The following is a 115,343-nucleotide window of genomic DNA, read 5'->3' on the forward strand; positions in this document are numbered from 1 at the left end:
ATATTTAACCATTCTAGCGAGCTAAATAAAGCGCTAACTGCGTTATAATTTTTTCAAGTAGAACAACTACATGTCAAAATTTACGCCTTGTTATCACTGTATTTATCTGTCGCTATAAATGGTCATTAACTTAACACGATTGGTATAAGAGCTGTTTTATTTAACAAACACTTATAGCAAGCGCAGTTTAAAAACGCGCTCTTACACCTATACTAAATGAGCGACCAGGAAGTGGTGCTTCGTCTTTTAAGTAAGATGAGTGCACGCGCGCTTCTTGATCGGTTAGATTGTCGGCTTTTAAATACAATGTCATGTCAACGTTACCTAAATCAAGGTAGTAGTTAGCAGCGGCTGATAGCATGGTATAGCCGTCGGTGGTGGTTTCGTTTGCAGCAATTTTATCTTGCTTACTGTTGCGAGTGACTTCTACTTCAGTGTGCCAATTACCGTATTCATAATGTATTGAAGAACCAACACGTAATGGTGGGATCCTTGGTACGTTACCGCCTTTATCTAGTTTAGCGCGGGTATAATCCGAAAACACATCCAGACGCCATTGTTCGTTTAAGTGCCAGTCAACTTGTGCTTCAAAACCATAGAGTTTAGCATCTCCTTGCGCAAAATTTACCACAGGTAAGCCATCAGTCTCTTCATCTGAAGCTGCACCTGTATCTTGTAATTGATCATAAGCTTGGGAAGTAATAAACTCACCATCACTTAGTACAAGGTTGCTAAAGTCTTCGTAAATATAATCGTCAATTTGGTTCTGGAATATACTGATGCTGGCATTCCAGCTATCAGCGTTATAGCGATATGTAGCGTCTAAGTTGTTTGATACTTCTTTATCCATACTCTGGGCAACTTGAGCCACAGAGTAAGTACCATCACTGTTATTAACAACATCAAAAGCACCGCCTACTTCATATGTGCCTGAGCCTATGTGTGGGCCGTAGGCATAAATTTCTGATGCCGAAGGAGCTCGTTGTGAATATGCATAATTAAATGCTAATGAGTGCTTGTCGTTAATGCTCCAAACTACTCCTGCAGAGCCTGAAACCGCCGTGTAATCTTCATCTGCAAATGAGATACTATTATCGTTTGATAGCTCATCAAAAAATTGGTTATTCACTTTATGGGTTAGTTGCTCCACGCGTGTACCAAGCTGCCACAATAAAGCACCTGTTTGTTTTTCTTCCATTAAAAATGCGGCTAAACTGTCGGTTTTTGTTGGTGGTGTGAAGGCTTCTTCGCCAATCGCTTCAAAATCACTTTTGTTATAATGTAAGCCCATTATACCGTGCCAACCATAAACCGCGCTGTGCTCTGCCCATAGTCTAGACTCGATACTTTCATTTTTAAAAGTAGTGCCTATTTCAGTCCCTTCAATTTCTGAGTGTTGGTAATCAGTATATGCATTTTGCCAATGCACCGATTTTATAAAACCGTCAAGATTATTCCAATCAACAACACCTTGATAGCGGTCTTGTTTTAACTTAATAAATACGCCATCTTCACCCGGTAAACCGTATTCTGAGTCCATTGAGCCATAGGCAAAAGCGACGCGTGTATCGTCAGTGATCCAGCCAGCTCCTAAGTTATAACCGTGTGCATCGATTGCTGAGTTTGAGAGTTTAGTACTGCCACCATGTTCATTAATATCAGCGGGAGCAGGTATTTTATAGTCACCGGTATTACGGTTGTAAGCATCAATATGAACTGCAAAGTCCCCCGTTCCGGCATTTAAATCAGTAGATGTTGTTTTTGAATCTGCTACGTTATCGTACTGAGCAAATACTTCTCCAGTAATACCTTGTTGTCTTTCAATGGGGAGGCGGTTATCAACCACATTAACAACGCCGCCAATTGCACCACTACCATAAAGCAAAGTAGCAGGGCCGCGTAATACTTCAATTTGTGTGGCCGTAGAGGTTTCGGTTGATACTTGGTGATCGGGGCCAACGCGTGATGCATCAGATGCGCCTAATCCGTTTTGTACAACCTTGATTCGAGGTCCATCTAATCCTCGGATAATTGGGCTACTGGCAACGGGTCCAAAATAAGAGCTGTGTACACCTGGCACATTTTTTAAGGTTTCGCCAAGGGTTGCTGCTTGGTGCTGATCAAGCTCTTCGCCACTAAGAATTGATACTGGGGTGCTTGATTCAAGTACGGTACGTTTAAGCGGTGAAGCTGTAATAACAATTTTTTCTAAATCGCTTTCATCTTTTTGTATTTGTTTCTCTGCTGCCATTGCGTGTGTACTGATAGCAGTTAATACCGCCAAAACTAATGGTGAATACTTAATTTTCATTGTTTAATCTCTAAAATTTGCACTAAAACTGGCTGCTTACCCAATGGTAAACAGTCTTTATAAAACGGTTTTTTAACAGTAAACTTTAAAGAGTATTCGGTGGATCACGATTACCTGAAAACGCAACGGTTGCGCTAAATTGCGGGGAGTGTAAGGCTAAAACAGCGCTGTAGCGGTTGCTTTCAGGTTCAAATATACTGGTGGTAGGAGATATTAAATCGTCAAAATCAAACGAACTCATGCAGAGTTGGCACTCTGTGCTGCTTTGTACTGCGTGAACAGTTGAGTGCCACTGTGAAAAAACACTGAACAGCAGTAAAAGCACCATTAAATATTTTAATAGCGTTTTATTGTGTCTGAGTGAGTGTAAATTCATGTGTTTCATCAAGTGATAGTATAACGTTGTTTTTTTTGCAATGTCGAGAGCTGAATAAGTAAAATAATCTGTTTAATTATAAGTTTTTACTTTGTTATTTATAATCAGTGGTTTATGTTTTATTTTGATAAATAAAACCTCTAGATCAGACATCAATCAGGGAATAGGCTGTGCTTTGTTAGTTTGCCATTTTTTTATCAGTTCAACGCTTTTACCCAAAAACGATAATTTATAGGCTGTCGTTATGAGTGACAACGTCACTAGCGATATAGACTGAGCAGCCATATTTGCTTGCTTTTAAAAGTAAGTTTGCATTTTAGGTAATTTCAAGGTGGAGGTTAGATATTTAAAAATCATACCAATCATACTAAATTAGTGAGCCATATGTTAGAAAAAAGCCGAATCGTTGTACGGTTCGGCCTCATAAACTTACCTTTTTTAATACTTAATTAGCTAATCAGAATAGCATTTTATTTTTTCTTTTCACTCGGGACCGGTTGGCCATATTTAGGCGAACGAGGACCATATAGTAGGCCGTTGTAAGCGTCTGATGAAAGTAAGCGCGTTGATGCGATAGCAGCAATTTCGAAACCTTTGTCTGTTACAGTTTCTGCTATTTGGTTAATTGCTGCCACTACCAGCATGCCTACAAGTCCACCGCCGCCATTATTTTGCTGCTCGGCAGAGGAAGCTCTTGCTTTACCTTGCCACAATTGTTCACCAGTGCGTAAATCGACTAAAGATGCGGAAACAGTTACAGCTGTTTCACTTGAAATTACAACGTAGCTGGTGCCGTATTCTTCAATAGTAATATAAAGTGCCGAGTCAGCACCAAAAATATCGTGTAACTTTTTAATAGGAACTTGATGCACGTCGCTTGCAACTGAAAGGCCATTCCCTTTAAAGGTTTGCTCAACGAGCGCAACAGGAAAAACATAAAAGCCGGATTCTGCAATAGGTGCAACCATTTGGGTCATTACACTGTAAGGCGCTATAACTTCAGGTGTATTATTGAGCGGTGGCAGGATAATAACTGAGTGTGGATCAGCTTGTTTAAACGCTGTGTAATCATGAGTCGGTGGTGGCGAAACGCAACCCGCTAATAATGCAAACAGCGCAGTTGCTGTTATTGATTTAAAGTTCAACATGTTAAACGCCTTTCGCAGATTTTAGAAGGAAGTCTATATACTGAACCGACTCTGGGAAAAGTGACTTTTCAGTTTCAAAGTGGCTAGCACCTAAAGTAGGGTCACCTGTTTCAAAGTACAGCATGCCTAAATGAGCATGCAAGCCAGGTGCAACAATTTTACTTTTGTTTGCTGCATCTGCAATAACTTGCTCAAGCATGTTAATTTGCTGTTCAACTGTTACTTCATCTGCTTTTAGGTATGCGTATACGGCTGAGCTGTATTCGCCATAATAATAGATAGGCTCTTTAGTTGAGCTACAGCCTGTAAGCGCAGCACATACTAAGGCTAAAGTAATTAGCCTTTTCATTATTTACTGCCCCATAGGCCTGATTCAAGTCCTGTAACAAGCTTGTTTACGACTTCACGAATGGCTAAATCAAGCACTTTGCCATTTAAGGTTGCATCGTATGAAGCGGTACTACCAAAACCAATAACTTCACGCTCAGATAGGCTGTATTCACCAGCTCCCTGAACTGAGTAGATAACTTCTGATGTAGTAACATCGACAATGTTTAGTGTTACTTTAGCGTAAGCTATTTGTGATTTACCTTTGCCTAATAAACCAAACAACTGTCGATCGCCAATAGCTTTGCGACCAAACTCTGTCACATCACCTGTTACCACAAATTTAGCGCCGCTAATAACTTGTTTTGTACCAGTTAGTTTTGCTTCTTCAGCAAGTGCGGTCATATTATCGCGATCAAGTACACTAAAACGGTTTGTTTGTTGTAAGTGGCTCATTAATGCTGTTTTAGCTTGGCTACCTAAACGGTCTTGCCCAGATGAGAATATGCCATTTTGAAAACTTGAACGGTTAACAAATTGCCCAACTACCAACTTACTTTTAGTGCCACTGTAGTTAGTGTTATAGCTAGCAACTGTTGGGGTTTCAACAACTTTAGATGATGTTGTAGCGCAACCTGCTAAAGTTGATGCTGCAACCGCAGAAATTATTATTGTTTTTATGTGATTTTTGCTTATATGCATAAGGAATTATATCCGTTTAAAATAATTGCAGAAAGTGATTTGGATGCCAATGTTTAATATTTATATTTGTTAGTTAATTACCTATTATAACTACCAATACCATCCACTTTTATAAACAAAAAATTATGTAAAGGCAATGTTATTCTTTACTTTATAGGTACCAGTCAGTGGTAGTCTGATTTTTGTATGATCCAGCAGCAAGGAAAGTTTAAGGAGATGGGGTAGCACTTTTTCATCTTTGAAATAATTTCTGTTTTAATTTATTGAAGCAGTGATTGGTATTATTTCAATTAAAAGTAGGTGGTTGTTTCAACTGCTATCAGTTGTAGAGCTAATAGCAGTATGTTTTATTGTGTTTTAAAGGGCTAATAGGCTTTGCTCTAACATTGCTTGAATTTGTTTGACTATTTTAGCTTCTGTTTCTGGTTCAAACTGCGCTATACGTGGCGTATGGATATGCCCAGTAGGAATATCTGAATTGAGTTGATCGCGCAGGCGAATACTGCGGTACGAAATTTCGTTAGACAGGTAACCACCGCCGCCGCCTTTTACTGCAATCGCATCTTTTAGTTCAGCTAAAGTTTTAGGTTCAAAGGCTTTTTCGAGTGTAACAACTTTATGATTGTCATTTATCGGAAATGGCCCTTTGGCTTGCTGCATTTGCGTGGCGGGCAAACTGAATTGCACAAACTCACTCCCTGGGAGTGGACGGTCGTTTAAACTTGGAATCAGTGGCGCTTTTGCTGTGCCGCCATAGACAATATTTGCATTGTCGGGGGCGGTTACGCTGCGCCGCTTACCTGGAAAGCGTTCAAGGTCAAAGTCTTTACTACCCATGCTCACGGTAACTATCATATCTACGTTATTCAGAGCGTAATAAGGGGCGAGTAGTTCTTCAATAATACCTTGATCAAAGTCTTCATAGCGAACAGGCACCATCACAGTATTTATTTCGGCACTGATACCTTGATAAGTAATTACTTGGCCGTCGAGTAATAATGCGGCTACACCGGATGGATTACTTTGATTGATGTTTCTATCCAGTAAGAATGGATCAAAGCCAGTTAGTAAAATCTTTTTGGTGGTGTTTTTAGAGTAGGCTAGGTCGGTGCGTCCTCTGCTGCCATTTTCTAGCATTGTTAATAATGCGCTTTGCTCGGCAGTTGTTAATGCAAATTCAGGTTTTGTTGTACGGATTATTTTACTTGAAAGTAGGCGAGCCCAGTAAAGTGCTCTGTCATCGTAGCTTTTAGTGACGGTAATGTGTTGTTTGGCGTTGAGCCAGAGTTGGCTTGAGTAATCATGTAGTAAGTCAGTTGCCTGTTTAAAGTTTCTTAGGCTTTTCCAGCTTTGTTCAAATTGCGCGATATCCTCAGAAAATATATCTAAAACTTGTGGCATAGCGGTTGTGGCTTGCTTAATACGCAGCTCTTCAACCGTTGGGTTAGCGCTAAAAACAGAACCCGAAGAGAAGATTAAGCTTGCGGCTAAAAGTCGTTTGATCATGGTTTTCCTATATAAGCAGTTTTAATAGTTTCAATGCAAAGGCTACTATCGGATGTAGAGCGAGTAAGCGCAAATAAATACGTTGAGTATTGGGTCGTAACTCCCACCTTTAACGTTTAATCAGCCTCTAGAGCCTATTTTCATAAACTGTTATCCTTCACTCATTAAGTTATAACTGAGTAAACAGCATGATTAATGATAACGATGTAATTGACACCCTCGCAGAGCTAGAAGCTTTTTTATTACTGATTGATAATGGTGGATTGGGCTTAAAAAATATAGCCGGTGTGGCACTGGCGACCAATAATACCAATGGTCGCCCGTTTGTAGCTGTACTTGATGATAACCATAAGTTGTTGTTAGGCCGCTGGGTTACACAAGATGTGTTTGAAAACGGTAAAGAGCTTGTTCGTAGTGGGCCTAAAAAGCTACATTAATTTTGGAAAAGCGATTGAAGGCAGCTATTAACTTACTTAGCTTGGGGGGGCCAGCCGAAGTGAGCTTAATTTATACAACATTCATTTTTATAAAAATGCGGAGCATAAAGGCGGGGAGTTTAAAACGTATGCGGGCAATGACAAAGGTCATCTTATAGGCTACCTTTCTGAGCGTAAATTATCAGCTGCTCAATTAAAGCAGGTAAATTGAAGCTGTTACCTGCTTTTGTAATATCGAAAATGAATTGCTATTTTTTTAGTTCTGCGGTTTCGTCTTGCGTTTGAAAGTCTTTAAACAGGTCACCCTGTGGTTCCTCGGTATCAAAGACTGCATTGTTTTCTTCATATTCATCATCAATTTCATCGACCACCAACATTTGCTCGTGGGCAGTCGTTTCTTCTATTCGTGGATCCATGGTCGCAGCCAGTGGCGAGTTGGTAACGTCTGATGTGCCTACAACGTAATCACTCGACTCTGGTTGTTCTACTTTTTGTTTCGAATTAATGTAAGTGAGTAATAAGTACATTATCACCGTTAATAATGCGATGGAGGCATAAAGGGCTTGGTGACCAAAATAGGTCATAACTTGTGCATTGGCAGTTGAACCAAGTGCTGCACCGGCTCCAAAAACAACTAATAACGCAGATGACACGCCAACGCGCTCTTCATCTGCAACGCGTGAATTAGCTAAGGCTGAGGATAATGGATATAAAGTAAAGGCGAACAAGCCAAACATAAAAGTGAGTGCAAAGGCGAGTGTTTGCGTAATAGGTAGAAAAAATAAAGCAAGGCTAACTACACCAATCGCAACCGCATTGGTGCGGATCAACACGCTACGACGTACTTTATCCGACAATATCCCCATTGGCCATTGCGCGATCAGACCTGCAAAAATAGTGGCAGACATAAAAATGGCAATTTCTGACGAATTAAACCCAGATGACTTGGCAAATGTTGGTGCAAGGCCGTAAAAGCTGCCATTTATAATACCCGCAAAGTGAACAGCTGTAAGTGATTGCGGTACTTTTTTAAAGTAGTCAAACAGACTGACTTGAATTGGTTTTAATGGCTTGGGGTGAATCCTACGAGTGATTGAAATAGGAATAATGCCAATTGCCAGTGCCATGCACACTAAAAATAGTGGTGCATAGCCAAGCTCTGGGAATTCGGCTAATGCAAATTGACCTAAAATCATACCCAGATAAGAGGTGATCATATAAAACGAAAACACTCGCCCGCGAGACTCTGGTGCAGCTTGTTCGTTGAGCCAGCTTTCGAGCACCATGTAGTTACACATCATACCAAGGCCTACAAATAGTCGCAGGGCTAACCATAAATAAATATTATCGCTAACGCCGTGTGCTGCAACGCAGGCTAAAACAGCGGCGGTACTGGCTGCAAAGGTCCTAATATGGCCGACCGATTTAATAAGGTGATAACCAAGCTTTGAGCCAAGCAACAAACCCATGTAATAACATGAGGTCATTAACCCGATCCAAAAGGTCGAGATGCCATTTTTCCCTAAATAGAGGGCTAAATAGGTGGTGAGTAAACCGGTGCCAATAATTAAAAATAGATTAGCAAAATACAGCGAAGGAAATGATTTCATTTAAATGCAAATAGTTAGCCTAGACAAGTTGATACTAGAGTAACTAAATGTATTTTCCAAGTAGTAAATGGGTTGTTGGGTCGTTCTACTATTAACTATATTCTGATTAGTATTGAGTACTAAGCATTTATTACTTGGTTTTTTAGCGAATGTTATGGTGGCGCTTGCAGTAAAATAGACACGTTATGGTTTAGTGTGCAATAAAGTCACTCATCAATCTAATGGATACGCTATTACTATGATTTGTATTAATTTATCGATACACAAGTAGTAAGTGTGAGGTGTTTATTGCTACACTGAATTACCTAATTTAGCGAAGTCTCAATGAAACTAATGAAAAAAATAGTTATCACTTTATTTATTATGTTGGCACTGAGTGCTTGCAGTAAGCCAATACCCGCAGATAAGTTTGCTTATATAGGTTATTGGCAAGGTCCTGGCATGTATCTAGAAATACTCCCAGATGGAACTTTTGACTATCAACGAGGTGGAACTTCTATTTCATCATCCGTTGATGAGTTTGATGGCGATAATTTCTTAGTTGATATGCTTATAATGAATACAACTTTTGAGGTTTCGCAACCACCATTTTTTAGCGATGGGCAGTGGTCAATGGTTGTTGATGGAGTAAGATTAACAAGGACGGATGACTAACTTACTCTGCGTTTATGTTAACTACTATAAAATAAACTAATTGGTATCGGTGATTCATAATGATAATAACAGCGTTTCATAGCTTAACAGCGTTCTGTGTACTGACTTTCTTTGTGTTTAGCCACTTAGCTATTGCTCAGCAAGTTGATGGTTTTCAGCATACATTGATTGATGGTAAGCCTTCACTTCGTGGTTCGGCGATATTTGATCAATCGTTGTGGGTCACAGGTACCAATAATAGTGTATGGGTGAGTCAAGATGGCGGTAAACATTGGCATGATCGCAGTGTAAAAAGCAGCATAAATAATGATTTTCGTGATATTGCGGTGTTTGATACGCAAACCGCGATTGTAATGAGTGTTGGCTCAGGTAAACAGTCTTCATTATATAAAACAACAGATGCAGGTAAAAGTTGGCAATTATTGTTACAGAATCAGGATCAGGCAGGTTTTTTTGATTCAATTGCATTTTGGGATCAAGACAATGGTTTATTAATGGGTGATCCTGTCGATGGTTATTATGTAGTTAAACGTACACAAGATGGCGGCAAAACATGGACACGAACCGATAAAGTAAATTTACCTAGCTTAATACCTTCAGAGTCCGCATTTGCCGCCAGTGGTAATACACTCATTGTAGGAAAAGATAATCAAGCATGGTTAACAACGGGTGGAAAGTCGGCTTCTGTTTATCACTCAAATGATGGTGGACTATCTTGGCTAAGGAAAAGTGTTCCTTTGTATCGTAGCGCGGATACTGCTGGTGGTTATGGTCTGGCTTTGAATAGTGATGATGATTTATTTGTTGTTGGTGGTGATTACCTGCAACGTGACAAAAACTATCCAAATATGGCACGGTATGACGTTACAAAAAATCGTTGGAAACATGTTAAATCGGGTGACCGTGGACTAAGAAGTGCGATGGCATGTAACGCATTCGCTTGCATTGCAACGGGTAAAACAGGCAGTGACATTTCATACGATCAAGGAAATACGTGGCAACCACTTGCTAATCCAAAATATGATAATACCGGCTATTTTACATTAAGCGCCAGTAATGCTCGTTTTTTATTTGCAGGTTCTGAGGGCAAAGTAGCTGTTTTAATAATACCGACTGAATAATTAGTTTGATTAAAGAGTCACTAGTGCTTAAAGGCTTTATTTTTCAGAGGTTATCGGCTTTTATCGCTGATTTAGCCTACTTTAGCGCGTTGTTATGGCATCACACTTTTGGCTATAGTAAGTTTAGATTGAAAATTCATCAATAAAAACATAGTTAAACTAACTATGAAGGTACTTTATGAAAAATAATAAAATGACAAAATTTATAGGGTTATTTTGCTGTTTAATTTTTGCAAGCTTCATACAAGCAGAAGAAAATAAGCAGGAAGATAAAAGAGCTGAATATATTCGCTCTCATTATGCTAAATACGAGTACCAAATACCAATGCGCGATGGTACTAAATTATTTACAGCGGTTTATGTACCTTATGATAAATCAAGTAAATATCCAATCATGATGCAACGCACGCCGTATCGTGTTGCTCCCTATGGTGTAGATAAGTATAAAGCCAAGTTAGGGCCCAGTGAGATTTTTGAAGGAGAAGGGTTTATTTTTGTTTTTCAAGATGTTCGCGGTAAGTTTATGTCTGAGGGTAGCTATGTAAATATGCGTCCTCAAGATGCCGGAGACAAAGGTGGTAAAGCGGTTGATGATGCAACCGATACTTACGATACCATTGACTGGCTAGTTAAAAATATCCCAAACAACAATGGCAAAGTAGGCATGTGGGGTACCTCTTATCCTGGTTACTACACGTCGGTGGCTGCAATTAATAGTCACAAAGCATTAAAAGCGATTTCACCACAGGCTCCTATTGCTAACTGGTTTTATGATGACTTTCATCGCAACGGAGCTTTTTCAACACCAATGGCATTTATCTTTTTCGATACCTTTGATAAACAACGGGAAGGTCAGTTTGCTTATTGGCCTGAAGGAATGGATTCTACAACACCCGATGGCTATGAATTTTTCCGTAAATTAGGCCCGCTTTCAAACGTAAATAAAAAATATTTTAATGGCGAGCGTCCTTTTTGGAATGAATTAACTGAGCATCCTAATTATGATGAGTTTTGGCAAAAGCGTGATGTTTTGCAACATCTTGATAATGTAAAGCCAGCGACACTAATTGTCGGTGGGTGGTATGACACTGAAGACTTGTATGGGCCATTAGCGACCTATCAAAAAATGTCTAAGCACAATAAAAAAGATAATGTACATATCATTATGGGCCCTTGGTATCACGGTCAGTGGAATCGCGGAGAAGGCGACAAAATGGGCGAAGCTAATTTTGGCTTTGATACCAGTGAGTGGTTCCAAGAGCATATGTTACTGCCATTTTTTAAGCATAATTTAAAAGGCACTAAAGAAGCGTCTTTAGCGAAAGCGACGATTTTTGAAACGGGTGCAAACAGATGGCGTGAGTTTGATACTTGGCCGCCAAAAGAAACGAGCGATGTGACGCTTTATCTTGGTAACAACGAGCAATTATTAACTTCAACAGATAAGCAAGGTGGTTCGAGCGATTATATTAGCGACCCTAATAAACCAGTGCCACACTCTGCACATACAAGTCGAGGTTGGGATCGACCTTATATGGCTGAAGATCAGCGTTTTACAGCTCGACGTACCGATGTATTAGTATTTAATAGTGATGTAGCTAAAGAAGATCAAACTATTGCAGGTGCTATAGATCTAAACTTGTATGTTTCTACCAGCCAAAGTGCAGCGGACTTTGTTGTAAAACTAGTTGATGTATTTCCTGGTATGGATGAATCCACTAACAAAGTTGATGAAGCCACAGGTAACCGCCACGAATTAGTTAGATGGGGCATTATTCGTGGTCGTTTCAGAGACAGCATGAGTGAGCCCAAACCATTTGAGGCAAATAAACCCACTTTAGTTAATTTTGAATTACTGGATGTTTTACATACCATTAAACGCGGGCACAAGTTACAGATTCAAGTTCAAAGTAGCATGTTTCCATTTATGGATATGAACCCACAAAAGTATGTTGATAATATCTTTAAAGCCAAGGCTGAAGATTTCGTAAAAGCGCAACATAAACTTTACCATAGTGAACAATACCCAAGTTCGATTTCATTTAAAGTTATAGGGCACTAGTTAAATTGTAGCTACTGCTCTTGAATGAGAAAAAATAATAGTTGCCAGCTGATAAATATGTTTATCAGCTGGTGGTTATTAACTGTAGTAGCACCTATCTGATCTTAAAGTTTTGACACACCGGTTTATATTTCATCTGATAGACAGTTGTGAGCTGTATGCAGATATTGGTATAAGTTAAATTTAGCCCCACCGCCATAAATATTTTAATTTTGCCCGATAACATTATTCACTGCTGTTTTGATGCAAAATAACAAGCCTTGATTTTAGCTATTTTAATTACTTGTTTACAAAGGTAATTATTAATAGAATTATCAGAGTATGTAATATAGGCCGTTTTGAGGTGTTATAAGCCACCAAAATGGTGTTCAATAAGACGTTAGGCGTAAAGGGAGTTTCAACAATGTTTGGTAAAAATTCAACGATTCGAAAGTATAAATACAAACTTCGTCCCGCATTAGCTAAAAGGTATGGCGGTTCAGCAACGTATGCCAAAGGTCAAGTTGATAAAACCATTGATGAAATGGGCTTTGATAAAAGGCATATTCATTATGCATATTTAATGTATTGTGATGTTGCAACTTTCAAAGCTAATACACCTGTTAATGAATCTAGCGAGTCAATGAACAATACAATTACTTCCGTAACTGGAGTTGGGCTTTTTGGTGCTCTATTTGGTTCTTCACATTATGGCGGAGGGGGTGATGGAGGTTTTTCTAGCAGCGACTCTGGTGGCGGTGACTAATTTATGCACAACACATATAGGCGCGTTACGCAGTAATCTCTTATTGTGATTTCATCGCAGCCAGTTTTTTCCCGTATCCTTTTGGGATCGCTGAGGCACTTCGACTAAATGGATTTAGAAGGTAGAGCGAAGCAGGATGCCAGAGCCGAGACATTCATCAGTTAACCTGATCATGGCATTATTCAAGGCTGCTGGCTTCATTATTGGTAAAAGCATAAACAGTTGCCCTTACGTGGATAAATAGAAGTGAATGCCTTCACGTCATTCTGCGGCAACTGTATTGCCTTGTTCATAATCTAGAAAAACTGCAAAACACGACGCACTAATTAGTGTGAGCCATTATCACCTCAAATAAGCCACTCAAACACCTGCAATACCTTCCAAAACGGCAATTAAAACAACGCTAAGTCCTCTTTTTATATTTCATATGAAATAGAAGTAAACGATTGAATCAAAATAGGAACTCGGCTATGGTTAATGCATCAATAAAAATAAATTAAAAACGAGTAATTCTACAGGCTCGTTAGTTCTTCGTGAGAAATCGTATGAAATTAGCGATCGGAAACATAGTTTTTACTAAAGTGAAAAGTGAATACGATGAAGAATGGTATGATTGGCTTTCTTCGGAATTATCGATCCCTTTTCTGAACAACTCAAAGCTTCAGATAAGACTTGATTTCAATGATCAAGAATTAGATGAATTCAAATCTGAATTAGAGAAAACACTAAATAATACATTGGCTCTGGACAAAGGTGACAGAGAATATCTCAAGGAGCACCTATTCGCATACTATAGAGACTTTGTCTTAGACGTCGGAGAAGAGTGCCTTGAAGATATGCCAGCTCAGGAGAATGAAGATGATATATTTGAGTTCGTACATATATCATCTTTATCAATTAGCAGAAGCTCTATAACTGAGGAATTTTTCTGTCAATTTACAGGTGGATGCGATTGGGAGATTGAACATGGGATTTCTATATCTTTCAAGGACGGGAAGAATCTAGCTAAAGTTGGGGGTTATGGACACATAAATAACTCTGATGCTTACGCGGATAAATCCATGGATAAGTATATTTATTATGGCAATATCGTCAAAACATATGCAGCGGAATAGCACTAACAAGCGGTTGTAATCTGATCTCGGCAGTTGAGCCGAGAGTTGGTATGACTCCTACTTTTAAGTTAAACACACTGATCCTGTACTAGATCGAGTCAATATTAGCCCTGAGAACTGGTTAAAACTGATAACGCAGTTTACTCGTGTATTCCATGGTGCAGTCGGTCGACTATCTTCACAGACGAGCTATTGTGAAAGCTAAGGCTGGAAACGACGAGCGAACCTTAGTAACAGTGAAAGTTATTAGCCTAGCGCTGAATATCATTAATTAAACATTCACACCGCAACAATGCAATTATTTGGCTGTCTGTAATTAAAATTTTGATTCCGATAATCAGTTTTTATAAGTATTTTAAGCGTGGAAATATTTAGGTTTTTAGCTACACGGCAAGTTTTGTGGTTCAATTTTGAGAGATAAATTAAAGTGGGTATCTACATAAAATACTTCCTAAAACACCTGTAATACCTTTCAAAACGGCAATTAAAGCAACAGTAAATCCTCTTTTTATATTTCACATGAAATAGAAGTAAACGATTGAATCAATATAGGAGCTCAGCTATGGTTTAACCATCAATAAACATAAATTAAAAACGAGTTAAGCTAAAGGCTCGTTGGATATTACAGTGGGATAAACTATGGCTACACATTTGGTTTCAGAAGTGCAACATCTTGATAGAAACCCACCAGAAATTCACTACCTAATGTTGGAAGAAAGTGATAATAAATATTATTTTCGAGCAGGTGAAGTCATTGGCAGAGGTGTCGCAAGTGGAGGAGGAGAAGCTAAATTCGATATAAGCTCACTTTTGAAAATGAATGGTTATGAAACGTTTTTAAGAGATACTGATTGCGAATGGATGCACGAAATTCTAATAAACGAAAACACAACAGAAAACGAAAAATACTTAAAAGTATTAAATCGGTGCAAATTGAAAAATATTAATATTTAACAAATTGCTCCACTCCAAAAATGCAGCTGAGCAAGGCGTTGAGGCTTTTTGAGAACGATATGACATCCACTGCATTCAAAAAATTAGATGATTTCCTTAACAAGAGCGATCACGAATCAATGGATTGGTGTGATGGCGGGGAGTCCGAAATGGCTGAAAAGCTTATCGAAAAATTTGACGAGCAAGATTGGAAAACACTTAGCGAAGTATCGCAAAACAGAAGTCTTCAATGGCAGGGCTGCTTGGTCAGTATTTTATGTCCTCAGTACGGAGCAGTTGCTCAATATATTCTCGTTAAAATGACAGGTAGCAAAAATCCCGACATTGCGTTTGCAGCGATGTATGCGATCTCATTTTACTGCGGTATAAACGCAAATTCTGCAGGGCCTTTTATAGATGACTGTATTGTACATGAAGAGTTTAGAGCCAAGCTTAGATTGAACTCAGAGTTTTTGGCATCCATTCCCCAAGTAGGTAATTTGGTGGGGCGTAATTATGAACTGTTACAAAGCATTCTACGCGGCAAGCCATAACAAAGAGCTGCTAACAAGGCGTATGAGGTAGCATCTTGCTTTTTGCTACTTTTTGTTTGAATGACCGAAATGACGCATATGCGACTGTCAGATTTGATTGAATCCCACTAACCAAATCTGACAGTTCAAGGTAAGGTTTATTCATATAACGATTTTGAACATTACCTCTTAAACCCCAGCTGTGGTTTAAATTTGCTGGTTTATACACTCTCTAATTTCATTCAAGGTGGTTTCTTTTACTAATTTACCGTCTTGAAAAACAACCTCTAGCAGTCCTTGTGCTTCTTCTTGCTCGGTTACGTCATCAAACAAGGTGAGCTCGCCATTGACTCGCTCTATTTTTAAGAGCCCTTTTGCTGATTTTTTCTTTGCATCAGTTTTAGGATCTTTAAAAATAGCTAAGCGTTCACCAGCTTTGACTACGCTCGTTGCTTTTACTGCTGAGCCATGTGTATCGCGAGTCACATATTGGTAGCTGTAAGAGCCAATACCTAATACGACTTTTGATGCAAAGCCTTTATCCATCAACCTTTGTAAAATTTGGCGTTGACGGGTTAGCGTTATAGCATCACCATAAATAGCGCCAATGTGTTCATCAAGTAGCTTGTAGCCTTTTGGCGTTGTGGTGCCACCAAATATACCCCATAAACATTCGATGAGCCCTTTTACTTCACATTCCATCAGTTCAATGGTGTTGTTATCTTCAAAGCCAAAATATTGGCCATTAAAACGGTATGCTTCGTAGCCTCTTTGTAATACTTCTTTTTCAGCTTCATCTTGAGTGGTGAATAGTTCACTGTAATCAGATACCGGTGAAACAGTATATCCAGTGAGTACTTTAACCGGATCACCTGAGTCTGGGCGTATAACTAACGTGCCGTCGCGCGCCATGATTTCGTTTTTTAATTGTGGTAAGTAATCAGTTACTAACGTCCAAAAGTCCCAGGTATCAGAAACAACGCTTAAAATTCCTTTTGGTGACTGCTCTTTCATTAAGTATTTGAAAAACTCAATTTCACCTTCCATGATCCATGAGCACGTAACCGAATGTTCTGTTGCATCAACAGAGCAACCTACAAGCTCGTTATCTACATTAGCGCCGTAATATTTTTCGGCAAATAAAACAGCAGGAATGGTGTCTGTGCCTACCAGTCCTGATGCTAAATGACCAAAACCACTCATAGCGGCAGCATGTTTGCCGAACATCCCTCTAAAGCTAAAGTCATGCCCTTGGAAAGGTACAAACTCCATAGGCATTGCTGTTTTTTGTGCAAATTCTTTAAATACTTTTAAATAGGCAACAGAGGTTGTGGTACTTGTTTGGATTGGCCAGTTTTCGCAGCTTAGTACCGTTTCAATCATATTTGTTAACCATTGAAAACCGGCTTTAGTATTGACGATTGTCATAGGCGGAACTAAATAAGGGACTAGCGTTCCCTCTGGTAATGCTTTTATTTTCAATGGTAAATAACCTAAGTCATGTAAGTCTTCTAAATACTTTACATCAACAGTATAACCAAGCATTGAGCTCATAATACGTTTGTGATTAGCAACTGCTGTTGCCTTATCCACTTTGAAAAACTCATTCCATTCTTCTAAAAGGTAGCTTTTAATAAAGTACTGTAGACCAACAAACGCCACTTTATCGTTATTTTCTATGTTACTAAGCTTTCCGCTTCTTGATGTGAAGTTTGCATATACTTCACTTACGTCAGGGTGATAGGCGCGGCTATGGAATTCTTTATAAACATCTTTTTGCATACTTGCAGCTATAATAGTCATGGTGTTTTCCTTACATCTCAATAATTTCTAAATTAATGTTGTTACTATGTTTAAATTCATTAGCTGGTTTAAACGAGTCAGTCGTGTAAATTTTGTCTATTAGTCCTTCAAAAACATCAAGCCCTTTTGAAAAAATACCGTGGGTAATAAAAAGAGAAACTTCAACTGCACCATTATTTTTTAGAACTTTGGCAAGCTCAATAAATGTTCTGCCACCATCGCAAATATCATCGGCAATCAGCACGCTTTTACCTTTAACATCGCCAATAATTTCTGTTTTGATTATTTCGCCTGTTTTTAAGTTTCTGACTTTTTGTGCTTGAATAACCTCAGGTACACCATTGAACTTTTCTGAAATTTTAATGGTCTTTTTGCTTGCGCCCGCATCAGGAGAAATAAGGGTCAGCTCCCCTTGTGACAAACGTTGGCTTAGCTCTTCGCAGCGGGCGAGTAGCGAAATTTGTTCAATATTGTTCACTTTATTTATTAAAGCTGGAGATACATCGCTATGGGCATCCCAAATAGTAACCTTTGCAAAGTTTAAGTTATTAATAAACTTTGCCATAACAGCAGCACCTAAAGCTTCTCCTTCAACGCATACTCTATCTTGGCGAGCATAAGGAAAGTAAGGAATAACAAGTTCAATAGGTGTGCTTTCATTTGTTAATCTTTTTAACGCATCGACAGCAATCATTAATCTAACCATGTTTGAAGAGTTGGTTAGCCGTTCAAAAATCTCTATTTTTTTAGAGTCTGAAAAATTAGCGGTATTAAATCTGACATGTTCTTCACCACCAGAAAAAGTGAAATTATCATAATCGATTAACGATTTACTTCCTGCTGAGTCATAGCTAAATACTTTCATTTTTTTGTCCTTTGAATGTTTGTGTCCTAACGACACAAATAAGTTATCAAATGTACTCATTACATTCAAGCTATTTTTTAAACTAAATTACTGAACTTATGATAGGTGTATGATTGTACTATAGGTTGAAATTGAGAAGTGTTTGATTTATTGTGTCATTAAGACATTAACTTAGCGTGAGCATATTGTGGCTAATCATTACGATATTACTGAATATAAAAACCCTTTATTTACAGTCGACAGTGTACTGTTCACAGTTAAAGAGGGCGCTTTAAAGGTTTTAATGGTAAAGCGTGCAAGCGAGCCTTTTGCTGGTAGATGGGGTCTCCCTGGCGGATTTGTAAATGTTGATATTGATGACAATGTTGGCATGACTGCGCTGCGTAAACTTAAAGAAAAAACCAGTGTTGCCCCTCAGTATTTAGAGCAATTACAAACGTATTCAGGAGTTAACCGAGATCCTAGAGGTTTTAGTGTTACTTTGGTTTATTTTGCATTAATTGCAGAGGCGCAAGTATCAACTCATATAGCAACTGTTGATGATGCAAAATGGATAGATCTAAATAAACTAACTGAATTACCTGTCGCTTTTGATCATAAGTTTATAATTGAACAAGCAAAAGAGCGGTTAAAACAGAAAGCGCTTTATTCAATGATCCCCGTATATTGTTTACCAGAGCACTTTACTGTTGGACAGTTTAAGTTAGTGATTGAAACTATTCTTGGTAAACCAGTACAGCGAAAGAGTATTATTAGGCGTATTGAAGCAGCTGATATGTTTGAAAAAGTCGATGAAAAAGTGAAGTCTGGTGGTCGCTTAGCGCAGCTATATAAAGTAAAACCTGATGTAGATATTGTGAACTTTGAACGTAACTTGAGTGTTTAATGTATAAGGTGAAGCGCTCCTAGACTCATTTATAAGAGCGCTAGTTTATTCCTGCTTATATGAGTATGTACTAGCTCAGACTAGATTATATTGAAGTATTTTAAAATCGAGTTAGACTGCACAACCATCTTGGCTATCAGTCCCCCCCGAAGAGTTTAAAACTAGGTATAAATCGGCAAGCTAGGTGTCTTGAGTTTCAAGGGAAGATCATTTACCTGATTTAATAGTGTAGTAAATCAAAGTCTTTCAGACAACATTGAAAGGTTATTCAATTCGGAGAAATAAAATGACAATGAAATTTAATATAGAGCATATAGCTTCTTACTACAAGTACCTTCAAGAAAGCAGTAACTATCCGAAGGATAGTCTTTATGAGCTTTTTCTAATTGGTAAACTCTACAGAGATAAAGACGTTGTAAAAGAAATTTCAGAAATCTTAGAAAAATACGCGGGTAAAGCTCAGTTAAAAGCTTTTAAAACCCGTAATAAGCTTCCTGAAAAATTAGATGATACCGGAAAACTCATCAGTACGCTTGTGCATTTTGCAGCTATAGATCCAGGTTTTCCTATTGGCAAGCTATATAATATGCTGGGGTATACACGTTTCTTTTTAAGTGAAGAAAGCGTTGCTAAAAAAATAAGTAAAGATCCTTCTATTATTTTACGACTCCAAGGCATAACGGGTTTGAACATAACGAATGTATTTGCAAGTGGTATTCCAGAAGAATTTGGAACACTAAGTGGGGTAAATACGCTTTACATTAAAGGGCCGTATACAGTACTCCCAGATTCTTTTAGTAACTTTAAGAATTTAGAAGTCATATCGCTAAAAACCCCTTGTTTACAAAAGGTGCCAGAATATTTTAGCCAATTAAAGCAACTTAAGGAGCTCACTATTGATCAGGCTAAAGGGGGCGAAACGGTAACCTTAGAAATGCCTACAGATTTGCAGCAACTTAGTAATCTTGAAACTTTAAAATTAAAAGGCTTAACCACTAAAAATATTGATCAATTAAAACTTCCGACTTCTATAAGAATATTGGAATTAGAAAATTTAGAAAATTTAAAAACCTTACCGGACCTTTCTTCCTTGAAAATATTAGAAGAAATAAAAGTTTTTGATTGCCCTAGTCTTACCAAAATTCCAGATAACATCCATCAATTAAAAACACTAAAAAAAGTACGGTTTAAGCGTCTGCCAAAAGTTAAAGAGATTGATGATACTTTAGTCTTTATGCCAGATATAGGTGTTATACAATTAGATGACTCGATAGACATTATAAATACTAATACTACTCTACAGGTTTCTAAATTGACGCTTTATCGGGAAGATTTCCTAGCTTATATGATAAAAAACCCTGAAAGCTTTCCGAATTTAAAGGAATTAGAAATCTACAGTATTAAGGAATTACCACAACTTGCTTCCGGTTTAGAAAGTTTACCAGCATTAGAAACTATTGCTTGTTTTGGGATGAATGATTGTGATTTTTTATTCGCCAATCTAGGAGCATGCCGTAAATTATCTACCCTCAAACTATGGAACTCTGAAATAGAAAAGCTATCTGAAACGCTAAAAAATATAGACCTGCTTGACTCTTTAGAAATTCAACGATGTCCTAATTTAGTCATTGAAAGTGATGTGCTTCCTCAAAAAATTAACAATCTCGACCTTTTAAACATTAAAGAGTTTATTCCAGGAGAAAGGTTAATACAAACTGAAAAAGCGTCTTTTCAATCGCTAAGCATCTCCAATATGAAGAGTTTTTTTAGTAAAATCGTAGCCAAAAGCTTAAGTCTATATTTTCCTAAAGCAACGGCAGATCCTGAGATTGACTATTCTGCTTATTTTCCAAAGCCAGAATACTTAAAAAAACTACAGGTTATTTGGTCAACAGCGGCTATAAAAGATGTTTTAAAACACTGTCCGCAATTAGAAAAACTGTTTATAGAAAATCAAAACGAAAGCGAAGCTGCACTTAATGTGCACCCTGCTACTCAATTAAAAGGATTAAAATTAGACTATTATAAAGCGCAAAATGTAAAAGAATTGCTTCAGCAGATGCCTAATTTACAAGCGCTCTCAATAGAAAATAACCAAATTATAAAAGATTTCCCTGCTGTACAGCTTCCTCATTTAGAAAAGCTTTCCCTATCGCGTACAGAGCTATCGTCTTTAGCAGCTTTAGAGGCTCCCAAACTAAACGATCTAGAGATAACGTTATGCTACGCTTTTGATAAAAAGGCTTATGCTGGGCTTAATCAATTTACAGCTTTACAGCGCCTTCACTTAATGGGCGTAGGCGACGATATTAAAACCATACCAGAAAGTTTAACCAGCTTGGATCTTATTGATTTTAACCCGCATCATAAAATTGAGAAACTTCCGGATTACGTTAAAGAGTTTTCAAATTTGGAAACGCTCTATTTCGACGGTATACATTTTATCGATTTCCCTAAATGGGTTGCTGATTTACAACATCTACAGTATTTAGGGATTAATAATTGTACGTTTGAAAATGCTATTCCTGAATATTTTCAGAAACTAAAATTGAAAGAGGTGAAATACTTCATTTCTAAATTTAGTGGTAATAACATACCCTCTAAAACCTATCAAAATTTGATAACACCCAATTACACGAAACTCAAAAAAAAATTCAGTCATGAAAAGCTTTCATTCCTTTTTAGTGCCGACGACTACTAAGATAAGATGCAAAAAGAATTAACTTACTTAATATGCACAGCGTAACCGTCCGGTAATAGCCAAATTTAAAAACTGACGTTGCTACTGCGTGGCGTTCTTTTTCTAAGGAGAACACCAGAGCACAAAAGTGACACCCATCTTAACGCTTTGCGCATCTTTAGCTGCTTTATTTTCTTGCATTTATAAATCGTTTTTTTCAACAATGCGCGGGGGTATTTCTTGTATTTTACAACAACAAAAAACAACAAATATAAATCTCTTGATTTACATTTAGATACAGAGTTAGACTGAAAGTATCAAAAAAATCAAAGGGTTTTCTGTCTGCAACTCGCGGGTTTAGATCCTTTTAATAAGTTGTTAGCTAGCAAATGAGACCAATATACAAATTCTTGATCATTGTTGAAGCCATAATTGGGTTTGGTCCTTTAGTCATACTGCTAGGGCTAGGCTTAATCACTATACCCATCTCAATTATGGGTATATTAGACGGTTATTATGGTGCACTGGTTATGCTACTTATTGAGGTTGGAGGCTTTCTAGGTATGTTCGCGTTTATCTCCGTTTTAATGCATATTCTAGAGCCAAACAGATATTTTTTGTCGTTTACTAAATTACGTTTATTTATAATCTGCGGCTTTTGCTCAATCCTTGGGTTTGCATTTATGTTAGGTATAAATGTCGAATTAATTTGGCTTCTTATACCAATAGCTGTTGCAGTACACTTCATTTATTTAGGCCGCAAATATGTGTTTGCTGCTAGCTAACAAACGCTTTAACCACGGACGCAAAACAGCAGGCTTGCGCTCCTTCGTCGCTAATTTTAGCCTGCTATTTTGCGCCGGTTAAGCGAGGCGTTATGTTCTTGGGGGACATTGATGATCATCAGGAAGGTGGAAGAGAAGGACCTTGAAGCTGTAAGTGCAATTTGCATGGACTCTTTTTTGCAGTCTGTTGCAAGCACATTGTCTGATGAGGGGATTACAACCTTTTCGAATATCGCTGCGCGCGATGCATTCCTCGATAGGATGAGAGGCGATAACTTGATGCTGGTTGCTGAGAACAACGAAAATGTCGAGGGCGTCATTGAGCTTAAGGAAGGTCGCCATGTTGCGATGCTTTTTATTCGGCCGGAATCACAGAAAAGTGGTATTGGAAGAAAGCTGCTTATATCCGCCTTGAATCATGCGAAGGTTGAAACTGTTACCGTTAGCGCGTCGCTATCTTCAGTGACCGCTTATGAAAATTATGGGTTTGAGCGTAGTGGCGAAATCGGCGAATCGGCAGGCTTGGTTTATCAGCCTATGGAGCTCAAACTTAACAAGCCAATGCACGCGTGATTGCGACGTTATGTGACGATAGGGCTCTATGGAAACTGAAGCAATGAAAGATAACATGGAAAAGGTTTTAACACACCTTGAAAGTTTTCTGTGTGACTCAGAAGAATCAATGTTCAGTAGTAAAACACCTGAAGAGCTACTTGTTGTCGTTTCAGCAAACCTTGCCTCTGTTAAGTCTACTGGGTATCTTTCTAGCCCAGAGCAAATGGTCAACATGTTCTTACCTACTGCCTCCTTGCAAGAAATTGCAATGGATAATGGCTGGGGTAGCCAATACGTTGAGCTAGCAGATCATTTCGAGCAGGCTCTAGAATCGTGCAGTTAAAAGCACATAACAGCTTAGATTATGGCTGTGCAATCGAAAAGGCTTAACAAAACGTTGCAATTGACTTCGTATTGTCACGAAATGTAGTTTCCAACACGTTAAGACCAAATTTATCTTAATTATCTCGATGCTTACGGTATTAAAAAGTAATATCTTCTAAATGGAATAAAATTTTGAGTAGTAAAAATGTACTTTCGTATTACCGCGATTGCTATAAAGAAGATAGCGCGGATTTAAACCTATGGGATTTGAGTAAATTAAAAAAACAAGACTGCTTTGTGCTTGAAGGAAGGGATGATGTAGGCTCAGGTTTTTTACCGCGAATGCCTATTCCTCAAGAGTTTGCTGAGCCAATAATAAAGCGTGTTGAGGTATATCAACGTGAACGTGTTTTGTTGTATGTGCGTTTTATATTAGTCGGTAAGCTTGAGATCAAAGGTGAGATAAAACAAGTTGTTTCACCTATCTTATTTAATGAAGCCTTGATAGAAAAAGATGATGATTATTACTTTTCGGTTATCGACTCTCAACCTGAAATTAATGAATCGCTCACCCAACTGTTAATGCCAGAAGCAGAACCTCTTGATGAAACTGCCGATATTCAATCAGCTTATTTTTGGACTTCATTATTAAAACAAAGCCCATTAGCGCTAAACGTATTTGAACTTTTAAATTATCCTGAGCTTGTTAATTATGCCGAAATAAAAAAAGCCTTAAAAAGTAAAAATTTGACACTTTTACCTGCCTCTATGCTGGTGTTTGTTGAACGTTCAAGCAGCAGTCGAGGGGTGATCCATGAGCTCGAAGAAATAATAGCCTCAAAGATGCTTTCGCCCCCTATAGATGCTTTAATTTCAAATGATTTGCCGCCGAACACGGCTAAGTCGTTAAAGTATGACTACTTACCAGGCTTATTGTCAGCACCACAAAAGAAAGTTATTTCGATTGCTGCTAATGCGCATTTAGGCTGTGTGTCAGGGCCGCCAGGTACAGGGAAAAGTTATACCATTGCCGCAGTTGCTGCAGAGCACATGGCGCGAGGTGAGTCAGTACTTATTGTCGCGAATAATGATCCGGCACTTGATGTGATTGCCGATAAATTGAATGAGAATTTTGCGTTAAGTGAAGTATCAATCAGGGCTGGGCAAAAAGAGTTTTTAAAAAATCTAAAAGCGTATATTGCAGACTTATTGTCTGGTTATTTAGCGGATGAGCAGGAAAAAGCCCCTGCTATTTTTGAATCAGAGCTAAAAGCACAAAATGTGTTACTTAATGATTTAGAGCAACGGTTTGATAAGTTTTGTCGCAAAGCGATAATCCGAGGTCAACGCCTTAAAAGGCTTGAAGATAAAGACATTCAATGGTTAAGCAATTTATATCTCAAGTGGGCTCAGCGCAGTATTAAAAAGCTTGCAAAACAGTGGTCTGCTTTAGATGAAATTAACGATCAACAAACAAAAAGAGAGCTGCTGGCTAGTCGTTATTTAACCGTGTTAAAGAATACTAATTTGCGAACGTTAGTTAACACTCAGCGTAAATCGCTGCAGGCGTTTAATCAGGCTATTCGCAGTCGTACTTCTAAAAGGCAGTTTGAGCTGTTTGATAATATAGAATACTCATCATTGCTAGCGGCGTTTCCTGTGTGGTTAGTGAGTTTGAATTCGCTGTATAGGGTATTACCCTTAAAGCCGCAAATGTTTGATTTAGTTATTATCGATGAAGCAACACAGTGCAATATTAGCAGTTGTTTACCAGCACTTTATCGTGCAAAACGAGCGCTTGTAGTTGGCGATACAAAGCAATTAAGGCATTACTCTTTTTTAGCAAAATCAAAAGAGGCTCAGCTTCGCACTAAGAATCAACTATCACTCTCGAGTGAGGGGGTTGTTAGTTATCGTGATAATTCAATTTTAGATTTGACATTAAATACACTCAATAGCGATCAGCAATTAGCCTTTTTAGATGAGCATTTTAGAAGTAAACCTGAGTTAATTCATTTTAGTAACCGCTATTTTTATCAATCAAAATTAAAAGTAATGCAGCATCGCCCTTGTACAAGCAGTGGGCATTTATTTATCCATCGCGTTAATGGTGAAAGAGATAAAAATGGCGTTAATCAGCTCGAAGCCAACGCTGTAATCGCGAGCATAAAACAGCAAATGAGTGATGATCGAGAAGCGGGTGTTTATCACAGTATCGGAATTGTTTCGCCATTTCGAAGCCAAGCAGATTTTATAGCAAAGCAAATAGACGCTAATTTTAGTGACGCTGAAATAATTAAACATAAGCTCAGAGCCGCCACTCCTTTTGGTTTTCAGGGGGAGGAACGCGATGTTATGTTGATCTCTTTTGCCGTCGATAATGATGCAAAACGTGCGGCAGTATATTTAAATAAAGCAGATGTTTTTAACGTGACTATAACGCGGGCAAGACAAGCACAGCATTTATTTTTATCCATTGATGAAACACAGTTACCAGAACATTATTTATTAAGACGTTACTTAGGCTCGGTAAGTGAGTTTGCAGCCGCTCATACGTGTTTGTCTGATGTCGATGATTTTCAACGCGATGTAATACAAGAGCTGATGAAATTGCAGATAGAAACATGGCCTGGGTATGCTGTTGCGGGGACCGAGGTTGATATTTTATGCCGCTATCATGGCCGCTACTTAGCTGTCGATCTGATTGGTTACCCTGGACCTTGGGCTGATTTCTTTGAACTGGATACCTATAAGCTATTTAGTCGTGCCAATATTGAAATGCTACCCATAAGCTATGGCTTATGGGTTGTCGATAGAGATACCTGTATGCAAGCAATTGTTAGTCGGTTGAAGATGAGTAACAACAAGACTTAATATTTATTTAGGCTTGTTGTGTACTGGCATCTTTAACTTCTTTAGTTTCGAACAAGTTTACTTCGGCACTTGATTGGCTGACGCTGTTTTTTTGTAAGGCAATATAGAGATCTGAATGCACGTAGATGCCGTCTTTACCGGATGTCATACCAGCAATTTCAAACCATGATAGTAATTGCCGCTTTCTGCCAGCAAGTTCTAATCGAATACCACGTTTTTTAAATATCACGTCTAAATCGGCGAGCATGGCCATGACACTTAAATCTAAATGGGTGAAGCAGGGGACTGCGTCGATAATAACGCATTGCGTGTCGTCTTTTTGCCGCGCATATTGTTCTAGCAAACGCCGTTTAAAGTAACCGGCATTAAAGTAAGTTAAAGGAGAATTAAAACGATAAATAAAGACTCCTTGTACTGACTTTGCTTTATCTGTGGCATCAAGGCTCCTAACAACGCCCTTAATATCAACACCTAATATATTGTCGGTAGGGCGCATTACGGTGCGAATAAACTGGAATAACCCCAATAGTACAGCGAGAGTGATGCCTGGTATTACGCCAATAAATAACACTGCGAATAAGGTGGCTAGCGCAAGGTAAAATGCTTGTTTGTCTTTACGCTTTAATAGCCAAATGGCTTTTAAGTCTAATAAATGGATTGAAGCAATAATAAGCACAACACCTAATGCTGCACTGGGAATAAATTCTAGGGGAGCGGTTAAAAATAGGGCGATAACAGCAATAATTCCCGCTGCGATAATCGACACTAATTGCGTTTTACCACCGGAATCATCGTTAACAGCTGTACGAGAGTCTGCACCACTGACAGCAAAACCTTGTGATAAAGCAGAGCCAATGTTCGCAATACCTAACGCTCTAAACTCTTTGTCAGCATCTATGTCGTAACCATTTTTAGCTGCAAAACTGCGAGCGGTTAGCATCATACTGACAAAGCTAACTATTGCTAAGTTAAGTGCAGGCACGACAAGTTCACGAATAATACCAATATCATAAATAGGGGTGTTAAACACTGGAAGGCCACCGGTTACAGTGCCAATTGTGTTGATATCAAACTGCTTTAAATTAAAAACCCACACTAATAGGGCACCAAATGCGATAGCAAACATAGATGCTGGCCAAGTCGGTTTTAGTCGCTTCATGGCAAAAAAAACACCGAGGGTAAACAGGGCCATTAATAGAGTAGGAATGTGGGTTTGTGATAAATAAGTAGGCACACCTCCTAATCGTTCAAGTAAATATCTGTCATCGAAGGTAAAACCGAATACTTTAGAAAATTGGCTGACAATAATCGTAATTGCAACACCGTTTAATAAGCCCATTAAAATAGGCTTGGATAAGAAGTCTGCTAATACCCCTAATTTAAATCGGCTAGCAATAAAGCACCAAAAGCCAGTCATCGCGGTCATAGTTACAACGAGTTGCCAGTGTTTAACACTGTCCCCAGCTGCAAGTGGTGTCACCACCGCAGCAATAACCGCACATGTTGCTGCATCTGGTCCGACAATCAATTGTTTGGAAGTACCAAACAAGGCATATAAAATCATAGGTAATATGCATGAATATAGCCCGACAGCGGCGTTAACCCCAGTAAGTTGTGCATACGCGATAGCAACAGGTAGAGCAACGGCGGCAACGGATAACGCAGCCCTCACATCATCAGCAAACCACTTTCGTTCATAATGAAGTAAAGTGTTTAAACCCGGCATAAAATCATACAAACGCGACAGCACTAAAGTTTCCTTATTTAATCGTAAGCACACTTGGATAGTAAATTTAATATACCAACAAGTATAGCTCAGGGTTGAGGATTTTTTTAATAAATAGCAGATACTTAGGCTTAGGAGTGCTTTTGATTGAGTGTTAAGTCTGATGAAAAAGTTTAAGGGTGAGCGATATTAGCTGGTTGGTGTTACCACATCGCTAATATCATACTAGATGGTGGTTAAGATAAAACCAGCGCAGAGCAATGGCTTTATCTTAGAGTGTGTAAATGCTTATTAGAAACTTTTAGCGTGCAGAGTATTGGTGAGCCTTTAATACTTCAAGAGAGACTACTTGTAACGATTTTTCATGGGTGGCCTCAAGTATAACCGGCGGAGCTACGTTTTCAGCAACCGCATGGTGCCAGCGCACGGCACATAAACACCATTTATCACCAGCCTTTAGGCCTGCAAAATCGTACATTGGATTAGGCGTTATCAAGTCATTGCCTTGTGCTTTTGAAAACTGTAAAAATTCATCAGTCATGATGGCACATACACTGTGGTTACCAACATCAGATGCAGGGACATAGCAAAATCCTTCTCGAGTGTAGCCTGTATTCCCGCAGCACAAATGCAAGCGCGTACCTAATACATTTAATTGATTGCTCATAAAACTACCTTGTTATAATTTGTATTGTTTTACATTGAGTCTGCTTTCAGACTATGTGAAAACGTGGTGGATGAAAAGCTGAATATTGATAGATAGCATGGAGATCACAAATAACATAGCCATTAAAAATATTAAACGTCAGTTTATTAAACTAATGGCGAGGCCAAAATCAGTTCAATATTCATTTATAGTTGCTTGTTGTGTGATTATTGTGCAATTGTGTTTTTGTTGGCTAGCAATTTTTACGTTTACTGTACTAGTAAAAATTTATTATGGTAGCTTTGCGGCTACTATACGTTTGTCTTATATCCAGAATCTATATATATGTGAATATGGTATTTGAATAGCTTTTGATTTCAAATAAACACTTAATTGTAATTGGCAGTATAATTACAGTTTTTATAAGCTCTCGATGTATCAATACTATGGAGCTTTACATTGTTACACGTGAGGAAAAATGAGTAATCTAAGTCTGAAAAATAAGCTGTTGCTATTAGCTATTTTGCCGCTCACGCTGCTGTTAATTAGTTTAATGGCCAGCTCATATTATTTAGAGTATCAAAATCAGCAGCAAAATTTTGTATCGTTTAAAACAAAATTAATTGCTGACAAAGAAAGTTTATTAGCAACTGAGGTTGAGATAGGCCGCCAAATAATTAATTACGAACTAGCCAAGGGGACTAAAGAAGATGCAAAAAATGCATTGCGAGATCTCACTTTTGGTAAAGATGGTTACTTTTTTATCTATGATACAAAAGGCGTTAGTATTTTCCATGCGTTATTGGGTGATGCAATTGAAGGGCAAAATAAAATAGCCATGACCGATCCTAATGGTAAAAAAATAATTGTTGGGTTGCTTGAGCAAGCAAGACAAGGTGGCGGTGCTTTTTATTATGCTTTCCAAAAGCCTAATACAACGGGTTTAGTTGAAAAAATGGGCTATGCAGCGATGGTTCCTGGTACAGATTGGATGCTAGGAACGGGCGCTTATATGGATGATATTGAAGCTGAGCTAACAAAATACCAAGCAACAATACAAGCTCATATGAATGAAAAAGTAACGACCCTGTTATTAATTGCATTATTTTGGGTGGTGTTGACGGTGTTTTTTGCCTTAATTGCGGCAAACAATATGGTAAAACCAATTCACAATATGGTGCAAAACTTAGATGATATTGCAAAAGGCGAAGGTGATCTGACTAAGCGCTTAGAAGTGCATAGTAACGATGAAATTGGTCAATTGGGTAATTCATTTAATGTGTTTGTTAGTAAACTACATAGCATTATCACCAATGTGGCAGATGTAACCCGTGATGTAAAAGATTCATCAAATGATATCAATACACAAACACAGTTAATTGAAAATCAGTTAGTAAACCATAATCATGAAACTGAGCTGGTAGCAACGGCGATCACCGAAATGTCAGCAACATCTCAGGAAGTCGCGCAAAATACCACACAAGTGGCGGTATCAACCCAGTCAGCCACGCAAGATGTTGCCAATGCTCAAAAATGTGTAGATGTTTCTTTAGAAGAAGTTTCAAATTTAATGAGTGAGATTAATCAAGCTGCTGAACAGGTTAATTCATTAAGTGAACAATCTAAAAAAATTAACAGTGTATTAAGTGTTATCGGTGGCATTGCTGAGCAAACTAACTTACTGGCCCTTAATGCGGCTATTGAAGCTGCAAGGGCTGGCGAGCAAGGCCGTGGTTTTGCGGTTGTAGCTGATGAAGTGAGAAGTTTAGCCAGTCGTACACAAGAGAGTACGTTAGAGATTAATGAAATGCTTAATGAGTTACATACGCTAGTCACGGCTGCGGTAAAGGCAATGTTGGCAAGTCAGCAAAGCTGTAATCGCTCAGTTGAGTCATCTCGCGCAATTTCTGAAAGTTTAGGAGCGGTAACCAGCTCGGTTACTACAATTAACGATATGAGCACACAAATAGCTACCGCTGCCACAGAGCAAAGTAGTGTAACTGAGGAAATTAACCGTAACGTTTTTGCGATTCAAGAAATCGTTAATGAGCTTACTCGTTCAATTAAAACAACCTCATCAGTCAGTCATCACTTAGCTGGTCGAGGGGAGAGTTTAGGCGATTTGGTAGGTCAGTTTAAGATCTAATATAAACAAAAAATAGCGGTATTATTGTTGAGCAGTAATAAATAAAGATCAGGCTTTAAATAGCCTGATCTTTGACTTTAAATATAAATGAATCAGTTTAAACTGAACACAAAACCGCTAGATTAGCTATTGAGTTTGCCCGTTGACGATTCTAAGTGTGCACGCACAAACCATTGAAACTGTTCTAAATCGGCAAGTTGGCTAATTAGCATATCCTCAGATACAGGATCGAGCTCTGATAGCTTGCCAATCGCACTTCGGTGATCGCCATTAATCCCATTGTATACTTTATCAAGCGCAACTAAATGATCTTTTACCAAGCCCTTACCAATTGCGTAATCTTGCCATGAACGACGATCAACTATCGATTTTGGAGTACCAACCGGAACTCCGCCCAGCGTAGCGATTCGCTCGGCGATGGTGTCGGTCATTGCTCTGATCACTTCAACCTGAGGGTCGAGCATTTCATGCACGCCAATAAAATTTGGGCCAACTACATTCCAATGAATATGTTTTAGAGTCAATTGTAAATCGATCAGTGCGACCATGCGGTTATCAAGTGTAGCAATGGTATTTTTTGCAGATTCTTCATTCATACCTGGGGCAGTAAATTCAGCGATTTTGTTTGTTTCGTTATTGTTACTCATTATTCCTCCTGATTTATAAGGAATGTTCACAGCGTCTAATAAAGTCTATGAACATGCGTTAGTTTATATAAAGCAATGGCTGTGCCGATAAAAATTATTTTTTAAGTTTCTGATATTTAATAATTTATATGTTTTTTGAAGTTGGGTGATGAAAGCATTTCTTTGAAATGCCATGAAAAATATGCACTTTTTTGTAAAATCTGCAAAATAAAAGATGCTGTTACGTGTTAGCGAATTACTTACTCTCAATAATAACTGTGATACAGAAGTGTATTATCATTGTTGATTAATCATCACTTACATATACTCAACCCATCTTGTTATTAAAGGAGAAGTGCATGTTGAGATTTTTTTCTATCGAGCAGGGGGTGATCAGAGAGTTAGAGCCTTCATCCGATACCTCTCTTGAAGCATCAATCAGAAATGCACACTGGATTGACACAATCAACCCAACGGAAGATGAGCGAAATACGCTCGCAAAAACGCTCAATATAACTTTTCCTGAGTCAGGGGATGTGCAAGAGATTGAAGCTTCATCGCGATGTTTTATCGACAATGAAGGCTTGCATGTGCACGCATTGTTTATGTCGCCCAATGAAGGACGTTTTAATACGGTAACAGTGGCCTGTTTACTTCAGGATAACTGTTTGCTGACCATTCGCGATGACGAGCTGGCTGACTTTCGATTGTTACGCTTAAGAGCACGTAAAGGTCAAGTAATGTGTGATACGCCAAAACAGTTATTGGTTACATTATTCGATCAAAAAGTCGAAAACCATGCTGATATGCTCGAGGATATGCATCATCAGTTAGAGAAGCTCAGTGCATATGTACTAGAAGAAGATGACTCTGATCTAGAAGAAGCGGTCAGTCGTATCGCGCGTTTAGAGGATGCGAATGGGAAAGTGCGTTTGTGTTTAATGGATACGCGGCGCAATATTTCGTTTTTAATACGTCGTTTAGGTGTACAAAATGAGGATCGCGAATCACTACGAGAAATTGTACTTGATATAGATACGCTAATGTCTCACTGTACCTTTTTGTTTGATAAGGTGAACTTTTTGATGGATTCAACACAAGGTTTTATTAACATTGAACAAAATCAAATTATCAAAACCTTCTCTATTGCTTCGGTGGTTTTTTTACCACCTACCGTAGTCGCCAGTGTATATGGGATGAACTTTAATATAATGCCTGAGCTGCAATGGGAATGGGGTTACCCATTTGCAATTGGCATTATGTTGCTATCGGGCTTTGCCCCTTATTTATTTTTTAAACACAAAGGCTGGCTGTAGTGTGTGCCAAGGACTACTTGGCATACACGATTACACGAGTTTATATTCATTTTATACGGATAGCGGTCTTATTATCACCTTGCATTAAGATAATAAAGCGGCCGCTAGGCGTACAAAGTCTGACGAGGTAAGTATACCCACGAGTTTATTTTTTTCAGTGATCACAGGCATGCAACCATGGCGGTTATCAACAAAAAACCGAGCAACATCTTGCAGTGGTTGGGTTGCTAGTACAGTGGCAAAATCGGTTGCCATAATAGTGTGTATTTTCGTTTGTTTTTCCTTTCGTTCAAGTGCGCTAGGGCTGTAATTAGCCATAATATTCATCACTTGGGCAATCATGATTTTTTGTGTCAACATACCCACTAGTTCGCCATTGTGATCAATTACCGGAATATGGCGGATATTTTTTTCCTTCATTAGATTATGTGCGTCGTGTAGGGTGTTTTCTGCACTTACGGCATATGGATCTGATGTCATTAAATCTGCAACTGTTTGGCTCATTTTGGCTCCTGTTAAATTACTAACCAGAACTTTGGTTAAAAAGGTTTACTAAAATAGCTACTGGAGACAGATTTATTATCCAGAGCTCATATTATTATTTATTCTAGCCTGGTTTTTTCTTATTGCACTTTATCAAGATCAAGGCTTTGTATTTTGTATAGAAATAGTTTTTAGCTTGGCCATCCATAGCCATTGAGGATAGATTTATTATCCGAAGCTCAGATTATTTATCTTTATGCGAAAAATTATCCCTGAGTGTACCAACCCAGCTTGAAAATTTATGCATCGCCGAGCTGCCTTTGCCCAGTAGCTCATGCATTTCTGCTTCAAAATGGATTTGTTCTTTACTACTTGGCTCTGGTAATGGCGGTAAAATATGAGCAAAGTAGGTTTTATCAAGCAGGCGGTGTAATAACCGCTCGCCAATAAAGGGCTTGCCGCTGTTGAGCGCTCTAGCTCCTTTAATTAGGTTACGAATATCATATTGGGTTGGGCTAATGTCGGGCACTTGTTTAGGGATATTAAGTAACTTATATACCCCAATACGTGCTGTACGAATAGAGGCTTCCATCGTGAATATAATATCGTTGTGGGTTTCAACAAATTGACCAATCAAACCTAAGTTTGTACAACCTTCAGGAACTGAGGTGGGTCTGTCACCAGCTGCACGAGTCATAAATTGAGCTGTGATATAAGGCATTAGCGCTGTACGTATCTTGGTATTGGCAATGATTTCATCAAGCTGCTGTTCAATGCCCAAATGGTAGCAAAGCTCCGTAATTATTTCTTCACCGCTACATTGTGGCATTGTTTTAACGATACGATTACCTTGTTTGTCCATTAATAAACCATAGACCCAAAGTACTAACGTATCATCGGGTTGATCTGGAAAATGAGGTTGGCGGTTACACGTTACACTCAATAGCCAGTTAGAGTCTGTAAAAGTAATAATGCCGCCAGTTACCGTGCGACCAGAGTAAGGATCGTTTACTGATAATGTCTTTAGCTTATCTATAAGTGGGGATGGCTTGCAAGTTAGTGTGGCTGACTCCCACATAGATTTATCAATATCGCCATAAAATTTTTCGGGTTTACCAAAAACAGCTGATTTCTTCGCGAGGTTTTTCCATAAATTCCACCCGCTATTTTCGCCGGGATCGTGTTTTTCACAGTTTAGCTCGGGCACATTTTGCATGTCGCCATAAGCGGTATGCTCTGTCATTGAACCCGTTAGTGCATAAACTAAATCGTCTGGAGCAACGTTAATATGCTGTGCTTGACCTTTTATAGTGGCATGGATCCCCGTTACGGTTTTTTTATTACCGGTAAATGTTATATCCAGATCGTTTACACGGCTTGCAAATTGAAAATTCACGCCTTTGTCTCGTAATAAATTAGCAAGCGGTTTAATAAAGGTATCGTATTGATTATATTTCGGAAAAAGTAAAACAGACATGTCGGCAAAGCCATCAATAGAATCAAGAAAGCGATGCAAATACAGTTTAGTTTCTAACAAGCTATGACAATTTTTAAAGGCAAACATAGTACGAAATAAAAACCAAAAATTGCTTTGTAAAAAACCTTTGCTGAAATAGTCTTCAATGCTGAGATCGTCAAGCTCTTCTTTGCGCTTGAGCATTAAACGGATCAGCTCCCATTGCTGGGCTTTATTCAGGCCAAAGTCACTTGCATCGAGTATCTCACCGCATTTATTTATTAAACGGGCTTGTGAGTAATTAGCGTCGTTATCATTAATTAAACGGTACTCATCAAGCACAGAATAGCCTTCGGGCAGTTCAACAGCGGGAACGTCTTGAAACAGATCCCACAAGGTGTCGTAATTCCAGTTCATTTCACGGCCACCACGAATAATATAGCCGTCATCAGGGTTACCCGCGCCATCCATTGAACCGCCTTCAATATCCATTTCTTCCAAAATGGTAATATTTTCAGCGCTCATATGGCCATCACGGATAAGATAAAATGCCGCTGCTAGGCCACCAATACCTCCACCAATGATCCAAGCATTACGTTTTTCTATACCGGGTGTAGGCAGCGTTTTATGACGTGCATAAGGAGCAATAAAATCATGAGGGGGCAAGGTATTAAGTGGTTTATTGCCCCAAAAATCAGCCGTTGCGTCAGCTTCATGTTGGAAATTACTTGCTGCGGTTGCAGAAATATTAAACTTCGCTATTGCTTTATTCGTCATTAGCCATCCCTCTTCATGAATATAGATAAGTGTCAGTACTGTTTGCAAGTCTCTCCATAATTGCACGAGGCAAGCATAGTCATGTTGCAGTAGATCAAAGTTTTAGTTCGCGAGGGGGTTTATAAGTTAGCTGCTGGAAATTGATTTGTTATCCGAAATTGAGGTTAACAATGGCAACTTAACCAAGTTGCCATTGTTAAGGCGTTTATTTTTTTTATTACTCACAGCATACTAAAAAGTACCGAGGCGACTAACAATACAGCCATAAAAATATTGAATGCTCGTAGGCGCTTGCGATCTTTTAGCCATACTTGTAGCTTTTGTCCGACTAACGTCCATGAGCAGACACAGGGTAAATTAACTATACCGAAAATAAGACCTACAAGTACCACTGCACCAATTCCTTTGGATGGGGCATAAACACTCACTGCACTTAATGCCATAGTCCAGGCTTTCGGGTTAACCCATTGAAATAAAGATGCTTGTACAAAAGAAAAAGGTCTAGTATCGCTATTTTTAGCACCGATAGGAGTTTTATTACTGGCAATTTTATAAGCAAGATAAAGCAAATAAGCCATGCAAAGCACTTTTAATAGCTGGTAACTCCATGGAACAAAGTCAAATAATTGCATGACACCTAAACCAACCAATACGAGCATGATCACAAAGCCAATTGTTACGCCGAGTAAATGTGGCAATGAACGTTTAAAACCAAAGTTAGCGCCTGAGTTCATTAACATCAGGTTGTTAGGACCTGGGGTGATGGAAGATACAAGTGCAAATAATGCTAATGCTGATACCAATTCAATATTCATTTATAGTTGCTCAGTTGATAATGATTGTGCAATTATATTTTGTATGGCTCGCAATTTTTGCGCTTATTAATCTATTAAAAATTTACTTTAGCAACTTAATATGAAAAAAGATCGAATTAACGACAGGATATTGCAAGAATTAAAGCGCAGTGGTCGAATTGCCAACGCTGAACTTGCTGATTTGGTTGGTTTATCCCCATCAGCATGCTTGCGCCGTGTACAAGAGTTAGAAAAAGCAGGTGTGATCAAAGGCTACCGAGCAGTTATTAATAATCAAGCGTTTGGACTTGGTTTTGTCGCGTATGTGGGGGTGGGTTTAAATGAGCACTCTACGAAATCACAACGAGCTTTTGAACAAGCACTTGAGTTTATTGATGAAGTTAAAGAGTGCCATAATGTCACAGGAGCATTTGAATATTTACTTAGAGTAGAAACCGCTGATATTAAGTCTTATAAAGCATTCCATGCTGATGTTTTAGGATCAATCCCACAGGTACGAACGATCACTTCGCATGTAGTGATGGACTCACCAAAAGATGAGCGGGCGTAAAGTAGTTGGATAATCTATCTTATTAATAGTTGAGGTTAATAGAGCCTTGCTCGCAAAGCTCAAAATTAAGGCGAATTAATTAAATATTATCTTTCATAGTAGTTACATGCGCCTTTAGTTGAATAACCATTTGGGCTTGCTTTATACCATCCAGATCCAGGGCTGGCTTGAGCACACATCCTATAACCATTTACTTTACTTGCATATACATACCATGGATCAGTAGCGGCAGATGCATTAGATGCTATTGCTGTAAATATAAAAGTTGCAAGCAATAAAGTGGTGTTAATTAATTTCATATCATCATCCTTATTTATAATTTAATATATTGATTTTAAATGAGTATTAAATTTAAAATCAATAGTGTACCGATATTAGCACTGTGTATTGTTTGCGTAAAGGGTTCTTTAAAAGCATGTGTTATGAAAAAATTTAGGTGTAGGGAATTTGCACATAAAGGGATTTTCATTTTAATAAGTATGCTGGCGTTATTTATGTTGCTTCGATTTAACATTAGGACATATTAAGGTAAGTTTTTGATAAACTTGTAGCCACATAGAAGTCACAGGCAATAGTCAGCTTTTTATGTGAAGAAGAGCCATTTTATTGTTAGAATGGCTCTTCTTTAGTTAAGAACTATAGTAACTATCATCGCTGATACGCAGTGCCATACAATCGCTGTGGCCGTTTATAATCATGCTTTTATCAACGCGTACGCCAGCACCGGCGTATTTACCTGCTGCGGTAAAACTACATATTTGCACAAAGTAATCAGCTACTTTAGGAAGGGCAAATAACTGCTGGTATATTTGCTCTTGAGAGGCAAAATGACCCGTTGTTTTTTCTATTACGTGTTGTTGTTCATCAACGAGTTGAATATTTGCACCGCATCGACCAACAATCGGTTTAACGACATAGCCTGTTTGCAATAGCTCATCATTTAAATCAAATGCAGTATTGAGTAAAAACGGATGATTTGGAAATAAACTCCACAGTACTGGCAAAATTGCTTTATTACTGGGTATTAATGTCCATAGCGGCTCAAAAACCATCACATTTTTACGAAGTAATACATCGACCAAGCGTGGGGTTTTACCAGATTGCCAGTGCGGCTCAAAATCATCGCTTTGGGATTGATCTGCCTCACACTCTAGTCTTATTTGATCAAGAGCGGTTTCCCATGACCATGTTTTCCAAACGTAACTGAGTTTTTCGCCATCAGCATCAACAATATTGCCCGCTGCGTCCCAGTGTAAATCAGTCAAACCAATGATTACTTTGCACTCAAAACCAGCGGCTTCAATGGCTTCTTTCATAAACAATGCATGGTAATGTTCTTCTGGCTCATCATCTTGCAATATATGGACAAGGCCGTTTACTTCACTTTTTCGCCATGCCCTTACTAAATCTTTAAATAAATCATGGCCGGCATCAATGCCCGTTTTAACACCAAAGTGTTTGGCCCATTTACCTTGTACTTTGCCACTTTCCATATAGCACGATGCTGAATCGCAGTTGTATTCATAGACTTTCAAGCCTGCGGGAGTTAATGCAAAATCAAATCGACTGGTGATCAGTTGATTTAAGCGATTATCCCAGGATTGGCGGATCTTATTGAGCACCGCATCGGGTAAATTAAACTTTTTTAATAGCTCAGGATACTGCAGTACATAGTCTGTTGCATGCATAAACAAGCCATGTAATTCATTGGTAGCATGTTCAATAGTTTGTTGAGCGGTTTTTGAAATTGTAAAATAATGATGTTGATCAGCATTAACTGAAGTCAATTTATGCCCATGCATCATCTCTACGTAGGCTGCTTCATCGTCATTGGCAATGTTAAGCCATGACTTAGTGGCTTGCCCATAATCAGTGGCATATTGGGCTTTTATGGCAAACAGATCAGTGCTTATTTCAGGCGTCGGTTCACTAAATTCGCTGTGCTCAGTTTGTGTCATCCAGCCTAAAATAGTGGCGTCACTGTAAGAGCACTCAATCCAGTAGTCACCTTCTTTTGTGACTTTCGCTTTGAGTTCGCGACACCACTGTTGATCTTGCGGCCATAGCTGATGGGCCACGTTTTGTTCAGCAAGACGAATTTTATCCTGATGTACTTCAACCACCACCGCAACATGGCCAGTTTCTTCAAATTCACCGCCTTCTTCCCAAATGAGTAAACTTCCTACCACTGGGTGGTGTTTTGCACCATTACGAAATGCTTGTAAAGGCAACCTAGTTTGATTGTTTATGTCACGCACTGAGCGTAGCTCAAAAATATCGTAAGCCATTGCAACATCATCAAAAATATAGCCATGATTGAGATACATCCAGCGTCGCGCAAATTCAACACATTGCCATTTATAGCCCATGTAAATACCATCGAGGTAACTACGATAGGCGCTACGGTTAGGATAAATTGTTTCGTCAGCTGTATCGTAATCAGACGAATAAACAGCAACATTACCAGGCGCATAACCTAATAATTCACCAAACTGACTGACAGGAACGCGGGATTTAATAGACAAAGTAATTCAAAATTAAGGAGTGATAATTTGCAGACTATAGGAGTGAATAAGGCCGATAGCAAGATAATAAATATAATCTTTCAGGCATTTTATATGTTGCTGCTAGATGCGTTAACCAACCGTTATTGCGTATTACAAAGAGCTCATTAATCACTTAATTATCATTTAGTTGATTTACGTCTTTATTGTCCCCATATTAACTAAAAACAGTCATTAAAGGGAAGTTATGCGTCATTATCCATTATATAAAATTGATGAAAAATGTTTACGTCGCTTAGGTCAGGGAATTTTAAAAACTTATAATTTAAATAAAATTATAGGTTTAGATACTGAAAAAGCAATCGCTAAAGAGTGTGAAGACTTACTTGCGCTGAATGAAGATTGTAATGCAGAGCATTTTGCCGAGCTTCGTCAAAGGCGGGCAATTAGTGACAGCGTGCCAGATGATGATCTATACGCGCAAGTTGTAGAAGCTGATGATGGTAGCTTATTTATAGTCAGTGTTTGTCGTAATGATGATGACGAGACTATGTTTGAAGTGTTTAGTGAGCATCCGTTATCAGAACCATTACTTGCACAGCTGGTCCGCTATATTAGTAAGGTATTTTGCTGGTGTACGCCTAGATATATTTGTATATGGCCAGCACCAGGATCAATACCAGCCAAACAACTGCTAAGTTTGGCCGGTAGCCGCGCTGTTGATTCATTGTTAGCAGCACAAGATCCTAAACTGACTGTTGATGAATTACTCTGTGCAGATATTGCATTGCAGCCGTTTGAACTTGATAAAGATTGGCCTTGGTATGAGCGTGACTATACTCAGTTTTTAATGCAGCATCCTGAAATGGCAACAATAGTACCAATTAGCGAAAAAGACGATATCAGCGAAGCTATTGCAGCCGGATTGTGCAGCGCGGCGTTTTATAGAGGTAAGCCACTGGGTATGATAATGGCTGAGTCGAGCGATGAGCTAGGGTTTAACGGTTTACTAATCAGTGATATTTTTATTACTGGGCAATTTAGAGGACAGGGCTTTGCATCCCCAATGCAGCGTTTATATTATCAACAGCATATGCAAGATTTTGAATTTTTCTTTGGCTACATTCATGCTGATAATAAACCTTCGTATAACAATGCACTTAAACAAGGACGAGAGTTGCTGCGCCAAGAAGTGTACCTTCCTGCGCATTTATTCTTATAGTTGTTTTGCTATTAATTTCAAAAAAATTAATCAGCTAGAGTAAAAACTTGGTGTTGTCTTGTGGCAATATAGTGGTAATTAAGCTAGCCTTTTTATGGTTATTAGTTTTATTAAGTATGATATGAAGCCTAAACGTTTGACTCGTTATTTGCCGCTTAATTCATTAGTTATGTGCTTGGCAGCTTTGCCAAGTTTTTCATATAGTAATGAGCAAGATACTAACCTATTTGAGATCCCGCTTGAGAGCTTACTTAACATTGAAGTTGTGAGCCCTTCACAAACCGTAAAAAAGATAAGCCAAGCGCCGAATATTATTAGCTCAGTTAACGCCACTCAAATTGCAAGTATGGGCGCGCGAACGCTATCAGATATATTGAAAATGTTGCCTGGCGTACAAATACTATCGCGGCGAAATGGCCGAGACATGGTGTGGATCCGAGGCATTCCATCAGGTCGAAACAGCAAAGTAATGTTAACTATTGATGGCGTACCTCAGCGGGAAGGCTTAGTTGGAGGCTGGTCTTCTGATGAACAGATACAAATAAATAATATTGAGCGAATAGAAGTTATCCGCGGACCAGGATCTGCATTATATGGTGGTGATGCATATTCAGGTTTGATTTCTATTTTTACGAAAGCAAAAGCGCCTGAACGAACTCGCATCTCAGCAGGGGTTGCCAGTTACGACCGTCAATCAGCTACTATCAATACGGGGAAAGAGTTTGCGGGCGGAACATTTGTTTTGTCAGGGCGACTCTTAGATAGCAAAGGCTATCCTCAACAATATGACCGCAACGGTTTTGCATCAACACATGATAATAATGTTGATGCTAAAAGTCTGGGAGTGTCTTTACGCAATGAACAGTGGCAATTTGCTATAAATTATGATGATTACACGACAGAGTATCCTCATTATTCGTCAAATCAATATAAATCTCAACGCTATCAAACACTCAGTGCGCACATTCAAAATAAACTTAGCTTTGATAAATTATCGATAGAAAATCAATTGTATACCTACAAGGTGAAGCGCTACTTTGAGCGCACGATTACCGATCTGCAGGGCAATATTGATTTTTATTCTGACTCAGACTTGGATTCCACATCAAATGGTGTGCGCAGTCAGTGGAGTTACGCGTTTAATCCAAATCACCATGCTATTTTGGGGCTGACCTTTCAACAACGTCAAGTTGGTGAATATCATGAGACGATAAAAAAACAAAACGCGGTAGAAGTTAATGAGTATGAATCAAGGGTGATTCGAGATGGTGACTTAACACCATCAAGCCATAACCGAGCTATTTACTTTCAACAAGAATCACTATTTTTTGAGCAACGCTTAGGATTGACGGTTGGTGTGCGGGTTGATGACTACCCTGAGTTCAGCTCAGAAACTTCTCCGCGGATTGCTGTGACTTATCAAGGTAATGAACAGTGGTCTGGTAAATTGATATGGGGAACGGCTTTTCGAGCGCCTACTTTTTTACAGCAATATGAAGTGCGCAGTGACAATAATATATCAGGAAATCCAAATCTAAATCCTGAACAAATAGAGACATTTGAAGGTGAGTGGGTTTATCATTTTTCAGCTAATAATAATATTACTCTGCGCGGGTTTAGCAGTTACTTGAGTGAGTTTATTCAGTCTGTAAATGGTAAGCCTTACGAAAATAGCAGTGAGCAATTACACGTTCCTGGATATGAAGTTGAGTGGAATAATCAATATTATGCAGATTGGTCTCACTTTAACCGCATTAGTACTTCATTTAATTATACCCGAGTTAATTCAGAGCAAGCGTCATTGGCAAAAGATACATTAAATTGGCTGCTGTTTATGGAGGATGAGCAATTTTCATTTTATGCGGGAATTTATTACCTTAGTCGGCGTAACCAAAGCCTAAGCTATCATACCAGTGTAAAAGTGCCAGAAATTGCACAACGAGATAATAAAGGTAGCTACTGGACTTTGGATGCTCACTTGAGTTATCGCCCTAGTAAGCAAAGTGCGTGGCAATGGACTATTGGTGTAAAAAATATGTTTGATAAACAGCATTATAACCCTACCTATGCGCCAGATAGCTACTATGACGTAAGGAAAGAGCCACAAAGTTATGAAATGAGTGTGGCATTGTCATTTTAATAGGATGACCTGCTAGGTTATTTAAAACAGTTAATGCAAAGCGGGTTATCAAGGTGCTTTTTAAATTCAATGTTTGCTGATAGCCATGTTGAAGGCTAACTTGCTTGTATGGTCCTGGGCAACACTTGTCCTGCGAATAGATATAAATATTGACTTCATCCAATATAGAATATTGCAATATCTCTCCTAAATATGCACAACTTTAGGTCTAAAAATAAATCCTAACAGAGGTAATAGTTAACTTTAGAGCGAAGTTTTTTAATTTGTTGAAATAGTTTTCCTCTTTCGTCGGTCTTTGCATGTGGGCACTAATAATAATAATCATTTCAAGAGGTCGTGAGTAGGATGACTAAAGTTAAACGCAGTAGGTTGGGTATGCCAGCGATACTTTATCGAGGTAGCTTATTACTAGGGTCGATGGCTGTTTTTGCAACGGCGACACTTTATTTTGCAGGCGCATTTAATCGTGATGCAGTAACAGCACAAAAATTTGTTGATTTGCAGCAAGGTGACACACCACATGCCGGTTTTCGTCGTGCGCATGCTAAGGGTATGTGTATAACGGGTAATTTTGAATCAACAGGGGCACTATCTTCTTACTCGGTCGCAGAGGTGTTTAAAAAGGGCAGTACGCCATTTTATGGGCGTTTCTCAATTGCAGGTAATAATCCAACCGCGCCAGATTTAAAAGCACCGGTGCGCAGTCTAGCATTTGCAGTAAACAGTGGCACAGTCGATGAATGGCGTGTTGCTATGAATACGCCTCCTGTAATGGCAGTTGCTACACCTGAGGCATTTTTTCAGCAATTGCAGGCATTATCACCGGATCCTATAACAAAACAACGAGACCCAGAAAAAATAACAGCGTTCTTTAAAGCACATCCAGAAAGTAAAGCATTTAATGATTGGAAAGCTGACTATGTGCCTGCCAATAGTTTTGCCGCTGAACGTTATCACAGTATCAATGCGTTTTATTTACATAATGAGCTAGGTGATAAACAAGCTGTGCGTTGGGCTGCGCGTCCGCACAAAGCGACAAATAATGCTGCGATGCTCGATACGTCATCGGCCAACGCACTTCAACAAGAGTTGGCATCACGTTTAGATCAAAACGCTGTTAAATTTGATTTAATTTTTACCTTAGCGGCGTCTAATGATGATGAGAATAATCCAACCATACCGTGGCCCTCAGATAGACAGACGATAAATGCTGGCACATTATCAATCGTTTCTTGGCACAACCAAGAAAACGCAGCCTGTGGCGACGCAAACTTTGATCCGTTGGTGTTACCGCAGGGCATGAGTGCGACAGCCGATCCGATTTTACGTGCGCGTGGCGCCGCGTATGCGCAGTCATATCGTCGTCGTGCAAAAGAAACATTGTTAGGTGCTAAAGTTAGCGCAACAAACGGAGGTGAATAATGTCAGCAAATAAGGGCTACTCAGCAGGCAGTCGGTTATTACATTGGGTGATGGCGCTGATGTTAATATCGATGCTATTTTTAGGGTTATCAATGGTACAAAGCTTGGCCGTTTGGCAGGTTGAGGCTGTCACCTTACATAAATCTACCGGTATTTTAGCGCTCACTTTAGTTGTGCTGAGATTAATAAATAAAGTGTACAGCTGCACGCCTACTTTACCCACTGAGTTACCTAGGTTGCAGCGGTTTGCAGCTCATATCACTCACTTTGGGCTTTATTGCGCGATGATACTGATGCCGCTATCTGGCTGGTTAATGCAAAATGCGGACGGGCGCGTGGTGCAGTTTTTTGGGTTATTTCAGTTACCTAATTTGCTTGACGCTGATATTAAATACTTTGCATTTTTCCGAGAAATGCATGGCATTGTAGCTTGGTTGTTTTTAGCAATGATTTTTATGCACATCAGTGCCGCGCTTTATCATGGTTTAATCAAACGTGATGGCGTTATGAGCGCAATGCTGACAGGCAAAAAGTAGCTGTAATAAAGCTCACTTAGGTATTCATTCCAAGAAAAAGGCCAGTTTTACTGGCCTTTATGCATTTTAGTTTATTCATAGCTGCGGGCTTTTTTGGTTTTAATTACGGCAATATAGCCGTGCCAGCTGGCATAGCTAAGTAGTGGCATAATCACTATAAAACCAGTAGCACCAGTGACAAAACCAAGGGCTACGAGTATAAAAATACATGCAGACCAAACAATCATCGCTGAAAAGTTGGTTTTAACGGCATTCATTGAAGACATAACCGCGGTCATTATATCGACCCGTCTTTCCATCATAATTTGTGGAGTAAATGCTGAAATAGCAAATACAGTAACCAGCAAAATTCCGCCGATAATGGTACCTAAAGTTAAAAAAGCGGAGAGTTCTTCAAATGTAGGATTAGCATGACTGGGGTAAAGTGCATGAACTATCGCTGCCAGACGCATCCATATAATCATTATTACCATCAGTAAAATTGCAAATCCCCATTCACCGACCGGATTTCTGAACATTGATTTTAGAGAATGGCTAAGTGTTGGTGTGTGGCCTTTTTCTAGCTCCCAAGCAACATCATAGAGACCTACCGCAAATACCGGGCCGATCAGAGCAAATGCGACACTGGCTGGTAAAACAACTAAGTAGCTGTCAGTGAACACCGCGAAATAGACAATTGCCAGCGGGATCAGAGTGAAAACAATCCCATAAATCAAGCTTAAAATAGGGGCTCTGGCCATATCTTTAAAGGCCAGTGCCAGCCAATGAAATGCTGCAAAAGTGCTGACCTTATTGCACTCTAAACAGCGCGCAAATTCGGAGTGTTTATCTATTGTGTTTGTTGACGGCATAAGGAACTTCCTCTAAAGGCTATTCTTAAGGTTTAGAACATTTGGCCGCTATTTACAAATTTTCAATTAAGCTTTTTATGCCTCATAAATGGGGGGAGTATCATATTTAATAGGATATCAATTTTGACTTTGTTGAATGAGTAAAAGTAATTCTGCGGTTGCGCTGGCATCAGCGAGTGCTCGGTGATGGCTTGTTAGGTTTAAGTCAAAATGCGCACTGAGGTTACCTAAAGAGTATGATTTTAAACCAGCAAACGCTTTGCGAGATTCAACCACAGTACATAATTTTGGCATTTTAAAGTGGATACCCGCCATTTCACATTCTTTACGAATAAAGCCGTAATCAAAGTTTACATTGTGAGCCACAAAAATAGTGCCTTTTAGTTTATTAAGTAAAGTCTCAGCTATTTCAGTAAAGCGTGGTGCAGTTGCTACCATTGCGTCATTAATACCGGTTAAAGACACTATAAACTTAGGAATGCGCATTTGCGGGTTGATAAGTGTTGACCAAGTATCAATTACTTTGCCGTGTTGCATTTTAACTATGCCAATTTCGGTGATCCGATTGCCGCCTTTTAAACTACCAGTGGTTTCAATGTCGACCACGCTGTAAATACGATTGGGATCATTAACCCATTTTACGGCCGCAATGTGTACATTGAATCCATTACTTTTGAGGCAATCAATCGTTGTTAGCTGATTACGTCTTAATTTATCACCTGGGGCTTTTACTTCTTCAAAATGGAGTTTATTAGCATTTAGCACCATCAAATCAGGGTAACCATCTTTAAGCTGCATAAAGCGCATGGTCATATTCTTTAAGTGACTTTTTAGCGCTGCTAATGAGCTATTTAAAATCAGCACTTCTAATGGTCGTAATAGCTCGCTATGCCAGCGAAACAGCCCATTAGCTTGTTCAAAATAATGGGCGGCACTTTTACACACGTGTTTTAGTAAATCATCCGGTGTTTGCCAGTTTGCTAGTAGTGCTTCAATTTGTTGGTGTTGGGTATGATAAAAGCAGTCGGTTCTCAATGATTGTGGAAACATATCAAACTCATTGCAAGGTGGGGTGGGAGTATCTATATAAAGCTCGCGCCAAAAAACTAAACCAAAAAGGCTCTGCCAAAGCGTATTTTCGGTATAAAAAACAGTTAACCCTTGTTGAGTGTAGTGTTCTGTAACACCTTGCTCTACATCGTTTCGATAAACTTCGTCAATTTCAATAACACATTGCGTATCGGCGAGCATTGCACTTAAGCGAGAGCGAGTTTGCTTGTTAAATTTACGCATTAAAAAGTCATCAGCAAAATACAGTAAATCATCAGTGAGCGGATCTTCGATGATGGTTTCAAGCTGGATTTTTACCCACTCTTTATTACCTTGGCGGTATTGCTCGCGTATTTGTAATTCAGTTGCTTCAGCGCTATTTTCACAGGCATTTAAAAGTGTAAAACACAGCTCAATATTATATTTTTTTAGTTGTTGGTGAAGTCGTAAAAGGAGCTTGTTTTTAAGGTTGACTGCTAATGTACCTTCGGCCGGTTGATTAATAAGCTCAATAGCTAAAGCTTGATATTCGTCATCACTTTGCGCGCTTTTAAATGCCATGCGATAACGATTTAGCGCGTAGTTAGATTGCGCCTCCTCACGTGTATCAAAGCGAGCTAAACTTACTGTATGGTTTTCTCGTGTGGTTCTTAGGCCCAAATCACGCAGTACAAAGCTATTTTGATGGTTAATATCACCAGTGCTTAAGCGGCCTATGTATAGAAATTCAAAGTATTCATACACAGCAAATCGGTTATTAATAACAAACTGGTTATAAAGGCAGGTTAAATGTTCCGGCTTAGTAGCAAAAAAATCGCAAGTCTGTGCTACTAATTGCGCTTTAGTAACGCTTTTTTTAATACTAGGTTGGATATCGAAAGGCGCAAGTAGTGCTAGCAATGCGGGTTTAGTTAGATGTGTGAGTACGTGTTGATAGTCAGTGTAATTTGGATGACTAATGAGCTGTGCTGTTTTTAGCTCTTCGAGTGCCAGTGTAGGGCTGTCTATTTCATTATAATTAAGCGTGGTGATTGCTACGAGTAAAGGTTTACGAGAATAAATGCGTGCCAGCATGCACTGGCCTTGCTCAGTAAGCCGGTTTACTTTATTAATGAAATCGACGTGTTTTTGCTCTAATAAGTGTCTGCATTGAGTGTCGATAAATGTTATTAGCTCTTTAAAGTGGGCTAAATAATATTTTTCGGGTAATTCTTTTTTCATAACACACCGTAACTGTATAAAAAAACAGTATCTAGCATTTGCTTTAAGTAATCAAGAGTCGGTTAGTTGTTTTAGAATATCAGCCATAACTTGATTGTTATATTGATGGACGATGCGTTGACTCTTAAAAAGCTGTGGTAATTCAATTAACAAAACGACGATGATTAAAAATACGCCAAAGCTATAAATAGTGAGTATGCCAATTAGCATCAGCGTTAAATTCACCGCACCACGTTGAAATTTACCTAAGTAAAAGTGGTGTAAACCTGCGGCAAAAAACCAATTAAGTACCGCATAAGTATCAGGGTCTTTAACGAGACGCTTTTCTTGCTGGTAAAATAGTTTACGCTGTTCAGGGGACAATGCATTTACTTCTGAACGAAGCTGCTCTTCTTGAGCATTTAGTTGTTCTGGTGTCATGGCATTAATAAGCCTCAAGGAAGTGGATCGGATTTTACGGTTACACAGTCGGGGTTATTGCAACGCCGTATTCTTTTTACGCCAATAAATAGACCTTTCACTAGCCCATATTTAGTAATTGCTTGATGAGTAAACTCTGAGCAGGAAGGACTGAAATTACAACTAATATTAAAATGTGCCTTAGCGCCGCCATTTTTTTGATAGCGGCGAATTGCACTAAGCGTCATTGCTTTAAGCACGGTTTCTGCCTAACGTTAAGATCACAGCTTCGCGTGACCAAAATAGCAAAAAACGTTTGCTTTCGATAACCTGAAATACCAGTTGCCAGCCATTTTGTGCTTCATCATTAAGTGTTGCTTCTAGCCTTTTAAGTGGTAACCCGCTCGAACCTAGCAGCAATGTGCCACAGCCACCTTCAACAACATGCAATACTTTATATTCATTAAAATTAGACATCGAGTTTCCTATAGTTTGTTTTTTTGATAGATAATTCTGTGATTTTAAAAGTGATACCTGAGACTAACCAGATATGATTTTCAACCTAATATAGCTGATTTTTTTCGCATTTACTTAAAAAGCAGCTGTTTTTCGATTTTTTTCGCAACTTTTTTCTAAGCCGATTTATCAACGCTAGGACAGTTACTTAGGGTCACTTAGCTCTCTTCATTTTAGCCTATTCACAGTTTGTCAACCTTGAATTATCAGTTCCATTACTTTAATCTTTATTTTTATTGAACGTTCAATTAATAAAAATATGCCTAAAGTTGGAATGGAACCTGTCCGTCGTCAGCAGCTAATTGACGCTACTATTAGTTCGGTTGCTGAATTTGGCTTACAAGCAACAACCATTAATAGTATCAGTAAAAAAGCAGGATTATCGTCGGGCATTATTAGTCATTATTTTGGTGGTAAGCAGGGCTTGATAGAAGCCACTGTGCGTTATTTATTAACCAATCTAAAACACGAGCTGATCAAACAAGTAACGCCAACAACGACCCCTGAGCAAAGGTTAATGCTGATAATAGAAGCTAACTTTGCCAGATTACAACAGCGCAGCGATACCACTAAAACTTGGTTAAGCTTTTGGGCGCAATCGATGCACGATGTTCAGTTGCATCGCTTACAGAACGTAAATAGCCGACGACTTCTTAGTAATTTAGTCAGCTCATTTAAACAATTGATGGGTGATGATGAAGCCAAACTTGCAGCGCAATTATGTGCGGCAATGATCGATGGCTTATGGTTAAGAGCGGTACTAAGTAAGTCTGATCAAGATCAATTTGCACATTGTGAACTGCTAGCAAAAAACTTTGTATGTTCACTTATCAAACAGTATGGAGCTTAATGTGACAACACCTGTTTATCAAAACTTTATCAATGGTCACTTTTTAAAAAATCAAAGTGGCGAAACATTTGCAGTTAAAAACCCAGCAACAGATGACGTAATTTATTATGTAGAAGTGGCAGATGCGTTTATTCAAAATGCGGCTATTCAAAGTGCTAAACAAGGATTTGCTGCATGGTCAACTATGAGTCCGATTGAACGTAGTCGTATCTTACTAAAAGCTGTTGCATTATTGCGCGAGCGTAATGATTTACTTGCAAAAATAGAAGTGCTAGATACCGGTAAACCATGGCAAGAAGCCGAGTGTGTTGATGTGCAAACTGGCGCTGATGTAATCGAGTATTTTGCAGGGCTAGCACCTGCCCAAGTTGGCCAGCAACAAATGGTCGGCGAAGATTTTTATTATACCCGTAAAGAGCCATTAGGGATTTGTGCCGGAATTGGTGCGTGGAACTACCCGCTGCAAATCGCTTGTTGGAAATCCGGCCCAGCTTTGGCTGCCGGAAATGCATTTATTTTTAAACCTTCTGAAGAAACACCACTTGGCGCAATTAAGCTTGCCGAAATATTCATCGAAGCGGGTGTACCTGCAGGCGTGTTCAACGTGGTGCAAGGTGCAGCAGAAGTTGGCCAGTGGTTAACACAATCAGCTGATATTGAGAAAGTATCGTTTACCGGCGAAGTAGGCACAGGTAAAAAAGTAGTTGCTAGTGCTGCGGGTTCATTAAAAGATGTCACCATGGAACTTGGTGGTAAATCACCACTGCTAGTATTTGATGATGCCGATATTTCACAGGCAGTAAGTGCTGCAATGTTAGGTAATTTTTATACGCAAGGTGAAATTTGCACTAACTGCACCCGTATTTATGTTCACAAAAATGTTTATCAGCAATTTATTGATGAGCTTAAAACACGCACTGAAGAAAATATTATAGCGGGCGATCCACTCGATCCTAACGTTAACTTTGGCGCATTAATTTCCAAAAAGCATCAACAATTAGTGATGAGCTATATCGATAAAGGCATCAGCGAAGGTGCAACGTTATTAACGGGTGGTAAAACACTTAGCCCAGCCTCTGCACCAAACGGTTACTTTGTTGCACCAACGGTATTTATTGATTGCACTGATGATATGACGATCGTCAAAGAAGAAATCTTTGGTCCCGTAATGAGCGTATTAACCTTTGATGACGAAGATGATGTAATTCGCCGTGCTAACGATACTCACTTAGGCCTTGCTGCAGGCGTGTTTACTAAAGATATTAAGCGCGCACACCGTGTTATTCATCAGCTGCAAGCAGGTATTTGTTGGATCAACAGCTACGGCAATTCGCCAGCAGAAATGCCTGTGGGCGGTTATAAGCAGTCAGGTATCGGTCGTGAAAATGGCATTGAAACACTTGATCATTACACCCAAACTAAATCGATTTATGTCGGTATGACTAATATAGAGAGCCCATTTTAATGACTGCACTAACGTATGATTACATCATAGTGGGTGCAGGGTCGGCGGGCTGTGTACTGGCTAATCGTTTATCCGAAGATAGCAGCAACCGCGTTTTATTATTAGAGACTGGCGGCAGCGATAAAAGCATTTTTATTAAAATGCCTACCGCGCTATCAATTCCGATGAATTCAGATAAATACGCGTGGCAGTTTCATAGTGAAGCTGAACCGTATCTAGATGATCGTCAAATGCACTGCCCGCGTGGCAAAGTGTTAGGTGGCTCATCATCTATCAATGGCATGGTGTATGTACGTGGCCATGCTAAAGACTTTGATGAATGGCAACAACATGGTGCACAAGGGTGGGATTATCAATCCTGTTTACCGTATTTTCAAAAAGCAGAATCATTCTATTTAGGTAAAAACGACTATCGTGGTGATAGCGGCCCTTTGGGTGTGAACAACGGTAATGAAATGGCGAACCCGCTTTATAAAGCCTTTATCAAAGCGGGCCAGCAAGCCGGATATGCAGCCACTGACGATTATAACGCAGCGCAGCAAGAGGGTTTTGGTCCAATGCACATGACCGTTAAAGACGGTGTGCGCAGCTCTGCAAGTCGTGAATATTTAGACCCAGTGAAGTCACGTAAAAACTTAGTTATTGTTACTGGTGCGTTGGCTGAAAAGGTGTTGCTTGAAGGCAAAAAAGCCGTTGGTGTGCAGTACAAAGTTAATGGCGATATTGTTAAAGCAAAGGCCAGTAAAGACGTTATTTTAAGTGCCGGTCCGATTGGTTCACCGCATTTATTGCAACTTTCGGGTATTGGCGACAGCGAAATACTTAAAGCAGTTGGTATCGAGGTTAAGCACCATTTACCCGGAGTTGGGCAAAACCTGCAAGATCACTTGGAGTTTTATTTCCAGTATAAGTGTAAGCAGCCAATTACCTTAAACGGCAAGCTTGGCCTTATTTCAAAGGGCCTTATTGGCGCGCGTTGGTTATTAAACCGCAGTGGCCTTGGGGCGACTAATCATTTTGAATCTTGTGCATTTATTCGCTCAAAACCGGGGGTTGAGTGGCCTGATATTCAATATCACTTTTTACCTGCGGCAATTCGTTATGACGGTAAAAGTGCTTTTGATGGCCATGGTTTTCAAGTCCATGTAGGGCATAACAAGCCTAAAAGCCGCGGTGCAGTAACGATTAAATCGGCTGATCCAACGGTTGCACCTAAGATCCAATTTAACTATTTACAGCATCAAGATGATATTGAAGGGTTTAGAGCCTGTGTGCGTTTAACGCGTGAAATCATTGAGCAAAGTGCGTTTGATGATTACCGCGATGGCGAAATCCAACCAGGTAAAGAGATTCAAACTGATGAACAAATAGATGCTTTTGTACGTCAGGCAGTTGAGAGTGCTTACCATCCTTCATGTTCATGCAAAATGGGTGAAGATGAACTGGCAGTAGTAAACTCAAACACTCAAGTACATGGCATTGAGGGACTGCATGTGGTGGATTCATCAATCTTCCCAACGGTTCCTAACGGAAATTTAAATGCGCCAACCATTATGGTGGCAGAAAAAGCGGCTGACTTAATTTTAGGTAAGCCACCACTTAGTAAATCGCAAGCAAAGGTTGCCATCGATTCACAATGGCAAACTGTGCAGCGTAGTTCGGAGATTTAATAAAGTCACCTGCAGCATACTTTGTGCTGTGGGGCTTGCAGTGGCGCGCATCATAAGTTGTTTGTGGTGCGTTAATGCGAGGCTAAAAACACGGAGACGTAATGATGTATTTTCATTTATTTTGGGGAGGGAATTATGACCTTATGGCTTAGCGCAGGCATTATTTTCACCCTACTAGCAATTGTTGCAATTTTAGTAAAATGGGGCAATGTAAAGTGTGTTGGCGTCACACCGGTAAGAACATTTACCTTTATCGCCATCTTATTTACATCAGGCTTAGATGTTGGCTTGATCATGTTTCCACTCACTGAGTTTGCAGGTTATGCAGACATAAAAGCAAGCCCAGAGTACGCGTTTGCCAATCCACTAGCTATCGAGTTTGGTTATTGGGGCTTTCTGATCTGGGGATTCTATTTCCTTACGTGCTTTTATTTCTGTGTAATAGAACCTAAAGTGAAATTTTTCGAAATTCCTTGGGTTAAATTAATCAATAACGTAGTTATTATTGGTACTTGTGCCTTCACCGCTTTCTTATTGCTCTCTAACCTACCTTGGTATTTACCTAGTCTTGGTGATGGTGAGTCGATTATTCCGTCATTTTACTTAATTGTATTCGCAGCTATTTGCTTTGCGGTGTATTCAAGCACCGATATTAAATATGTACGTTTTCTAAGTATTTCAACTACCTGGTTATTTATAGCGCTAATTGGTTTTATGTGGTTTGGCGCATTTATGGGCGAAAATGGCCAAGTGTCAGATTTTACAAATAATTTAACGTTAATTGGTAGTTACTTTGGCAATATTAATCAGTTTGTACTGCCACTCAATGATTACCATGAGTTTTATTTATTTTGGTGGTTTGCGTGGAGTATTATGATTGGTCAATTCACATCGCGTTTTGTCGGTGGATTAAAAACCTATCAAGTATTGGGGGCAATGTTAATTTTCCCTTCAATCCCAATCGCAATTTGGTTTGGCGTGCTTTATCAGTATCACGAAGCAGGTATTGCTACGCAAGGGATCAAAAATATTGCAATGGTATTTGTTGGCGTAGTGTTTGTGATCAACTCGCTTGATTCACTGATCCGTTTATACACCGACAATATGGGTATGACGGTTAAACGTTTAGGTAAATTTAAATATATTGCGCTAAATGTTGTCGCTCTTTCATTATTAACCCTATTATTTAAGCAGAACTTTCTACAAATCCAGTGGGTCGGGGTGTTAGTGATTGGTTTGTTCTTTGCGTGTGCAGCCTATATTGCCTATAGCAAAGTTAAAACTGTGAGTAACATTGATAGTTCGCCGAAAGACAACAAAATTGACTACACAAAAATTGAATCAGCTAGCTAGATATTAGCTTATACAGTAGCGAAGGAATTAACATGACAACACAAAAAACATTATTAGCAGTCGCATTACCGTTTGCACTTTTTTCAACCTCAGTATTGGCTGATTGGTCAGCAACCGTAACCGGTGCATCAGATTATACCTTTAATGGTGTGAGCCAAACGCAAAACGACCCAGCGTTACAAGGTAGCCTTGATTATTCATTTGGCGAGTCAGGCATGTATGCTGGCACGTGGGCGTCAAACGTTGACTTTGGTGACGACACAAATATTGAATGGGATGCTTACTTCGGTCGCTATGCGCAGTTAAATGAAGCGCTCAGTATTGATTACGGCCTTGCGTATTACAGTTACCATGGGCAAAGCAACTCAAGCGATGGTAACTACTTTGAAGCTTACACTAAATTTGGTTACGCAAGTGAGTTAGGGCAAACAGAGCTTAACTTTTGGTATAGCTGGGATTATTTTGGTACCGGCGCAGGTCATGTGATTTCTATGGTTGCACACACTATTGAACTTGCACCTAATCACGCACTGCGTGCCAGCTTTGATATTTCAAATTCACTCGATGGCGATAAGTTTGCATGGGATACCGATGGTAAATCGTATAACCACTATCGTCTTGCTTATCAAACAAGTTTAGCGGGTTTTGATATTGAGGTAGCGGGCGAGAACACCAGCCTAGATATTGATACTGCAGATGAGCGTATTGTATTGTCGATAGGCCGTACATTCTCACTTTAAGTTTTAAAAGTTTGTTTAAGCACCAAAGCGGCCATATGATATGGCCGTTTTTTATCTTTCCTCACTCATTTAAACGCGAGTTATTGGCTATATAAATCTAACAGTAAAGCGGTTTAAGCCAGCCATGAAGACCGTATAGGTGCTTATTAAAGCAAGCATAACTATGCTATCAGCATGATCAAACATGTAGTTTGCCAGTCCCATATTTAATCCAAACGTTAAGCATAAAATTCCACTTAGTAAGTTTATGTTTTTGCAAATATTACCGATTGAAAAGCTAAGTAGTAAACCAGCAGCACAGGCTAACGAGTAACTTAAAGCATTAACTAGTAACAACTCTTGTTTAGCAAGAGTAAGCGCAGCTGCTGTGCTAAAACACAGTAAAGCTACGAGTGCTGCTAATTTTAAAACACTGTAACTAAGTGCGACTTTTGCGCTGTAGCTAGTGTTGTAAATTGGTAGGGTAAATAACAGCTCCCATGAGTTTTGCTTTTGTACTTTGCTCCATAAACTTAATGTAACAATCGCGAATAGATTCAGCGTTAAAACAAAAATGGCCTGCTCAGTGATATTATAAAATAGATTCGCCACTACACCGAAAAAACATAAAAGTGTAGTTAAAATAAGGTATTGAGAGAGTCCAGAGCCAACAAAGTAGCTAAGAGGGAATAACCCTTTATTAATAGAGCTGCCGTAATTTGATAAAAAACCACTGGGAACTGGCGACCAACCAGATTGCAGACCATTACGATAATTTAGTAATGAATCGGGGCGCCATTTGTACGCAGATGTAAAGCTTTTATGAAATAACACGATAGCAATAAAAGCAACGACGTTAACGGGTATTAGCCAAACTGGCAGTTGCTCAATAAGCACACACACTAAGGTAGCTATAAAGAAGCTGAAATAGCAAACAGAGGTAAATAAATGGCTGAATGAGCGATTTAAAAACCAGATAATAATGCCAACAAGATTGGCCATCGTGAGCGTTGCTAATAGATTGATATTGCCCGCAATTATGATACTCAAGATAGAAATTAAGTTACTCAATATAATGAATACTTTACCTTGAAACATCACATGTTTACGGTAACCAACAACTAAACTCTGCCATTCAGTGGCTTGCAAGCGAATACTTTGCCAAGCTATCGCGCTGTACATACAAATAATTGAAAACATGATCATTAGTCCGATCAGATCTTCAATACCTGTAGCTATAAGGCATAGTAATGTCGTTATAATTGCAGCGATGAAATAACTGGCACAGCCGACGTCTTTTAACCAAAAACTGACAGCACCTTGATACCATGGACATTTACTGGCTTGCATCATCCATGTAACTCCACAAACAGCTGTTCAAGTGACAGTGTATTAATTGCTAAAGCACCAACAATAACTTCACCGGTATAGCCATAAATGATGGCACAATTTTGCTGCCTGTTAAGTATCGTGTATGCGCTGAGATCGATAGTTGGATCTTTAAAGCTGACTTTTCTAACGGTGTCGCGAATGACATCTAATTCGTCGAGTAACAGTAACTCGCCTTGTTTTATAAGTGCAATGTGGCTGGCGACGCGTTCTATGTCAGAGGTGATATGTGATGAAAATAAAATTCCGGAGCCCGAATCTATTGCTAAATCGAAAAGATCACTCATAAATTCACGCCGAGCAATTGGGTCTAAGCTCGCCACCGGCTCGTCTAAAATAAGTAGCTGGGGTCTGTAGGCCATGGCCATAATAAGGGCCAAAGTTTGACGCTGGCCGATTGAGAGATCATTAATCGCATCCTTGCTATTCAATTCAAAGCGCGCGAGCCATTTTGCTTCTAATTGCATATCCCAATTTGGGTAAAAACTGCGATGTAATGCCAAAGCGTCAGCAATTTTAAAACCTTCATAACCAAACGTTTGCTGGGCGACATAACCAATTTTTTGTTTACTGCTGGCACTTAATTGATGACTTAATTCACCTAATGCTTGTACTTCACCCTCATCAGGCTTTACTAAACCCAGCGCGCTACGTAATAAGGTTGTTTTACCTGCACCATTTTTACCTAATAAACCAATCACCATGCCAGGCTCAACATTAAGGTTGATGTTGTTTAATATCAGACGTTGGTTGTAATGTTTAGAGACATTTTTATAGCTAAGAAGTGGTTGTGTCATTGTTATAATTCCCACCGTTTTTTTATTAGTTCGGTTAAAGTCGGTTGTGGCACATCGAGTTGTTTGGCTTGCTGAATAAGTTGATCGATAGCTTTAAAAAGTAAGCTCTCTTGTTGATCGGTTTGTTGTGCTGTTTTTTGTGCGACACGGGTTGCTTGGCCACGGCGTCGTTCTAACCAACCTTGATCCACTAATTGACCAATCGCTCTGGAAACTGTCATAGGATTAACAGCAAAGTGATCCGCTATTTTTCTCACGGACGGAAGCTCTTCACCTGCAGCTATTTGCTCACCTACAATTAAACGCACAATTTGTTCATGTAATTGCTTATAAATGGGATCGCCACTATTGGGGTTGACATTAATAAATTCTAGCATTACTCTTTCTCTACTGTATTAATACATTAATACACCGATACACTAAGTAATAAGTTATCACATTAAGTGTAAAATGCAAACAAGGGAAAAGTGATGAAAAGCATATCAAATTGTTTTAATAGACTGATAATTAAAGTGATGATGCCAATTTTAATGGTTGCATCAACTGCGTCATACGCAGAAAATAATCAAAATAACCAACCAAAACTGACGCCATGCTATATGGAAGGGCTGTCTGATCGATTGATGTGTGGCAGTATTGCTCAACCATTGTCAGATGATCCAAGCGAAGGGGAGATTGATATCCACTTTGCAGTTATACCTGCAATCAAGCCCAGCCATCCTGATGAAGCGGTACTTGGTTTTGCCGGTGGCCCGGGACAAGGGGCTATAGATTTAGCGAGAATATTTGACCATAACTTACGTTTTGCTCGCGAAACTCGTGACATAGTCTTGGTTGACCAGCGTGGCACGGGTTATTCACATCAATTGCAATGTGAAAGTGATGACCTAAAAACCCAGTTTGCTTTTAATGATGTGATTGCCGATCTTCAAGCCATGGGAGCAGAAGATACGCAAAAATGTAAAGCAAAGCTCAATATTGATTTGAGCAATTTTACCACGCCTGTTGCGGCAAAGGATTTTGAAGCTGTGCGTGTTGCTCTGGGTTATAAAGGCTTTCATTTATATGGGGTGTCATACGGCACACGTATAGCGCAAGAATACATGCGCCAATTTCCTAATGCTGTTTTAACGAGTACCTTAGATGGCGTTGTGCCAATGCAGCAAAGTCTGGCTGCCATAGGCGGAGCGGTTGATGGTTCACTGGCTGCATTATTCAAGCGCTGCGAAACTGATGCTTTATGCGCAGCCCAATACCCTAACTTAGCAAATAACTTTAATTCATTGCTTACGAGGCTTGAACAACAGCCTGTACAAACACAGGTTAGACACCCACGCACCAATGACCTTATTGATTTTACAATCACTAAAATGAAGCTTTACAGTGCGATACGATTTGCGCTTTACGGCCATGCACAACGTGCGATTGTACCAATGGTTATTGAAAAAGCACTAAGCGGTGACTATTCACCATTGGCTGGCATGATGGCGAATGTTGATTTAACACAATCTTTAGCAATGGGTATGCATAACGCCATCGTTTGTGGTGAAGATTGGCCACGCTTAACAACGCAAACCCGCGCTCAGTACAGTAAAACTTATATGGGCAAAGCAATGATTGCGGGGTTGGATATAGCGTGCCCAATTCTGAATGTAAAAGCCGTTGACGAAACATTTTATCAGCCGCTAAAAACCAGTACGCCAACGTTACTTCTTTCTGGTGGACGCGATCCTGCTACACCTGCAAGTTGGGCCGAGCTTGCGATGGTTGAGATGAAAAATGCCACCCACTTAGTTGCACCGACTGCCACCCATGGCGTTGGCTCACAAACCTGTGCGCCGAAAATCATTGCCAAGTTTATCGACCAGCAAAGTATGCAAGACATTGACAAAACCTGTATTAATGATGCAAATGACAAACCGTTTTTTATGAATATTAACGGCGTAGCCGTTGCCAATAGCCACCCAGCTGATGCAGCTAACAAGGAGTAAGTGATGATTAAAGTAACCAACCTAAATAAGAAGATTGGCGATGTTAATGCGCTAAATGGTTTAAGTTTTACTGCACAGGACGGCAAGATAACTGGCCTCCTAGGGCCAAATGGCGCAGGTAAAACCACTTGTTTACGCACCGTATTTGGATTGTTAAAGGCTGATAGCGGAAATGCTGAAATTGACGGCATTGATGTTGCCAAAGAGCCGATGGTAGCAAAGCAAAAACTAGGATTGTTTCCTGATCCGTGCGGCTTGTATGAGCGATTAACACCAAGGGAATACATTACTTTTTTTGCCCAGCTCAGTGGTCTCAATGCCAGTGATGCAAAACAAGCGACAATAGATGTGATAAATAAATTAGCTATGAATGATATTGCCGATCGCCGTTGCCAAGGCTTTTCGCAAGGCCAACGGATGAAAACCGCCTTAGCACAAGCCGTGGTTCATAACCCATCAAACATTATTTTAGATGAACCAACCCGTGGGCTTGATGTAATGAGTACCCGCATATTAAGAGAGCTGTTGCTGTTATTAAAGGCGCAAGGGCACTGCGTGTTATTTTCATCGCATGTTATGCAAGAAGTTGCAGCGTTATGTGATCACGTGGTGATCATGGCCAATGGTCAAGTGATTGCACAAGGTTCAGTGGCTGAGCTGTGTGAACATGCAGGTAAAGAGACATTAGAAGAAGCATTTGTCGCCTTAATTGGTAGTGATGAGGGGATTGCAGCATGATTAATTTATTAACAGTGTTATTTAAAAAAGAAGTGATGGATGCCAGCCGTGATAAACGCTCGATAATGGCGGGGCTGTATTATGCGATAGGTGCACCAATTGGTGTGTGCTTATTAATGAGTGTTTTGCTACAGCAATTAGCATCGCCTGAAGCACTAAAAATTAATATTGAAAATAGCGATAGTGCACCAGGACTTATTGCTCACCTTAATAGTCGTGATATTTTTGCCAGTACTGATGCTAATGAGCGTAAAGATATTACTTTATCAATCAGTGATGACTATCAACAAAAAATGAGCGAAGGGCGCCCAGCTACGGTAACGCTAATTGCAGATAAATCTGATGATAAGTTGCGTAAACATATCAACCAAGTTGAAAAAGCAATAGCATTGTACAGCTCTGAAATAGCGAGCCTGAGATTAGTCTCTCGTGGTGTGGATCCGAGTTTGATGCGTGCAATCGTGATTGAAGTACATGATCAAGCTACATCTGATTCAAAAGGTGGCATGATTTTGGGTATTGTCGTATTAACACTTATTTTAGCTTTATTTTACGCGGCGATGAATTTGGCAATTGATACCAGTGCGGGTGAGCGAGAGCGTAATTCTTTATCGTTATTGTTGAGTCATCCATTACATAGTTTACATATTGTGCTTGCTAAAATAGGCGCTATCACCACGTTTTCGATGTTAGGTTTAGTGGTAATTTTAGTTGTCTCTAAGTTTTCGTATGCAATGGTGCCGTGGCAGAAAATGGGCTTTAGCATCACTATTACCCCTGCGTTTATGTTATTTAGTATCGCAATATGCCTACCTATCGCGTTGATGTCGGCAAGCTTACAAGTGTTTGTGTCTTTTATGGCTAAGTCATTTAAAGAAGCACAATCTTACGTCACTATGGTGTTATTTATCCCAATGGCGTTAAGCATGATAACTACTTATGATATTGCGACAGATAAGGTGCAGTGGTTGCCGATAGCAGCACAGCAGTTTGCATTAATGGAATTTATTAAAGGTAATCCCATTCCTATCCCGCAGTTACTGCTATCAACAGTGATCACACTGGTATTATGTGTAGCCTTTAGTTTTTTAAGCGCGCGTATGCTGAAAAGTGAAAAAGTGGTATTTGGCTTATGATTGTGAATCAATAAACTATTTATTAGTAAAGCGACCTTTTGGTCGCTTTTGCATGCAGATTAACAGACTGAGTAGACTTCATCGAGCTGAATATATTCAATAGAAGAGTTAGCTAGTAACTGTTTAAACACGCTGGCCGCCTTTACTTTTTCTATATTGGCACTGCTGAAAGGGGCAATTTTAAACAACTTTTTTATAGATAATCCGGTAATTTGGCTAAGCGGTGTTTGGTGTTTGATAAGTACCGGAAGCTGAGGATTACTATCATCGTATTTTGCTAAAGCGAGTTTTGATAAGTTAAATAAATCTAAAGCGAGTTTACCTGAGTCAATAAATGCCACTGCTTCATCAGGAATAAAGAATATATGACCATGACGGTCTTGGCTTTGATCGCCTTTACAAGCTAGTGAGTTTACGATGTTATTGCTGAACTCGATAACATCGCCATTAATCAGTGTATACTTCGCCATTGCTCTGCCGTTAATTATCAGCGAAGCGAGATTTATAATGTCTCGCTGTATTCAGTCATGATCTGTTCAACCCAGTTAGCGATACGCTCATCACTGTGTTCGTATTGGCTGTCTTCATCAAGGGCTAAACCAACGAAGTGTTTGCCATCTTCGGTGAGTGCCTTAGAGGCTTCAAACTCATACGTGCTGTCGTTCGGCCACAATCCTAATAAAGTATATTGTTGGCTACTTATTTCATCATGTAACATACCAAGTGCATCTTGAAACCATTGACCATAACCTTGTTGATCGCCCATGCCAAATAAAGCGATGGTTTTGCCATTGAGATCAACATCTTTAATGTCGTCCCAAATCGACTCCCAATCTTCTTGTAACTCGCCAAAATCCCATGTGGAGATACCAAAGATGATAAAGTCGTAATTTTCTGCATTTTTTAATGGTTCATCTTTGATGTTATGCAGGCTGACAATGTCTTGACCGATAATATCGCGAATTTTTTCTGCTGCTATTTCTGTATAGCATGTGGTAGAACCATAAAATAAACCAATTTGCATCGTATTTATCACTGTGTATTTGCCTGATATGATAGGCTGAAGTTTACCGTAAGGTATTATTAATTGATACCTTGATAACTATGAGAATAACTGTGACCACGTTACCTGATCATGAGTCATTAGACTCAGCCATTACAGATCACGACGAACTACTCGGTAATAGCGATTATCTTGAATCTTTTTTAGATAACCTCTATTTAGAACAACACGTAAGCGATAACACTTTATCTGCGTATCGCAGCGACTTGGATAAATTTTGCCACTTTTTAAAAGGTCAAGATTTGCTCACCGTGAGTGGCCAAGATATTGAAAGCTATTTAGCGCATCGTGTTGATTTAGGTTTAAAGCCTCGCAGTACGGCGCGCAGTATTAGCGCGTTAAAGCGCTTTTACCAATACTTTGTGCGTGAAAAACACATTACTGATTCGCCAATGGTAAATATTGCTCAGCCTAAAGCGGGCCTATCATTGCCGAAAACGTTGTCAGAAAATGAAGTAGAAGCACTTTTGGCGGCGCCTAATGTTGAAGAGCCGATGGGCTTGCGCGACAAAGCTATGTTAGAGCTATTATATGCAACGGGTTTACGGGTTAGCGAGTTAGTTGGGTTGCGTATTGAACAAATTAATTTGCGCCAAGCAGTGGTGTTTGTTAAAGGTAAAGGTAATAAAGAGCGTTTGGTGCCGCTTGGCGAAGAGGCTATGTATTGGCTCGAGCAATTTTTAAAAGTGGGGCGCGCGCAAATGATCAAACATGCCACTGATTTTGTGTTTCCGTCAAAGCGTGGAGTCGGTATGACTCGACAAACTTTTTGGCATCGTATTAAACACTATGCTATTTTGGCAGCAGTTGAATCGCCTTTATCGCCCCATACGTTGCGCCATGCGTTCGCAACACACTTACTAAATCATGGTGCTGACCTAAGGGTTGTACAGATGATGTTAGGGCATAGTGATTTATCAACCACACAAATTTATACCCATGTAGCTAATGAACGGTTAAAATTGGTACATCAACAACATCATCCGCGCGCTTAGTGAGAATTTTTTCGTACTTCGGCGGTCTGAGTAGTTAAGAATTATCAGGATATAAGAGAACATTATGAAAAAGTTAGTATTAGCCGGTGCGATATTAGGCACCAGTATAAGTGCGTTTGCCAATGGCGTTGCAGCCATTCCTGATGCCAACGATCCAATCGTGACTAAGTTTGCAGAGCTAGGTGTTACTGTTAAGCAAATTAGCCCAAGCCCAGTGGCCGGTTTAAAAGAGTTGATCACTGATAAAGGCGTGCTGTATGCAAGCGCAGATGGTCAATACTTAATGCAAGGCACCTTGATTGATTTAAATAACCGTAACAATCTAACCGAGCAAGCGCTTAATGGCGTTCGTAAAGAAGGCCTAGCGCAATACGAAGACTCAATGATTGTTTACAAAGCTAAAAATGAGAAACATAGCATAACTGTGTTTACTGATATTAGCTGTGGTTATTGCCGTAAGTTACACCGCGAGCTTGATGATTTACTTGAAGCGGGTATTACCGTTAAGTATTTAGCGTTTCCACGTGGTGGTTTACAAGGCTCAGGCTATGCAGATCTAATGAATGTTTGGTGTGCTAAAGATCAACAAGAAGCAATGACAGCAGCAAAATCGGGCGCTGATACAAAAGTAATGGCCGGTTGTCATGCCCCAGTTGCAGAACATTATCAGCTTGGCCAAAGTTTTGGCATTAGCGGTACACCAGCAATTATTTTAGAAGATGGTACGATGATCCCAGGTTATCAGCCTGCGGCCGCATTAGCTGCTGCGTTAGACGCTAATAAATCGTCATAGTATTATGCTTTTTATAAAAAGGCCGTTAAGGCCTTTTTTTGTCTTTATTCCTTAATCTAAAAGTACCGCGCCTGCATGAAAAAATTAATTGTTGCTCGTGATCATCATGATGATTCACACCTGCCAAGCCATTTGCACCCTGTTATTAAACAAATTTATGCCAGCCGCCAAGTTAATCATGCCGATGAGCTAAATAATAGCGCAGCCACTTTACATGACTTCAAATTATTTAAAGACATAGATAAAGCCACCGCTTTACTTCAACATGCTCTGCGAGCGCAAAGTAAAGTGCTGATCGTGGGTGATTTTGATGCCGATGGCGCAACCAGCACCGCTACCTTAATGCAAGGCTTAGCGATGTTTGGTTTTGCTCATTTAGACTATTTAGTGCCAGACAGATTCAGCTTAGGCTATGGTTTAAGTCCCGCGTTGGCCGAGCAAATAGTCACTATGGCACCAGATCTAGTGATCACTGTTGATAATGGTATTTCCTGTATTGCTGGCATCGCAATTGTAAAAGCCGCGGGCATTAAAGTGCTGGTTACCGATCATCACTTGCAAGGCGAACAACTACCCAATGCTGACGCTATCGTTAACCCTAATCGCCATGATTGTGAGTTTCCATCAAAATCAATCGCAGGAGTCGGGGTTGCATTTTATTTATTGATTGCGCTTAGAAGTGCATTGCGTGATGTTGGTCATTTTGCGCAGCAACCACCGCCTAACTTAGCCGATCTGCTTGATATTGTAGCGCTAGGTACGGTTGCTGATGTGGTGGCACTGGATGCCAATAATCGCACCTTAGTTCACCAAGGTTTAGCGCGAATTCGTAGCGGCAAAACACGCCCAGGTATTACAGCGCTGATTGAGGTCGCTAATCGTAACGCAGCGCGTTTAAGCGCCAGTGATTTTGGTTTTTCGCTTGCACCACGCTTAAATGCCGCAGGGCGTTTAGATGATATGAGTTTAGGCATAGCTTGCTTACTGGCCACTGATATCAATCAAGCGCGACGCATAGCCGCTGAGCTGGATAGTTTAAACCATGAGCGTCGAGAGATAGAGCAGGGCATGCAACTTGAAGCACAAGCCGTGCTAGATAAGCTCGCTTTTAGCGATGAACAAACACCTGATGCTATCTGTTTATATCAAGAAGACTGGCATCAAGGTGTGATCGGTATTTTAGCGGGACGTTTAAAAGAGAAATACCACCGCCCAACAGTAATTTTTGCTGGTGGCGACAACGGTGAAATAAAGGGCTCTTGCCGCTCGATTGAAGGCTTGCACATGCGTGACTTGCTTGAGCGCTTAAATACCTTGCATCCACATTTGATCAGTAAATTTGGTGGTCATGCTATGGCGGCCGGTCTGAGTATTAATGAGCAGCACTTTAGTGAGTTTAAACGTGAGTTTGAGCAGGCGGTAAGTGGGCAGCTAAGTGAAGAGCATAAACGCTGTATTATCTTAACCGATGGCGAGCTTGCTGATGACTGCTTTAGCATGGAGTTTGCAAATGTACTCAAACAAGCAGGGCCATGGGGGCAGCAATTTCCAGAACCCGTGTTTGAACACACTTTTGAACTCGTACAGCAGCGCATTGTTGGTGAAAAGCACTTAAAGCTGGTATTAAAACACCGTTCAGGGCGTTTGGTTGATGCTATTGCCTTCGGTATTGATGTGCGCGAGTGGCCTGATACTGAAGCGCGCTTGGTGAAATTGGCCTATCAGCTCGATATCAATGAGTTTAGAGGTAAATTTTCATTACAGTTAATTGTCCGTGAGCTGCAAAAAGTAGCTTAAAAAATATCTATTATCGATGCATAAAGTACTAATAAAACGCACGGTTTTTTGTTAAAATCGGGCGTTTTATTATTTAAAGCGAAATTTAAATAATTATTAGCATAATTTTACCTGGCGATTAGCCGCGTAAACCAGCCATTTTGGAGTAATGTACATGTTTGAAGTGAATCCTGTGATTAATCAAATCAAGGAAATTCGCGAACGTACTGAACTGCTTCGGGGGTACCTTTGACTACGCTCTTAAACAAGAACGTTTAGAAGAAGTTAACGCCGAACTTGAAGATTCAGCCGTATGGAATGAGCCCGAGCGAGCACAAGCACTAGGTCGTGAAAAGTCAGCATTAGAAGCGGTTGTTGAAACTATCGATAATCTAGTAACTGGTACTGACGATGTTGAAGGGTTGCTTGAACTTGCAGTTGAAGCAGAAGATGAAGAGACCTTCAATGAAGCACAAAGCGAACTGACAGACCTAAACGAACAGCTTGAAGGTTTAGAATTTCGTCGCATGTTCTCTGGCGCACATGACGCAAATGATGCTTACCTTGATTTACAATCAGGCTCAGGCGGTACAGAAGCTCAAGACTGGTGTAACATGTTATTACGCATGTATTTACGCTGGGGTGAAGCCAAAGGCTTTAAAGTTGAACTGGTAGAGGCCACTGATGGTGATGTTGCCGGTATTAAAGGCGCAACTGTGCGCTTTGTTGGTGAATACGCGTATGGCTGGTTACGTACAGAAACTGGGGTTCATCGTTTAGTACGTAAAAGCCCATTTGATTCAAGTGGCCGTCGTCATACCTCGTTTGCTTCTGCATTTGTTTATCCAGAAGTTGACGATAATATTGAGATTGATATTAATCCGGCTGATTTACGTATCGACGTATACCGTGCATCAGGCGCGGGTGGTCAGCACGTAAATACCACAGAATCTGCGGTACGTATTACCCACGTACCGACAAATACGGTAGTGCAGTGTCAGAACGAACGCTCTCAACATAAAAATAAAGCACAAGCGATGAAGCAGTTAAAAGCGAAGTTATTTGAGCTTGAGCTACAGCAGCAAAATGCTGAAAAGCAAACCCAAGAAGATGCCAAATCTGACATCGGCTGGGGCAGTCAAATACGTTCATACGTACTTGATGATGCGCGCATTAAAGATTTACGTACCGGCGTTGAAAACCGTAATACCCAATCGGTACTTGACGGCAATTTAGATAAATTTATTGAAGCCAGCTTAAAATCTGGCCTATAACCACCAAGCTAAAAAAGAGCTAAAAAATGACTGATCAAATCCAAGACGAAAATAAGTTAATCGCTGAGCGTCGTGGCAAATTAGACGCTATTCGCGCCAATTGCCCTGCTAACGGTCATCCAAATCAATTCCGTCGTGAGCATTACACGGCAGACTTACAGGCCGAGTTTGGTGATAAGAGTAAAGAAGAATTAGTAGAGCTTAACCACGTTGTGTCTATCGCGGGTCGTATCCTAGCTAAACGCGGACCATTCTTTGTAATTCAAGACATGAAAGGTCGTGTGCAAGCGTATGCATCAAAAGATGTCCAAAAAGATCTGAAAGAAAAATACGGTCAATTAGACACTGGCGATATCATTGGTGTTAAAGGCGCGCTTAATAAATCAGGTAAAGGCGATTTATACGTAGAAATGACAGAGTATCAATTACTGACTAAGTCACTACGTCCACTTCCTGAAAAATTCCATGGCTTATCTGATCAAGAAACTAAATACCGCCAACGTTATGTTGATTTGATCACTAATGAAGCAACCCGTGAAACGTTCCGTATTCGTTCACAAGTAGTTGAAGGTATTCGTCGCTTCTTAGCAGATCGTGACTTTATGGAAGTTGAAACGCCAATGCTACAGGTTATCCCTGGTGGTGCATCTGCGCGTCCATTCGTGACTCATCACAATGCCCTTGATATCGATATGTACTTACGTATTGCACCAGAGCTTTACTTAAAACGTTTAGTAGTAGGTGGTTTTGACCGTGTATTTGAAATTAACCGTAACTTCCGTAACGAAGGGTTATCAACGCGTCACAACCCAGAATTCACTATGATCGAATTCTACCAAGCCTACGCTGATTACATTGACCTGATGAACATCACCGAAGACATGTTGCGTACTGTTGCGACTAACGTATTGGGTAGCCCAATCGTTGTTAATACGACTAAAAACGAGAACGGCGAAGTGGTTGACTCAGTAGAGTATGACTTTGGCCAACCGTTTACCCGTTTAAGTATGGCGGATGCGATTTTAAAATATAATCCTGAGTTTAATGCTGCAGTATTCAATGATCCAGAAAATCACTTTGACGAATTAAAAGCGTACGCAAAGCAAGTGCACGTTAAAATTCCTGAAAATTGTGTGTGGGGCCCAGGTAAGTTCTTATGTGAAATCTTTGAAGAAACAGCAGAGCACATGCTTATTCAACCGACTTTCATCACCGGTTACCCGTGGGAAGTATCACCACTTGCTCGTCGTAACGATGAAAACCCATTTGTTACTGACCGTTTTGAATTCTTTGTTGGTGGCCGTGAGCTTGCAAATGGTTTCTCTGAGCTTAATGATGCACAAGATCAAGCTGAGCGCTTTACTCGCCAAGTGGAAGAAAAAGACGCCGGCGATGATGAAGCAATGCACTACGACGAAGATTACATTCGCGCACTTGAGTATGGCCTTCCGCCTACGGCAGGTGAGGGGATTGGTATCGACCGTTTAGTGATGCTATTTACTGACTCATCAACAATTAAAGATGTTATCTTGTTCCCGCATATGCGCCCACAAGCTGACTAATGCTATGTTAGATTAAGTTGATATTATAAACGCCGCTTTAATAGCGGCGTTTTTGTGTCTGTAGCGGGTCCCATCAATGGAAATTATACTAGCCTAGTAATAATAAAATTTTAATTTTAACGTATTGAATTATTTAAAAATAAAAATTAATTATATAAAATCATCAAAATGAACGAGCATTATTTCTAAGTTTAGCTAAACTATTGACTGAAAAAACAGCATAAAGCATGGTTTTTTAAACTCACGTCAATCTAAAGGGCTTATATAAACGGATTTTATATGAAAGATAATAAACCTGATTCACCCTCTGAAGTACTCAGTATTGAATTACAAAGAGAAACCTATTATCGAGCATGTATTGCTGAATTTCAGCAATTAGGCTACCAAGATCAATATCTCGAACAATTAACTGACGAATTAGTGCCTGTTCTCGGTGTATCTGCTGATATTAAAACTTCTTAATTTGATTAACGATTAAACAAAGTTGACTCTTTTTTGGCTGTTATGGGCGTTCTCTAACCATACAGTTACTTTAAACAAGAAAAGTGTTTGACATATTTTCTGAAATCTTTATTATACGCCCCACAAGACGGAGAGGTGGCCGAGTGGCCGAAGGCGCTCCCCTGCTAAGGGAGTATAGGGTTTGTAGCTCTATCGAGGGTTCGAATCCCTCCTTCTCCGCCATTTATTTTATAAATGGTTATCTTGTAAAGTAAAGAATGGGCGCATAGCTCAGCTGGATAGAGTACTCGGCTACGAACCGAGCGGTCGGAGGTTCGAATCCTCCTGCGCCCACCATTCTTTACACACTCTGCTTAGAGAATAAATAAGTAAATCAAAAGTGGGCGCATAGCTCAGCTGGATAGAGTACTCGGCTACGAACCGAGCGGTCGGAGGTTCGAATCCTCCTGCGCCCACCACTTTTTATTTACTACTGAGAGTTATATTAGTTATTGCATACTAATATGTCAGAGAAGACATTAAAATCGAAATAGAATGTGGGCGCATAGCTCAGCTGGATAGAGTACTCGGCTACGAACCGAGCGGTCGGAGGTTCGAATCCTCCTGCGCCCACCACTTTCTATTAGTGTTAATTTATAAAGAGCCCGACACATGGTCGGTTTTTTTATTTTTAAAATCCGTAATAAGCTTTGTTATTAATTAGCTTAATGCGTCAGTCAAAGTAAGACTTTAAAATCAAAATAGAATGTGGGCGCATAGCTCAGCTGGATAGAGTACTCGGCTACGAACCGAGCGGTCGGAGGTTCGAATCCTCCTGCGCCCACCACTTTCTATTTAAAGGTAACCGACGAGAGTCGGTTTTTTTATGCCTGAAATTTGCTGTAGGCTCGGGTTTATCCCGCACTTTTTAAAGTTGAAACCACCAACCGAGCGGTCAGAGGTTCACTCTTTGAAGATACGTCCTGCGCTCACCACTTTCTATTACTATTAAAGTTAATAGAAGGTAACCGACGAGAGTCGGTTTTTTATGCCTGAAATTTGCTGTAGGCTCGGGTTTATCCCGCGCTTTTTAAAGTTGAAACCACCAACCGATCGGTCGAAGGTTCACTCTTTGAAGATACGTCCTGCGCTCACCACTTTCTATTACTATTAAAGTTAATAGAAGATAACCGACGAGAGTCGGTTTTTTTATGCCTGAAATTTGCTGTAGGCTCGGGTTTATCACGCGCTTTTTAAAGTTGAAACCACCAACCGAGTGGTCGGAGGTTCACTCTTTGAAGATACGTCCTGCGCCCACCACTTTCTATTACTATTAAAGTTAATAGAAGATAACCGACGAGAGTCGGTTTTTTTATGCCTGAAATTTAATAGAGCAACTGTCAATGAGGTTTGCTTTGAGATATGACAATTGTATGAACTTTTTATGGAGGCCGTTTTTATAGGATAATTTCATTTATCATATGCCTGTTATTTTATCACACTATGAGTTTTACGATGATCTCAAGAAGACAATTTATTATTAGTGCCGGTACACTCGCTTTTATGGGGCTTTCTCGTAGTACTTTTGGCAAAGTACCATTTCTTGACGTGAGTGAGCATTTAAGTGCCTATGGTCCGTTAGTGACTGATCCTAACAAGTTACTCGATTTACCAGCAGGGTTTAGCTATCAAGTTATATCAAAACTGGGTGATAAAATGGATGATGGCTTTACAGTGCCAGATAAAGCCGATGGTATGGGCTGTATTGCCCTTGATGATGAGCGGGTTGCATTAGTCAGAAACCATGAATTAAAACCAACTGATTTAGCAAAAGCAGATGTTAGCTTACAAACGCATAAAACGTCATTTGCTTATGACACTACTGCGCAAGGTGTTGCTTTGCCAGGAGGCACAAGTCATATTATTTATAATTTAAAAACCGGTAAAAAAGAGCAAGAATATTTGTCACTCACTGGCACGATCCGCAATTGTGCAGGTGGTATTACCCCATGGGGTAGTTGGCTTACTTGCGAAGAGACTGTTCTGACTAAAGCGGATGGCTTTAATCAAGATCACGGTTATATTTTTGAGATACCAGCCAACGCTAAAGGACTAGTAAACCCTGAGCCTCTCAAGGCAATGGGGCGGTTTAACCACGAAGCAGCTGCTGTTGATCCAACAACCGGTATTGTTTATCTGACAGAAGACAAAGGCGATAGTTTATTTTATCGTTTTATTCCTAATGAATACGGTAAGTTGAGTAAAGGAGGTAAACTTCAAGCTATGATGATTAAAGCACAGCCACAGTTTGATACTCGTAATTGGGTTACAGGGGTAATGCCTTTACAACACAATATGGCCGTTGAATGGGTTGATTTGGCGCAACCTGAAAGTCCAAAAGACGATTTAAGAATACGCGGCCACAAACAAGGCGCTGCACTTTTCGCTCGTGGTGAAGGGATACATTGGGGTGAAAAAGAACTTTATTTTTGTTGCACTAATGGTGGTCAAAAGCAGCTTGGTCAAGTGATGAAGTATCAACCATCAGCATTTGAAGGAACAGATAAAGAGCATCTAGCTCCAGGACACGTTCAACTATTTGTAGAAAGCACAGATAAGTCGTTATTTAACTTTGGTGATAATCTCACTGTTGCACCTAACGGGCACTTGATCGTTTGTGAAGATCAGTATACCGACGTGGTAGATAACCATTTACGTGGCGTAACACCTAGTGGTGATGTATATAATTTTGCCCGCTTAACAGCGCAAACCGAGTTGGCGGGAGCTTGTTTTTCTGCTGATGGCAACACCTTATTTGTTAATGTGTATTCACCAACAAAAACATTAGCGATCACAGGACCATGGCAGAGTTTTAAAGGCTAACTGGTGATTATTTAATGCTTATATACAAGTGCACTATGGCTATTTAGTAGTGCTAAGTGAGTTAATTTAAAATGCAGCCTTGCTGATCCGCTTCATACCTTAAAGTATAAACCGGATCAGCAAAGTATTTAGCTCAATTATTAATAACAATAACCAAACTAAAATAACAGGCTGAAGTTTAGGCGCAGGGTACGCGGCTCAATCGGGTGGAAGTGATTATCTTCAACGCCTTCAATAGGTTCACCAGCTAAGCGTGACGTGTAAAAGTAGTCAATATCGTGATCCGTACTATCAAATATATTTAATAGCTCAAGGCCCACTTTCCAATGCGTTTGTTGATAACTTACTAAACCATTAATGACTGTAAGCGGCTCTGAGCGTTTATCGCCATCACTACTGAGTATACGTTTGCCAATGTGGCGTACGCGCAGTGAAGACTGCCACTGCTGGGTAATATGCCAATTAATGCCAGTACTGGCAACCACAGGCACTGCACCTTCAATTCGATCGTCATTTGAATCGATATCTAAGCGTGAATGTGTAAATGAGGCCTCGGCGTCTAAACTCAAGGCATCATTAAGCCAATAATACGCACTGAGCTCTAAACCGTAGCGTTTTGATGCATCACTGGCTTCAGTGTTACCCGCATCACCCACAAATAATAATTCAGAATCTAAGCTTAGCCACCAGAATGCTGCTGATAAATTAAACCGTTGTTGATCAAAGTAGCGTAAACCCAGCTCTGCGCCATTGCTTTGCACCAGTAAATCAACCTTATCAGCAGACTCAAGTGTCACCGGATCTTGTTTAATAGTTGCTCCACGTGCATCATTTGAATGATACGACTGCCCCCAGTTGGCATAACCGGCTAGGTTGTCATTAAACAGGTAATTTAAGCTGGCTTTAAAGCTAACCAAATCATCATCTGCACTGCCTGAATTAATACTGTTATTGCTATCAACATCTGCGTCAAAGTAATCATAACGCACACCAAATGTGGCTTCGAGTGCTTGGCTTAAATTTACTTGTGATTGCCAATAGGCTGAGTAGCTGGCTTCGTCTACAGCATCTTCACGCACAGTACTTAAGCGTTGGCGCTGCTTGGTATTGTATAAACCAACTTGATCAATATCATCGCGGCGATATTCCACACCAACTGTATGCTGGATTAGCATATCTGCAAGAGTATCAGCAAATTGATAACTCAGTGCGCCACCACTAATTGTCCGGCTATCGACTTGTTGGAACTGATCGCCATGAATAGGATCATTTAAAAAGTAAGAGAAGTTAGAAAACAAGTCCATGTCGTAGTTGATCACATAGGCATTGGCTTTAATGTGCTGGCCTTGCCAGTTTGCCGATAAACTATAGCGACTAGAGCTGCCGCCTACGGTCGTATCGAGTGAACCTAGTGCACTGATAATACCTTGGTCTACAGCCCGTTGTGGAATTTGATCTGCGGAATTCCAGCTGTTGTCATAAGCCATTGCCGTGACAGATAAATCGCCATCCCATGCTTTACCTACATAGCGTACTAGGGCATTTTTTTTATCTACATCTTCATTGATATCTTGCCAAGGGCCATCATAACCTTGCCACTCACCGGCAATAATAATTTTCCCGTTAGCAATTCCAATCGAGCCTAATGCCATCACGCGTTGGTAATTGTCTTTGCCAATTGTAAAGTCAAGTTGTTGATGTTTTGGATTATCAGCTAGATTAAATTCAGCACTGCCAGCGGTCGAAAAGTCACCTTGAGCGGCGCCATACGCACCTTTTTGATAATCTATAGTCGAAATTGTTTCAGGAATAATAAAGTTAAGGTCGGTGTAGCCTTGACCATGCCCATGGCTGCGCATATTAATTGGCATACCATCAATGCTGGTGGCAAAGTCAGTACCATGATCGAGATTAAAACCGCGAATAAAATATTGATTAGCTTTACCTGAGCCGCTGTGCTGTGTGACGGCCATACCTGGGATCAGTTCTAGCATTTCTGCGCTACGTAACATTGGACGGTTTTCTATTTCACCTTGGCCAATTACGCCACTTGATGCACTAATAGCCTCACCAATAAGTCCCGTGCGGTGTCCGTATATGGTAATTTCTTCAATGTTTGCAAGTACATTGGTAGAGCAAAACAAGCTACCAGATAGAATTAAAAAAGTGCGCATTATCATTTCCTTATAAATAGATCGAAATGTTTATATTTAATACTAGTACGTTTTAAGATGTTAATCGGATGCAAATATTTGCTTGCTGTGGAAAATATGTTATTTTCAATAAAATATTCCAAAAATAAAAATCATAAGGAATTTAATTTTGATTGTAATGAAACTGAAAAAAGCGGGGCTGAATGTTTTCAGTGTGAGCTTAGTAACTGGGCTTTTTGGCTGTCAGAGTCAGCCACAGCAAGAGACTGTTGTATCGTTACAAGAGCAACATAAGACGTTCTATCAACAGGTGATGTTGGCTGCGCCTGTCTTACCGGCTGATTTAACAAATATTCCTATGCAGGCGCATTTAGTTGCTAATCGTGTTGCGCAATCGCACTATAAAACGGCGGCGCAGGTTAATTATAGTCAGTTAGGGTGGCAGCAACGCGTGGCAGCAGATTGGCACTATTTTGATATTCCGACATCGCAGGGTAAGTTGTTAGTAATTGATTACCAACAGCAAGGTAACCAACTAGCGTATCGTTATTTAGCAAATGGTACCCAGAATGATTTATATGAGCCATGGAGTTCATCTAAAATTCAAGCTTTTAGCGGTGCAATTGCAAAAGTACGGCAAATAAACCCAGAGCTTGGTGCACATGCGCTAATAGGTGATAGCAATGTTGCTGATTTGATCACTAGTATTAATAGCTACGAGCATTTTGGCAGCGCTGATGGAAACTCTAATGCAATAGCGAGCTACTTTATTAATGTTGCTGGGCGTGATTATTTAAGTAATTTATTTGCAGATAATTGGCTAAAGCTTAATGATTCTCGCATTATGTTTAAAGGTGCTTATGCTACAGAGATTTTTACTCCTAGCACGATTCGTTGGCAAAGTACTGATAGTGATGTTATTGCTAGCAATATCGCTTATTTTACTGTTAATACCGATGATCCTGCTTATTTAGACTACCGGTGTGATGGCTGTGGTTTAACCGGTAATAAAGCCATGACAACTTTGGCTCAAGCTGAGTGGTTAAAACGTTTAGCAAGCCACACTCGAGAGCCCTTAACTCAGCAGCCTTTACTACAAGCACAAGACATTGATGTACTATTTAATGGCACCGGCAATACGGATAAAACCGCTAAAGTGGGTGGTATGATGCAAGGGCTCAGTCAAATGATCACTGACTCTTTAGCGCAAGCGCTTGCACCAGACGATACTCGCCCAGCAAAACAAATTTTAGACGAGTTAACGCAGGGGCAATGGCGAGTTTGGCAAAAAATAGGTTGGGGTCCAAGCGAAACACGCTCAACCACAGAAACTGTCATGTTGGCTCATGTTTACTTACCGTTTATTCAAGGTGGACGCGAATTTACCTTAGCGGCACAAAATAGTGTGCCAGGTGCAAGTGAAAAAAATTTAGCCGTGGTTGGCTTAAAAATGCAGGCTAATTTTACGCATGCATTTAAACAGTTACTGATACCGCAAAAGCAATAATAAGTAGCACACAGCACGACTTACCAAGCAAATTGATAATAGGGAACCCACGAATGCGACATACATTTATCGCCCTGAGTATTTCATTAGCAAGTATTATTACCATGGCACCCGTCATTGCGGCGGCTAACACGTGGCAATCAGATGTCATCGGGGTCACTCAATCTCAATTAACCCCGCAGCACTGGTTAAGCCAAGTGACAGATAAAACTCTGATGAGTGCAGCGCAAATCGCGGCATTTAATAAACAATTGATTGCTGACAATGAACATATTGTCGATCCACTCGATTTTGCCTCTCAGCTAACTCGTGAGCAGTTAAAGGCATATATTCTCAGTATTAGTGCGGTACCAAAAAGCCCGCGTTTTTACCCTAATGGCGTGGCATTAAGTAATAAGCATTTTGCAAAATATCTAGCCAATTTGAATTTAGACGCTGTGGCAGATAATAATCAAGTTAGTTATGCCATGGTGGTAAAGCGCTCAGTCCTGCGTACTTTTCCAACGTCGGACCGAGTATTAAATAGTGGCTTAGATAATGACTTAGACCGTTTTCAAGAAAGCGGATTGTTCCCCGGTGATACAGTGGCTATTTTGCATGAAAGTGCCGATAAGAAATGGTTACTTGTGCGCGCTTATAACTATCTAGCATGGGCGCCCAAAGCTGATATTGCGATATCGAATAAAAGCACACTTCGTGAATTTAAAAATAACGATGACTTTTTATTGATAACTGGCGCAAAAGTAAATACTGCTTACGTGCCTAATGATGCCACTACATCGCAAGTGCAATTGGACATGGGCGTTCGTCTGCCTCTAATGCCTGCAGAAAAAACCCCTCATTTATTAAATGGCCAAAACACCTACGCTAATTATGTTGTGCAACTGCCAACCCGCGGGGAACAAGGTCAGTTAGTTATTAAGCCTGCCTTGATCAGTCGCAGCAGTGATGTGCATTTAGGGTATTTACCTTACACCCAACAGCATTTAATAAAACAAGGGTTTAAATTTTTAGGCGAACGCTACGGTTGGGGACACGACTATAATGGCCGTGACTGCACTGGTTTTGTTGGCGAAATATATAAATCATTTGGTCTATTAATGCCGCGTAATTCAGGTCAGCAGGGGAAGGGGGAGTATGGTACTAATCACCGTTTTGATAAAACCAGCAATGAAAGCGATAAATTAGCGGTAGTTAATAACATGCAAGTGGGCGATTTAATTTATATACCAGGCCATGTAATGATGTACTTAGGTGAACAAGACGGTCAACCGTATGTGATCCATGATGTTAAAGGGTTGGGTTATAACAAGGCTGATGGTAGTTTTTATTCAAGTTCACTTAATGGGGTATCGGTAACGCCTTTATTGCCACTGCGTTTATCGCAAACTCAGAGCTATTTAGACCGTACTTATAATATTAAGCGTATTCGCTAGGAGTTAAAAATGAAGATTACGGCGATACGTTTTGCCAAACTTAAAGTGCCATTAGTTACGCCGTTCAAAACAGCGCTGCGTGAAGTGAGCTATATTGAAGACTTAGTGGTGTTAATTGAAACCGATAAAGGCGAAATTGGCTATGGTGCTGCGGCGTCTACGCCAGTAATAACCGGCGATACTCACCAAAGTATCCTTAGCGTTATTAAACAATTTATAGCGCCAAAACTAATTGGTATGGAAATCGAAAACCTCAATCAAATTTGCCAAGTGATCCAATCAAGTGTGGTGGCAAATTACAGCGCTAAAGCCGCACTCGAGCTGGCTGTGTATGACTTGTGGGGTAAATTATATCAAGCGCCGCTGTATAAATTGCTCGGCGGTGGTAGTCAAACATTACGAACTGATATCACTATTAGCGTTGATAATATTGATAAAATGCTCAGTGATTGTGCTGTGGCTGTAGCGCAAGGTTTTGATATTTTAAAAGTAAAAATTGGCAATGATTTACAGCAAGATATCGAACGAGTGAAGGCGATTTATCAAGGTTTTGGCCAGCAAACGCAAATTCGTTTGGATGTAAATCAGGGCTGGAATGCTAAACAAACGGTGTTTGCTTTACGGCAATTAGAAAGCCACAATGTTGAATTAGAACTTGTTGAACAGCCAGTGAAAAGTGATGATTTTAAAGGTTTAAAGTATATTACTGAGCGGGTAAATACGCCGATCATGGCTGACGAAAGTGCCTTTTCGCCCAAGCAAGTAATTCAATTATTAGAGCAAAATGCTGTTGATATTATCAATATCAAAGTCATGAAAACGGGTGGCTTAAGTCGTGCTATTGAAATTGCCAATATTACTGCACAGTATCAAGCTGATTGTATGATCGGTTGCATGTTAGAAGGCAGTATTGCCGTTGCAGGTGCTGCGCATTTAGCGTCTGCAAAAGCCCAGCAGATCAGTAAAATAGACTTAGACGGTCCAGCGCTTGGACAATATGATCCGGTGCAAGGCGGTGTGGAATTTAATGGCCCAGCGATCACGTTAAGTGATGGTCCTGGCTTGGGGATTAAAAGTATCGACACATTACAACCGATAAACGATGGAATTTGGCCGTTATGAAAAAAATAATAATAACATTAATCACCACTGCAGCCCTCAGCGGCTGTGCAAATAGTGCAAGTACATCAGCAGCTGCAAGTGCTGCAGTTATCCCACAGCAAAGCCAACAGTTAGTGGTGGTGGTTGCAGATGATTGGCAAGCCATTGCCGCACAATTGTATCGATTTGAGCGTGTTGCAGGACAATGGCAACAACAAGGCCAAGGTCACAGTGTGGTACTTGGGCGCACCGGTCTTGCGTGGGGTATTGGTTTACACCCAGCTCAAGCGGGCGAACAAAAACAAGAAGGCGATGGTAAAGCTCCCGCTGGTATTTTTGAACTCGGCACCGCGTTTGGTTATTTAGATTCATTAAAAACCAATATGACCTACCAAGGTATGACTGCTGACGACTATTGTGTTGATGTCAAAGGTTCGCCATTTTATAACCAGCTAGTTAATAAGTCAGTGGTAGGAGAGGCTGCTGTCAAAGACTCGTCTGAGTGGATGCGCCGTGATATTTACAGCCAAGATAACCTTTACAAAAAAGGCTTAGTGGTTAAGCACAATAGTCAAAATGTTGATGGTGCAGGCAGTTGTATCTTTATGCATTTATGGCGCGCAGAAAATAAACCAACTGCCGGTTGTACTGCAATGACTGAGCAGAATATGGATACCTTGTTAGCTTGGTTAGATGAACAGAAAAAACCATTGTTAGTGAGCTTACCTAGCGAACAATATCAACAAAAACAATTGCTTTGGAAGTTACCAGCGATTAAATAATACGTGTACAGCCACGCGATCGCGTGGCTTTACAAAGTAAATAATAAAATTGTTTTCTTTTTATTAATTTAATGGAATAATATATTCCATTAATTGGTTTGAAATTGGGATAATAAATGAGTGCACAATACACCTTGCTTGATTGGCTCGTATTCGCAAGCTACGGAGCAATTTTATTACTCAGTGGTTGGTGGTTTAACCGTAAGCGCGCCAACTCAAGTAAAGACTTCTTTTTAGGCGGTAATAGTATGCCGACCTGGATGGTGGCTATTTCGGTATTAGCTACTTCACAGTCTGCTGCCACTTTTATTGGTGGACCTGATCAGGGTTATCAAGGTGATTTATCGTATTTAGCGACGAACATTGGCGCATTCATAGCTGCATTTATTGTTTCTATTTTTCTGATCCCTAAGTTTTATCAACAAAAAGTGTACACCGTTTATGAACTGCTTGAAAAGCGCATAGGGCCAAAAGCTAAACGCCGCAGCGGCTTAATGTATTTATTTGGCCGAGTGTTCGCCAGTGGCGCACGTCTATATATGGCCGCGATTGCAGTAGCGATGATTTTATACGGTAATATAGCCGCAGAAAGTGTGATTATAGCGACTTTGCTATTAGCACTTGCGGGTTTGTTGTATACCGTATTTGGTGGTATTCGCAGTGTAATTTATTCTGATGTGCTGCAAAGTGTCGTATATGTCAGTGCTGCGATTGCCGTTATCTGGTGTTTGTTGGTACTGATCCCCGCTGATTTTTCAACTATTTTAGCAACCTTAAATGAGCCAACCCCCGGTGCTGATTCAAAGCTGGCGATTTTCAAATTTGATTTAGATTTTGGCCCAAGTGGGGTGTTCAATATGGCGTCGGTATTAACCGGCTTTGTATTACTTAACATTGCCGCCTTTGGTCTTGATCAAGATATGACACAGCGTCTACTGACGTGTAAGAGTGACAAAGAAGGCAGTAAAGCATTACTACTTTCTATCGTGATGGTTATTCCCGTGATGTTGGTATTTATCTTTATTGGTTTATTACTTTATATCGTTTATCAGCAGCCAGCATTAATGAACAGTGACGGTGCGCAAGTCGTACAAGAATTTAATGGTGAAAAAATCACTATTTTTATGTACTACGTACTTAATGAGGCTCCTGCTGGTGTTAAAGGTTTAGTTAGCGTCGGTATCATTGCCGCGGCCATTTCAACATTAAACTCCGGTTTAAGCTCGATGTCGTCGGTCATTGTACAAGATTTATATCGACCTTATTTAGCAGCTAAAAATAAGCAAGTTGCCGATAACCATTTTGTTAAAGCCGGGCGTATTGGCATGGCGGTTGTGAGCCTATCATTAGCATTAATGGCCATAGTTTGTTATTTCTGGCAGCAATACAGTGATATGCCGCTTCTTAAGTTTGCGCTGAGTGTCATGGTGTTTTCGTACAGTGGTTTACTGGGCGTGTATTTTACAACACTATTTACTAAACGTGGCAGTGAAGGCTCAGTATTGGCGGCGTTAATTGTCGGCTTTATGATCACTTTATTCATGCAACCATACATCATTGATTGGTTATTGCCAGCAGCAGATCGCTTCTATTTAGGCTTTACTTGGCAGTTATGTATTGGTACTGCGTTGTCGACTTTAGTGTGTTGTTTAGGTAAACCTCAACTTGCCCAGCGCGGCCAGTCAGTTGTAGGAGCCCAATAGGCATGAACATTGACTATATACTGGCTATTGATGGCGGGGGCACCAAAACGCTGGCGAAATTAGTGAATTTACATAGCGCTGAAGAATTTACTGCGCAGGCTGGTGCAGCCTCAGTTTATAACGATTTTAAGACGGCGCTTACTAGTTTACAGCAAGTGATCACTAGCGTATGTGCACAAAGTGGCGCTAAGCATAGCCAAATTTTGGCGGTAATGGGACTTGCGGGCGGCTCGTCTAAAGTGTTGGCTGAGCGAGTAACTGCAAGCTTACAGCTAGACTGCGATATTAAATTTGCGCAATTGAGTATTGTTAGCGATGCAATCACTTCATTATATGGTGCAAATCTAGGTCAGCCAGTTGCAATGTTAGCGTTAGGAACGGGCGCTGTAGCAGCAAGATTATCCGCTGATGGAGAAACAAAATTAATTGGCGGCTGGGGTTTTTCTGTTGATGATTTTGGCGGTGGTGCGCGCCTAGGGTTAAGTGCTGTGCAATGCTTGTTAGATGAAATAGACCGCTTTGAGCAACCTAAAAGCCTGCTAACGCAACAGCTGAGTGAACAAGTTGGCCGTGAGCGAGAACAAATATCAAGTTGGTTAATGAAGGCCAAAGCGTTAGATTATGCGCGTTTTAGCCCTTTAATCTTTAGTTTAAAAACACAGTGTATAATAGCCGATACGGTGCTTAGTGAGCATGTTCGACAAGTCGAGAGATTGATTGAAAAATGTCGTGGTCAGAGCCAGTTACCAGTCATAATTATTGGCGGTTTAGCGGACGTAACTATTGCATTATTAAATGAAAATACACAACTGAATTTATCTCCCCGGCAAGGGGATTCGTTAGCCGGTGCGGTGATTTTAGCCAGCGACCGCATTAAACAAATTGAATACACAAGGATTACACAATGAGCCCTGAGTCTAATTTTAATCAGCAGCGTGCACTTTTAGAAGAGCTGAACGGGATTGTGTCAGAAGGACAAAATTTAGATACGTTGGATATAGATTTACTCGATAGTCGCGAAATTTTAACCAAAATAAATTTGGAAGATCAAAAAGTTGCCGCTGCTGTAAAGTTAGTGATCCCAGAGATAGCCAAAGCGGTCGATCATATTGTAACGGCATTTAAGCAAGGCGGTCGTTTAATTTATATTGGTGCCGGCACCAGTGGTCGCTTAGGTATTTTAGATGCTGTGGAATGCGCGCCAACTTACAGTGTCAGCGATCAACAAGTAATGGGAATAATTGCTGGTGGCGAAACGGCTTTTAAAAAAGCAGTTGAAGGTGCCGAAGATAGCTTAAAATTAGGCGTAGAAGATCTTAAAGCCGTTAATCTACAAGCTAAAGATGTCGTGGTAGGGATTGCCGCTAGTGGCCGTACACCTTATGTGCGAGCAGCCATTGAGTATGCAAAATCAATAGGATGTACCACCGTTGGAGTAACCTGTAATCCTAACTCCGCGGTAATGAAACTACCTGATATTGGCATTTGCCCGGTAGTTGGCGCTGAAGCGGTAACTGGTTCAACACGTATGAAATCGGGTACTGCACAAAAGTTAGTATTAAATATGCTCAGCACAGCCAGTATGATCCGCACCGGTAAAGTCTATAAAAACTTGATGGTTGATGTGAATGCTAGCAATGAAAAGCTGCATGCTCGTGCGATCCGCATCGTAATGCAAGCAACCGATTGCACTCATCAGCAAGGAGTCGATGCGCTTGCCCAAGCAAAACAAAGTGCTAAATTGGCTATTTTAATCATCTTAACAGGCAAAGATGCCGCCCAAGCTGAGCAAATGTTAACCCAAGCGGATGGTTTTTTACGAAAAGCGGTGGAACTATAAATGTTAATTAGATTATTGGTTATATTACAATGCCTAATTTTGAGCGCATGCGCCCACAACAGCACTGACGATGCAATCTTAACTGATACACCGCAAGTAAATTTAAGTGTTGGCGCTTTACAATATCAGCAGTACCTACCACAACTTGAGGGCAAACGAGTTGGCTTAGTCGTTAATCAAACTTCACAAGTTAATGGCACCCATATAGTCGACTTACTGCGTGAAAAAGGCGTGAATGTTACTAAAATATTTGCCCCTGAACATGGTTTTCGTGGCGACCACGATGCCGGCGCGCATGTAAAAAGTACGGTGGATGCAAAGACCGGTATTGATGTGGTGTCTATTTATGGCAGTAATAAAAAGCCAGATACCGCTGTATTAAGCGAATTAGACGTGATTATTTTTGATATTCAAGATGTTGGTGTGCGTTTTTACACTTATATCAGCTCAATGCATTACATGATGGAAGCTGCTGCTGAGAATAACATTGATTTTATTGTACTTGATAGGCCAAACCCAAATATTGCTTATGTTGATGGGCCAGTTTTAGATTTAAAATTTCAGTCTTTCGTTGGCATGCATGAAATTCCTGTATTACATGGTATGACAGTGGGCGAGCTGGCAAAAATGATCAAAGGTGAAGGGTGGATAAATAAAGCTTCGTCACTAAACTTGACGGTTGTGCCTGTGGCGCATTATCGCCGCGATATGACGTATAGTTTACCTGTTCAGCCAAGCCCTAATTTACCAAATGATCAGTCAATTGCATTGTATCCATCATTATGCTTTTTTGAAGCAACACCAATTACAATTGGCCGTGGTACAGACTTTCCATTTCAAGTGATAGGTTATTCACCGATTGCGTTAGGGGAGTTTAGTTTCACTCCGCGTGCTATTGAGGGAGCATCAATGAACCCTAAATTTAAAGGGATAGAGGTGCAAGGTCTTGATTTACGAGACAGTACAATCAAAGGACTAGATTTAAGTTTATTTATTACAGCCTACAAAACTTTAATGCAAAACGAGCAAACGTTTTTTGAACGTGCTGGCTTTATGGATAAACTTGCAGGCACTGATAAGCTGCGTTTAGCTATCGAAGCCGGCCAAACAGAGCTGCAAATCAAACAAAGCTGGCAACAAGATCTAGCTCGCTTTAAACAGCAACGCGCAGCATATTTGTTATATCAATAAGACTATTTTTATTTATAAAACTTTAAAACGCAGCTTAGGCTGCGTTTTTAGTTTTCAATTAATGTTGTCTTGTTTTAGCGTCAATCTCAAAACAGTAAAAATAGTCTCCATAAATGAACCACTACAATTAGTGGGGGTATTTGTAGCAGCGAGTTTACCTCGCGACAATAACGTTAAACCTTTGCCTACATGTTGGGATAAACCGCGACCTGCATTTTAACTTTGCCACAAGGTGGGTTAAAAGCAAATAAGGTATTTGTTTTGTATTGGGATGATTTGAGTTATTAGTCATTAAAAAGGGCATTAAAAAAGGCCACAATTGTGGCCTTACCATGGATGGGGAAATAAGCGCCCATTGAGCGCTTACTTTAATCCATAAGATTAAAACTTAAAGTTAACTGATAACTGCAAGCTACGTGGATTGTAGTAGCTACGCGATTCACCAAATTTCTCTTCAAGTACATACGGGTTTTTGTTATAACCTGTTTGACGATTAAATACGTTGAAGAGATCAGCACGAAATTGTAGTTCCATATCACCAGAGAACTTAAAGTCTTGCGTATAGTTTAAGTCAAGTTGCCAATGGCTAGCAGTGCGACGACTACCAGCAGACTCTGCATAGCGGCTAATATGGCTTGTAGGGTAGCCGTATGTTGTTCCATCCCATGCTTCCCATGCTTTACCTGATTGGAATACGAAGTACGCCCCTAAGTTAGCTTCCCAAGGAAGAGTATAGTAACCGTATACTTTTAACAGGTGAGGTTTATCACCTGAGAGTGTGCCATAGCGATTATCCCAAGGGTAACGACCGAGACCATCACCATAATAAGATGAACCAATAAAGTTATTCGCATCATTGCTTGTTGTGGTGTTATCTTGGTCAAAGTTGCCATAGTAGTGACTCCATACATATGAAGCGTTTACGTAGCTATTCTCACCCAAGTATTCGGCTTCAATACTCGCTTCCCAGTATTTGGTTTCGCCGCCATCAACCTCTGCAATTACATAAGACGAACCACCAATTTCGTCACGAATATCAGCTAAGTTAGCTACATATAAGCCTTTATCTGCAATGTGTTGCGGTACACCTTCGGCATCAACACCTGAGTAATCAGTTAGGCGCGCATTGTTTGGCATATCCTCCCAAAAGTGCATGCCTTTACGGTGACGAACATGGGCACGTAATACTAAGTCAGAACCAACATACTTAGTGGTTCCGATAGTAAATTCGTTAATACGACGTGGTTTCATATCATCTTGGAATACTTTACCAGATGAACCATTTCTAGGTGAAGATGATAAAATATTACCAGCTTCATCTAGTAATAACTCAATTTCGGCACGAGTGTTTCGATCCCATGATGCTGCGCGAGATAATGAACTCGCTTCAGGATTATAAATCGCAAAGTTTGCAAATACGGAATCTTCGTCAGAATAAGTCCATGTTGCACCTAAACGAGGTTGCAGCATATCTTTCCAGTCGGTTTGGTACATTTGGTACTTGTGACCAGGAGCAACTTCATAGCCAGAAATAGTACCTGATTTAGCTTTTAAGCCTTGACCATACCACGTGTCTTGGCTGACCAATAATCCTAAGTTATAAGTCCAATCACCCAATTCTATAGTATCGTTAATTTCAAAGTTTAGGCTGCGTGTTTCAGAGTTAATGCCCGTAACAGGCGCGCCATCAGCCGTTGCTAAACTCATTTGTTGGACTCGAGCACGGTAGATAGCATTTGCAGGGTCAAAACCATCAGTGTTTGCATCAGCATCAACTAAGCCACCAATGTATGCAATTGAACCCCAACCGTTAGAGAGTCTGGTTAGTTGCTCTTCGCCTTCTTCCCATTTCGCGCCAAAATGAAGTATGTGGTATGCATCGCCCCAGCTAAGTTCATGTTCTAAACTAACTTCAAAGGAATCACGATAAAAATTTTGATTGTCATAAGTTGCGTATGCACCAACACCACCACTGCCTTTCATCACTGTGTCTTCAAGATAGCCATAGGTATTAATTAATGCATTTGCGCCAGCATTATACGCGGCGATTTGTGCTTCGCTAAATCCTTCATCTGGGTCATAACTTCTTAAGCTTGGGACAGAGAAATAACCCATTTGAGTTAAGTCATCAATACCAAGTTGGCTTGATAAAGAAGGGATTACACTCAATGGTGTATCAGGTTGTGAGCCTGTTTCTAATTCAAACTTACTATATTGGAACGAAAGTGTGGTTGCTGATCCTAAGATCCATGAACCATCTAAAGTAAAGATATCCTGATCAGCTTTACTGCCGACAGATACAGTATCCATCTCGTAAGCACCAATCGAATCGCCTTTCACTTCTTTATCTGAGGTACGTTGTGAGATATTTATCAAAATATCATCAGTTGGTGCCCAGGTTAATTTACCAAAGTATTCGTCGCGGATACTCTCATAATCTTTTACTTCGCCATAGGCTGTGTTTTTGTTTGCTTTGGTCTCTACAGGACGGTAATAAGAGGTATAAAAATATAATGTATCTTCAATCAGTGGACCGCTTAAACTTGCGGTTAACCAGTTTTTATCAAGCTCAAAGCTCTCTTCACCTACTGGCGTTGCAACAAAGGTTTTTGGTTGTATTTTGTATTCTATATTACCGTGAAACTCATCCGTACCAGATTTTGATACTGTGTCAATTGAAAAGCCACCAGAACGATTAAAGCCAACCGCTTTTGCACCACCTCTGTCCATAGTAACAAAGGCAACATCATGTGTTGATGGCTCTGAAGCTAAGTTTCCATACATCGGCAATGACACATTAACACCATCAAAGCCATATGAGTTATCAACACCTGATCCACCAGCGGATGGGCCCAACGTTGAATTTGCCGAAAGTTCTATACCAGGGACAAGCTTTAAAAGGTCTCGGTAATCTTGACCTACAGGGACATTATTAATTCCCTCTTCACCTAATGAGTTTGTGAGTGCTGATTTACCTTGGCGAAATAGTTTACTGCCTGTCACTGTAATTACTTCAACATTATCTTTTTTACCGCCAAGAACAACATTAGCACTTGAGGTTTGCTCTAGCAGTACATCAACAGTTATTGTTTGTGTAACGCCGCTGCTGTCTTCAAAGGTCAGCTCATAAGTGCCTGGTTTTAGTTGCGGGAGATCATAACTGCCATCTTCACGGGTTACCACCGTACGCGCTTTTGGCATGACGTTACTACGTGCAGTAATGGTAATACCCGCTAGTGGTTGGTTTGCTTGCTCGGTTTTTACCTTACCTTTAATGCTACCGTTTAAATTCGCGAATGCAGGAGCACTTGCTAGCGAGGCAGCTATTATAGCGGTGGTTATTGCAGTTTTTGGCACTCGCAGAGCGCGATGTGTGGCCTGCGCTAACGAGCTTATAGTGAAGGTTGGTACATGTTTTTTCATTGTTTTCCCCGTCCTTATTATAATTAACTTATAGCTCTGAACTTTGTTGATTCCCCAAACAGAGTTATAAACTTTGATCAATTGTTGCTATTCCATTAAACATGCGTTGTCATTAATGGTCAAGAATAAACTCTTCCTTATTTTTGTTGTATCTATAAATAAAATATATAAAAACTGGTTTCGTTATATTTTTTGTCAATATAAGCGTAAGGCTGGGGGAGTGTTTTCGCGATTTTTAGCGCAGTTACTCATATTTAATGTATTGAAATAACATGTTTTTGTGTTTTTCATTCTAAAGAAGGAGGATTTTTTATTGAGTTGGAACAATACTGTTGGAGTTACAATAATAATTATTGTTTATGAACTAAAAAATTTTGGTTGGCATGGAATAAAGAAATAATTTATAAATTAGCAAACGAGAGATAGGTTATTATTGCACGGCTGTTGTTAAAGTGGTTTTTATAATAAGAAAGGCCACAATAGTGGCCTTAATTCTTTAGGATGTCGTTGGTTAGTGATTTCTAAATTCACCAACAACGTCATTTGAATGCTCTAGTAATTTACGACCTTGACGACTCGATTGCGTTAAAGCGATAAATAGAATATCAATAACAAAGTCTTGCGCAGTACGGGCAAGTATCGATGATAAACGGACTGACTCTTCTTCTGCCACAGAGTAAAGCCTAACATTGGCTTGATCAGCAACAGGATTACTACCAAATTTAGTGACAGAGATCACGTAACTGTCGTTCTTCTTAGCCTGCTTTACCACTTCAGCAATTTCTCTGGTAACACCCGATTCACTGATCGCAATAACTAAGTCGCCTTTTGCAAAGGTTGATACATAGGCGAGCTGCGCATGACCATCAGGTTCAGCTATTGCTGGCATACCTAACTTTTGCAGCTTATAAGAGAAGTCTTTAGCCACCAGGGCAGAGCCCCCTAAACCACAAATTAAAATTCGCTTAGCTGATTTTAACAAGCTAACAGCCTGTTCAATGGCTAGCGCTTCATTGAGGTTTTTTGTTTCAGTAAGCACAGCAAGTTTACTACTGAGTAGCTTTTCTGCTATTTGCTCTAGTGAATCACTTAAGGTGATTTTACCATGCAGTTTTGGTTCTGATGTTTCATCATTGAGTGCATCAATGACAGCCAGCTTAAATGCTGGAAAGCCTTTGTAGCCCAGTTTTTGCGAAAATTTTACAACGCTAGACTGGCTCACGCCGACAACTTTAGCCAGCTCTACAGACGAAAGATTACGAATAGCATTAGCTGAGTTCAATGTGAAGTCGGCTAGCTTAGCTTCGCTGCTCGATAGGGACTGACGTAAGGCTTTAATTTTTACAAATGTAGACATACTACCCGCTTATTTTTATATTTGGCGTATTTATAGCATTAATCGAAATAAATTTGTACTTATTCTAGGTTCAAATGTAACCATCTTAGTTTTTACTCTTGTTCCTGTGCGTACAAAAAATAAATTATTCCCAATAGCCGCAATTAAGTTTTGGAATATTGTTTAAGAATAATTGGAATAATATAGTTTTAATTATCTAATTTTACAACACCAATAGCGCGAACTAACAGATTTATTTGCTAGTCGCTTGGGCACTGTTTTTATGGTGAGATAAAATATCTTTGTTTAATTTACTTGTTGAAATAAATTATTTACAAATCATTTTACTGTGATAGGGTTTGGTTTATACAACTCAAATTGAGTTGTCCAAACTATAATAACAATATGAGAACTGGGTTTATTTAATGTATTGTTTACTAAAAGCACATACCGCTAATCGTGGTTTTGGGATTGCGCTTATTTACTTTGATCAGCAATGAGAAGGCTATGACGTTTTTATCTTGGTTTAAAAAACTTTGTTTAGTTACAACTGCCGCACTTTTGACTAGTTGCGCTTCAACACCTTACGAGTTTACACAATCTGCCAATTACAGTCATCGTGTTAAGTTTTTAGTCATGCATTACACCGCTATTGATTTTGAAAAATCGATGCGTGCTTTAGTCGATGAAGGTGGTTTAAGTGCTCATTATTTATTACCAGAGTTAAATGATCCTAGCTACCCTGAGGATGAATTAAAAGTAATTCAACTAGTTGATGAACATGATAGGGCGTGGCATGCCGGGACAAGCTTTTGGCAAGGCCGTGAAGATTTAAATGATCAATCAATTGGTATCGAAATTGTTAACGTACCAAGCTGTCACTATCCCGAAGTTAAACCTGATGAGCAAATGGAAAATGACGCCTCAAAATTGTGTATTTTCCCCGATTTTGACGCTAAACAAATAGCGTTATTGATTGAGCTCAGTAAAGGTATTTTAGCCCGTAACCCTGATATTGGCCCAACTCAAGTTGTAGGGCACTCCGATATAGCGCCTACACGAAAAAACGATCCAGGTCCGCGCTTTCCATGGTATCAATTGTACCAAGCTGGTATTGGTGCATGGTATGACAGTGACACGGTTGATAAATATTGGCAGCAATTTAATTTAGTTAAACCATCCATTAGTTTAATGCAAAAAGCGTTACGTGGTTATGGTTATGATGTACACGTGACTAATCAACTTGATCCACAAACCCTTGATACATTAAGTGCCTTTCAAATGCACTTTTTACCTTGGCATGTAAGCGGTAATGCAGATGCGCGCAGCGCTGCGGTATTGTTTGCTTTGATGCAGAAGTACTTTCCGAAAAAAGCAGCTAAGTTAATGTTGCAATATCAACAACAGCAACTTGCCCCAGAACCGATTATTAAGCCTTTAGCAAATGCGCAGGTTGTGTTGCAGGTACCAAATCCTAATCCAAGTTCTCGGGCACTTGTTAATGACCGTGGTACATTTAAAGCTTATAAAGGCCGAGGCGAAATTATCATTGAAAATAACACCGTAACGAGCGCGGATATTTTTATCAATGGTGAAAAAATAAATATTGCTCAGCCACTTATGGCAAATAAGAGTTACAAATACAGCTTATCTAAACGGACCCACAACGGCACAAATACGTTCAAGGTTGAAAATGTGCAGCCTGAAGGGGCAAGTTTAACATTACGTTTTCCTTATCCAACTTTAGTAACTAAGCCCGTAAAGTCCGTGCAGTTTAATAATGTGGATAAATTGATCAACGAAGAAGTCGCGGCAGGGTTTCCCGGTGCCGTACTGGCAGTGATCAAAGATGGTAAGTTAATTAAATTAAGCCACTATGGAGATGCTAAAAAATACCTTGCTGATGGCTCATTATTAGAGCAGCCACAGCAGATGAAAAGCGATACATTATTTGATATTGCCTCTAATTCAAAAATGTTTGCCACAAATTTAGCGTTAATGAAATTAGCCAGTGAAGGTAAAGTTGATGTAGAAAAACCGCTATTTTATTACTTACCTGAGTTTCGTGGGGCGGGCCGTGAGCAGCGGTTAGTCAAAGATTTACTGACCCACAGTGCAGGTTATCCAGCGGTAGTTGATTTTCATCGTAAAGATAATAAGTTTGGTGAGCGATTCTTTTCACAAAATAGCTTACGTACTAAAAACTTATTACTGACAGGCGTGCCATTTGTTGCGGGTCGTAGCGTTAAACATTTATATTCAGATATTGATTACATGTTACTCGGTGTATTAGTGGAGCGACTTTCCGGGCAGTCGCTGGATAATTATGTTGAAGGGCAAATTTATCAACCGCTTGGTTTAACCCACACCGTTTATAATCCATTGCAAAAGGGCTTTATAAAAAACCAAATAGCTGCCACTGAGTTAATGGGAAACACTCGTGACGGACGGATCAGCTTTGATAATGTTCGTACCGACGTTTTACAAGGACAAGTACATGACGAAAAAGCATTTTATTCCTTAGGTGGGGTCGCAGGTCACGCAGGACTTTTTAGTACAGGTCAAGACTTAGCTGTGCTTGCGCAGTTATTGCTGAATCGCGGTGGCTATGGTGATAAGCAAATATTTACCCCGCAAGTATTAGAGCAATTCATTGCCCCGCAAGCCAGCGATGAAAGTTATGGTTTAGGTTGGCGTCGTGCCGGTAACGGTGCTTTACAATGGCATTTTGGCCCGTACGCGAGCCCACAAGCGTATGGTCACACTGGCTGGACGGGCACGGTTACTGTGATTGATCCCGCTTATGACTTGGCGATAATTTTGCTTACCAATGCTCGCCATACCCCGATTGAAGGGAATGAAACAGATTATGAATTTATGGGGAGAAAGTTTGAAACCGGTAAATATGGCTCAATTGTTTCGCTAATTTATGAAGCAATATTAAATAAGCATTGATCTAAATGGCAGTGTTCAGCTTATCGCTAATCGATTTAAGTTGTGTTTATTGACGAACAGATTAAGCTAATGAGTTTGTTCCAGCCTTTATAACAAAGGCCTGATAATAATTAGAGTGAGTCATAGACTCACCACAAAAAAGGTTACAGTATGTCTTGGTATTCAATTTTACCGCCACTAATTGCGATTTTGATCGTATTTTGGCGCAAAGAAGTCATTATGGCGCTACTTGTCGCTGTTGCTTCTTCAGAGTTTTTGCTGGCCTTGCAAGGTAACGGTAATACACTTTTTAATACATTTATAAATACCATAGAGCGCGTGGTGAGCGTAGCAAGTTCGCCAGGTAATAGTCGTATCCTAATTTTTAGTATCTTAATCGGTGCATTACTTGCTTACATACGCGAATCGGGCGGTGTGGCTGCAACAGTAAATGTGTTGATGAACAAAGGTGTGGCAAAGAGTAAACGCCAAGTGGGTTATTTAACCATGTTTTCAGGCATTGCGGTATTTATAGAATCTAACTTAAGTGTACTGACTGCGGGTATTTTATCGCGGGGTTTATTCGATAAATTTAAAATGAGCCGTGCTCGCTTAGCATACATTATTGATAGTACCAGTGCTCCTGTGTGTATTTTGATTTTACTTAATGGTTGGGGGGCATACATACTTGGCTTGCTTGGTAATTATGAACTGTCAGAATCGGCAGTCTCGGTGTTATGGGGCAGCATAGGCTATAACTTTTACGCCATCATCACCTTACTCATTGTGTTTTACACAATCTCGTTTGATAAAGTACACGGCCCGCTTAAAAAGGCTGAAGAGCAAGTGGAATATCAAAAAACTGAGCTGCAAGAAGAAGTCAAAGGGACTAAAGCACGTTACATGTTAGTACCACTAATTACATTAATTGGTAGCATGGTCGGCTTTATGTATTGGTCAGGTAATGGTGATATTGCCAGCGGCAGTGGCTCTAAGTCGGTATTGTATGCAACTATTTTAGCTTGCGTTGTCGCCTACTTATTAATGGTAAGCTCTCGTCAATTTACTCACCATAAACTGGTTGATATTGGCTTTAAAGGCATGGGTGAGTTATTACCCTTAGTCGCGATTGTATTACTATCATTGACTCTCGGCGCCAGTTTAAAAGATTTAGGTACTGGCACTTTTGTTGCGGGTTTAGTGGGTGATTACTTACCTATTTACTTAGTCGTACCAGTGTTGTTTGTAACCGGTGCGGTGATCTCTTTCACAACAGGCACCTCATGGGGTACATTTGCAATACTTATCCCGATTGGTGTGCCATTAATTCAAGCGCTTGGTTTACCGCCGTCATTAGTGATTGCGGCAATTTTAGGTGGCGGCGTATTTGGCGACCATTGCTCGCCAATATCAGATACCAGTGCGGTGTCGGCAATTGCCTCAGGCTGTGACTTGCTTACTCACGTTAAAACACAAATGCCGTATGCATTATTCGCGGGTGGCTTAACGTTTGTAGCTTACCTAGTTACGAGCATTATTGTGTTGTAAAGAGTTAGCGAGCTTGCGAGAGTAAAGTTAGCTAGTCAGCGAAAAGCCTGCAAATTTGCAGGCTTTTTTATTGCTGAATTAACTTTTTATATTTGGCAGGGGGTATTTGTAAAATAGCGTTGAACTCATTGTTTAGGTGAGATTGATCGGAAAACCCGCACTCAAGGGCGAGTTGTGCCAAGCTTAGCTGTGGGTTTGCTTTTATAAGTTGTCTGGCTTGCCTGACTCTGTAAATACGTGCTAGGTGTTTGGCAGTGATGCCACAGGTGTTTTTAACGTAGCGCTCTAATTGCCGCTTACCTTTAGGGGGGTGCTCGTAAGCAGTACTTAGTGGGGTAAGATTGATTATTTTATGGATCAGTTTTTGTGTGTGCTCAATAGCCTAATGGTGTATTTTTGGTGCATTGAGGTGCGCCGACAACAAATCAATAAACGAATCTAAGTTAGCATATTGGTCAAGCGCCTGTGCTAAACCTGTTAAGGTTGCAGGCGCCACAAGCGAATGATTTACCTTTTGTAAATGGGCAAGTCCAGCGGGTTTAAACCGGATCCCACAAAAAACGGAGTCAGCAGTAAACGTTATTTTTGCTGACTGTGTTGATATGGTTTGCATGAAATAGGGGAATTTAATGGTTTTCCAGCTAAATTAAGACGCCCAGATAGCAAAAATATAACGCCTTTTGCGCCATCGCAGGGGAGCCAACTCTCCCCTGAAGATTGGGCGCTTGCAAACCAAACTGCTTGTACATAATCAGCGATATCGCCCGTTGGGCTGTAAATAGTTTATCGTTCATTAAACTCGACTGTCGGTTTAAACATTTTCACCATACGATTCCAGCTATTTATAGCATTAATTGCTACGGTGAGGGTAACTAAACTTGATTGATCAAATAATGCTGAAAGTGTTTGGTAAAAGTCATCATCAATGTTCTGTGACAAAGTCAACTTCTCGCAAAGCGCTAATGCAGCACGTTCTTTATCGTTATAAAGTGGCGTGTCTTGCCACGCATTGAGGGCAATAATGCGGTTAATGCTCTCGCCATACTCCAGTGCTTGTTTGCTATGCATGGCTAAACAATATGCACATTGGTTTAACTGTGATGCTCTTAGTTTTAGCAGCTCCCAAATTGTCACTCCAAAGGTAGCCTCGACTTTCTGTTTGATCAGTACTTCTTGATCAATCAAGTAGGTCATTAACTCGGGTTCGATATTAAAGTAATTCGCTCTTTTCATAATAGTTCCAAATCGATAAATAACTACTAGCTAGTTTATTGACGGATAAATAAAAAGAATTGTAAAAAAACGACTTTTTGATTTGTTTTTAGTGTAGTCGTACCTCGCTAAAGACTTATCATACTATTACACAATAATAAAACGGTATAAGTCGCTGATATATTATATTTACACCCTAAATTAGCGAATTTCAATACTAATTTAGCTCTTAAGCTTTAAAAAGCTCACATCGACAATGACGTTAATTTACTTTTATTTAACAATTAACTTTATTTGTAATATAAATGATCCTAATATAAGTGCGCAAACGATAATTATTAACCGTTTGTACTTAAGTGCAGGATTCGCATTTTACAAAACACCATTCAAGGAATGGCATAAATTGGAGCAAAAGAATGAGCGTTATGACAACACTGATACAACGGCAAAAGACTTTGTTTTTACTTCTGTTATCTACTTGTAGCTTTGCTACATTGGCAGAAAATTGTACAACTATGCCCACCTCAGGTGGGATTTACTCTGTAATTAACCGTGGCTCTAGCTTGGCATTAGATGTAAATACGTCTGATACTAGTGGCGCACCGGATGTAATTAGCTATCAATATTGGGGTGGTGCAAACCAGAAGTTTGCTTTCACTAAAGGCAGTGATGGTTACTGGACTATTCGTTCGCAACATAATAACCAAGTACTTGATGTACTCAATTCGTCACAGTCTAATGGCGCTAATATTGTGGTGTATGACGATTGGCAAGGTGATAATCAGCGCTGGCAGCTGAAGGTGTCTTCATCGGGTGGCTTTAATATTGTTAATAAACTTACGCAAAAGTCATTAACTGTGGCGGGTTCGCAAAACGGTGCCAATGTGTATCAAAATGATGATGCGGGTGGCAGTTCACAGCGCTGGTATATCAACCCTGTTTCAGGTAGTTGTGGTAGCAGTAGTGGTGGCGGTCAAACAACAGCTGGTTTAATTGGTTTTGCAGCACAACCAGGTAATGATGGCCTTGCAACTACAACCGGCGGCGGTAATGTATCTCCTACTATTGTAACTAGCTGCAGTGCGTTAACAGCCGCATTAAACTCAATATCAACTGCGGTTATTCAAGTTCCTAACAATACAACGATTAACTGCCATACGGCAAACCGAACTGTTGCAGCATGTCCACTCGATTGTGGCACATGGGGCGATTACGGTAAAACCTGGTATCGCTTACCGGTTGGTAACCAAAGTTGTAGTGAATTAGGTAGCAGCTCCAACAACACGGTTAACGTTACACGTAATGACTCTCGTCTTCGTGTTCGCTCAAATAAAACCCTTGAAGGATTAGGGAAAAACTCAAAAATCATCGGCACAAGCTTAGTGATCAGTAATGATCGTAATATCATCATACGTAATATTTTACTTGAAGATATTAACCCTGCATTAGTTGAAGCCGGTGATGCTATTTCTGTTGATGACAGTAGCCACATCTGGATTGATCATATGGCGTTTAATAAAATTAGTGACGGTTATATTGATATTGGCAATAGCCAAAATGTCACTTTAAGCTGGAACCGCTTTTATGGTTATAATACGCAAGTGTGTGCTAACCAGCATTGGTATACGCATTTATTTAAAAACTCCCAAATAACGGCACATCATAACTTTTGGGATACAGCGGCAGGGCGCAACCCTAAAGTAGACGGCTACAATTCACGCGTTCATATGTTTAATAACTATTGGAAAAACATTACTTATTTTGCAATTAGTGCAGGTAATGGCGCTGAAGTATTAGTAGAAAACAATTACTTTGAAAACAGTGCAAAACCACATTGGAACCAAGGCTCAGGCTACTTTAGCGCGTCAGGAAATGTGTATACTGGTGTGTCAGCAACCGATCAATATCGCGACAATGGGGCTAACATCTTTAACGATATTCAGTTATACCCATACAGTTTAGACAATGCCAATAGCTTAGGCAGTCAAGTTGATGGCGGTACAGGGCCGCAGTAATACACCCAAACCACCTAAAAATGCAAAAAGCCCTCAATTTAGAGGGCTTCATCACATTGCTTGTATTACGCGTTAGATTTTACCATCAGGCACGATGCGGTAAATTCCCATACCATCAATACCCAGATATAAATCGCCATTAGGGTGGGTTGCAATACTGCGCACGCGGCCAGCACCTTCAAATAGCTTGCTGTGACCCGTTACTTTATTACCATCAAGTTCAACCAATACTAAGTGTGCAAACTTCATAGCGCCAACAAGCACATGACCTTGCCACTGCGGGTATTTGCTACTTGTAACAAACTCCATCCCAGAAGGCGCGATAGAGGGCACCCACACCCAATCGGGTTGTTGCATACCTTCGCGGCTTGTTTCATCAGTAATTTTGGTACCAATGTAATTAATGCCGTGAGTTACTTCTGGCCAACCGTAGTTAGCGCCTGCTTTAATAATATTGATTTCATCACCGCCGCGAGGGCCATGTTCATGACTCCAAATTGCCCCCGTTTCTGGATGCATAGCCATGCCTTGTGGGTTTCTGTGGCCATAAGAGTATATACTCTTTCGTGCGTTTGGCTGATTAACAAACGGGTTTGACTTAGGGATTGTGCCATCAGCATTAATGCGGTGAATTTTTCCTGCATCATACTCTAAGCTTTGTGGGTGAACATCACGCGCGCCGCGATCACCAATCGAAAAGTACAAGTAACCGTCTTTATCAAATTCAATACGCGAGCCGTAATGTTTGCTGGTTGTGGTGTTTGGCGTGCCGTCGAACAGCAGCTGCGAGTCGACTAGTGCCATATCTTTTAAGCGCGCACGCATAATGGATGTATTGTAGCCTTCTTCATCGCCTTCATAACCTGAGTAAGAAAAGTAGATCCAGCCATTGTCTTTAAAGTTAGGATCAAGCTCGATATCTAATAAGCCGCCTTGACCTTCCGCATGCATGTTAGGCAGCCCTGCAATTTTTTGTTCTAGCAGTTTGCCATTACGAATTAGCCTAAGCTCACCAGCGCGGTCTGTTACTAATAAATCTTGCTCGTTAAGCCACGCCATTCCCCAAGGAATATTTACCCCTTGAGCAACTAATTCAAGCTGATACTTATCAGCGCTTTTAGCGACAGAGATTTCTTGTTCCGCTTGCTGCACACACGCCTGCAAGGTAGATAAACTGACCATAGCAATAGCTAAACTGGTGTAAAAAGACGTCTTCATGATGACTCCAATTTTTTAAACACGATGTAAATAGAGTAGCGTGTTAATAGTTTAATTGTTATTAACATTTACTAAAGTGCGACTATTAGTAGAAAAAGCGGGATAAAAGTCGAGTTATTGCTGTTTCAAGTTTCGTCGTAGGAGATAGCTTAAGCTACGAATAAAAAATGATGGCTTCGTGCGGCGGGCGACGAGCTACGGCACAATCCTAGTACCTAGTCACTTCCTAGAACCTAGCCACTTTATATTGTAGGTCGTCCTTTAGGGCGAAAAAGTGAATATCACCACCGAGAGCACAGAGGGGCTTCGCTACACAGAAGTTAAATATTGGAAGTAGGAGATGGCTTTAGCCACGAAGGGTTTAACAGCAGTGATAAGTTCACCACCGTAGGCGCTAAGCTTGCTGGCGCGCGTGGTTTGGTTGGCTAAAGTGAAACTAAAGTGCAACGATAAAACCAATGGGGGCGTTTAAATTTTAGGTCGCCCTTTAGGGTGAAAAGTGAATTTCACCACCGAAAGCACAGAGGCGCTTCGCTACACAGAGCTTAAATATTGGTTGTAGGAGATGGCTTTAGCCACGAAGGGTTTAACAGCAGTGATAAGTTAACCACCGTAGGCGCTAAGCTTGCTGGCGCGCGAGGTTTGGTTGGCTAAAGTGCAACGATAAAACCAATGGGGGCGTTTAAATTGTAGGTCGCCCTTTAGGGCGAGAAAGTGAATATCACCACCGAGAGCACAGAGGCGCTTCGCTACACAGAGGTTAAATAGTGGATGTAGGAGATGGCTTTAGCCACGAAGGGTTTAACACCAGTGATAAGTTCACCACCGAGAGCACTGAGGCGCTTCGCTGCACAGAGCTTAAATATTGGTTGTAGGAGATGGCTTCAGCCACGAAGGGTTTAACTCCAATGTAAGGGTTAACCACCGTAGGCGCTGAGCTTGCTGGCGCGTGTAACTTTTGGTCATTGCTTGCTAACTTGTCGCTTTCAAACTCGCTAACTGTTTAAAGAAACCTTATTCAATGTTTTTTGCCAGATTGCTGGCAGCAACCAAGGGGCGGCTGCCGCCGGTCGCCCCTTGGAACCCCTCGGCGCCCCGAGCATCACGCTTAATCCTTCAATGCGTAATTGATGTGAACGTAAACGCCGTGTATTCGCCGACTTTCACATCCATGTACGCCCCCAGTTCGGCCATCCGTGGCCTCTCGTTCAAAGCTACACTTTTCACCCATGGCGGAGTCACGGCTTATCGCGCATTGCCTACATAAATGTAGGTACTTAGGATTTGTCGGGAACAAAATCCTGCCGTGCGCGGTATTACTCATCAATTACTTATTTTCAGGGCGTGATGACGGGGGAAGGTAGGGTAAACGGTTTTAAATTAACCAATTTGGAGTTTATTTAATCAATTTTGCGATTTTATGCCGATTATTTGACGATCTATTTTGATCATGGTTTATAGTCGGTTTTGTGTCTAATTTACCATGATTGAAACCACTATTAGCCAGTCATTTATCTCTGCTTCTGATCCTCGAATAGATAGATGTAAACGTCATTCTTTAACAAATATCCTTACTATATCCATTTGTGCCATAATCTGTGGCTGCGATGATTTCAGTGCCATTGAAGAATATGGTAAATCCAAACTGACTTGGTTTGAAACATTTTTAGACCTCCCACATGGCATTCCCAGCCATGACACTTTTCAGGATGTTTTAAATAGGATAAAACCGACTGAATTCGCCGACGCCTTTACTTTATGTGTTACACAACTAGGCAATTTAAGTGATGACATTGTGGCCCTTGATGGCAAAGTGATGCGCGGTACTTTAGACAGGGCAAAAGGTAATCCAGCAATTCATTTGGTAAGCGCGTGGTCAGTTAAAAATAACCTGTGTTTTGGCCAAGTTAAGGTGTCTGACAAATCGAATGAAATCACCGCTATACCCGCATTAATAAAATTACTTGATATTGAAGGCGCGACAATCACAACGGATGCAATGGGCTGTCAACATGCGATTGGCGAGTTGATAACCGAAGAAAAAGCAAATTTTGTTTTTGCTCTAAAAGGTAATCAAGGCGAGTTTTACGATGATATAAAGCTATTCCTAGATATACATCTAAAAAATGACTTTACAGGTATTGAACATAGTGTATTTAAATCTGTCGACGGTGAACATGGTCGTATTGAACAACGAAAAACATGGTTAATCAGTGATATAGGTTGGTTAATCAAGCGGCATCCGCAATGGAAATCAGTTAATGCGATAGCCGTTGTTCATTCAACTCGCCAGTTAACAGGTAAAGAAGAGACGAATGAATGTCGTTACTACATTATAAGCCACAAAGATAAGGCTGCAAAATTTATAGCGAATGCAATTAGATGTCACTGGCATATAGAGAACAAACTTCATTGGCAGTTAGATGTCAGTTTCAACGAAGATTATAACCGCCTTCGCAGTGGTTATGCAGGAGAGAATTTAGCGTTAATGAATAAAATCGCACTAAACCTGTTAAAAAACGAACGAAGTGTAAAAGTTGGAGTTAAGAATAAACGTTTAAAGGCTGGTTGGGACAATGACTATATGATGAAAGTATTAAAAGTCGGGTTTAAATCTGTATGATTTAAACCCGTTTGCCCTGCGGGGGAAGGGTGTTAAACGTGAGATTTGAGTTTGTTCTTGGTAAGATGCAAGACCTGATCCCGCAGAGGGGGAAATAATATAATTTATTTGAAAAAATTCTCTATATCATTTAGCCAGCCAAAATCTGTTGGTAAATCAGGATCCATATATTTTTTAAATATAACAGATAATTGTGCTTTATTTTCTTCTTTATTAATTATCTCTACAAGTTGAGGTTTTCCTTCATGACCTTCTAAGTTTTTAGGTTTGAATACTCCTGAGCATTTACTTAAATTTGCATATTGAGCATTATTGTCAATTTTAAAGTGATCTAATAAAAGTATAAGCTGATTATCTCCAGACTTTTCTAATTTCACAGCCAAATCTAGGACGCTTTTTGCGGCAGCTTTTGCTTCTATGACGTCTTCGATTTCAGTGTTTGTTCCATCTGTATTTGCAACACTATTTAGCTTTGTTTTATTATTATCACGGTCAAATAAAATACGGTTAAATGCTAGTTTGTTGCCAAATCTACTAGGTTTGTATCCTTGGATAGTTATTAAATTCTTCGTGTCAGTGTCTATTAGGCACAAAACTTTACCTTTTATTTCATTTTGCTCTTGTGTGTCACTAAAGGGCACTGATAATAAATCAAATAGTTTCTTAATATTTCCACAGCCATTAAATGGAACGATATTTAGGTTGTTAACTCGATTTTTCAAGTATGCTTGCAGATAACTTGCATCATCACTTCCTTCGCATATCAGCCATTTTTCATCTGAGTTTTTTAAGATAGAAAGCATAGAACTCATGAAATCAAAATAGCTTTTCATCTCAATGTTTTGTGGGAAGTGTCTTCTCATATCAAATAAGCGCTGCAATGAATAGGTTCGAACGTCAGGAAGCTCCAATTTATTTTCTATGTGAATTAAGCTACCTTGAGTTGGTTTAACTAAAAGTCCGTACCAGTGAGTGGTTAGCATAATTTGGTGACCATACATTTCTGATAATTCAACTAGTCTAGAAAATTGTTTATATCTTTGAGCTGACTCTAATGAACTTTCAGGTTCGTCTATTGCAACTATTATATCTTTACTTTTTTCTACTCCAGATGACAGCAAGGTTGTGGCCACATCAATTAGAGCTAATCGTTGTTGACCAGAGCTCAAGCTAGATAATGACTTCCCGTCTTTAGACAGAGGTCTTATGTTGAAGTACTCTTGAATAACTAGCTTTAATATGTCACTAGACCAAATCTTTTTCTTTGAGCCTTTAGGGCGAAAGTTGTAACCTTCGCTCAATCTCTCATTTATATCATCAATATAGTCGGATAAATTGGTATTAATTAAATCCATTAAACTTTTCTTGTTATTTTGACCTGCATCGATATGGTTTTTTTCTAGTAAAACTTTAATCTCATCACTAACACTTTTGTCCATTAACCCCTGCATCTCAGAGGCTTGAAGAGATAAAACGTCAGTAATTTTATTCTCAATAGGTATGTAGACGTATGAATAAAGGTTAACAACCTCATGAAAAAGATCTTGAAAATATTGGCGCGACATCCCTAATACTTTTAGGTCTGCAAATTTTTGATGAAAAGTTGAAGTCAGAAGTACGTCATTTTTACTGTTTTTTCCAATAGCTATAAGTAAATGCTTATCTTGGGTAACCGTTTTTTTTAAGTTATTTCTCCAGTCTACAAAATCTTTTACATATGAGCCATGTGAAAACAATGAGCTGAAATCGTCATTCCAAAATTTATTTGATATTGTTGTTAATCTTTTATCGTGAGACAATTTTTCTTTTTCAATAAGAAAAACTGGACAAATCAAAGCTCTATCTTTTTTCTCGTTAACAGTTATTTCCCACTGTTTTCCATCGATAGCGTTTAATATGTTGTTTATTGCTTCTAATATAGTTGACTTTCCGGCGCCATTTCCACCCAGCATTACAGACATTTTTTCACTTAAGTCATTAGTGAGTGGTATGAAGTTTATGCCTTTGTAACATTTAATGTTTCTTATGAATATTCCAGCAATCATATAATTCCATTATAGCTTTGAATTTGTAACTGTATTTACAGTGTTATAACATACTCTAATGTTGACACCCAGTTCTATTTCTTTAGTTAAACCCAACACATATGAGCCTTAACTCTTCCAATAGGGACTTGTATTCTTTGCTATATGTGATGACGAATCTAAATCAAGAACAAATTCGTTTACTTAGTCTGTTTATGTGGCAGCTAAGTAGTTTACGGCAAGCACATATAGCGTGGGCGAAATGGAAATCTTGACTTCAGACTCTAAATTTATATTTACTGCTTATTGTTGTGGTAAAAATCACCCCCTACACATCTTTACCCCATCTCCCGCATGTTTAAGCGCTATGATCTGGCCTTGGCTGTTGTGGGCCATGGCGAGCATGTCGCCTTTCATTATATTGCTCTCTATAGCGTGTTTGGTTTTTAAGTTATTCAATAGCGAGTCTTTTATTTGAATGAGTACTTCGCTGTGGCAGCTGGCGATGTACCAGTCGTTATCCACTTTTACCAATTGCCCGTATTCAATGTAGCGTTGTTGGTGTAGGCGCAGGTCGGCGGCGAGTTTGTCATCGAGTTGTTGTTTTTGGCGGGTTATTTCACTTGAATAACTGCCCGCATTATCTACTTGGTGTACTTCTATAAAGTGGTAACTGCTTTGCTGTACGGCAAAGGTGTTGTTAAGTGTGTGTTGTTGTTCTGTGTTGTTATCTGTGGTGTTAAAAATGGTAAAGCCCAGTACTACTAGAGCACAGGCGAGGCCGGTCATTTGCAGGGGTAATAAAAATCGAGTCGGCTTTTTATTAGCTTTTTGATTCGGCATTTGCGTAAATAATGCCTGTTGTTCTGGCGTCAGTGTGTGGCGTTTTTTACGTTCACTAAAATGCTGTTCAAGTTGTTGCTCAAACTGTTCGTTATGCTTGTTCATGGTAGGCTCCTAATAATGTTTTTAAGTTTTGTTTTGCATAACGTAGCCGCGTTTTTACGGTTTCATGATTGCTTTGGGTGATCTGTTGTATGTCTTCAAGCGAAAAGCCTTCTTGCTGTAAGCTGAGCGCTTCGCGTTGTACAAAGCTCAGCTGCATTAAAGCGCGGTTAAAGGCTTCGTAATCAAAGCTTTGCTGAGTATTAGGTGCTGCAATTGCAGTATCGTCTGCTAATTCTACAAAACGCTGTTGTTTGCGAAACTCATCGATTAACGCATTACGGGCAAGGCGGAACAACCAGGCTTTCGGGTTGTCTTGCGGTTGATAATAATGGCGTTTTTCCATCACTTTTAACCACGTTTGTTGGCTGATATCAAAGGCGAGTTGCTCATTACTTTGCGTCACTAAATAATGATATAAGTCGTTACCGAACATGGTGACGAGCTTGGTTAAGTGGCGGGTGTCGCCACTTTTTGCGTAGTCAGCTAAGTGATCGTCACTTGGCTGACTAATAAACCATGATTTTAAGCTTGTAAGCATAGGCACCCTTATTTGTATGTATTCGCGCTACTGGGTTTGGTCTAACTTAAAATCAAGTTGTACACTTTGCCCCGTTTGCATTTGTGCTACGCCATCAATCACTTTTGGGCGGTATTTCCAGCGTTTTATTGCCCGTAGTGCTTCACGGTCGAAAATGCGTTTTGGTTCTGCGTTTGTTACTTGTGCATCTATTACTTCACCGGTTTGAGATACATTAAAGCTTAATTGTACCCAGCCTTCAATGCCTTCTCGTGCGGCAATGGGCGGGTATTTAGGATTTATACGTACTATGGGGGTCGCATCACCGGTTGGTCGCTGTAAGTTAGCTTTTATATCGCCACCTATTTTATCAATACTTATATCTGGCGTTATTGCGGTTGTTACTATATTAGTATCAGTACTTGGCGGTGTACGCGGCGGCACTTTAGGCGGCGTTTGCATTTTAGGTGGCGGCGGCAAGGTTTGCTTGTGCTGCACTTTAGAATCTTCTGGCGCTTGGAATATTTCTACAATGATGCCGTCATCAATAAAGCTTGGCGCGCGTTGCTCGCCACTAATTAAGTACTGCATAAATGCAAATGCCGCAAAGGTCATGGCTGCACCACCAACAATGGCCGCTGATGTTTTTAAAGCATGATTAGTGTGTGGTAAAGCTACTGTTTGCATAAGCAAATCCTCGATAAGTTAAGTGGTATTCATCACTAAAACGTGCGCTAGATTAAAAAGGGGTGAAATATTTTTAAAAAGTTTCGTGTTTGCTTATGGGCATTGGTTACAATGGCGGCCGTGAATTTTGGTTTTTATTTTATTAGGCAGTTATGCAACTTATTCAAATTGATAAAGCTCGTTATCGTAAGCATTTAAACCGCGTTATTATCGGCTGCGGCTTGGCGTTGGCTATTGGCAGTTTAGCAATCTCACAACTACTAATCGCGTTATTCCCTGATGAAAGTGGCAGTCATTTTCATTGGAATTTAATAGGTGTAGTTATTACTAGCCTAACAATTGGCTGGGCGCTGAATAAATACCGCACCCATGATTATATGACCGAAGTGGTGTATGTGTGGGATCTCAAACAAGCATTGAATAAAATCACCCGTAAAATGGCAAAATTAAAAGCGGCGGGGCGAGAGGGAAATCCTCAGGCATTGTTAGCAATTCATTATAGTTATGCGGGCTCGCGGTTATTATGGCAACTAGACGATAACACTATCACCATGGATGAATTAGCTATCAAGCAAGCTGAGCTTGATAATGTGGCGGCTAAGTTTAATGTGACGTTAAACGTTGATGATTATGATGATGTTATTTTGAAGCAATTTTAGTTGCCTTTTTGTTTCTAAAATGTGTAAAGTAGCGTTCGCTTTATAATAAAAAACTTAAAAGGAACTTTAATGACATTAAACAAGCTTTGCCTAGGTGCTTTGCTAACGATTTGTACTTTTTCATCTAATGCAAACGATGTTAATTTTTCAATCGGTGGCGGCTACCCTTACTTTGTTATACCAGAGGTATCATTATCAGCAGCACAAGGTACACAGCGCTGGTATGCTAACTATAAAATAGGCTTAGATGATGGTTTTTCTGTCGGGTTTGAACATGCGCTAACGAGCGATAAAAAGCATGCTTTAGGCTTAGTTGTTGGCGCCATTGGTGCACAAGATGATGGTCGTGAGTGTTCGGATACTGATGATAAAGACATTGGTGAGACATTTGGTAATATTTTTGGCTGTGCACTATCAGGTATGTTTGATACAGAAACGACTAACGGTGTAGGCGTGAGTTATAGTTACCTTTTTAGTGGTTTAAATGAAGGCGGTTGGCGCGTTCGTTTTGAATTAGGCTACGGTGAAGGCAGCAACAGTAATGAAAAACGCGCTGATGGTGGCGTGAGTATTAGTTACGAATTTTAATAATTGCATTAGCTTATATAGGCTTTAGTGATAAATTAAAGCCTACCTCTACCTTGTAATACATAGTGAGTCATCTGATGTAACTGGTTATTTAATTCCTCTTACTAGCACCGCAAATTCCAACCCTGCTTGGTAAATACTACCTGAAAATAGACAACCCACTTGATGGTCGAGCCAGACTTATACCTCTATGCAGCTGTGATTAGTTAGCTGTAAAATCACATTTCATTCAGTTAAATGTAAACGCAGTGGGTGGTGTTTACGTATCACGATGATCAATGCTTAATGATGTTAGATAGGAATCATATGAATAAAATTAACCACAGAAAACTATTAAACAGTAAATGGACGGCCGTTTCACCCGTCAATAAAGAAAAGCATTTTATGATTACCGATATGGAGTTTGATGAAGAGGGCGTTGTTATCAGCTGTGTTATTGAAGCGGTGATGTCAAAGCGTTCGATGGAAATAAATTGGCATGATTTAAAAGATCAACAGCGCTGGTTACAAGGTTGGAAGTAACCTTGGTATGCAGGTTTTAATTTTATTGGTATCTTATGAATGCATGTTGATGCTAGTGGATGAAATTTAATCATGAAAAAAATACTGATCGTTTGTTTAGGTAATATTTGCCGCTCACCGACTGCGGAGGCGGTGTTAAAGGCTAAAGCATTACAGCGTGGATCACAGTTTGAAATTGACTCAGCAGGTACCGCAGGCTACCACATTGGTAATCCTCCAGATAAACGCTCGCAAGCGGCGGCACTTAAACGTGGCTATAGCTTTGAGGGGATACGTTCACGACAAGTTAACGCTCATGACTTTGAGTACTTTGATTTGATCCTCGCTGCAGATAAAGCCAATTTAGCTGATCTAACTGCACTTTGTCCGGCGCATTTGCAGTATAAGCTGTCGTTATTTTTAGCTTATGGAACCTGCGTTGATGAGATCCCCGACCCTTATTATGGTGGCGAAAATGGTTTTGAACAGGTACTTGATTTAATCGAGGATGCCAGTGACAAAATACTAGATACCTTACAAAAATAGCCCAGTCATGCTGGGCTTAAAACGTGTTTATAAACAGTATTACAAACACTGATGTTATTAGTAATTACGTGTATTTACCTGCCAATTTTAAAGTCTAGCTGCACTTGAGCTTTTGCAACCACTGTTTTTCCGTCTTCAAACTTAGGGGCATAACGCCACTTTTCCATTGCTTTAATAGCTTCTTGTTCAAATGCTTCACCACCTTCAGATTTAATGATGGTGATATTTTTTACAAAGCCAGCGGTGTTAACGTCAAACTCCATTTGCACTGAACCATCTTGCCTAAACCTTGCTTTACTATCTGGGTAGTTAGGTTCTTGACGATAAAGTGGGGTTTGTTGCTGGTTTTCTTGCCACGGCACCATTTTAGCTATAGCTAAACAATGTTTGGTCGCTTCGTCACTTTTACCTGTTTTTTCATAAAGGTGAACTAATTTAGAGTGAGCGCTAAGCTCTGTTTCATGATCGAAGCTAAGCGCATCATCAAATACACTTACAACTCGATTTAAACGCTCAATCGCTTTAGAATATTGTCTTTTACCTTCTGCAAAAGCGGCAACTAAAAAGTCAGCTTTGATCCGCTCTACTGAGTTCTCAGGTAAGTTTTGGCTGTAAAACTCGTCTGCCTCAAGTAGGTAACGTTTGGCTTGGTTGTATTTCTTCCCTTGAAAGCCATACGCTAATCCTTGTGCAGCAGCCAGTTTCATATCTGCTACTAATTTTGGGACTTTTTGGACTGCAGCGATTTCAATAACTTGTTTGTATAGGGCGTCGGCTCTATTTACCGAATCAGTATTGGTTGCCATACCAAGCAATGCATCGATGAGTTCAATGCTACTTGTTGGATGATTAGCCGCTAAAATAGTGTAAGCCTGCTCAAACAAGGTAAAACGTTTTTGTTTGTTTTCTGCAGGGTATTGATGAAGCTCATTAGCATAGTTTATGGCTAAATTTGCAGTGTTATCTGATTTATCTCCATAGATTTGCTTACCTAGCAAATAGGCTTGTTCAGCTTTATCTTCTGCGCCTTTGCCTTGTTGCTGTGCATTAAGGTATTGCTGGTAAACTATTTTAAATTGACTATGTATAGATTCATCGGCGTGACTATAACCAGAATAGGTGATGGCAAGACAAAGTAGTAAAGAGGATGCTTTCATAATGTTCCTTATTATTATGTTTAATTAAATTCTACCAAATAGGTACAACTATGTCATTGATTTAGAGTATCGGGTAAGAATTTTGTTTTTGGTGGGGTGGAATTGTCGATTTAGCGCAGGGCAATGCTTGAATTGCGAGTAACTGCCTCAATATAGTTATTACTCATTGCGGTGTTGTATTATTTTCAATGCAGTTTATTTTTGTGATATTATCACGTTTGCATTATCGCATTACTTTTTAATTTTGGATTTGTCGTGGCGCAAGTAAGAGCTAGAGTCCAGCTAAATGTTGGCAAAAACAGTGATATACCCGCAGAAATCGTGTCATTTAGCGATTTAAAAGATGGCCAAGAGCATGTTGCTTTGGTGTTTAATCGTGCTGATAGCGAGCAGTCTGTGCCGCTTATTCGTATGCATTCTGAATGTTTAACCGGTGATGTATTTCATTCATCACGGTGTGATTGTGGTGAACAACTCAACGAATGTATTGAAATGATGCATCAACAAGGTGGTATTTTACTTTATTTACGCCAAGAAGGGCGTGGTATTGGTTTATACAATAAAATTGACGCCTATGTATTGCAATCACAAGGTATGAATACCTATGAAGCAAATAATCATTTGGGCTTTGCTGATGACTTACGTGACTTTTCTGACGCGGTATTAATGCTAGAAGCGATGGGGTTGGCTCACGTAAAGCTGATGACCAATAATCCTAAAAAGCTTAATGCCTTGAAAGATGCAGGTATTGAAGTTGAATCAGTGGTTGGCACGCATGCACACATTAAAGCTGGTTTAGCGGGCAATAAAGCATACCTAGAGACGAAAATTAAGCATGGTGCGCATATGTTAGATATAAAGAAGATTAAAAAACCGTAATTTTAAGCTGTCGTCTATGTAATCCCATCCAACGCCGAGTTATACTCGGCGTGTTTTGTTGTTAATTTAAGAGCAAGTATGTCAATTGAATTACGAGTATTTAAGGCCGATGCAGGGCTGAAATGGTTTAAAGCAGGCTGGCTTATTTTTAAAACTCAGCCTTTTACCTTTATTTTTATGCACTTATTTATAGGTATTATTGGTTTACTATCGCTATTTTTACCTTTTTTACAAATTATAGCAGCCATTGCCACGCCATTTTTAACTGCGGGGTTTTATCAAGCGGTGATCACCAAACAGCAAGGCGGCAAAATTATGTTGGCCGATATCCTAAAACCGTTTACCGCCAAAGGTAATCGCATGGGGCTGCTTCGTTTAGCGCTTTATCAAATGGCGGCCGGTGTATTGATGGCTTTGTTAGCTGCTGGCTTATTTGCTGAAGCTGTTGAGATTATGAGTAATCCGAATGTCGATCCTAACATTGCCTTGCAGCAAGTAATTGATAGCATCTCGATGGCAAATTTGGCGCTGTTTTTAATTGCGTTATCGGTGTATTTAACGGCTTTTTCTTATGCAGTGCCGTTGGTTTATTTTAATCAACAAAAACGTATTTTTGAGGTGCTAAAAAGCTCACTTATGGTGTTTTACCACAACATGGCACCATTGAGTGTATATGGGGCAATTACTGCAGGCTTGATGATGCTTTCAATGTTTTTATCATTCTTGCCGCTGTTGGTTTTAATGCCAATTTGCTACATTAGCTTTTTTGTTTCTTATCAAGCTATTTTTATGCCGATCGTACCGCCTGCAGAGGCAGAGCCTGTTGCGCCGCAGCATAATGATCAAAGCGGTCGTTTTGACGCATAATGGCTGAAGAAATGGATGAAGCATTACAAAAGAAGTTAAAAAATTATGTACTTTGGTTACTCGGGCGCCAAGAATATTCGCGTCGAGAGTTAACCCAAAAATTACAGCAAAAAGAGGCGACGCCTGAATTTATCGAAGCTTTATTAGATTGGTGTGAAGAGCACAATTTTATAAATGAGCAGCGTTATGTTGAAGGTTTTGTACGTCGCCACATTGCTAAAAAACATGGCTTAAAACGTATTCAAAGCGAAGCCATGGGCAAAAGGATTGACCGAGCACTGTTAGAAAGTGTGATTGAATCATTCGAAATTGATTGGTTTGGGTTAGCGCAGGATGCGTATTTAAAGAAGTATTCAAATTCACAGGACGACTTCGATCACAAAGAAAAAGCTAAGCGCGTGCGCTACTTAATGTATCGAGGGTTCAGTTACGAACAAATAGATTTTGCAATGCAAGCACAGTAAAAATGGGTGAGACGTTCACATGCAGCACATGACTACCGCACAGATCAGGCAACAGTTTTTAGATTTTTTTGCCTCTAAACAACACCAAATTGTTCCATCAAGCTCGCTTATTCCGGGTAACGATGCGACGTTATTATTTAATAACGCCGGCATGGTGCAATTTAAAGATGTATTTTTAGGCGCCGAAAGCCGCCCTTATAACCGCGCAACTAGCTCACAACGTTGTGTGCGTGCCGGTGGTAAGCATAACGATTTAGAAAATGTAGGCTACACAGCACGCCACCATACATTTTTCGAAATGTTAGGTAACTTCAGCTTTGGTGATTACTTTAAGCAAGACGCGATTAAGTTTGCGTGGGAGTTTTTGACTGACGTTGTAAAACTGCCGAAAGAAAAACTGCTCGTTACTATCTACCATGATGATGAAGAAGCATTTGGTTATTGGGCTAACGAAATTGGTTTGCCTGAAGATCGCATTATTCGTATTGCTACTTCAGATAATTTCTGGTCAATGGGTGATACTGGCCCGTGTGGTCCATGTTCTGAAATTTTTTATGATCATGGCGAACAGATTTGGGGCGGACCTCCTGGCTCACCTGAAGAAGATGGCGACCGTTTCATTGAAATTTGGAATCTGGTATTTATGCAGTATAACCGTCAAAGTGACGGTACGATGGAGCCGCTTCCTAAGCAGTCTGTTGATACAGGTATGGGTCTTGAGCGCATTGCTGCAATTTTACAAGGCGTGCATTCAAACTACGAAATCGATTTATTCCAAGGCTTGATTAAAGCTGCTGCAGAAGTTACCAATGCACAAGATATGGATGATAAATCACTGCGCGTAGTGGCGGATCATATTCGTTCATGTGCGTTTTTAATTTCTGATGGTGTTATGCCATCAAACGAAGGCCGTGGTTATGTACTGCGTCGTATCATTCGTCGTGCAGTTCGCCATGGTAACAAGCTTGGTGCACAAGGTTCGTTCTTCTATAAGTTAGTTGCTGCGCTAATCGAACAAATGGGTCAAGCGTATCCAGAGCTTGCAAAACAGCAAGAAATCATCGAAAAAGTACTGCGCATTGAAGAAGAGCAGTTTGGCAAAACTCTTGAGCGTGGTTTAGCTATTTTAGAAGAAAGCCTGACTGATTTAACTGGCGATGTGATCCCAGGTGAATTGGTATTCAAATTATATGACACCTATGGTTTCCCTGCCGATTTAACCGCAGATGTAGCGCGTGAGCGCTTTATGACAATTGATGAGCAAGGCTTCCAAGAGTGCATGGCTGTACAGCGTAAAACTGCACAACAAGCTGGTAAATTTGGTGCTGACTATAACCAGCAATTAAAGTCTGACAAACACACTGACTTTAAAGGCTATGACGCAACGCACTATAGTGGCACTGTGATTGAAATGTTCGCGCAAGGTGAAGCTGTATCAGTACTTGAAGATGGCCAACAAGGCATTGTGGTACTAGATCGCACACCGTTTTACGCTGAATCTGGTGGCCAAGTTGGCGACACCGGCACATTAACGGTAGCTGGCGGTGAGTTTACAGTAACTAATACTACTAAACTTGGTAATGCATTCGCGCATCACGGAACAGTGATGGGGCGTATTGGTGTGAATGATAAAGTTGACGCTAACATTGATGATAAGCGCCGTGATCGTGTTAAAAAGAATCATACAGCGACGCATATTTTACATGAAGCACTACGTCAGTTATTGGGCGATCATGTGTCGCAAAAAGGTTCGCTCGTAGACCCTGAACGTTTACGTTTTGACTTCTCGCATTTTGAAGCAGTCACGAAAGCTGAACTACGTGAAATTGAGCGAGTTGTGAATGACGAGATCCGTCGTAACTTTGCACTAAATACTGAGCTGATGGCAATCGATGCCGCCAAAGAAAAAGGCGCAATGGCGTTATTTGGTGAGAAGTACGATGATGAAGTTCGCGTAGTGACTATTGGTGATTACTCTATAGAACTGTGTGGTGGTACTCACGTAAATCGTGCTGGTGATATCGGTTTATTCAAAATAGTTTCTGAGAGCGGTATTGCTGCCGGTGTGCGCCGTATTGAAGCGGTAACAGGTGCTGATGCAATTGCTTATGTCAGTGAGCAAGAGCAACACCTAAACGACGTAGCGGCTCTTGTTAAAGGCGACAGCGCATCAGTACTTGAAAAAGTAACTGCCTTGCTTGAAAAGTCGAAAGGGCTTGAAAAACAAATAGCACAGCTAAGCGACAAGCTAGCCAGTGCTGCGGGTGCATCATTAATTGATTCAATTGTTGAAATTAACGGTGTTAAATTACTTGTGGCAAACGTTGAAGGCACTGAATCAAAAGCCTTACGCGGCATGGTTGATGACCTTAAAAACAAGATTGGCTCAGGTGTTATTGCACTTGGTGTTGCTGATGGCGACAAAGTAAGCTTAATTGCTGGTGTGACTAAAGACTTAACTGGCAAAGTGAAAGCCGGTGAGCTGGTAAATCACATGGCATCACAAGTTGGTGGTAAAGGCGGCGGTCGTCCTGATATGGCGCAAGCTGGTGGCTCTGAGCCGCAAAACTTAACTGCAGCACTTGATAGCGTAACCGCTTGGTTAACTGAGCGTACTTAATAGCTCAGTACGTAAAGTTGATTTAACACTTTAGGAGGCTCAATTGAGTCTCTTAAGGTGTTTACTCTAAATCTGCTTTAACAGCTAAGCCACGTCCTAAATTTATAGCTAAAACGGCATACCTTACTAAATACACACTACCGCATTTTTTATTGCCACTGGATTTACCTTAATTACGAAAAAACTCGGAACTATCCCCATAAACTCTCCACAGCGATGATAAAACTAATTTTTATTGAAACTTTTTCTCGATAACTGCGTCCAAATAGTTAAGATTAATCATAACTTTGAAAAAATAGGCTATGCTTATATCGACTACCGTTATAGTGCACAGAAAAGATTTTAGTAACTACTTGAAGTATTAAATGACAGCCACCATTATATTAACAGTAAAGAAATTTCTGTTGGTTGCTCAGTTACTAAAGTCGCCATTGAGGCAGTGACTATGAAATCATATCCTAGTGTAGTAAGTTTGTTTTTATAGATTAACGTAAACACGTATCAAGATCTGATATTAAAATATTAGTTTGAATAGATGAAACATACTTAGAATTGGCAATAGGCGCATTATAAAGAGTTTTTTTAACAGAAAATGAATCGATTTAGAGTTTTTACTTACTATTAAGGCTTATTTTCTTTAATATACAGACGCGGAATCTTTTAATTTATTGGAATACGGGAGCAAGAGAATGCTAATACTAACTCGTCGAGTAGGTGAAACCCTAATGATTGGTGACGAAGTAACTGTCACTGTACTAGGTGTTAAAGGAAATCAAGTACGTATTGGTGTTAATGCACCTAAAGACGTTTCGGTACACCGTGAAGAAATTTACATGCGTATTCAAGCTGAAAAGTCTAACCCGAATCCGGGCAATGCTTAATCAATTTAATTGATATGAAAGAGCCACTATTTAGTGGCTCTTTTTTTTATGTATTCAATAATCTCATCACTCAGTACGCTGTTTGAAACGTACTGCATGCCGCGACGACTTTTTAAAATAATACCGCGAACAGTAAAAATTACTTCATCAATATCTTGCCATGCTAGCTGATAGCTTTTATGTGGGTTTTCGCTTTTAAAACCGCTTTCATCAATAGTTAACGTTGCCTCAGAGCCTGATGCTCGACTAAGCATTTGCCGCGTTACCCACCAAGGCCTGCGATAATAAAAAGCAACACATTCAAGTACTGCGGCCATGATCAAGAAATTTCCTAAATAGTGTTTTTCTAACCAATAAATAGCTGTAAGTCCTAAACTAACCAATAATACTAAAAAAACATATTTCGGCTTTGCTTGTGCGCTGTAAGGCAGAGACTCATCAAAACATTCGTAAAAGTAGGGTTTATCTAATGTATAAGTGGTGCTAAATGACATGATTAATAAATTCAGGATTACTGTGCGGTTATTTTAGCAAGCTTAGTCGCAAAAAGCCGTTCTTTTAACTGTTCATTTGTTTGTTACTATGAGAGCTTAAGATCTATTTGCGTGATAGGGGATGGTGATGTTTAGTTTAATTGGTTTGACTTGGGCGCTGTCCAGTAATGCGTTTTTGGTGATGGGGGATATGCCATATACTCCAATTGATGAAATGAATTTAGCGCCAATAGGAGCTTTGGGTAAAAAAATAAAAACGACTGAGCATGCTTTTTTGATCCATGTTGGCGATATGAAATCCGGTTCTGAGCCTTGCACCAATGAGTTGCTTGAGAAGCATAAACAGTTACTTACCTCTTTAACTACGCAGCCATTTATTTACACCCCCGGTGACAATGAATGGACTGATTGCGACCGCAAAAATTTAACTCCTCGTTATGATGAATTAGAGCGCTTGGTATTTTTAAAAACCTTGATGTTTGATGATAAATACCTTGAAAAAGCCAATACCTTAGTTGATTTTCAGCAACAGCCTAGCATGCACGAAAATGCGCGTTGGCGGTTCGCTGATGTAGAGTTTATAACGCTGCATATTGCAGGCACCCACAATGGCCGTCGAGAGGTGCTAAAAAGTGATAAACAACTTGCTTATCAACAAGCTGATACAAGAGACGGCAACAACCTTAACTGGTTAGCGCAAGCAAACTCAGCAGCCAAAGGTTATGTGATTGCTTTTCAGGCGGATATTTACACCCATCAAACAGCACAACCAGCATGCAGTAAAACTCAGCCAGAACAGTGTGATGGTTTTAAAGTGTATCGCGATGCTTTGGCGGAATTTGTAAACACAGTAAAAAAGCCGGTATTAGTGATCCACGGTGATACAGGCCCTTATTGTCAGCAACCATTATCACAAAATTTAACGCGACTTAATGTACCCGGTGATTTTATGTTTAGTGACATTGCCAAAGTAAGTCTGGTGCAACAAGATACAGATGTAACTTGGCAGATCAGTAGCTTAAAAAGTGGTAAATCACTTAAGCGGATCTGCCGTTAATGTTCGGCTAAGCCGGCATCGGTCATCAGGTTTTCAAGTTCGTCTTGCAGCTCAAAAAGCTCAGGCTCAATATAACTTAAATCACAATCGCCTTTTAACGCGGTTTCCAGTGCTTCAGCGAGTGCCTTGAGCTTGGGTACGCCAGTGTAACAACAAGCACCGTGAAATTTATGAATAATACTTAGCACATGTTCGCAATCTTGGCTGGCGGTTGCTTCTTCAAGTAGTCGCAGGGTTTCTGGCACACTGAGTAACAACATATTAAGCATTTCAAGCGCCAGTTCGTTTTTACCGCCGGCACGTTGCAGTGCTAATGGCCAATCCAGTGAAGAGCTTACAAAAGGAGGCTCAATAGCAACTAGCTCATTGCGGCTTTTGTCTCGTCGCAGCGGTGATTGTGGACTATGATCACTGATAATTTGTTTCAGCATATCTTCATCAATAGGTTTAGTTAAATACCCTTTAAAGCCATCGGTAATAAGTTGCTCTTTCTCGCCTGCTAAGGCGTGTGCTGTGACTGCAATAATAGGGGTATCTTCGTTTAAGGATGATTCTAGGATCAGTTTACAGGCGGTAATACCGTCCATAATTGGCATTTGAATATCCATAAAAATAATGTCGTATTTATGGCTTTTGCTCAAACTATAGGCTTGTGAGCCATTATGAGCGGTATCGATAGTTTCAATTTGCTCTTCTAATAAAGTACAAAGTAACTTTAAATTGGCATCATTATCATCAACGACTAATACTTTTAGCGGTAATAACTTTTCGTCATTTTCTTCA

General features: G+C 40.0%; 97 protein-coding genes, 5 tRNA genes and 1 pseudogene (1 of these 103 running past the window's edge). 63 read left to right on the forward strand and 40 right to left on the reverse strand.

Translation table 11 applies throughout. The annotated features are described in order from the left end of the window. Positions 1-187 precede the first annotated feature (187 nt). From H5200_RS03765 to H5200_RS03790, 6 genes are all read right to left on the reverse strand, one after another. Complete coding sequence (locus H5200_RS03765; protein WP_182760967.1) at positions 188-2,311, reverse strand: TonB-dependent receptor; 2,124 nt, start codon at positions 2,309-2,311, stop codon at positions 188-190. An 85-nt stretch (positions 2,312-2,396) separates the two neighbouring features. After that, complete coding sequence (locus H5200_RS03770; RefSeq protein WP_182735724.1) at positions 2,397-2,552, reverse strand: hypothetical protein; 156 nt, start codon at positions 2,550-2,552, stop codon at positions 2,397-2,399. A gap of 605 nt (positions 2,553-3,157) precedes the next feature. Continuing rightward, complete coding sequence (locus tag H5200_RS03775; protein WP_182760968.1) at positions 3,158-3,835, reverse strand: DUF799 domain-containing protein; 678 nt, start codon at positions 3,833-3,835, stop codon at positions 3,158-3,160. Between the two features lies 1 nt (position 3,836). Further along, a complete protein-coding gene (locus tag H5200_RS03780) occupies positions 3,837-4,184 on the reverse strand; it encodes a DUF4810 domain-containing protein (RefSeq protein WP_182760969.1) in 348 nt (115 codons plus the stop codon). After that, positions 4,184-4,864 (reverse strand): CsgG/HfaB family protein, encoded by a 681-nt coding sequence (locus H5200_RS03785; protein WP_182760970.1) that lies wholly within the window; start codon positions 4,862-4,864, stop codon positions 4,184-4,186. Before H5200_RS03785 ends, H5200_RS03780 begins: the two co-directional genes overlap by 1 nt. Positions 4,865-5,221: 357 nt before the next feature. Beyond that, positions 5,222-6,370 carry a hypothetical protein gene (locus tag H5200_RS03790; protein WP_182719562.1) on the reverse strand — a complete coding sequence of 383 codons (1,149 nt, stop codon included), beginning with the start codon at positions 6,368-6,370 and terminating at the stop codon, positions 5,222-5,224. A gap of 188 nt (positions 6,371-6,558) precedes the next feature. Here H5200_RS03790 and H5200_RS03795 point away from each other — a divergent pair, with 188 nt between their 5' ends. Beyond that, positions 6,559-6,807 (forward strand): hypothetical protein, encoded by a 249-nt coding sequence (locus tag H5200_RS03795; protein WP_149982739.1) that lies wholly within the window; start codon positions 6,559-6,561, stop codon positions 6,805-6,807. Positions 6,808-6,877: 70 nt separating this feature from the next. After that, positions 6,878-7,018 (forward strand): annotated as a pseudogene (locus H5200_RS03800) (delta-class carbonic anhydrase); the annotation flags it as partial. 37 nt (positions 7,019-7,055) lie between these two features. Here H5200_RS03800 and H5200_RS03805 read toward each other — a convergent pair. Then, positions 7,056-8,417 carry an MFS transporter gene (locus H5200_RS03805; protein ID WP_182760971.1) on the reverse strand — a complete coding sequence of 454 codons (1,362 nt, stop codon included), beginning with the start codon at positions 8,415-8,417 and terminating at the stop codon, positions 7,056-7,058. A 333-nt stretch (positions 8,418-8,750) separates the two neighbouring features. Between H5200_RS03805 and H5200_RS03810 the strand changes: the two genes are divergently transcribed. The 7 genes from H5200_RS03810 (at position 8,751) to H5200_RS03840 (ending at position 15,601) form a co-directional block, all read left to right on the forward strand. Next, a complete protein-coding gene (locus H5200_RS03810; protein ID WP_182719567.1) occupies positions 8,751-9,071 on the forward strand; it encodes a membrane lipoprotein lipid attachment site-containing protein in 321 nt (106 codons plus the stop codon). Positions 9,072-9,130: 59 nt separating this feature from the next. Next, entirely contained in the window at positions 9,131-10,192 is a 1,062-nt protein-coding gene (locus H5200_RS03815) for a YCF48-related protein (protein WP_182760972.1), read from the forward strand. Between the two features lie 178 nt (positions 10,193-10,370). Next, positions 10,371-12,254, forward strand: coding sequence for a CocE/NonD family hydrolase (locus H5200_RS03820; protein WP_259399168.1), 1,884 nt, complete (start codon positions 10,371-10,373; stop codon positions 12,252-12,254). Between the two features lie 403 nt (positions 12,255-12,657). Next, a complete protein-coding gene (locus H5200_RS03825; protein ID WP_182719565.1) occupies positions 12,658-12,999 on the forward strand; it encodes a DUF6559 family protein in 342 nt (113 codons plus the stop codon). 545 nt (positions 13,000-13,544) lie between these two features. Next, positions 13,545-14,114: a DUF6985 domain-containing protein gene (locus H5200_RS03830; RefSeq protein ID WP_182760973.1), complete on the forward strand. Its 570-nt coding sequence runs from the start codon at positions 13,545-13,547 to the stop codon at positions 14,112-14,114. Positions 14,115-14,753: 639 nt separating this feature from the next. Next, the gene (locus H5200_RS03835) at positions 14,754-15,068 is read left to right on the forward strand and encodes a hypothetical protein (RefSeq protein ID WP_182717985.1); all 315 of its coding nucleotides are present in this window, start codon (positions 14,754-14,756) and stop codon (positions 15,066-15,068) included. A gap of 149 nt (positions 15,069-15,217) precedes the next feature. Beyond that, entirely contained in the window at positions 15,218-15,601 is a 384-nt protein-coding gene (locus H5200_RS03840; RefSeq protein WP_182760974.1) for a hypothetical protein, read from the forward strand. A 186-nt stretch (positions 15,602-15,787) separates the two neighbouring features. On the opposite strand, the gene H5200_RS03845 is transcribed toward H5200_RS03840, so the two are convergent. Both H5200_RS03845 and prs read right to left on the reverse strand, forming a co-directional pair. Then, complete coding sequence (locus H5200_RS03845; protein ID WP_182760975.1) at positions 15,788-17,383, reverse strand: nicotinate phosphoribosyltransferase; 1,596 nt, start codon at positions 17,381-17,383, stop codon at positions 15,788-15,790. Between the two features lie 10 nt (positions 17,384-17,393). Then, on the reverse strand, positions 17,394-18,248 hold the full coding sequence (prs, locus tag H5200_RS03850) for a ribose-phosphate diphosphokinase (RefSeq protein WP_182760976.1): 855 nt from the start codon (positions 18,246-18,248) through the stop codon (positions 17,394-17,396). A gap of 187 nt (positions 18,249-18,435) precedes the next feature. Between prs and H5200_RS03855 the strand changes: the two genes are divergently transcribed. The 5 genes from H5200_RS03855 (at position 18,436) to H5200_RS03875 (ending at position 26,352) form a co-directional block, all read left to right on the forward strand. Next, positions 18,436-19,134, forward strand: a complete 699-nt coding sequence (locus H5200_RS03855) for an NrtR DNA-binding winged helix domain-containing protein (protein ID WP_149981773.1) — start codon at positions 18,436-18,438, stop codon at positions 19,132-19,134. Between the two features lie 286 nt (positions 19,135-19,420). Beyond that, positions 19,421-21,835 carry a hypothetical protein gene (locus tag H5200_RS03860; protein WP_182760977.1) on the forward strand — a complete coding sequence of 805 codons (2,415 nt, stop codon included), beginning with the start codon at positions 19,421-19,423 and terminating at the stop codon, positions 21,833-21,835. Positions 21,836-22,710: 875 nt separating this feature from the next. Next, on the forward strand, positions 22,711-23,172 hold the full coding sequence (locus H5200_RS03865) for a GNAT family N-acetyltransferase (RefSeq protein ID WP_182717989.1): 462 nt from the start codon (positions 22,711-22,713) through the stop codon (positions 23,170-23,172). Positions 23,173-23,200: 28 nt separating this feature from the next. Next, positions 23,201-23,497 carry a hypothetical protein gene (locus H5200_RS03870; RefSeq protein WP_182717990.1) on the forward strand — a complete coding sequence of 99 codons (297 nt, stop codon included), beginning with the start codon at positions 23,201-23,203 and terminating at the stop codon, positions 23,495-23,497. Between the two features lie 173 nt (positions 23,498-23,670). Further along, a complete protein-coding gene (locus tag H5200_RS03875) occupies positions 23,671-26,352 on the forward strand; it encodes a DEAD/DEAH box helicase (protein ID WP_220493256.1) in 2,682 nt (893 codons plus the stop codon). Between the two features lie 7 nt (positions 26,353-26,359). On the opposite strand, the gene H5200_RS03880 is transcribed toward H5200_RS03875, so the two are convergent. Further along, positions 26,360-28,102 (reverse strand): SulP family inorganic anion transporter, encoded by a 1,743-nt coding sequence (locus H5200_RS03880; protein ID WP_182740135.1) that lies wholly within the window; start codon positions 28,100-28,102, stop codon positions 26,360-26,362. A 277-nt stretch (positions 28,103-28,379) separates the two neighbouring features. Further along, positions 28,380-28,745, reverse strand: a complete 366-nt coding sequence (locus H5200_RS03885; RefSeq protein ID WP_149981770.1) for a DUF2237 family protein — start codon at positions 28,743-28,745, stop codon at positions 28,380-28,382. A 457-nt stretch (positions 28,746-29,202) separates the two neighbouring features. Between H5200_RS03885 and H5200_RS03890 the strand changes: the two genes are divergently transcribed. Continuing rightward, positions 29,203-30,870: a methyl-accepting chemotaxis protein gene (locus H5200_RS03890; protein WP_182760978.1), complete on the forward strand. Its 1,668-nt coding sequence runs from the start codon at positions 29,203-29,205 to the stop codon at positions 30,868-30,870. Positions 30,871-30,992: 122 nt separating this feature from the next. On the opposite strand, the gene dps is transcribed toward H5200_RS03890, so the two are convergent. Beyond that, on the reverse strand, positions 30,993-31,517 hold the full coding sequence (gene dps, locus H5200_RS03895) for a DNA starvation/stationary phase protection protein Dps (protein ID WP_149981768.1): 525 nt from the start codon (positions 31,515-31,517) through the stop codon (positions 30,993-30,995). 338 nt (positions 31,518-31,855) lie between these two features. On the opposite strand from dps, the gene corA reads away from it, so the two are divergent. After that, positions 31,856-32,812 (forward strand): magnesium/cobalt transporter CorA, encoded by a 957-nt coding sequence (gene corA, locus H5200_RS03900; protein ID WP_182717992.1) that lies wholly within the window; start codon positions 31,856-31,858, stop codon positions 32,810-32,812. A gap of 84 nt (positions 32,813-32,896) precedes the next feature. On the opposite strand, the gene H5200_RS03905 is transcribed toward corA, so the two are convergent. The 3 genes from H5200_RS03905 to H5200_RS03915 all read right to left on the reverse strand — a co-directional run bounded on the left by H5200_RS03905 (position 32,897) and on the right by H5200_RS03915 (position 36,343). Further along, positions 32,897-33,316 carry an HPP family protein gene (locus tag H5200_RS03905; protein ID WP_149981766.1) on the reverse strand — a complete coding sequence of 140 codons (420 nt, stop codon included), beginning with the start codon at positions 33,314-33,316 and terminating at the stop codon, positions 32,897-32,899. 223 nt (positions 33,317-33,539) lie between these two features. Further along, positions 33,540-35,528, reverse strand: a complete 1,989-nt coding sequence (locus tag H5200_RS03910) for an oleate hydratase (protein ID WP_182717993.1) — start codon at positions 35,526-35,528, stop codon at positions 33,540-33,542. 221 nt (positions 35,529-35,749) lie between these two features. Beyond that, positions 35,750-36,343 (reverse strand): LysE family translocator, encoded by a 594-nt coding sequence (locus tag H5200_RS03915; protein WP_182760979.1) that lies wholly within the window; start codon positions 36,341-36,343, stop codon positions 35,750-35,752. A 100-nt stretch (positions 36,344-36,443) separates the two neighbouring features. Between H5200_RS03915 and H5200_RS03920 the strand changes: the two genes are divergently transcribed. Beyond that, positions 36,444-36,893, forward strand: coding sequence for an Lrp/AsnC family transcriptional regulator (locus H5200_RS03920; RefSeq protein WP_149981764.1), 450 nt, complete (start codon positions 36,444-36,446; stop codon positions 36,891-36,893). Between the two features lie 86 nt (positions 36,894-36,979). Here H5200_RS03920 and H5200_RS03925 read toward each other — a convergent pair whose 3' ends face one another. After that, positions 36,980-37,192: a hypothetical protein gene (locus H5200_RS03925; RefSeq protein ID WP_149981763.1), complete on the reverse strand. Its 213-nt coding sequence runs from the start codon at positions 37,190-37,192 to the stop codon at positions 36,980-36,982. Positions 37,193-37,522: 330 nt separating this feature from the next. After that, positions 37,523-39,412, reverse strand: coding sequence for a bifunctional glutathionylspermidine amidase/synthase (gene gss / locus H5200_RS03930; RefSeq protein ID WP_182761017.1), 1,890 nt, complete (start codon positions 39,410-39,412; stop codon positions 37,523-37,525). A gap of 232 nt (positions 39,413-39,644) precedes the next feature. On the opposite strand from gss, the gene H5200_RS03935 reads away from it, so the two are divergent. The 4 genes from H5200_RS03935 to H5200_RS03950 all read left to right on the forward strand — a co-directional run bounded on the left by H5200_RS03935 (position 39,645) and on the right by H5200_RS03950 (position 44,717). Next, positions 39,645-40,619 (forward strand): hypothetical protein, encoded by a 975-nt coding sequence (locus H5200_RS03935; protein WP_182760980.1) that lies wholly within the window; start codon positions 39,645-39,647, stop codon positions 40,617-40,619. A gap of 121 nt (positions 40,620-40,740) precedes the next feature. Continuing rightward, positions 40,741-42,759 (forward strand): TonB-dependent siderophore receptor, encoded by a 2,019-nt coding sequence (locus H5200_RS03940; RefSeq protein WP_182760981.1) that lies wholly within the window; start codon positions 40,741-40,743, stop codon positions 42,757-42,759. A gap of 375 nt (positions 42,760-43,134) precedes the next feature. Next, positions 43,135-44,181, forward strand: a complete 1,047-nt coding sequence (locus H5200_RS03945; RefSeq protein ID WP_182760982.1) for a catalase family peroxidase — start codon at positions 43,135-43,137, stop codon at positions 44,179-44,181. Next, positions 44,181-44,717 carry a cytochrome b gene (locus tag H5200_RS03950; protein WP_182760983.1) on the forward strand — a complete coding sequence of 179 codons (537 nt, stop codon included), beginning with the start codon at positions 44,181-44,183 and terminating at the stop codon, positions 44,715-44,717. The genes H5200_RS03945 and H5200_RS03950 overlap by 1 nt, the downstream gene beginning before the upstream one ends. Before the next feature lie 71 nt (positions 44,718-44,788). Here the strand turns inward: H5200_RS03950 and H5200_RS03955 are convergent, their stop codons facing one another. The 5 genes from H5200_RS03955 to H5200_RS03975 all read right to left on the reverse strand — a co-directional run bounded on the left by H5200_RS03955 (position 44,789) and on the right by H5200_RS03975 (position 48,715). Then, positions 44,789-45,568, reverse strand: a complete 780-nt coding sequence (locus tag H5200_RS03955) for a DUF2189 domain-containing protein (RefSeq protein WP_145240784.1) — start codon at positions 45,566-45,568, stop codon at positions 44,789-44,791. Positions 45,569-45,685: 117 nt separating this feature from the next. After that, positions 45,686-47,839, reverse strand: coding sequence for an exonuclease domain-containing protein (locus tag H5200_RS03960; protein WP_182760984.1), 2,154 nt, complete (start codon positions 47,837-47,839; stop codon positions 45,686-45,688). A gap of 51 nt (positions 47,840-47,890) precedes the next feature. Next, on the reverse strand, positions 47,891-48,259 hold the full coding sequence (locus H5200_RS03965) for a TM2 domain-containing protein (RefSeq protein ID WP_182760985.1): 369 nt from the start codon (positions 48,257-48,259) through the stop codon (positions 47,891-47,893). A 14-nt stretch (positions 48,260-48,273) separates the two neighbouring features. Next, entirely contained in the window at positions 48,274-48,486 is a 213-nt protein-coding gene (gene yidD, locus H5200_RS03970; RefSeq protein ID WP_220491300.1) for a membrane protein insertion efficiency factor YidD, read from the reverse strand. A gap of 4 nt (positions 48,487-48,490) precedes the next feature. After that, complete coding sequence (locus H5200_RS03975) at positions 48,491-48,715, reverse strand: DUF4177 domain-containing protein (protein ID WP_145240804.1); 225 nt, start codon at positions 48,713-48,715, stop codon at positions 48,491-48,493. Between the two features lie 298 nt (positions 48,716-49,013). On the opposite strand from H5200_RS03975, the gene betI reads away from it, so the two are divergent. The 5 genes from betI (at position 49,014) to H5200_RS04000 (ending at position 54,832) form a co-directional block, all read left to right on the forward strand. Then, positions 49,014-49,604 (forward strand): transcriptional regulator BetI, encoded by a 591-nt coding sequence (gene betI, locus H5200_RS03980; RefSeq protein ID WP_182760986.1) that lies wholly within the window; start codon positions 49,014-49,016, stop codon positions 49,602-49,604. 1 nt (position 49,605) lies between these two features. Beyond that, the gene (gene betB, locus H5200_RS03985; protein WP_182760987.1) at positions 49,606-51,069 is read left to right on the forward strand and encodes a betaine-aldehyde dehydrogenase; all 1,464 of its coding nucleotides are present in this window, start codon (positions 49,606-49,608) and stop codon (positions 51,067-51,069) included. Then, on the forward strand, positions 51,069-52,739 hold the full coding sequence (gene betA / locus H5200_RS03990; protein WP_182760988.1) for a choline dehydrogenase: 1,671 nt from the start codon (positions 51,069-51,071) through the stop codon (positions 52,737-52,739). The genes betB and betA overlap by 1 nt, the downstream gene beginning before the upstream one ends. 135 nt (positions 52,740-52,874) lie before the next feature. Beyond that, the gene (locus H5200_RS03995) at positions 52,875-54,092 is read left to right on the forward strand and encodes a BCCT family transporter (RefSeq protein WP_149981751.1); all 1,218 of its coding nucleotides are present in this window, start codon (positions 52,875-52,877) and stop codon (positions 54,090-54,092) included. 32 nt (positions 54,093-54,124) lie between these two features. After that, positions 54,125-54,832, forward strand: a complete 708-nt coding sequence (locus H5200_RS04000; protein ID WP_145240814.1) for a TorF family putative porin — start codon at positions 54,125-54,127, stop codon at positions 54,830-54,832. Positions 54,833-54,919: 87 nt separating this feature from the next. Here the strand turns inward: H5200_RS04000 and H5200_RS04005 are convergent, their stop codons facing one another. Genes H5200_RS04005 through H5200_RS04015 form a run of 3 tightly spaced genes read right to left on the reverse strand, consistent with a single transcriptional unit; the run spans position 54,920 to position 57,374 of the window. Further along, the gene (locus H5200_RS04005; protein WP_182760989.1) at positions 54,920-56,164 is read right to left on the reverse strand and encodes a hypothetical protein; all 1,245 of its coding nucleotides are present in this window, start codon (positions 56,162-56,164) and stop codon (positions 54,920-54,922) included. Further along, positions 56,161-56,997 carry an ABC transporter ATP-binding protein gene (locus H5200_RS04010; protein WP_182760990.1) on the reverse strand — a complete coding sequence of 279 codons (837 nt, stop codon included), beginning with the start codon at positions 56,995-56,997 and terminating at the stop codon, positions 56,161-56,163. Before H5200_RS04010 ends, H5200_RS04005 begins: the two co-directional genes overlap by 4 nt. A gap of 2 nt (positions 56,998-56,999) precedes the next feature. Beyond that, entirely contained in the window at positions 57,000-57,374 is a 375-nt protein-coding gene (locus H5200_RS04015; protein WP_145240826.1) for a GntR family transcriptional regulator, read from the reverse strand. Between the two features lie 93 nt (positions 57,375-57,467). Here H5200_RS04015 and H5200_RS04020 point away from each other — a divergent pair, with 93 nt between their 5' ends. From H5200_RS04020 to H5200_RS04030, 3 genes are read left to right on the forward strand one after another with little or no spacing between them, the layout of a single operon-like run. Next, complete coding sequence (locus H5200_RS04020) at positions 57,468-58,988, forward strand: alpha/beta hydrolase (RefSeq protein ID WP_182760991.1); 1,521 nt, start codon at positions 57,468-57,470, stop codon at positions 58,986-58,988. A 3-nt stretch (positions 58,989-58,991) separates the two neighbouring features. Next, the gene (locus H5200_RS04025) at positions 58,992-59,726 is read left to right on the forward strand and encodes an ATP-binding cassette domain-containing protein (RefSeq protein ID WP_145240830.1); all 735 of its coding nucleotides are present in this window, start codon (positions 58,992-58,994) and stop codon (positions 59,724-59,726) included. Next, complete coding sequence (locus H5200_RS04030) at positions 59,723-60,862, forward strand: ABC transporter permease (protein WP_182760992.1); 1,140 nt, start codon at positions 59,723-59,725, stop codon at positions 60,860-60,862. Before H5200_RS04025 ends, H5200_RS04030 begins: the two co-directional genes overlap by 4 nt. A 59-nt stretch (positions 60,863-60,921) precedes the next feature. On the opposite strand, the gene H5200_RS04035 is transcribed toward H5200_RS04030, so the two are convergent. Continuing rightward, the gene (locus H5200_RS04035; protein WP_182760993.1) at positions 60,922-61,332 is read right to left on the reverse strand and encodes a hypothetical protein; all 411 of its coding nucleotides are present in this window, start codon (positions 61,330-61,332) and stop codon (positions 60,922-60,924) included. Positions 61,333-61,364: 32 nt separating this feature from the next. Beyond that, entirely contained in the window at positions 61,365-61,886 is a 522-nt protein-coding gene (gene fldB, locus H5200_RS04040) for a flavodoxin FldB (RefSeq protein WP_149981789.1), read from the reverse strand. 80 nt (positions 61,887-61,966) lie between these two features. Between fldB and xerD the strand changes: the two genes are divergently transcribed. From xerD to H5200_RS04100, 12 genes are all read left to right on the forward strand, one after another. Next, the gene (gene xerD / locus H5200_RS04045) at positions 61,967-62,920 is read left to right on the forward strand and encodes a site-specific tyrosine recombinase XerD (RefSeq protein ID WP_220491296.1); all 954 of its coding nucleotides are present in this window, start codon (positions 61,967-61,969) and stop codon (positions 62,918-62,920) included. A 64-nt stretch (positions 62,921-62,984) separates the two neighbouring features. Then, positions 62,985-63,713 carry a bifunctional protein-disulfide isomerase/oxidoreductase DsbC gene (gene dsbC, locus H5200_RS04050; protein WP_145240834.1) on the forward strand — a complete coding sequence of 243 codons (729 nt, stop codon included), beginning with the start codon at positions 62,985-62,987 and terminating at the stop codon, positions 63,711-63,713. 75 nt (positions 63,714-63,788) lie between these two features. Next, a complete protein-coding gene (gene recJ, locus H5200_RS04055; RefSeq protein ID WP_145240836.1) occupies positions 63,789-65,510 on the forward strand; it encodes a single-stranded-DNA-specific exonuclease RecJ in 1,722 nt (573 codons plus the stop codon). A 154-nt stretch (positions 65,511-65,664) separates the two neighbouring features. Next, positions 65,665-66,763 (forward strand): peptide chain release factor 2 gene (gene prfB / locus H5200_RS04060; RefSeq protein ID WP_145240838.1). Its coding sequence is split into 2 segments (ribosomal slippage): positions 65,665-65,739 and positions 65,741-66,763, totalling 1,098 coding nucleotides; the frame shifts between segments, so codons are not numbered across the junction. Between the two features lie 26 nt (positions 66,764-66,789). Further along, positions 66,790-68,325: a lysine--tRNA ligase gene (lysS, locus tag H5200_RS04065; RefSeq protein WP_145240841.1), complete on the forward strand. Its 1,536-nt coding sequence runs from the start codon at positions 66,790-66,792 to the stop codon at positions 68,323-68,325. A 279-nt stretch (positions 68,326-68,604) separates the two neighbouring features. Further along, on the forward strand, positions 68,605-68,787 hold the full coding sequence (locus H5200_RS04070) for a hypothetical protein (protein WP_145240843.1): 183 nt from the start codon (positions 68,605-68,607) through the stop codon (positions 68,785-68,787). 129 nt (positions 68,788-68,916) lie between these two features. Then, positions 68,917-69,009 (forward strand) — tRNA-Ser (locus tag H5200_RS04075). 37 nt (positions 69,010-69,046) lie between these two features. After that, positions 69,047-69,123, forward strand: a tRNA-Arg gene (locus H5200_RS04080). A gap of 45 nt (positions 69,124-69,168) precedes the next feature. After that, a tRNA-Arg gene (locus H5200_RS04085) sits at positions 69,169-69,245 on the forward strand. 80 nt (positions 69,246-69,325) lie between these two features. Further along, a tRNA-Arg gene (locus tag H5200_RS04090) sits at positions 69,326-69,402 on the forward strand. Positions 69,403-69,536: 134 nt separating this feature from the next. Continuing rightward, a tRNA-Arg gene (locus tag H5200_RS04095) sits at positions 69,537-69,613 on the forward strand. A gap of 668 nt (positions 69,614-70,281) precedes the next feature. Beyond that, positions 70,282-71,649, forward strand: coding sequence for an alkaline phosphatase PhoX (locus H5200_RS04100; RefSeq protein WP_149981742.1), 1,368 nt, complete (start codon positions 70,282-70,284; stop codon positions 71,647-71,649). A 158-nt stretch (positions 71,650-71,807) separates the two neighbouring features. Here the strand turns inward: H5200_RS04100 and H5200_RS04105 are convergent, their stop codons facing one another. Beyond that, the gene (locus H5200_RS04105; protein WP_182760994.1) at positions 71,808-73,823 is read right to left on the reverse strand and encodes a TonB-dependent receptor; all 2,016 of its coding nucleotides are present in this window, start codon (positions 73,821-73,823) and stop codon (positions 71,808-71,810) included. Between the two features lie 148 nt (positions 73,824-73,971). On the opposite strand from H5200_RS04105, the gene H5200_RS04110 reads away from it, so the two are divergent. The 8 genes from H5200_RS04110 (at position 73,972) to H5200_RS04145 (ending at position 83,362) form a co-directional block, all read left to right on the forward strand. Next, the gene (locus tag H5200_RS04110; RefSeq protein WP_182760995.1) at positions 73,972-75,309 is read left to right on the forward strand and encodes a hypothetical protein; all 1,338 of its coding nucleotides are present in this window, start codon (positions 73,972-73,974) and stop codon (positions 75,307-75,309) included. Between the two features lie 53 nt (positions 75,310-75,362). Next, positions 75,363-76,745, forward strand: a complete 1,383-nt coding sequence (locus H5200_RS04115; protein WP_182760996.1) for an NlpC/P60 family protein — start codon at positions 75,363-75,365, stop codon at positions 76,743-76,745. A gap of 9 nt (positions 76,746-76,754) precedes the next feature. Next, positions 76,755-77,867: a dipeptide epimerase gene (locus H5200_RS04120; RefSeq protein ID WP_149981738.1), complete on the forward strand. Its 1,113-nt coding sequence runs from the start codon at positions 76,755-76,757 to the stop codon at positions 77,865-77,867. Then, positions 77,864-78,628: a L,D-transpeptidase gene (locus tag H5200_RS04125; RefSeq protein WP_145240855.1), complete on the forward strand. Its 765-nt coding sequence runs from the start codon at positions 77,864-77,866 to the stop codon at positions 78,626-78,628. Before H5200_RS04120 ends, H5200_RS04125 begins: the two co-directional genes overlap by 4 nt. A gap of 116 nt (positions 78,629-78,744) precedes the next feature. Further along, complete coding sequence (locus tag H5200_RS04130; protein WP_182760997.1) at positions 78,745-80,331, forward strand: sodium:solute symporter; 1,587 nt, start codon at positions 78,745-78,747, stop codon at positions 80,329-80,331. Positions 80,332-80,333: 2 nt separating this feature from the next. After that, positions 80,334-81,239, forward strand: coding sequence for a BadF/BadG/BcrA/BcrD ATPase family protein (locus H5200_RS04135; RefSeq protein WP_182760998.1), 906 nt, complete (start codon positions 80,334-80,336; stop codon positions 81,237-81,239). After that, positions 81,236-82,171 (forward strand): N-acetylmuramic acid 6-phosphate etherase, encoded by a 936-nt coding sequence (gene murQ / locus H5200_RS04140; RefSeq protein WP_149981734.1) that lies wholly within the window; start codon positions 81,236-81,238, stop codon positions 82,169-82,171. Before H5200_RS04135 ends, murQ begins: the two co-directional genes overlap by 4 nt. Next, positions 82,172-83,362, forward strand: coding sequence for an exo-beta-N-acetylmuramidase NamZ domain-containing protein (locus H5200_RS04145; protein ID WP_182760999.1), 1,191 nt, complete (start codon positions 82,172-82,174; stop codon positions 83,360-83,362). It begins immediately after the preceding gene. Positions 83,363-83,743: 381 nt separating this feature from the next. On the opposite strand, the gene H5200_RS04150 is transcribed toward H5200_RS04145, so the two are convergent. Then, on the reverse strand, positions 83,744-86,785 hold the full coding sequence (locus H5200_RS04150; protein WP_182761000.1) for a TonB-dependent receptor: 3,042 nt from the start codon (positions 86,783-86,785) through the stop codon (positions 83,744-83,746). A gap of 511 nt (positions 86,786-87,296) precedes the next feature. Then, positions 87,297-88,142 (reverse strand): MurR/RpiR family transcriptional regulator, encoded by an 846-nt coding sequence (locus H5200_RS04155; protein WP_145240869.1) that lies wholly within the window; start codon positions 88,140-88,142, stop codon positions 87,297-87,299. A 486-nt stretch (positions 88,143-88,628) separates the two neighbouring features. On the opposite strand from H5200_RS04155, the gene pbp4b reads away from it, so the two are divergent. Continuing rightward, entirely contained in the window at positions 88,629-91,076 is a 2,448-nt protein-coding gene (gene pbp4b / locus H5200_RS04160) for a penicillin binding protein PBP4B (protein ID WP_182761001.1), read from the forward strand. A 150-nt stretch (positions 91,077-91,226) separates the two neighbouring features. Further along, positions 91,227-92,603, forward strand: a complete 1,377-nt coding sequence (locus H5200_RS04165) for a Na+/H+ antiporter NhaC family protein (protein ID WP_182718013.1) — start codon at positions 91,227-91,229, stop codon at positions 92,601-92,603. A gap of 67 nt (positions 92,604-92,670) precedes the next feature. Here H5200_RS04165 and H5200_RS24440 read toward each other — a convergent pair whose 3' ends face one another. Together H5200_RS24440 and H5200_RS04175 are read right to left on the reverse strand one after the other, a co-directional pair. Beyond that, positions 92,671-92,982, reverse strand: coding sequence for a helix-turn-helix domain-containing protein (locus tag H5200_RS24440; protein ID WP_182761018.1), 312 nt, complete (start codon positions 92,980-92,982; stop codon positions 92,671-92,673). A 404-nt stretch (positions 92,983-93,386) separates the two neighbouring features. Next, positions 93,387-93,836, reverse strand: coding sequence for a carboxymuconolactone decarboxylase family protein (locus tag H5200_RS04175; protein ID WP_182718015.1), 450 nt, complete (start codon positions 93,834-93,836; stop codon positions 93,387-93,389). Between the two features lie 404 nt (positions 93,837-94,240). Between H5200_RS04175 and H5200_RS04180 the strand changes: the two genes are divergently transcribed. Continuing rightward, positions 94,241-95,830, forward strand: a complete 1,590-nt coding sequence (locus H5200_RS04180) for an RICIN domain-containing protein (protein ID WP_259398478.1) — start codon at positions 94,241-94,243, stop codon at positions 95,828-95,830. Positions 95,831-95,902: 72 nt separating this feature from the next. Here the strand turns inward: H5200_RS04180 and H5200_RS04185 are convergent, their stop codons facing one another. After that, positions 95,903-97,048, reverse strand: a complete 1,146-nt coding sequence (locus H5200_RS04185) for a PQQ-dependent sugar dehydrogenase (protein WP_182718017.1) — start codon at positions 97,046-97,048, stop codon at positions 95,903-95,905. A gap of 1,483 nt (positions 97,049-98,531) precedes the next feature. Here H5200_RS04185 and H5200_RS04190 point away from each other — a divergent pair. Then, the gene (locus tag H5200_RS04190) at positions 98,532-99,671 is read left to right on the forward strand and encodes an ISAs1 family transposase (protein WP_182718018.1); all 1,140 of its coding nucleotides are present in this window, start codon (positions 98,532-98,534) and stop codon (positions 99,669-99,671) included. A gap of 104 nt (positions 99,672-99,775) precedes the next feature. Here the strand turns inward: H5200_RS04190 and H5200_RS04195 are convergent, their stop codons facing one another. The 4 genes from H5200_RS04195 to H5200_RS04210 form a co-directional block, all read right to left on the reverse strand. Then, positions 99,776-101,716 carry an AAA family ATPase gene (locus H5200_RS04195; protein ID WP_182718019.1) on the reverse strand — a complete coding sequence of 647 codons (1,941 nt, stop codon included), beginning with the start codon at positions 101,714-101,716 and terminating at the stop codon, positions 99,776-99,778. A gap of 300 nt (positions 101,717-102,016) precedes the next feature. Then, positions 102,017-102,643 (reverse strand): hypothetical protein, encoded by a 627-nt coding sequence (locus tag H5200_RS04200; RefSeq protein ID WP_182718020.1) that lies wholly within the window; start codon positions 102,641-102,643, stop codon positions 102,017-102,019. Next, positions 102,630-103,181 (reverse strand): RNA polymerase sigma factor, encoded by a 552-nt coding sequence (locus H5200_RS04205; protein WP_182718021.1) that lies wholly within the window; start codon positions 103,179-103,181, stop codon positions 102,630-102,632. Before H5200_RS04205 ends, H5200_RS04200 begins: the two co-directional genes overlap by 14 nt. A gap of 27 nt (positions 103,182-103,208) precedes the next feature. Further along, entirely contained in the window at positions 103,209-103,847 is a 639-nt protein-coding gene (locus H5200_RS04210; RefSeq protein ID WP_182718022.1) for an energy transducer TonB, read from the reverse strand. A gap of 152 nt (positions 103,848-103,999) precedes the next feature. Between H5200_RS04210 and H5200_RS04215 the strand changes: the two genes are divergently transcribed. The 4 genes from H5200_RS04215 (at position 104,000) to H5200_RS04230 (ending at position 106,141) form a co-directional block, all read left to right on the forward strand. Then, entirely contained in the window at positions 104,000-104,506 is a 507-nt protein-coding gene (locus H5200_RS04215; protein ID WP_182718023.1) for a DUF3087 domain-containing protein, read from the forward strand. A 69-nt stretch (positions 104,507-104,575) separates the two neighbouring features. Continuing rightward, the gene (locus H5200_RS04220; protein WP_182718024.1) at positions 104,576-105,094 is read left to right on the forward strand and encodes a hypothetical protein; all 519 of its coding nucleotides are present in this window, start codon (positions 104,576-104,578) and stop codon (positions 105,092-105,094) included. Between the two features lie 306 nt (positions 105,095-105,400). Beyond that, complete coding sequence (locus H5200_RS04225) at positions 105,401-105,616, forward strand: TIGR02450 family Trp-rich protein (protein ID WP_149981694.1); 216 nt, start codon at positions 105,401-105,403, stop codon at positions 105,614-105,616. Between the two features lie 72 nt (positions 105,617-105,688). Further along, positions 105,689-106,141 (forward strand): low molecular weight protein-tyrosine-phosphatase, encoded by a 453-nt coding sequence (locus H5200_RS04230; protein WP_145240896.1) that lies wholly within the window; start codon positions 105,689-105,691, stop codon positions 106,139-106,141. 74 nt (positions 106,142-106,215) lie between these two features. On the opposite strand, the gene H5200_RS04235 is transcribed toward H5200_RS04230, so the two are convergent. Then, positions 106,216-107,298, reverse strand: a complete 1,083-nt coding sequence (locus tag H5200_RS04235) for an energy transducer TonB (protein WP_182718025.1) — start codon at positions 107,296-107,298, stop codon at positions 106,216-106,218. 255 nt (positions 107,299-107,553) lie between these two features. On the opposite strand from H5200_RS04235, the gene ribA reads away from it, so the two are divergent. The 5 genes from ribA to csrA all read left to right on the forward strand — a co-directional run bounded on the left by ribA (position 107,554) and on the right by csrA (position 113,009). Further along, the gene (ribA, locus tag H5200_RS04240) at positions 107,554-108,177 is read left to right on the forward strand and encodes a GTP cyclohydrolase II (protein ID WP_145240900.1); all 624 of its coding nucleotides are present in this window, start codon (positions 107,554-107,556) and stop codon (positions 108,175-108,177) included. A 78-nt stretch (positions 108,178-108,255) separates the two neighbouring features. Next, on the forward strand, positions 108,256-109,044 hold the full coding sequence (locus H5200_RS04245) for a BPSS1780 family membrane protein (protein WP_149981689.1): 789 nt from the start codon (positions 108,256-108,258) through the stop codon (positions 109,042-109,044). Positions 109,045-109,055: 11 nt separating this feature from the next. Beyond that, the gene (locus tag H5200_RS04250) at positions 109,056-109,508 is read left to right on the forward strand and encodes a regulatory protein RecX (protein ID WP_182718042.1); all 453 of its coding nucleotides are present in this window, start codon (positions 109,056-109,058) and stop codon (positions 109,506-109,508) included. Between the two features lie 19 nt (positions 109,509-109,527). Next, positions 109,528-112,128, forward strand: coding sequence for an alanine--tRNA ligase (gene alaS / locus H5200_RS04255; RefSeq protein ID WP_145240904.1), 2,601 nt, complete (start codon positions 109,528-109,530; stop codon positions 112,126-112,128). 689 nt (positions 112,129-112,817) lie between these two features. Continuing rightward, positions 112,818-113,009, forward strand: coding sequence for a carbon storage regulator CsrA (gene csrA / locus H5200_RS04260; protein ID WP_004587515.1), 192 nt, complete (start codon positions 112,818-112,820; stop codon positions 113,007-113,009). Positions 113,010-113,035: 26 nt separating this feature from the next. On the opposite strand, the gene H5200_RS04265 is transcribed toward csrA, so the two are convergent. After that, positions 113,036-113,503, reverse strand: coding sequence for a YcxB family protein (locus H5200_RS04265; protein WP_145240906.1), 468 nt, complete (start codon positions 113,501-113,503; stop codon positions 113,036-113,038). A gap of 127 nt (positions 113,504-113,630) precedes the next feature. Between H5200_RS04265 and H5200_RS04270 the strand changes: the two genes are divergently transcribed. After that, positions 113,631-114,560 (forward strand): hypothetical protein, encoded by a 930-nt coding sequence (locus H5200_RS04270; RefSeq protein ID WP_182718026.1) that lies wholly within the window; start codon positions 113,631-113,633, stop codon positions 114,558-114,560. Here the strand turns inward: H5200_RS04270 and barA are convergent. Continuing rightward, positions 114,557-115,343: the final stretch of a two-component sensor histidine kinase BarA gene (barA, locus tag H5200_RS04275; protein ID WP_149981683.1), read on the reverse strand. The gene runs 1,979 nt beyond the window's last position; the window shows 787 of its 2,766 coding nt (coding positions 1,980-2,766); the start codon falls outside the window, past its right edge — the gene reads right to left on this strand; its stop codon occupies positions 114,557-114,559. The two genes, H5200_RS04270 and barA, sit on opposite strands and share 4 nt — an antisense overlap.

Source organism: Pseudoalteromonas sp. SG43-7, assembly GCF_014164295.1.
GTDB classification, from domain to species: Bacteria; Pseudomonadota; Gammaproteobacteria; order Enterobacterales; family Alteromonadaceae; genus Pseudoalteromonas; species Pseudoalteromonas rhizosphaerae.

What these genes read in the sequence shown, in the direction of transcription:
- H5200_RS03765 (WP_182760967.1), bottom strand. Translation starts at nt 2,311, where the DNA reads ATGAAAATTAAGTATTCACCATTAGTTTTGGCGGTATTAACTGCTATC.
- H5200_RS03770 (WP_182735724.1), bottom strand. Translation starts at nt 2,552, where the DNA reads ATGAGTTCGTTTGATTTTGACGATTTAATATCTCCTACCACCAGTATA.
- H5200_RS03775 (WP_182760968.1), bottom strand. Translation starts at nt 3,835, where the DNA reads ATGTTGAACTTTAAATCAATAACAGCAACTGCGCTGTTTGCATTATTA.
- H5200_RS03780 (WP_182760969.1), bottom strand. Translation starts at nt 4,184, where the DNA reads ATGAAAAGGCTAATTACTTTAGCCTTAGTATGTGCTGCGCTTACAGGC.
- H5200_RS03785 (WP_182760970.1), bottom strand. Translation starts at nt 4,864, where the DNA reads ATGCATATAAGCAAAAATCACATAAAAACAATAATAATTTCTGCGGTT.
- H5200_RS03790 (WP_182719562.1), bottom strand. Translation starts at nt 6,370, where the DNA reads ATGATCAAACGACTTTTAGCCGCAAGCTTAATCTTCTCTTCGGGTTCT.
- H5200_RS03795 (WP_149982739.1), top strand. Translation starts at nt 6,559, where the DNA reads ATGATTAATGATAACGATGTAATTGACACCCTCGCAGAGCTAGAAGCT.
- H5200_RS03805 (WP_182760971.1), bottom strand. Translation starts at nt 8,417, where the DNA reads ATGAAATCATTTCCTTCGCTGTATTTTGCTAATCTATTTTTAATTATT.
- H5200_RS03810 (WP_182719567.1), top strand. Translation starts at nt 8,751, where the DNA reads ATGAAAAAAATAGTTATCACTTTATTTATTATGTTGGCACTGAGTGCT.
- H5200_RS03815 (WP_182760972.1), top strand. Translation starts at nt 9,131, where the DNA reads ATGATAATAACAGCGTTTCATAGCTTAACAGCGTTCTGTGTACTGACT.
- H5200_RS03820 (WP_259399168.1), top strand. Translation starts at nt 10,371, where the DNA reads ATGAAAAATAATAAAATGACAAAATTTATAGGGTTATTTTGCTGTTTA.
- H5200_RS03825 (WP_182719565.1), top strand. Translation starts at nt 12,658, where the DNA reads ATGTTTGGTAAAAATTCAACGATTCGAAAGTATAAATACAAACTTCGT.
- H5200_RS03830 (WP_182760973.1), top strand. Translation starts at nt 13,545, where the DNA reads ATGAAATTAGCGATCGGAAACATAGTTTTTACTAAAGTGAAAAGTGAA.
- H5200_RS03835 (WP_182717985.1), top strand. Translation starts at nt 14,754, where the DNA reads ATGGCTACACATTTGGTTTCAGAAGTGCAACATCTTGATAGAAACCCA.
- H5200_RS03840 (WP_182760974.1), top strand. Translation starts at nt 15,218, where the DNA reads ATGGCTGAAAAGCTTATCGAAAAATTTGACGAGCAAGATTGGAAAACA.
- H5200_RS03845 (WP_182760975.1), bottom strand. Translation starts at nt 17,383, where the DNA reads ATGACTATTATAGCTGCAAGTATGCAAAAAGATGTTTATAAAGAATTC.
- prs (WP_182760976.1), bottom strand. Translation starts at nt 18,248, where the DNA reads ATGAAAGTATTTAGCTATGACTCAGCAGGAAGTAAATCGTTAATCGAT.
- H5200_RS03860 (WP_182760977.1), top strand. Translation starts at nt 19,421, where the DNA reads ATGACAATGAAATTTAATATAGAGCATATAGCTTCTTACTACAAGTAC.
- H5200_RS03865 (WP_182717989.1), top strand. Translation starts at nt 22,711, where the DNA reads ATGATCATCAGGAAGGTGGAAGAGAAGGACCTTGAAGCTGTAAGTGCA.
- H5200_RS03870 (WP_182717990.1), top strand. Translation starts at nt 23,201, where the DNA reads ATGGAAACTGAAGCAATGAAAGATAACATGGAAAAGGTTTTAACACAC.
- H5200_RS03885 (WP_149981770.1), bottom strand. Translation starts at nt 28,745, where the DNA reads ATGAGCAATCAATTAAATGTATTAGGTACGCGCTTGCATTTGTGCTGC.
- H5200_RS03890 (WP_182760978.1), top strand. Translation starts at nt 29,203, where the DNA reads ATGAGTAATCTAAGTCTGAAAAATAAGCTGTTGCTATTAGCTATTTTG.
- dps (WP_149981768.1), bottom strand. Translation starts at nt 31,517, where the DNA reads ATGAGTAACAATAACGAAACAAACAAAATCGCTGAATTTACTGCCCCA.
- corA (WP_182717992.1), top strand. Translation starts at nt 31,856, where the DNA reads ATGTTGAGATTTTTTTCTATCGAGCAGGGGGTGATCAGAGAGTTAGAG.
- H5200_RS03905 (WP_149981766.1), bottom strand. Translation starts at nt 33,316, where the DNA reads ATGAGCCAAACAGTTGCAGATTTAATGACATCAGATCCATATGCCGTA.
- H5200_RS03910 (WP_182717993.1), bottom strand. Translation starts at nt 35,528, where the DNA reads ATGACGAATAAAGCAATAGCGAAGTTTAATATTTCTGCAACCGCAGCA.
- H5200_RS03915 (WP_182760979.1), bottom strand. Translation starts at nt 36,343, where the DNA reads ATGAATATTGAATTGGTATCAGCATTAGCATTATTTGCACTTGTATCT.
- H5200_RS03920 (WP_149981764.1), top strand. Translation starts at nt 36,444, where the DNA reads ATGAAAAAAGATCGAATTAACGACAGGATATTGCAAGAATTAAAGCGC.
- H5200_RS03925 (WP_149981763.1), bottom strand. Translation starts at nt 37,192, where the DNA reads ATGAAATTAATTAACACCACTTTATTGCTTGCAACTTTTATATTTACA.
- H5200_RS03935 (WP_182760980.1), top strand. Translation starts at nt 39,645, where the DNA reads ATGCGTCATTATCCATTATATAAAATTGATGAAAAATGTTTACGTCGC.
- H5200_RS03940 (WP_182760981.1), top strand. Translation starts at nt 40,741, where the DNA reads ATGAAGCCTAAACGTTTGACTCGTTATTTGCCGCTTAATTCATTAGTT.
- H5200_RS03945 (WP_182760982.1), top strand. Translation starts at nt 43,135, where the DNA reads ATGCCAGCGATACTTTATCGAGGTAGCTTATTACTAGGGTCGATGGCT.
- H5200_RS03950 (WP_182760983.1), top strand. Translation starts at nt 44,181, where the DNA reads ATGTCAGCAAATAAGGGCTACTCAGCAGGCAGTCGGTTATTACATTGG.
- H5200_RS03955 (WP_145240784.1), bottom strand. Translation starts at nt 45,568, where the DNA reads ATGCCGTCAACAAACACAATAGATAAACACTCCGAATTTGCGCGCTGT.
- H5200_RS03960 (WP_182760984.1), bottom strand. Translation starts at nt 47,839, where the DNA reads ATGAAAAAAGAATTACCCGAAAAATATTATTTAGCCCACTTTAAAGAG.
- H5200_RS03965 (WP_182760985.1), bottom strand. Translation starts at nt 48,259, where the DNA reads ATGACACCAGAACAACTAAATGCTCAAGAAGAGCAGCTTCGTTCAGAA.
- yidD (WP_220491300.1), bottom strand. Translation starts at nt 48,486, where the DNA reads ATGACGCTTAGTGCAATTCGCCGCTATCAAAAAAATGGCGGCGCTAAG.
- H5200_RS03975 (WP_145240804.1), bottom strand. Translation starts at nt 48,715, where the DNA reads ATGTCTAATTTTAATGAATATAAAGTATTGCATGTTGTTGAAGGTGGC.
- betI (WP_182760986.1), top strand. Translation starts at nt 49,014, where the DNA reads ATGCCTAAAGTTGGAATGGAACCTGTCCGTCGTCAGCAGCTAATTGAC.
- betA (WP_182760988.1), top strand. Translation starts at nt 51,069, where the DNA reads ATGACTGCACTAACGTATGATTACATCATAGTGGGTGCAGGGTCGGCG.
- H5200_RS03995 (WP_149981751.1), top strand. Translation starts at nt 52,875, where the DNA reads ATGACCTTATGGCTTAGCGCAGGCATTATTTTCACCCTACTAGCAATT.
- H5200_RS04000 (WP_145240814.1), top strand. Translation starts at nt 54,125, where the DNA reads ATGACAACACAAAAAACATTATTAGCAGTCGCATTACCGTTTGCACTT.
- H5200_RS04005 (WP_182760989.1), bottom strand. Translation starts at nt 56,164, where the DNA reads ATGATGCAAGCCAGTAAATGTCCATGGTATCAAGGTGCTGTCAGTTTT.
- H5200_RS04010 (WP_182760990.1), bottom strand. Translation starts at nt 56,997, where the DNA reads ATGACACAACCACTTCTTAGCTATAAAAATGTCTCTAAACATTACAAC.
- H5200_RS04015 (WP_145240826.1), bottom strand. Translation starts at nt 57,374, where the DNA reads ATGCTAGAATTTATTAATGTCAACCCCAATAGTGGCGATCCCATTTAT.
- H5200_RS04020 (WP_182760991.1), top strand. Translation starts at nt 57,468, where the DNA reads ATGAAAAGCATATCAAATTGTTTTAATAGACTGATAATTAAAGTGATG.
- H5200_RS04025 (WP_145240830.1), top strand. Translation starts at nt 58,992, where the DNA reads ATGATTAAAGTAACCAACCTAAATAAGAAGATTGGCGATGTTAATGCG.
- H5200_RS04030 (WP_182760992.1), top strand. Translation starts at nt 59,723, where the DNA reads ATGATTAATTTATTAACAGTGTTATTTAAAAAAGAAGTGATGGATGCC.
- H5200_RS04035 (WP_182760993.1), bottom strand. Translation starts at nt 61,332, where the DNA reads ATGGCGAAGTATACACTGATTAATGGCGATGTTATCGAGTTCAGCAAT.
- fldB (WP_149981789.1), bottom strand. Translation starts at nt 61,886, where the DNA reads ATGCAAATTGGTTTATTTTATGGTTCTACCACATGCTATACAGAAATA.
- xerD (WP_220491296.1), top strand. Translation starts at nt 61,967, where the DNA reads ATGAGAATAACTGTGACCACGTTACCTGATCATGAGTCATTAGACTCA.
- dsbC (WP_145240834.1), top strand. Translation starts at nt 62,985, where the DNA reads ATGAAAAAGTTAGTATTAGCCGGTGCGATATTAGGCACCAGTATAAGT.
- recJ (WP_145240836.1), top strand. Translation starts at nt 63,789, where the DNA reads ATGAAAAAATTAATTGTTGCTCGTGATCATCATGATGATTCACACCTG.
- lysS (WP_145240841.1), top strand. Translation starts at nt 66,790, where the DNA reads ATGACTGATCAAATCCAAGACGAAAATAAGTTAATCGCTGAGCGTCGT.
- H5200_RS04070 (WP_145240843.1), top strand. Translation starts at nt 68,605, where the DNA reads ATGAAAGATAATAAACCTGATTCACCCTCTGAAGTACTCAGTATTGAA.
- H5200_RS04100 (WP_149981742.1), top strand. Translation starts at nt 70,282, where the DNA reads ATGATCTCAAGAAGACAATTTATTATTAGTGCCGGTACACTCGCTTTT.
- H5200_RS04105 (WP_182760994.1), bottom strand. Translation starts at nt 73,823, where the DNA reads ATGCGCACTTTTTTAATTCTATCTGGTAGCTTGTTTTGCTCTACCAAT.
- H5200_RS04115 (WP_182760996.1), top strand. Translation starts at nt 75,363, where the DNA reads ATGCGACATACATTTATCGCCCTGAGTATTTCATTAGCAAGTATTATT.
- H5200_RS04120 (WP_149981738.1), top strand. Translation starts at nt 76,755, where the DNA reads ATGAAGATTACGGCGATACGTTTTGCCAAACTTAAAGTGCCATTAGTT.
- H5200_RS04125 (WP_145240855.1), top strand. Translation starts at nt 77,864, where the DNA reads ATGAAAAAAATAATAATAACATTAATCACCACTGCAGCCCTCAGCGGC.
- H5200_RS04130 (WP_182760997.1), top strand. Translation starts at nt 78,745, where the DNA reads ATGAGTGCACAATACACCTTGCTTGATTGGCTCGTATTCGCAAGCTAC.
- H5200_RS04135 (WP_182760998.1), top strand. Translation starts at nt 80,334, where the DNA reads ATGAACATTGACTATATACTGGCTATTGATGGCGGGGGCACCAAAACG.
- murQ (WP_149981734.1), top strand. Translation starts at nt 81,236, where the DNA reads ATGAGCCCTGAGTCTAATTTTAATCAGCAGCGTGCACTTTTAGAAGAG.
- H5200_RS04145 (WP_182760999.1), top strand. Translation starts at nt 82,172, where the DNA reads ATGTTAATTAGATTATTGGTTATATTACAATGCCTAATTTTGAGCGCA.
- H5200_RS04150 (WP_182761000.1), bottom strand. Translation starts at nt 86,785, where the DNA reads ATGAAAAAACATGTACCAACCTTCACTATAAGCTCGTTAGCGCAGGCC.
- H5200_RS04155 (WP_145240869.1), bottom strand. Translation starts at nt 88,142, where the DNA reads ATGTCTACATTTGTAAAAATTAAAGCCTTACGTCAGTCCCTATCGAGC.
- pbp4b (WP_182761001.1), top strand. Translation starts at nt 88,629, where the DNA reads ATGACGTTTTTATCTTGGTTTAAAAAACTTTGTTTAGTTACAACTGCC.
- H5200_RS04165 (WP_182718013.1), top strand. Translation starts at nt 91,227, where the DNA reads ATGTCTTGGTATTCAATTTTACCGCCACTAATTGCGATTTTGATCGTA.
- H5200_RS04175 (WP_182718015.1), bottom strand. Translation starts at nt 93,836, where the DNA reads ATGAAAAGAGCGAATTACTTTAATATCGAACCCGAGTTAATGACCTAC.
- H5200_RS04180 (WP_259398478.1), top strand. Translation starts at nt 94,241, where the DNA reads ATGACAACACTGATACAACGGCAAAAGACTTTGTTTTTACTTCTGTTA.
- H5200_RS04185 (WP_182718017.1), bottom strand. Translation starts at nt 97,048, where the DNA reads ATGAAGACGTCTTTTTACACCAGTTTAGCTATTGCTATGGTCAGTTTA.
- H5200_RS04190 (WP_182718018.1), top strand. Translation starts at nt 98,532, where the DNA reads ATGATTGAAACCACTATTAGCCAGTCATTTATCTCTGCTTCTGATCCT.
- H5200_RS04195 (WP_182718019.1), bottom strand. Translation starts at nt 101,716, where the DNA reads ATGATTGCTGGAATATTCATAAGAAACATTAAATGTTACAAAGGCATA.
- H5200_RS04200 (WP_182718020.1), bottom strand. Translation starts at nt 102,643, where the DNA reads ATGAACAAGCATAACGAACAGTTTGAGCAACAACTTGAACAGCATTTT.
- H5200_RS04205 (WP_182718021.1), bottom strand. Translation starts at nt 103,181, where the DNA reads ATGCTTACAAGCTTAAAATCATGGTTTATTAGTCAGCCAAGTGACGAT.
- H5200_RS04210 (WP_182718022.1), bottom strand. Translation starts at nt 103,847, where the DNA reads ATGCAAACAGTAGCTTTACCACACACTAATCATGCTTTAAAAACATCA.
- H5200_RS04215 (WP_182718023.1), top strand. Translation starts at nt 104,000, where the DNA reads ATGCAACTTATTCAAATTGATAAAGCTCGTTATCGTAAGCATTTAAAC.
- H5200_RS04220 (WP_182718024.1), top strand. Translation starts at nt 104,576, where the DNA reads ATGACATTAAACAAGCTTTGCCTAGGTGCTTTGCTAACGATTTGTACT.
- H5200_RS04225 (WP_149981694.1), top strand. Translation starts at nt 105,401, where the DNA reads ATGAATAAAATTAACCACAGAAAACTATTAAACAGTAAATGGACGGCC.
- H5200_RS04230 (WP_145240896.1), top strand. Translation starts at nt 105,689, where the DNA reads ATGAAAAAAATACTGATCGTTTGTTTAGGTAATATTTGCCGCTCACCG.
- H5200_RS04235 (WP_182718025.1), bottom strand. Translation starts at nt 107,298, where the DNA reads ATGAAAGCATCCTCTTTACTACTTTGTCTTGCCATCACCTATTCTGGT.
- H5200_RS04245 (WP_149981689.1), top strand. Translation starts at nt 108,256, where the DNA reads ATGTCAATTGAATTACGAGTATTTAAGGCCGATGCAGGGCTGAAATGG.
- H5200_RS04250 (WP_182718042.1), top strand. Translation starts at nt 109,056, where the DNA reads ATGGATGAAGCATTACAAAAGAAGTTAAAAAATTATGTACTTTGGTTA.
- alaS (WP_145240904.1), top strand. Translation starts at nt 109,528, where the DNA reads ATGCAGCACATGACTACCGCACAGATCAGGCAACAGTTTTTAGATTTT.
- csrA (WP_004587515.1), top strand. Translation starts at nt 112,818, where the DNA reads ATGCTAATACTAACTCGTCGAGTAGGTGAAACCCTAATGATTGGTGAC.
- H5200_RS04265 (WP_145240906.1), bottom strand. Translation starts at nt 113,503, where the DNA reads ATGTCATTTAGCACCACTTATACATTAGATAAACCCTACTTTTACGAA.
- H5200_RS04270 (WP_182718026.1), top strand. Translation starts at nt 113,631, where the DNA reads ATGTTTAGTTTAATTGGTTTGACTTGGGCGCTGTCCAGTAATGCGTTT.